This window comes from Paenibacillus sp. FSL R10-2736 (assembly GCF_038000245.1).
Classification (GTDB): Bacteria; Bacillota; Bacilli; order Paenibacillales; family Paenibacillaceae; genus Paenibacillus_AQ; species Paenibacillus_AQ phytohabitans.
The window spans coordinates 2,709,166-2,823,870 of the sequence record NZ_JBBOBN010000001.1 but is presented as its reverse complement, the minus strand read 5'-3'; the positions used below and the strand labels follow the sequence as shown (position 1 = coordinate 2,823,870).

Here is a 114,705-nt window from a genome sequence, read left to right as displayed (position 1 = left end):
TTCAATCTCTTTACGGCCACCATAGTTCAGTGCAAAATTAAGTATAAGTCCGGTATTACCTTCGGTCCGGGCAACCGCTTCTTCCATAGCCCTGCGGGTATGGGAAGGCAAAGCCTCGGTATCGCCCATTACACGTACCTGTACATTCTTCTCAATCAGTTCATCCAGTTCAATGGCCAGAAATTCCACAGGCAAGCGCATCAGGAAATCAACCTCATCCTTCGGCCGCTTCCAGTTCTCCGTGGAGAAAGCGTACATGGTCAAGAACTCTACTCCCAGGTCATTCGCCGCGATTGTCGCACGTTTGACCGCCTTCATCCCGTTCTGATGGCCCACAATACGGGGCAAGCCGCGCCGTTTCGCCCAGCGTCCGTTGCCATCCATAATTACAGCTACATGCCGGGGAATATTATCCGGTGAAATCTCGACTGGCTCCTGCCTGTCTTTACGGCTCAGCCATTCTTGAATCCGTTTGATCATTTCCGTTTCCTCCAAGCTCTTATCAGAAAGAGACAAACCCCACCATAGACGGAGGGGCCTGAAGTCTCTTGAATTTCATTATACTTCCATAATCTCTTTTTCTTTGGACAAGAGCACTTTATCGACTTCAGCTATGAACTTATCCGTTGATTTCTGGATATCTTCCTGATGTCCATGTGATTCGTCTTCCGAAATGCCGTTCTTCTCCATCTTCTTGATGTCATCGTTCGCATCGCGGCGGATGTTACGGATGGCTACCTTCGCTTCTTCACCGAACTTCTTAGTGAACTTTACAAGTTCACCGCGGCGTTCTTCAGTAAGCGGCGGAATGGACAAACGGATGATTGTACCGTCATTGGCAGGCGTAATCCCGATATCAGACTTCATTATCGCCCGCTCGATGTCAGACATCGATGTTTTGTCCCACGGCTGGATCAGCAGTGTCCGGGAATCCGGTGTGCTGATGTTAGCCAGCTGATTAAGAGGAGTCGGAGCACCGTAGTACTCCACTTGAATGCGATCCAGCAGTGACGTCGAAGCACGTCCTGCCCGCAGCGTAGCCAAATCGCGTTTTAGCGACAAAATCGCTTTTTCCATACGCTCTTCGGCATTTTTCTTCACCGATTGTGGCATTAATTTACACTCCCTTTAACAATCGTCCCGATCTTTTCGCCGAGAACGACACGTTTAATATTGCCTTGCTCTGTAATAGCAAACACAATGAGCGGTATATTATTATCCATGCAGAGAGAGGAAGCGGTGGAATCCATAACACCCAGATTCTTGTTCAGAATATCCATGTAAGTAAGCTGCTCGTATTTCACGGCAGTGCTGTCCTTGAACGGATCCGCGGAATAGACACCGTCTACTTTGTTCTTCGCCATCAGAATCACTTCGGCTTCAATCTCGGCCGCTCTGAGCGCTGCCGTTGTATCAGTCGAGAAGAACGGATTCCCTGTTCCTGCGGCAAAAATAACTACACGGCCCTTTTCCAGATGCCGGATTGCCCGGCGGCGGATATAAGGCTCAGCAATTTGCTGCATGGCAATGGAGGTCTGAACCCGTGTAGGGACATCAATCTGCTCCAGTGCATCCTGCAGTGCCAGCGAGTTCATGACGGTTGCCAGCATTCCCATATAATCCGCTGTCGCCCGGTCAATGCCGCTTGCACTTCCCGCGATTCCGCGCCAGATGTTACCTCCGCCGCACACAATGGCAACCTGAACTCCAAGCTCAACGACTTCCTTGACCTGCTCCGCGATGGAGATGATCGTTTCGGCATCGATGCCATAGCCATTCTGTCCGGCAAGTGATTCACCGCTAACCTTAAGGACTACTCTCTTAAATACCGGCTGTTCCAATTGTATACCCTCACTTTCTTACAAAAGACGGAACACTACGTGATATGTGTTCCGCTCTTTTGATGCTTGCCTTTATTCAGTTCTTATTACAAAATGCTTCTCAGCTATTATTGGTTCACTTGTGCCATTACTTCTTCAACAAAGTTATCGACTTTCTTCTCAAGACCTTCACCCAGTTCGTAACGAACGAAACGGCGGATGGAGATATTTTCGCCAATAGTGCTGATTTTTTCGTTCAGCAATTGGGAAATAGTCTTGTCTGGGTCTTTAACGAATGGCTGTTCAAGCAGGCAATATTCTTCATAGAACTTGCTGATGCGGCCTTCAACCATTTTTTCAACGATTTTTTCAGGCTTGCCTTCGTTCAGTGCCTGGTTCTTAAGAATTTCTTTTTCTTTTTCTACATCTGCAGCCGGCACTTCTTCACGGCGAACATACAGCGGGTTCGCTGCTGCGATTTGCATTGCGATATCGCGGGCGAAATCTTTGAAGGAATCTGTTTTACCTACAAAGTCAGTTTCGCAGTTGATTTCTACCAGAACGCCGATACGGCCGCCAGCGTGGATGTAAGATTCTACTGTACCTTCAGTAGCGATACGTCCAGCTTTGTTAGCTGCTGCGGACAAACCTTTTTCACGAAGCAATTCAGCTGCTTTTGTAATATCATTGTTTGCTTCTTCAAGTGCCTTTTTACAATCGAGCATTCCTGCTCCTGTTCTTTCACGAAGTTCCTTTACTGCCTTTGCATCTACTGCCATTGTTATTCCCTCCAGATAATTGTCGTTGTCATACGCGGGCTCAAGGCCCATTATCCTAAAAAAAGGGCAGTGAGAGGTTATCCACCTGCCAACCACCCTTTTCATTTAAGTTCTTGTTTATGTCCCGGATACTACTTAAGCAGTAGTTGTGTCTTCGCCCTGATGAGCTTCAACAACAGCGTCAGCCATTTTACCAGTCAAGAGCTTCACGGCGCGGATAGCGTCGTCATTGCCTGGAATTACGTAGTCGATTTCGTCCGGATCACAGTTAGTATCAACGATAGCTACGATAGGAATGCCCAATTTGCGAGCTTCTGCTACAGCAATACGCTCTTTACGCGGGTCAATGATGAACAGCGCGCTTGGAAGACCTTTCATGTTCTTGATACCGCCCAGGAATTTCTCAAGACGATCTTTCTCTTTGCGGAGAAGGATAACTTCTTTCTTAGGCAATACTGCGAAGGTACCGTCTTCTTCCCAAGCTTCCAATTTCTTCAGGCGGTCAATACGCTTCTGGATAGTCTGGAAGTTAGTCAGGGTACCACCCAGCCAACGTTGGTTAATGAAGAACATACCCGAACGTTCAGCTTCTTCTTTTACGGAATCCTGTGCTTGTTTCTTTGTTCCTACGAATAGGATTGTGCCGTTGTCGCCAGCGACGCTCTTTACAAAGTTGTAAGCTTCCTCTACCTTTTTGACTGTTTTCTGCAAGTCAATAATGTAAATTCCGTTTCTTTCAGTGAAGATATAACGATCCATCTTTGGATTCCAACGACGAGTCTGATGACCGAAGTGTACCCCAGCTTCGAGAAGCTGCTTCATGGAAATTACTGCCATCTTCACACACCTCCTAATTTTGGTTTATTGTGTGTCTCCTCCGCCGCGCGTCATCTTTCTACAAGACTTTCTTCAGAAGAAAGCACCTCTTGTCGAAATCAACCGGCGTGTGTTTTAACACCGTCAATTACTATACCATATTAAAACATTCTATGCAACGATTACTGTGAATTTATAAAATTCTTATCCAAAAACACTTATTTCTTCACAGTAATCAGCTTATCAATAATAGAGTCCATGCTCTCTCCCTTGGCAAAACTGTAGCTGCCGTATTGGATAATCTTGTTCACTTTACGGCTGTTCGCCTTCTTAAGAAACTCCGCTTTATCTTGAATAACTCCGGCTTCGCTTAGCACATCAGCAGTTTGGGCGAGTGTAATTCCTGTAGGAATCCGCACAGAAATATCGCCGTTCACTGCAACCGCAGGCGCTTCCGGACTGGCTGGAGCTACAATACCCGTGTCTGCAGCACTGCTCTCCGGCTGTACTGGCGCTGACGGCTTGCCGGGAGTCACAGCTGCACTCGGCTCCACTGCGGCTTTAGGTGTGGCCGCAGGAGCCGGAGAAGCAGTTGCCGCCTCCTCTGCGGGGACCTGGGAAGACTCGGGCGTTCCCGCAGAAGTGCCTTCCTGTGCTTCCTCTTCCCCGCTGGCCGCCCCTTCATCTGCGGACTGCACATGATCCACCACGGTCAAATTCAGTCGCTCCGCTTCCTTGATCAGCTGTTCTTTGGTGAGCGGAGTAGCCTTCCCGGCCATCATCAGCTGCAGCAGCAGTGCGCCGGCAATCAGACCGATGCCTAACCCGAGCATGAAGAACCGGTTCTTGATCATACCGATTCCTCCTGATGGGCCAACTGCAGAATCAGCTGGACCTCGCCCCGCTGGAGACCTGCAGTCTTGGCGATAGAATCTATCGATTTGCCTTGTTCATGCAGTTCGAACAATCGCGGATATCTCAGCTTTATGGAGCTGACCGGCTTTTGCCTGGCAGGCTGAATTTCAGCTTCAGCAGTTGGGGCTGCAGAAGCATTCTCCGCAGACTGGGCAGCCGAAGGCTCCCTTGAGAAGGTTGCGGCAAGCTGAAGCAGGCCTTTCTCTTCAGCGGTCAGCCGGGCATCCAGAAGCAGCAGGCTCTTACTAAGCTCAGCCACCTGCTCACGCAGTGTGCCAATCTCTTCCTGCAGGGCTGTTTTGTTACTCTGCGACTGCGCTTTGATGCTGCCGACCAGCTGAAGCAGTTCTGTATTCTCATGTTCGATATCTGCCATATACAACTCCAGCGCGGCCTCCGTCTCCTTGAGGCTCTTCTTCTCATCCGAGTCTTCCTTGCTGGCCTTTGCCGGCAGTCTCAGGGCATAAACGATAGCGACAGCGCCTACCAGCACGATATATACCCATGGGTCCAAGTGTCTAATCTCCTTTTACATTCAATTCATAGAAGCTTACTCTTTCAATAGTTTAACTGGACTCAAAGACTGAAATCTATCCGGTGTCCCTTATAAGGATGCTCGGCATCGTGGACGGTCTCCGGCTTCCTTGGCTGACGCGGATCAGCGTGACTGTCCGGCTGCTTCTCCTTACCCCCGTCCCGCAGTGCTGATTCCGAAGATTCGTCCACCTCACTGCTGCGCATGGCGATTTCCTGGCTATGCTTGACGTTCTGGCCTGCCAATTGCTGCTGGTCAAGCGCCGGACGCTGCTGCTGGCTGTTCTGAACTTTAGCCGCATCATGTGTCCGGGGCAGGGCGATTTGCAGTTCCACCGGTTTCAGACTCATCAGATCTCATCTCCCATAGTCCATATAGAATCAAGGAATAGCAGGCCGCTCCCGCTGCCTGCCTGCTTAAATGTACGGTATTATCGATATATCCCCTTCACTGTAAACAAAGGATACCCGTTCTGTAGGATCTTTAACGAATCTGGTATACCTGCCAATAACAATCTTTGATCCTCCATAGATTGTTTTGATCACATCCACCCGTGCCCTGCCTGTATCCTCAAGCATCCGCTCAATCTCGAGTACGCGTTCCTTGATTCTCTTTTCATCACGCATATGGGATTGCTTGGTCGCATTGAGCTTCACGCGGAGCGCCACCTTATCCGGGGAAAGCTGACCGTTGTTCGCCAACTGATTGAGAAGGTATAATGCCTTATTGGTCTTGTCTTCATTCTCAAGAAGGTGACGCAATTCCTGGCGCAGCTCATTAATCTCATTTCTCAGCTCGGGAACAACGCCCACCTCAACCGCTGTAGCCGTCGACATTGTATTGCCGATGGTCCGTGCGACAACTTTATCGCCTGCCTGTACTATCCCGCCTACAATCAAACCTTTGGCACCGTTGCAGAGCACATCACGGCCTGCGCGGATGTTGGAATGCATAATGCTTTGCGAGACAATTACATCTTCTCCGGCCACCACATTGCCATCCTGGATAAATGAGACTTTGACATTTTTCCCGGCGCTTACGAGGCCTTTGTTATAGCCGATAATTCCGCCGGTAATTTCGATGGAGCCGCCGGATATCAGCTCAGCACCTTCCACCCCGCCAACCACTCGGATATCTCCGGCGGATTTGACGGTGAAGCCGGTAAGCACGTTGCCGCGAATGACAACCGTCCCGACAAAATCAATATTCCCTGTACTGTAATCCACATCACCATTGACCTCATATACAGGAAATACATTGATCTTGCCCTTGTCTGTCAGCGTAACCAATCCATCTATCGCCGAATACATCGAGGTCTCTTCCTGATCCACCAGTACATTCTTGCCAACTTTGAAATGGGCTTGCTTCCCTGCTCTATACGGAAGCTCCTCCCCCGTTACTGTCTTTCCGCTTACACCATTCTCTGCCGGTATGATTCTGGCTATAAGCTGACCCTTCCTCACATTGTGAAGCCGGACCAGATCCTTATAGTCAACCTTGCCATCTTCTTTCTCCAGCGGCTTACGGTCTTCCTCCAGATCTACGGTCAGTACCATCTGTCCATCCTTGCCGTTGACAGCAGGCTGGCCGATTGCGATCGGCACCCTGTTCCAGAAATATTCTTCCGGGTTGCTGCAGATCCGCTGAACAATATCCCGCTGGATGCCAAATCGAATGTTGTGACTGACCAGGAAGCTTTCAAGATCTTCAATTGTACAGGAGAAATTCTCATCCTTCTTGATGAACTGGAGGTAAGCAACCCCTTTATCATCCGAAAACGTAATACTCAGGTATTGGCCCAAAACATATTGACCGATCAAATTCTGCTCCCCCTTGTCACCGGCGCCCGGTTAATCATTTTGCATAAGAAGATCACGGTTCTTCTCAAGTGTTCCTCTTAGCCGCAAAATAGCCTTCGAATGAAGCTGTGAGATCCGCGAAGGAGAGAGTGACATCACTTCAGCAATCTCGCTCAAAGATAAATCCTCATAATATAAAAGGGACACAACGGTCCGTTCTTTCACTGTTAATTTCTCGATGCCTTTAGTCAGCGTATCGCGCAGATAAAACTCATTCACTTTGCGGTCCGGATTCTTAGCCTTATCATCCACCAGAATAGACATCCGTGTCTCTGATTCTTCCTCACGGATAGGATCTTCTAACGAGCAGAGCGACATAACAGCAACATCCTGCAGCATAGTCTGAAACTCCGTTTCAGTAATGTTCAGATACTGGCTCATTTCATCGTCACTAACGGATCTCAAATACTTCTGTTCCAGCTGCTGGTAGGCATCCTCGATTTTTTTCGCTTTTTCGCGCACTGATCTGGGAACCCAGTCACTTTGCCGCAGAGAGTCAAGGATCGCTCCTCTTACCCGCCAGGAAGCATAGGTCTGAAATTGCAGTCCCCGCTTGTAGTCGAATTTCTCGATGGCATCAATCAGTCCCATCACACCATTGCTGGCCAAGTCATCTTTGGATACATTTTTGGGCAGTCCCACTGCCAGACGGCTGGATACGTAATCTACAATATGGAGATAACTCTCAATCAGCTTTTTTTTGGCCTCAGGATCACCTTGCTCTTTCCATTGCTCCCATAGTCCATCTGTTTCTGACTGAGCAGCTTTATGCTCGTTCAACGGCTTTCACCCTTCCCAAAGTTTAGTCAGCGGGTACCACGCGGCGCAAGATTACGGACTTTCGCCGCAGCACTCGCTTATTCTTCTTTCAGGTGACGAACGGCCTTGGCCAATTCTTCAGGATCTTTCATAGAGACCAGTTTTGGAGGCTGCAGAGGTGTGAAACCACTCAAGTCCACACTTCCCGCTTCCGGCTTCGGTGTCAGCAGGTCCTTCAATTCCTGATCCTCTTCCGGTGTCTGAATATCAAGCTTGGCACCAAGTGCCTCACCGTTATCTTCAAGTCCGGCTTCAAGGTCTGAAGATTCAGAGGATTTCCCAATAATAACACCCAATACCCATCTTAGAAGGAAAGCAAGCACAAACCAGATAATAAACCCATATATTCCCCGGATCAGGCTGGTTCCTACTAAATTATGTCCGTAGTTTGTAAGAAAAGTAAATAGAAATCCAATCAACCCGAGCCCTGTGCTTAATATTATCTTCTTGTTCATGGTTATATTTCCTTTGGGCCTTTTTGAACGCTGCGGATAAAGAGCACCCCGGTATTGCAGGCGATTTCTATCGTACGTCCATAATTGCCACCCGTGTCCTCCGCGATCAGCGGAATGTTCAATGCGTCCAATGCTAGTTTGCAGGATTCCACATTACGAGGCCCGATCCTCATGGTGTCACTCCCCCCGGCAAATGCGAACATCTGCGAGCCTCCGGCCATCTTGGCCACAATCCGGCTCCGGACCGCCCCTAGCGCCAGCAGGCGGGATAAAAGCTCAGGCACGGCGGTATCGGCAAACTTGGCAATATTCAGCTGTCCTTCCCGGGCAATATCTGACGAGGGCAGCATGACATGTGCCATGCCTGCAAGTCTTTTGCCGGGATCAAACAGTGTCAGGCCAACACAGGAACCAAGACCGGTCGTACGGATAAGACTGTCCTGGCTGCCTATGTTAAGATCCGCCATGCCTACTTTAATAATGCTCTGTTCTTCAATCATTATCAAACGGTACTCCTAATGCCTTGAATATTTTGGGGAATGATTCGGGATCGGGAATAAGGAAAAATTGTCCTTCAATCTCATTTTGGCCTTCCAGGAACGTCGTATCGATGAGCAGCGCATCATCACCCATCTGACCGAACTGCAGCAGCCCGTATCCAAGAATCGCCCCGGCCATATCCATAGCAAGCGCCGGCACTGTCGGATACATGGAGAGTGAGGTAAAGTCAGCCAGTGATGAAAGGTAGGAACCGGCAAGGATATTGCCGATTTCGCTCAGAGCGGATAACTCCATTTCACTGAGTTCTTCACCGCCTGAAATCTCAATTCCGGCAATCCGGCTGAGCAGGTTGGTCGCTGCTTCCGGAGAGAGAATGAAGAACAGGTTGCCCGGAGCTTCACCTTCTACACGGAGGAATACAGCATACACCAGTTCTTCAGCTCCGCCGACCTTATCGGTAATCTCCTCAAAACTGAGAAGCTGCACCTTGGGTACAGCCATATCAATCGGCTTATTCAGCAGCTGAGATAACGCGGTGGCGGCGTTGCCGGCTCCAATATTCCCGACTTCTTTCAGCACATCCATTTTGAAATCCTTGAAGTTTTTGAATAGCTCCACTGGCTAGCCCTCCAGGCTTTCCAGTTGCACGATTTCGCCCTTGTTCAGCACTTCGGACAAGTTAAGCATAATCAGCAGACGGTCTTCTCCAATTTTGGCCACCCCGTCCAGATACTTCGCTTTGATCCCGCCAACAACATCCGGTGGTGTATCAATAATGTTACGGTTCAAATCAATAACATCATTCGCAGAATCGACGATGAAGCCTACTTCCATCTCATTCACATTCACAATAATGATCCGGGTCTGGTCTGTATGCTCTGCTTCCTCAATACTGAAACGGCCGCGCAGATCAATAACGGGGATGACTACACCACGCAGATTGATTACACCTTTGATAAACGAATAGGTCTTGGGCACGCGGGTAATGGGCATCATACGCTCGATAGTCTGGACCTTCTCCACTTCAATGCCGTATTCTTCAGTGCCAAGCTTAAATACTATGACTTTGATATCTTCAGCCATGGAATGAACCTCCCTGTTCTATCCTGATTATTTAATAAAAGCATTTGGATCGATAATAAGTGCGACTTGTCCATCACCAAGAATGGTGGCTCCGGAAATTCCTTGAACATCAGGCAGATACTTGCCCAGATTCTTGATGACAATCTCATTCTGCCCGATAAAGTCTTGAACCGCCAAGGCAACCAGGCGCTCTCCCTTACGTACAACCACAATCTCTGTTTCCTCTTCGGTGCTTTCATCATAGTCCGGAATAGAAAAGATCTTGCTCAGTGAAACGAGCGGAATATGGCTGCCCCGGAATTCCAGCATTCTGTTACCGTGAATGGTACGGATCTGAGACTGTTTGACAATCCCAGTCTCTACTATGGAAGAGAGCGGAATTGCATATTTCTCTGAACCCAGACGAACCAGCATGGCTGCGATAATCGACAGGGTCAGCGGGAGCTGAACGGAGAAGTTCGTCCCTTTACCTGGTGTAGAGTAAATGGTGACGTTGCCGCCCAGTGAGGAGATCTTTGCTTTGACTACATCCAGACCGACGCCGCGGCCCGATACGTCAGAGATCACCTCTGCGGTACTGAAGCCCGGTGCAAACAGAAGCTGATACGCTTCATCATCAGACATCGCATTGGCCTGCTCCTGGGTAATGGCGCCTTTCTTAACTGCAGACCCCAGAATCTTCTTCGGATAGATGCCCCTACCGTCTTCTTCAATCTCAATAAAGACATGGTTGCCGCTATGGAAAGCACGGAGGTGGACGGTCCCTGTCTCCGGCTTGCCGGCAGCGACACGGTCTGCTATGGACTCAACACCGTGGTCTACTGCATTACGCAGCAAATGCACAAGCGGATCACCAATCTCATCAATTACGGTACGGTCCAGCTCTGTTTCAGCACCGGTAACGATCAGATCAACTTTCTTGTCAAGCGATTTGGCGAGATCGCGCACCATCCGCGGGAACCGGTTAAATACGGTATCCACCGGCACCATGCGCAGCTTCATCACTATGTTCTGCAGATCCCCGCTGACCCGGCCCATATGTTCAACCGTTTCGGTAAGATCCCCGTTCTGCACTTCGGAAGCCAGCTGTTCCAGCCGAACGCGGTCAATGAGCAGCTCACTGAACAGATTCATGAGTACATCCAGACGCTCGATGTCCACACGGATCGTGCGGGAAGGAGAAGGCGCTCCGCCTGCTCTGGCCGGTGCTGCCTTACTCTCTTCCTTGCCATGTGCGGAAGCAGCCGGTGAAGCATTAGAGGCAGCAGGAGCAGCCTCCGGCGCCGGAGCAGAGGCAGGCGCTTCTGCGGTAGCTGCAACACTTTCCTGCCCCATCTGACGCAGGGATTCCTGATCAAGTGCTACGGCTGTAACCGTATCGATCTCCGACAAATTCAGGATCATCTTCTGAATTTCACTGGCATCCTTTTGGGTTATGTAGTAGAGGGAGAATCCGTAATCGAATTTCTCCTGCTCTATGTCCTGAACCGAAGGGAAGGACTTAACAACTTCTCCTGAACGCTCCAGAAGGTCGAAGACCATATATGCACGCACTGCCTTGAGCTGACAGTCCTTGCGGATAGCAACATCAACGTACAGAACCTGATGGCCTTCCTGCAGCGACTGCTCCAGCACAGAGTACTGGAATTCATCCAGAAACACCTGGGCATCCGTGGCATTGCCGGCAGCAGCCGCCGTGACTTCTGCAGCAGCTCCGCCGGCGGCAGCGGGAACCTCTCCCCGGACGATAGCCTGGAGGGAGGTTACAATTGCCGATACATCAGCCTTACCCTCTCCTCCGCCTGTGATGTCCTCCACCATGGATTCCAGAGCATCAATACTCTTGAACAGGGTGTCAAAAATGAAATCCTGCATCCGCAGTTTATTGTTACGCACGAGATCAAGCACATTCTCCATTTGGTGCGTAAGCGAAGCCAAATCCTCAAAACCCATTGTAGCCGCCATACCTTTCAAGGTATGGGCAGAGCGGAAAATCACCTGGACAATACTCAGATCTTCAGGATTTGCTTCCAGCCCCATCATGCTTTCGTTCAATGACTGCAGATGATCATTTGACTCATCAATAAACATGGATAAATATTGGTTCATGTCCACTAACGAGCACCTCCCCTTCGAGTTCGCTTTTCCTTTATTTTACGGCTTGCACCAGCCTTGGAGCAATTTCTTGCAAAGGCAGGACATGTTTCACGCACTGTAGCTCCACTGCTGACCGCGGCATTCCGTAAACGACACAGGTCTCTTCACTCTCGGCAAAGGTTGACGTCACACCCGAGTCATAGAGTGCCTTCATCATACGAGCCCCGTCGCTGCCCATCCCGGTCATAATGACCGCATGACGTTCAAGCGAGGTAAGCTGCAGTACCGATTCGAACAGCGTATCTACAGAAGGCCGATGTCCGTTGCGCGCTTCTTCCTTGGTAAGCTCAATCACATATTGGCCACCGGCCGCCGGAGCAACCTTCAGATGATATCCGCCGGGAGCAATATACGCAGCCCCCTGCCGCAGAACCATGCCATGCTCCGCTTCAGCAACCTCCAGTGCGCTGAAGGTATTCAGCCGCTGGGCCAGCGATTTGGTGAAATTAGGCGGCATATGCTGAACAATGACAATCGGTGCCGGAAAATCACCGGGAATGTTCTCCAGGAACGCCTTCAGCGCCCGGGGACCGCCGGTAGAGCATCCTACAGCAACCAGCTTGCGCAGACCCCTGTTTCCGTTCACAGGGCCTGCATGCGCTACAGGAGGATCAATGAAGCCTCCTGCGGCCGTCTCAGCGGCAGCAGCCCGCAGATCAGGCAATACTGCTCCCGCATCCCCTCGGATCCGGCTTCTGAAGCGTCCGGAGGCAGGTGGTGGCACTACCGGAGCCGGCTTGCCCAGCCGCTTCGTAACTTCACTGCCAGGGCCTTTCACTGGCGGATTCTTGTCTGCCGCCAGCTCCAGAGGTGCTTTCCCTTTTGGCTTCAGTGTACTCTGGACCGGCTTGCGCAGGGATTCCGTTTCTTTCTTCAGCGGCTCTGCCTTCCGTTTCACTGGTTCTATGACCGTTCGCGGAGCAGGAGGCGGCGCTGGCAGAACCGTCTGATCAACAGGCGGCAGTTCAGGAGCCTTGTGAGCAGAAGCGCGTGCTTCACGCTGTTCGCGCGCCAGCATGGCTTCCTTCATCTGCTCACGGAGTGACTCCCCGACTGCGATAATATCCTGGGAGTTTGAAATGGACGGCTTTCGGATGAAATCGAAAGCCCCCCATTCCAAAGCCAGAATGGTTTCCTTCATCCCCTCTTCATTAATGCCTGACAGCATAATGACTGGAAGCGGCCGCTGGGCCATTATTATTTTCAGCGCCTCCAGACCATTCATCTCCGGCATTTCCACATCCATGGTTACCAGATCCGGCCGGAGCTCATTCACTTTCTCGATAGCTTCACGGCCGTTGGACGCCGTCGCTGTAACCTGAAAGTCAGGATCATTTTCAATTAAATCGGAAATGATTTTACGCATAAAAGCGGAATCATCAACGACCAAAACCTTGTATGGCCTCATAGCATTTCCACCTCTGTCCCTCAAATTCAGAACAATTATTTGTTTCGTTTCAACCACTTGCTGATAAATCCCTTGATGCCCTGTACTTTAGCGGTTTCTACTGAATCAACAGCCAGATAGCTCAGCGCAAGCCGGTGCACATCTTTAGCTGCTATACTGTTCGGAAAAGCCACTGAGAATGGAATTTGTTTCTTCACTGCCTGAACTACATGGGGATCACTGCTTATATAGCCCAAAAATGGGAGTTCAAGCTGCAGAAACCGGCTGGCGGCCATGCGGATTTTATCACTGGTCACTCTTGCTTCCCGTTCATCTCCCGCCTGATTGACAATCAGCCGGAATGAAACCTCAGGATGCGAATTATGAACAACTTTCATCAGCGCGTATGCATCCGTAATGGCGGTAGGTTCAGGTGTCGTGACAACCAGGCAGTCATCTGCAGAAGTGATAAACTTCATCGTTTCCTTCGACAATCCAGCTCCTGTGTCAAAGAGGATAAAGTCCATCGTGTCGGCAATTTGCGCAATCTGAGCGGTAAAGTAGTCCAGATCAGCTTCTGAGAGTGAGAACAGCTCATCCATTCCGGAACCGCCTGCGATAAAAGGTAAAGAATCCGGACCCAACTGAATGATCTGTCCGATATCGGCTTCCCGCTTAAGCAGATGGTACAGATTGTATTTCGCTGACACGCCCATAAGCACGTCAATGTTAGCCATGCCGATATCGGCATCGAACAACAGAACTCTCCGCCCCAGGGATTTCAGTGCAAGTGCAAAGTTAAGGGTGAAATTCGACTTTCCGACTCCCCCCTTTCCGCTGCATACGGTAATGATCCGGGCAGAGACTCCGCTGCCGGTGAGCTGCCTGGAGTCCTGGCTGGATACTAACCGTCTTAAAGCTTGCGCCTGATCCATCACTCGCCCCCTGTTCCCAGCAGCATTCCGGTAATCTGCTCTCTGGTAGCCATCAGAAGATCATCAGGAACATTCTGGCCATTCGTAATATAAGAGAGCTTTAGCGGAAAATCATTCAGAACATTGAAGAGCGGGCCATAGCTGCCTGTTTCATCCAGCTTCGTGAAAATAACCTTATCCAGCGGGTATCTGCCAAAGTGCTCAGCGATCTTTTTCATGTCGCGGCTTTTGGAGGTCAGGCTGAGCACCAGGAAGGTTTCGCTTTTGAGCTCCTTGGCAAGCAGACTCTGCAGTTCGGCCACCAGCATTTCGTTGCGGTAGTTCCGGCCTGCAGTATCCATAAGAACCAGATCACAGCCCTCAAGGCGGAACATGGCTCTTTGCAGATCCCCGGGCGACTGGACAACCTCCAGCGGCATATTCAAAATGGAAGCGTATGTTCTAAGCTGCTCGACTGCTGAAATCCGGTAGGTGTCCGAGGTAATCAAGCCCACTTTGCGGCCCTGCTTAAACAGCTGCTCCGCCGCCAGTTTGGCAATGGTCGTTGTCTTGCCTACACCTGTAGGTCCGGCAATGTATACGATCTTTGTATCGGGAGCAATTCCTTTGCCGATGCGTCCGGCCAGAAATTCACCGATCTGCTCTTCCAGCACCTCGCCAAAGCGATCCGCACTCCAGCCGCTGCCTTCTCCCCGGTAGCGCTCCAGAACATTTCCAATCCATTCATCCACAAGTACAGCATCTGTTTCCTGATCAATCAGACGGCCTTTGAGCAATTCCAGCGCATCCGGCAATTCAGCTGCCCCGGAGGAATAACGCGCGATACGTTCCATCCATTGCTTCATATCCCTGATTTCACGAAGGACATCGCTCTCTTGTGCAGGAACACCGCCAGGGGCAGGTTCTTCAGCGGCAAGTGAATCATAGATTACCGAGAGAGCTCTGCGGCTCTCCTCCGGATTTGGAACCGGCTGCGGCTCTTTGGCAGGTTCAACTGCCGTAATGTCCGGCTCCTCTGTCTTCGACAATGCCGGGAGCACAGCAACCCCTCCACCGCCCTGATCACCAGGACCGGAGAGTGCAGCGGCAATCTCTGCAAATGATCGGGCTGTGGTTGTTTCTTTCACCGGACCAGCCTGTGGAGCGGATGCTGAAGCCGCCTTTTGGTAAGCTTGCGGAACAGCGCTTCGTGGTATATTCATCGGTTGAGCAGGTGCTTTCTCCGGCACGGCCGGCTTCTGCGCATTCTCAACGGCTGCCACGACTTCGATTTTCTTTTTGGTGAACATGCCCATAAATCCGCCGACTTTAACTTCTTTGGTGCTTAAAATGACGGCGTCGCTTCCAAGTTCGCTGCGGATGGAATGCATGGCGTCAGGCATCGTATCGACCACATAACGCTTCACTCTCATAAATTCACCACCCCAACGCTTTGAATTTCAATATTTGGCTCAAGCTCGCTGTAAGACAATACCGGGATATCCTGCATCGTCCGTTCAATCACCTGCCGCAAGTACATTCTAATGGTAGGAGATGTCAAGACGATCGGCTGCTGTCCGGATTGCAGGAGACGGTTGATCTGCTCCGTAAGCCGCTGATAAACGGTTTGAGTGGAAACAGGATCAAGTGCCAAATAGCTGCCTTGCTCTGTCTGTTGAACACTTTCGGTAATCTTCTTTTCAAGTGTGGGACCTACCGTAATTACACGCAAAGTTTCACCAGATTGTGAGAATTGCTGTGTAATCTGCCTGGACAGGGACTGCCGGACATACTCTGTCAGAACATCAGGATCCTTGGTGTATGTGCCATAATCCGCCAGAGTCTCGAAGATCGTTACCAGATCCCGGATGGAAATCTTCTCACGGAGCAGCTTGCCAAGGACTTTCTGAATATCACCAACCGCCAGTATGGAAGGAATAAGTTCGTCAACCAAAACAGGATAGTTCTCTCTAAGATTATCGACCAGCTGCTTGGTCTCCTGACGTCCCAGCAGCTCATGACCGTGACGTTTGATTAGCTCTGTCAAATGCGTGGCTACAACAGAAGGCGGATCCACTACGGTATAACCGGATAACTCCGCCCGTTCTTTAACAGATTCATCAATCCATAATGCAGGTAATCCAAACGATGGTTCGATAGTCTCAATCCCGCTAATCGACTCGTCATCATAACCGGGACTCATGGCAAGATAGTGATTAAGTAATAATTCACCGCCGCCAACGTTATTTCCTTTAATTTTGATGACATATTCATTCGGTTTTAGTTGAATATTGTCGCGAATACGAATAACCGGCACGACTAGACCCATCTCAAGCGCACATTGCCGTCGAATCATGATGATACGGTCGAGCAGGTCGCCGCCCTGTCCCGTATCGGCCAAAGGGATCAGGCCATAGCCGAATTCGAACTCAATCGGGTCAACCGTCAGCAGATTAATGACACTTTCTGGACTGCGCACTTCTTCAATCTGCTTCTCCTCTACCAGTTGTTCATCAGCAATCTGCTTCCTGCTGGCCTTCTTGCCCATGCTGTAAGCTGCATAAGCCATCAGTCCGGCCAGAGGCAATGTAGACATCACGGTGATTGGGGTGAAGAAACCCAGAAAAGCAATCGTCACAGCTACAATGTACAGAAGCTTTGGATAAGACAGTAGTTGTCCAGTCAAATCCTCAGCCAGATTACCTTCCGAAGCCGCCCGGCTTACGATGAGGCCGGCAGCTGTGGAAATGAGCAATGCCGGAATCTGGCTGACCAGGCCATCCCCGATCGTCAGTATGGAATAGGTCGAAAGTGCATCCTGGAAGGACATTCCGTGTATTGTCATCCCGATAATAAAGCCGCCGATCAGATTGATCAGCAGGATGATAATACTGGCAATGGCATCACCTTTAACGAATTTACTCGCACCATCCATGGATCCGAAGAAATCCGCCTCGCGTTCAACATTACGCCGGCGTTCGCGTGCCTGCTGCTCATTGATCATCCCTGCATTCAGATCCGCATCGATACTCATCTGTTTACCGGGCATCGCATCCAGTGTAAAGCGTGCTCCCACCTCAGCAACGCGTTCAGAACCTTTGGTGATTACAATGAACTGCACAACTACCAGAATCAGAAAGACGATGAAACCGATAGCGATTTGTCCCCCCGCAATCCAGCTCCCAAATGTAGCTACCACCTCACCGGCATGACCATCACCAAGAATCAGTTTGGTGGTGGAGATATTCAAGGCTAACCGGAACAGTGTAGTGATCAATAGTAATGAAGGAAAAATCGAGAACTGCAGCGGATCTGTCGTATTCATTGCGACCAATATAATGGTCAGGGCTATTGAAATATTGACAATTAAAAGTACATCCAGAAGCCAGACAGGGATGGGCAGAATCATCATAAGCACAATGCCGATAACGCCCAGTAGAACTGTTAGATCTCTAGCTTTCAATGTCCTTAACCTCCCCCGTCTTATCTCCTCTTGCCTTTAAGCTTGTATACATAAGCCAGCACTTCGGCAACTGCCTGGAACAAATCGGCTGGAACCACATCACCGATTTCCGCTCTCTGGAATAGCGCCCGTGCCAGCGGCTTATTCTCCATAGTTACAACACCATGCTCCTTGGCCAGCTCCCTGATGCGGAGCGCCACATAATCCTGGCCCTTGGCTATAATCTGCGGAGCCTCCATTTTAGAACCATCGTACTTCAGGGCAACCGCAAAGTGGGTCGGGTTAGTAATGATTACATCCGCCATGGGGACCTCCTGCATCATCCGCTGCATCGCCATTCTGCGCTGGCGTTCCCTGATTTTACCTTTTATGATGGGGTCACCCTCCATCTTTTTGTACTCGTCCTTGATGTCCTGCTTGGACATTTTCAGGCTTTTCTCATGCTCATATTTCTGATAAATATAATCTGCAATGGCCATTATAAATAGAGCCGCTGCAATTTTGATGCCGAGGCTCATTGTCAGATCGGCAGTGAACCGATAGACACCTTCCAAACTGACATGTGAGAGTGCAGCAAAACTTTGTTTTTCTCCCCAAAGCGTACTGTAAACCAGATAGGAAATCACTACCAGCTTGAAGACAGATTTGAAGAATTCCATAAGTGAACGCATGGAGAAAATATTTTTAAATCCTTTAATCGGGTTAATCTTGCTGAATTTGGGCGTTATTCCTTCTGCAGTAGCCATAAAACCTACTTGTGCATAATTCACAACAATCGCCAGAACGAAAGTAACAAGCATCAACGGAGCAATCAGAATCAGAATCTGCAGCCCATACTGGTTGAATAGACCAGCTACATTCTGCGGCGTTACGTCCATCAACATCCGATTCTGCAATACATCAGTGAACAGCTTCATGAAACGTTCCTTCATAAAGCTTCCGAACATTCGCAGTGACAATAACGCCGAGAAGAGTACCACCGCCCCTGAAATTTCCGCACTTTTGGCAACCTGCCCTTTTTTGCGGGCTTCCTGCCGTTTCTTCGGAGTTGCCTTCTCTGTCTTGTCCCCCCCGAAAAGCTGAAGATTCAGTTTATAACGAATTGGCTTACCCATTACACTCTCTCCTTGCCGTTACCTAAGGACTCTTCCCCATGAGGTGAAGCAAATTCTGCATGGACTCGAACATAATATCGAAGAGGTTCTGGAACAGCACTGCCAGCCCCGGCATCAGTATAAGAAGCAGCGCCAGACCTACAATGATTTTGAGCGGAACCCCGATGACGAACACATTATATTGTGGAGCGGTTCTCGCCAGGAACGCCAGACCCACATCCGTCAGGAAAAGTGCGGTAACCAGCGGCGCAGACATTTGAAAGGCCAGCATGAAAGATTGTGCGAAAGTACGGACCAGAAATTCCGACAAGCTTCCGTCAATCATTTTGAGAAACAGGTCATTGTCGATCGGTACCCATTTGTAACTGTAAACAATAGCATTCAGCAAATAGTGATGTCCGTTCATCGTCAGAAACAACAGTAGCGCAATCATATACTTAAAATTACCGATGATAGGGGCTGATGCGCCAGTCATCGGGTCGATTACATTGGCGATACCAAACCCGATCTGAATGTCAATAAAAGAACCCGCTGTCTGAATCGTCATAAACATCAGATACGCGACAAAGCCAAGCAGCAGTCCGATTAAAGCTTCTCTGACGATCAGCAGAATAAAATTGAGATCCTGCGGAACGGTGACGTTCATCCCGCCTGAGCTAAAGATGACCATAGATACAAAAAAAGACAAACCAATTTTGAATGTTGTCGGCACACCCTGCGAAGAAAAGACAGGAACGACAACAAAAAAGGCAGTAATTCGACAAAAAATCAGCAGAAAGACAGGAAAACTTTGCAGCAGGGTCTCTATATTCATAATCTTAACCGATATACATATAGAGACTGCCCAAAATTTGACTGGTGAAATCCACCAGCTTCGTTATAATCCATGGTCCGAAAATCAGCAAAGCGAGCATTACAGCAACAATTTTGGGGATAAAGGCCAAGGTCTGCTCCTGAATTTGGGTCGTGGCTTGAAATATACTGACTATCAGTCCTACCACCAGACCAAGAATCAGCATTGGGGCGCTGGTTTCCAGCACCAAATATACGGCTTGGCCGGCTAGACCGATAATAAACTCCGTATTCATCCCTTATGCCTCCTATGTAGCGTCAGGTGTTAAAACTAAGCAGCAATGATTTGATTACTAAGTACCATCCGTCCACCAATACAAAGAGTAAAATTTTGAAAGGCAGCGAGATCATAACCGGTGGTAACATCATCATCCCCATGGCCATTAAGGTACTGGCTACGACAATATCAATGATAAGAAACGGGATGAAAATCATAAATCCCATTGTGAAAGCCTTTTTCATCTCACCGATAGCGAAAGCAGGTACCATAACTGTCAAAGGAATATCATTGTAGCTGGCCGGTTTGACCGTTGCATTGTTACCGGTATAGTTCATAAACAACAGCAGGTCCTTTGTATTGGTCTGCTTGAACATAAATTCCTTCAGCGGTTCCTGCGCTTTATTGAGTGCCTCGCTCTGGGTCAGCGTGCCTTTCATATACGGCTGTAAGGCCGTTTCATTCACTGTTGCCAATGTCGGTGACATAATGAACAGGGTCAGGAACAAAGCCAGTCCCACAAGCACCTGGTTTGGAGGCATTGACTGGGTACCTAGCGATGTTCTTACAAACCCCAGAACGATTACAATCCGGGTAAAGCTGGTCATCAGCACCAGAAATGACGGGGCTATACTCAGAACCGTTACAAGAAGCAATATAGAGATAGAACTGGTACCTCCGCTTGAGGCATCGTTATCACCAACCTGAATACTGATGTTGGGAATAGGATCCGCGTGAACCGGATGCAGAAGAACAATACTGAATATACCTAGAAGCAGTAACGAAAGAATCAGCTTTTTTTTCATAAATCCCTCGACTCATTCTTAAGGTCATCATCCCGCAGCAGCTCTTCGAGCTTCTCTTTACGCTCAGGCGCAAGCGCAAGCTTGGACTGCAGCGTCTCATAGAAAGACGAAGTCTCATTAAGTTCAATTTCCTGGGACGGGACTTCACCGCGCAGCTTGGATTTGATTTTGGCGATAAGCGGTGTAATAAAGTTGTCAGTTCCTGACGTTTGATCTTCGAATGCGGAAATGATTAAAGCAACTTCTGCAGGATCGGTGATTTTATCCATCATGGATATATTCTCACCTACTCCGATCAGATAGAGGCTGCCGCCGAGTTCGATGATCTGAATCGACTTATTCGGACCGAGCCCCATCGCACCAAGTGTACGGATGGAACGGCCGCTCATCATTGTCTGATTGCGGCGTCCCAGAAAACGGATCAGCAGCACGATAAGAATGACAATTACTGCAAGAACAAAAACAACTTTGAGCAAATTCAGCAGGGCATTACTACCGTCTCCGAGCGTTCCGGAATTGGCTAACATACCTGATTCCTACACACCCAACGTTTTATTGATAGCTTCAATTACACGGTCAGCCTGGAAAGGCTTAACGATAAAGTCCTTCGCTCCGGCTTGAATTGCATCAATGACCATAGCCTGCTGACCCATGGCTGAACACATGATGACTTTGGCATTGGCATCTACTTTTTTGATTTCTTTTAGGGCGGCGATTCCGTCCATTTCAGGCATGGTGATATCCATCGTGATCAGATCCGGACGCAGTTCCTTAAATTTCTCTATAGCCTGTGAACCGTCCTGGGCTTCACCCACTACCTCAAATCCGTTCTTCGACAAAATGTCCCGGATCATCATTCTCATAAATGCTGCATCGTCCACGATTAGAATTCGGTTAGCCATTTTTACAAAATCCTCCCTAAATATGCTTATTGTAATTTTTGTATACGGTCCCACTGGCTGACGATATCCGTAACGCGAACACCGAAGTTTTCGTCTATAACTACGACTTCCCCTTTGGCAATGAGCTTGTTGTTAACCAGAATGTCAACAGGCTCGCCCGCCAGTTTGTCCAGTTCGATAATCGAACCTTGCGACATTTCCAGAATATCTTTGATCTGCTTCTGGGTCCTTCCTAATTCTACGGTCACTCTCAGTGGTATGTCCATCAATAAATTTAAATTATTTTCGTCAATATTGCCAAAAGCCCCTGCACTGAGGTTAGCAAATTGTACCGGCTGCACATTCACATTGCGATTAGGTGCAGAATTCTGCGGCGGCGCCTGCGGATATGGCATTCCTTGAGGCGGCATTCCGTAAGGCGGCATACCATAGGCTGGCATACCGGCCGGAGGATAATAATAGCCACCTTCAGGCATTCCCGGATATGGCGGAATCCCCTGCGGCGTATATTGAGGAGGGATCCCTCCAGGATCAGGTGCCGGCATCTGCTGCTGTACCGGAGGTGCTGCCGGAGCAGGTTCTGGTGCGGCGGCGGGTTTGGGAGGTGTTACGGTCGACGTAACGGCCGCTTCCTGGTCAGCCTGGCTGACATCGCCCAATAGCATGGTCACCATGTCTTTGGCGAACGGCACAGGCAGCAGCTGCATAATCGTGGAATCGATCAAATCGCCGATCTTCAGCCGGAACGAAATCTGGATTAATGTTTCATCATCCGGCAGGCTTCCAACCCCTTCTCCACTGGACATATTTAGAATATCGATGCCCGGAGGAGAAATATTGACGAATCTGTTAAATATAGTCGACATGGAAGTAGCGGATGAGCCCATCATCTGATTCATAGCTTCCTGCACGGCGCTGATATGAATTTCATTCAATTCCTCGTCTTTGGGTTCTCCTTCACCGCCAAGCATTAAATCGGCAATGACCTGTGCATCCCTGATCTTGATGACCAGTGAATTGATCCCCTGGAAACCGTCCACATACTGTACATGAACTGCGACATGAGGTTTAGGGAATGCTTCCTCGAACTCACTGCGGGTAATAATCGATACCTTTGGAGTCGTGATATCAACCTTTTTGCCGAGCAGAGTGGACAGCGCAGTCGCTGCACTGCCGAATGTAATATTCCCAATCTCTCCCAGAGCATCCTGTTCAAAAGGTGTTAAATAATCATCCACTGTCTTCGGCGAGGGAGCCAGGTTACCTTCCGCAGACTGTCTAAGAAGAGCATCTATCTCTTCTTGGGACAAATAATCTTTACTCGTCAAACTCTTCAACCCCTTCGCTGACAATCTCGTCTATTTGCACAGCCACACGTTCTTTGATTATCCCAGGACTTCCGATGAATTTCAGCTTGTCCCCTACCTTGATTGACAGTCCGGAATCCACAGTCTTGTTAAGAGAAATCACGTCGCCGACACTGAGCCCGAGAAATTCAGCAATAGATAACCTCGATTCACCCAGCTCTGCTACTATCGGAAGCTGAGCCCGGTGAACTCTTGCCCGGATGGCTTCAAGCTCTATCTCATCCCGCACCTTCTTCTCGGATACAAACCACTGGTGAACAGACAGCCTCGACATAATCGGCTCAAGAACAACGTGAGGGATACAGAGGTTGATCATCCCGGTGGTATCTCCAATTTTGGTGCTGAGGGAGATAAGGGCAATCGTTTCATTTGGCGATACAATTTGCATAAACTGCGGATTCGTTTCCAGTGCTTCCATCCGTGGATGGATGTCCAGAACTGTCTTCCAGGCTTCCTGCAGACTTTCGAAACATCTGCTGAAAATCCTCTCCATAATTGTCGTTTCGATTTCAGTCAGGGCGTTAATCTTCGAAGGTGCTGTACCAAATCCGCCAAGCAGTCTGTCCAGCATGGCAAAGGCAATATTCGGATGCACCTCCATAACCATTCGGCCCTCTAAAGGTTCGGCTTCAAAAATATTCAGTATCGTCATTTTGGGAATAGAGCGGATAAACTCATCATAAGGGAGCTGCTCTACTTGAACGACACTGATTTGTACAAAAGTGCGCAATTGGGCCGAAAAGTACGTTGTAAGGTAGCGGGCAAAGTTATCATGGATCCGGGTAAGACTGCGGATATGATCTTTGGAGAAGCGTACGGCCCGTTTGAAATCGTAAGAGCGGATTTTTTTCTGGGTTTCTTCTTTTTTTAGTTCATCGGCATCCATTTCACCGGATGAGAGTGCAGCGAGCAGAGCATCAATTTCATTTTGTGATAGTACATCAACCAATTTCAATCACCCCCCTATCAAAGAATTATCCCGCCAGCAGTTACATTGGTGCCAAGATGAATTTGGTGAATTCGATCTGGGTAATCGTGCCTTCAGTCAAATTCTTATTGATTATGTTCACCAGTTTGCTGCTGAATTGATCTTTGCCGCTGGCCCCGTTTAAATCCTCAGGCCGGGCATCGGCAATCGCTTTGATAATAAGCGGTGTAATTTTAATAGCTTTTATCTTTTCGAATTCTTCCTTGGACTTCGCAGAATCTAGCTGAAACGCGATGTCAACTGAAAGGATATAATCGGGATCGGCAAGATTAGTTTTGGTATCAGTGATTTCCGCCGTCAAGGCGACGATTTCATCCGCGCTTAGTATCTTAGCTTCCACGTTCTGGACAGCCTGGTTCACATCATTCGCATCACTGGGGAAAAACCTGTCCATTAGTAAAAATGCGGCTACTACAATGAGCGTAATCGCCAGTAAAATCGTAATGAGCCATGGCATCATCTTCTTCATGAAAGCTCCTCCATTGATTGGACTTTAATGGTGGCAGCATGTGTGCCTATGTCCCTGTTGTATTCCTTGATCTTCTCAATGACTTCATCGGCCTTTTCAAGCACAATCAGCCTTTTGCCGGTTACGAGCGTGATATACGTATCCGGGGATTCTTCAACCATTTCAACCAGCAGGGCATTTAACCACATCGCCGCCCCATTCAATCTTGTTACCGAAATCATAACAGGCCTCCTAACAAAATAGGGGGAGGAGCCCCCCCCACGACTATAATAACAATACCGTCTCAGGCGGAAAGTTACTATTATACAGCAAGTTTATGACTAACCCTCATATTCTCAAAAACTTAACGCTTGAGGTTAACAACTTCCTGGAGTACTTCATCTGAAGTTGTAATAATACGTGAGTTCGCCTGGAAACCACGTTGTGACACGATCATCTCCGTGAACTCGTTCGTCAGATCGACGTTGGACATTTCCAGCTGGCCGGCAACAATTGAGCCTGTTCCTACTTCAGCATTGTTGGCAGTAGTCGGTTCCAGCGCTCCCTCTGCGTTGGCATTCAACGTCATCCGGTACAGATTGCCGCCGATTTTCTCAAGACCTTGCGGGTTGCTAACTTTGGCAACGGCGATTTGAACCCCTTGTTCAGTCGTCCCGTCAGCCATCGTCTGAACAATGGTACCGTCACTTGAAATAGAGAATGCGGTAGCCTCTTCAGGCAATTGAATGGATTCCCCATCAACACTCACGACATGAAGACCATCGGAAGTAATGAGATTACGGTTAGAATCCACATGAAAATCTCCTGCGCGTGTAAGGAAAGGCGTCTCCTGATCATCCGTGAGTTTTACCAGGAAGAATCCATCCCCATCAATCCGCAGATCCGTCGGATTATTGGTTGTCATTGCACTGCCTGCCAAATGCATTGTATCCACCGAACCAATGCTTACACCCAGTCCGATCTGCTTGGCATTGACCCCGCCTTGGCCCCCCTCGACCGGAGCTGTAACGCCGGACACCGTCTGGCTCATGATGTCCTTGAACATTACACGGCCTGATTTGAAGCCGATGGTGTTGACGTTGGCAATATTGTTACCGATAACGTCCAGCTTAGTCTGGAACCCGCGCATACCTGAAACTCCTGAATACATAGATCTTAACATTATTTGTCGTCCTCCCGGATTTAGAGTCTTTCAGACTCTTAAAATTAGAATGATGGAAATTGGAGTGATGCCCGCGTCAGTCGGTCGGCGGACATTTCGGCTCTCCAGTTAGGACCAGCCGGTTCATGAAATAATTACTGCACTGTCAATCTGTGTGAATACATTATCTTTCATAGAGTTCCCATCCATAGCTGTAACTACGGTACGGTTCGCAACACTTACGATTAACGCCATATCTTTCATCAGGATCAGCGATTCTTTGCTGCCCTTGGCCGCTGCCTTGTCTACCGCAGACGAGATTTGATCCAATTGGCGGCTGCCAAGCTCAATCCCCCGCTGTTCAAGCCGCTTTGCCGCATGATTGCTGAACTTCAGCATATTCTTCTGCAGCACGCTCTCAAATGAAGCTTCAGAGCTCACTGAACTCTTGGCTGACTGCTGACGCTGAAGCGTTGAAGGGTGTACACTCGCCGGATACAGCTGGCCTATTGTCAGTCTGTCGCTCATGTGGTCGCCCCGCTCTCCCCGCCGCCCGTTGAAGTATCACTGCCCGCTGCCGGTTCTGCAGAAGGATTCTGAATTTGTGTGATATCTGTTAAGGCGATCCGCTCACTGCCTACTACCGCGTACTGCACACCGCTGCTCACAACAATGGATTCTACATTGCCGGATTTCGGTAATTTGGTTTGGGCATCTGTCCAAGTGACATCTTTGCCGATCAGACCGGATACAGAACCTAGTGACTGATTCAGTGCCGTAAGCTGGGTGGAAATGTTCATTAGCTGTTCGACAGATGAGAATTGGGCCATCTGGGCGATAAATTCCTTATCCTCCATCGGCTGCATCGGGTCCTGATTCTGCAGCTGGGTAATCAATATTTTAAGAAATTGATCCTTGCCCAGTGTCGAGCTGCCTGTTGTCTTAGTAGTTGAATTATCCGATACGTAATTCCATGTGTTACTGCCAGAAACGGGATTCGTTGTTGCCATTTCATTTCACCTCGCTTGTCCAGTTATTATACTTTGGCCGAAAAACTTCCGTTCTGATTAGTATCTTGCTGCGTTGCCGAGACCCAATCTTTCCATTCTCCATTAAGCTCTGCGGCTAGCACCGCATCTGCTGATTCTTCCTGGCGCTCTCTAGAGCGTCTGCCCTGCTGTTGTCCGCCAGCTCCCGTCTGTTGACCCTGCTGTCCGGTCCATTGTGACTGAGCCGATGGGTTGTTCTGGGTTACCTCAAGCCTTTCTACCTGAAGGCCTTGGGACTGTAAAGCTAAACGAAGCTGGTTCATCTGCTGCTCAAGAATATCCTTCGTCCCGCTATGCTGGGTCAGGAATTGGGCAACCAGATTACCATTTTGCATCGATATTTTCACATCGACTTGTCCAAGATTCTCCGGGAATAAGGTGATTGTAGCCTCAGCTACTCCGCCCTTTTTGACGATCTCCAACTTACCGCTGATAAAAGTGTTCATTTCCTGAGCGAATTGCTGAACCGGCACTGGAGAGGATGGTGCTTTCAGTGGTGCGGAAATTCCGTTACTGATTGACAACTGGCCTGCTGTAACGATTTCAGGTTCGCCAGCTGATGTTTTGACGGCAGGCAAAGCTTCCTCGGCAGTTGCCGTCTCCTTCACTGGAGCTATACCAGTGGCAGGAACCTGAGGGCTCTCTTCTGCAGTTACGGTTGTACCGTTTACTGCTGCTGGTACTGGAGCAGATTCCGTCTTAACTGCGGCATCCAAAAATGTACGGATGTTTGAAACTACTCTTCTGCTATCATCAACATTCTGTTTGGTTTCTGTTCCGGATGCCTGCTTAAGCGATGCTGACGAAACCTCTGTTGTACTTACTGTCTTAAGCTTGGGTTTGTTATCGGCAGGCACGCTTTCAGCCAGAATAGCCGAGAATTGATTCAAAAGTGCAGCACCTTTGGCTGCTGTTTCTTCACTTCCGCTTACAGCTGCATCCTGAACCAGTTGGACCAGGCTGTTCAGCTCATCCTGGACTGCAAAGCGCAGGGTTTCCGGGTTCTGGGCAAGAGGCGACAGACCTGTTGATGCTACTGCTCCAGTGTCTGATGCATCTGTCTGTTCAGCCGGAGTATTACCGGATAAGAGCGCCGACACTTGAAGAATCCACCCTTGAAGAGCAGCAAGCAGTGCGGGATCAGCCTCCAGACTTGCATCCAGATTCTCCATGTCCTGAGTTAGGCCTTCCAGAAGTTCTGATTTCTTGGCGTCCGTACTGGAGGACTCTTCACCCTTGGTCTGTACCGCGTTCAGAAGACCCTGCAGCAAGGAAGCCAGATTGCCTAATACAGGTGCTTCCGTCCCTTTAGCAGTAGTGCCTCCCATGCTTTGTACAAGCGTCTGGGCAAAAGGTGTAGCCGTACTGGCAGTTCCACTGGTACCCGTTGACGTTCCACCGGCAGCAGCCAGGTTACCTGCACTTAATGTTTGTACGATTAAACTCATCTTTTTCACCTCCCTTCAAGTGTTATTTACCGCCCATCAGCCGGTTTACAATTTTGGCTGTCTGTGCGCTGTCATTCTTGGTCATCTCCCCCAGGATAGAGGAGCGGACAGTATCACTGACTGTATTCAGTATGGTGATGACCTTATCCGGGCTAATGCTGTACATTGAACCCAGCAGTGTAGCCGCGTCAGCAGCAGGCATTGAGGTAAAAGTCTGGCTGAGCTTCTCCTGATCAAGATTGGCTGAGGCTGCAGCCTTGGTTGTACCGGCTTCATCCTGTTTCAGTCTCGATTGAAGGGCTGCAATAGCCATATCGGTTGAATTCGTTGTTTCTTTTAGCTTTATAGATACATCCGCAGCTTTTTTCGGGTCCATTTTTTCCAGGATGGCCGTTTTGCTGGCATTGCTCATCACACTGAAGATTTGGACCATTTCATCTGTGGTCAAGTTCTCCATAATCGGTGCAGCTTTGGAGGCCTTCATTCCCGCATACAGCTTGGCCAGATCCGTAACCTGCTTGAGATATGGATCTTCCTCTTCCTCCGTCGCTGCAACTGCCGCCGCCGCTTCTTCCTTCATCCCGTCAATCTGCTTCTGAAGCGCCTCAGCTTTGTTAGCCTCGGACGCCTTGTCTTCTTCTGCCTGTTTCAGCTGCGCTGCCTGCGCGTTAAGCTGAGACTTCAGCTCTTTAATTGTGCTCTCCGAACTCGCAGCCTGCTCTTTACTTTCAGCTTGCGGATCATCTGCGGTTTCTCCGGCGGTATCTGAATCCGGATCCGGGGCAGGTTCTGGCACCCATTTCTCCACCACAGGAATCTTGTTCGCAATCTCAAGGACATTATTCCGGATGTCCATATTAAATAGGGTCAACAGCACTCCAAGCAGTACAAGCGTGAAGATGATCGGAATCATCAAGAATAAAAAACGCTCGAATTTACCTGCCGACCCTTCATCTTCAAGTTCCATTTGATTATTTGCCACTAGCGGAAACCTCCCGGGTTAGAGGGATTTCATCGCGAAGCGGACGGTAGCCATCTCATCCAGTTCGTTTTGTTCCCGTAAACTCATATTCTGCAGAAATGCTGTTTGTGCTTTGTCTTTGGCCTTGAGCCATACCTTCTCATCAAGAACCTTGGTACTGAGATGGTCCTGCTTGCTCTGAACCTCTATATGCGCACGGCTGATATCGGAATGCTTGCGGGCAATGCACTTATCCAGATAATCCACATAATCCTGCATTTCGCGAAGCTTAGCCATAGGTGTCTTTTGCTCAGCTGCACTCTGTAAAGACGACATTACCGCATTGCGCTGTATAATTAATTCATCAAGGCTTTTTTCCTGTGCCTGCAGTTCTCCGAGCGCGCTTGAGAGCATCCACTCTGCCTGTGTTTTTTCGTTACCCTTCAAGTCCACCACTTTTTGAAAAGTATAATGGAATCTCATGATCAATCAACTCCTCGAGAACTGTGAAATTAAAGACTGCTGCACTTCGCTAAGGGTTACCTTCTCATTTACTTTTTGCTTGGTGAAATCCCAGATGCTGTCGATGTAATGCATCGATTCATCGATTTGGGCGTTCGAGCCTCTTTGGTAAGCTCCGATATTGATCAGATCCTCGGAATCCTTATAGACTGCCATAAGCCGCTTTACATTCTCTGCTGCAGCAATTTGCTCTTCCGGTGCTATATCCTTCATCACACGGCTGATGCTGGAGAGAACATCGATTGCCGGGAAATGTCCTTTATTCGCGATATTCCGGTTAAGGACAATATGTCCATCCAGGATACCGCGCACAGCATCGGCGATCGGCTCGTTCATATCGTCACCGTCAACCAGCACTGTATAAAATGCGGTGATTGACCCTGTAGGGCCTGTTCCGGCCCGTTCCAGCAGTTTAGGAAGACTGGCAAACACCGACGGGGTGTACCCTCTCATTGCAGGAGGTTCACCTACCGCCAGCCCAACCTCGCGCTGAGCCATGGCATAACGGGTAACCGAGTCCATCATCAGCATGACATTCAGTCCGCGGTCTCGGAAATATTCGGCGATTGTAGTGGCAATCAAGGCACCTTTGATCCGTATCAGCGCCGGCTGATCCGAAGTAGCCACGATAACCACCGAACGCTGCAGCCCTTCCGGCCCCAGGTCGCGCTCAATGAAATCAAGCACTTCTCTGCCCCGCTCACCGATAAGGGCAATAACATTCACATCTGCCGAAGTGTTACGGGCGATCATTCCCATCAGTGTACTTTTGCCGACACCAGAGCCTGCAAAAATGCCGACCCGCTGTCCTTTACCGATGGTGAGAAGTCCGTCAATCGCTCTGACCCCGATGCTGATAGGTTCAGCTACTCGCGGACGGTTAAGCGGATTGGAAGGAATGTTGAAGGTCGAACTGTGCGGCATACGGGCAGGAATGAGTGAGCCGTCAAGCGGCTGGCCCAAACCGTCAAGCACCTTGCCCAGCAGCTCCGAGCCTACCTGTACACTCAGCGGCTTGCCTGTGCCGACAACATCACAGCCAGGCCCGATGGCCTGCAGTTCTCCAAGCGGCATCAGCAGCACCTTGTTGTCACGAAATCCTACGACCTCTGCCTGAAGCGGCTTAGTTCCTTTGGCGGGATAGATAAAGCACACATCACCGATGCTGGCATCCGGACCTTCCGACTCCACCATCAGTCCGATGACCTGGGTAACCTTACCGTTAATCCGGACCGGGTCAAAATTACGCAGCTGTTCTTTGTACCTTCCGCTGTCAAGCATCGTCTTCCCCATTTCTGTGTTCACCTACGTCCAAAGCGATTCGCAGCAGTTCTTTTTTGATCTCAGCCAGCTGGGTATCCACACGTGCGTCGATGCTGCCAAAGGAGGAGCGGATGACACAGCCCTGATCCTTAACCGTTGAATCCGGAAGAATCTGCAGCTCAGCCTGTGAGTCCACGGCGAGTGAAAGCTCTTCTCGCGCCGCGTTGACAAACGCAAACTGCGCCGGAGAGACACATAAGGAAATCAATCCCTGCTCGCGCTTGCGGGCCAGGTTCTTGCGGATCAGTTCCATTGCAAATTGCGGTTCCACGGTCAGCTGCTTGTCCACTATTTTCTCGGCGATATCGCAGCTCAGCTCTACCAGAAAAGGTTCAGCTTCCTGAATAATTACATCTCTTGCCCGGTAAGCTTCCTGAAGTACAGTTCTTGCTTCCTCCATCATCTCGGCAAGCCGCTGGGACATCTCCTGCTCCGCATGGGCGAGACCTTCCTGGTAGCCTTGCTGAAATCCTTCAGACTTGACGGCTTCCACAAGATGCTCATCCTGCTCCCTGCGCTGCCGCCACCATTCTTCAGCTTCATTCCGTGCTGATTCCATAATATTCTCGGCTTCCTGAGATGCACTGCGGACCTGCCCTTCAGCAAACTCCTGGGCATCTTTCAGCATTTGCTTGCGTGCCTGCTCTGCCGCTTCCCTGGCGGGATCCTGATAGTGGACTTCGCCTGGAGCCTCCTCGGCAACAGGAGCTTCGGTAAGCCCTGCATGATGTCTGGCCTGCTCCAGCCGCTTCAGCACATCTACCGGAACATATTGAGAATGTTTGATCAGCTTAGACAATAATGTCATCTCCTCCGCCACGGGCGATGATAATTTCACCAGACTCTTCGAGTCTGCGGATCGTGCCTACGATGCGGGTCTGTGCTTCTTCCACATCACGCAGCCTCACAGGACCCATGTATTCCATTTCTTCGCGGAAGGTTTCGGCCATACGCTTGGACATATTGCGGAAAATAACATCCCGCACTTCCTCGCTGGCCACCTTGAGCGCAAGCTGCAAATCCGCATTGTCGATATCCTTAATGATGCGCTGGATTGAACGGTTATCCACATTGACGATATCCTCGAAGACGAACATCCGCTTCTTGATTTCTTCCGCCAACTCCGGATCCTGTATTTCCAGCGAGTCGAGAATGGTACGTTCCGTACCACGGTCAACACCGTTCAGAATCTGTACAATCGATTCAATACCGCCTGCATTTGTATAATCCTGGGTAACTGTAGCCGACAGCTTCTGTTCCAGAACCCGTTCAATCTGGGTGACAACCTCAGGAGAGGTACTATCCATAATCGCTATTCTCCGGGCAACTTCGGCCTGCTTCTCCTGAGGAAGAGAAGACAGAATAGAGGCGGCTTGTTCAAACTGCAAATAAGAGAGTACTAGTGCAATAGTCTGGACATTTTCGTTCTGGATAAAGTTAAGAATCTGGTTCGGGTCCGCTTTGCGGGCAAAATCGAACGGTCTTACCTGAAGTGTCGCCGTCAGGCGATTGATAACTTCAAGTGCCTTGGTTGAACCGAGCGCTTTCTCGAGTATCTCCTTGGCATAGTTAATACCGCCTTGAGAGATATATTCCTGAGCCAGACAGATTTGATGAAACTCTGACATGATCGACTCTTTCTCTCCGCTGTCCACCTTGCGGACATTCGCAATTTCCAGAGTCAGCTGCTCGATTTCCTCATCTCTTAAATGTTTAAATATTTGTGCCGATACTTCAGGCCCTAGTGTGATAAGCAGGATCGCGGCCTTTTGACGGCCGCTAAGTCCCTGCTGGCTAGCTTTTGCCATTCCTTCACCTCTGTTCTTCAGCAAGCCATGTACGCAGCAGGTTTACGAATTCATCCGGCTTTTTCTTCGCCAGACTTTCCAGCTGCTTGCGGACCTGACTTTCATTCGTCACGCTCTCCATATTAATAGAAGGAAACTCGGTAGGAACCTGCAGCGGAACATCATCTTCTGCTTCTTCCTCCTGCTTATTCTTGCGGCTGCGATAGATGAGGTAACCGCCGCCTGCACCAACCAGCAATGCGGCTCCGCCAATTGCCCAGATCATCCAGGTAGCCAGTCCGCCGGATGCTGCATCCGCTGCTGTACTGCCAAATTGTTGCGAGAACACCGAAACTTTTTTGGTTAAATCGGCGTCTGTATAAGTAATACCTGAATCTGCCAATGAAGCACGGACAATATTGACCAGAATGTTCTGGATCGCCGCTGAAGTTGTATCATCCAAAGTTGTTTGACCATCAGGTGGTTCAACTGCAACGTTAATGGTTAAATCTTTAACAGTATATGGGCTTGCAATAATATCTTTGGTGATTCGATTCACTTCATAGTTCCTGGTCTCCGACGATTCCTCAGATGAAGAAGTACCCGTGTCAGTCCCCGAAGGATATCCAGAGACATCTTCCGACCCTGTACCAGCAACTCCTCCGGATGTATTCCCTTGACCCGAATAAGTATTGCTGATAATTTGCGAACTGATCTCAATTCCTTTCATATTCTCCGCATCTACCGGCAGTACGATTTCTTCCTGACGGTTCTCCTTATCGAAATTGAGCTTGGAGAACACCAGAACATCCACTTTATCGGGACCCGTGAGCGTACTCAGGAATTGCTTGACATCTTTCTTGACATCCTCTTCAAATTTCTTCTGCAAAGCGAAGTTCTCTTCAACCTGGCTGGACACGCCAGCTTGTCCGCCTTTAGATGTCGGCATCAATTCGACTTCATTATTAGTGATCGTAATGTTGTCAACCGGCAAATTCGGCACAGCTGTCTTTACGAGATTGAAGTACCCGTCGATATTATCCTGTGTGGGTCTAAATCCGGGATTGAAGCTAAGCACCACGGAAGCCAACGCTTTCTCCTGATCCTCCTGAGCGGCAAACACAGTTTCCTTCGGCAGGGTAATCAGAACCTTGACATCTTTAATCCCCTGCATTCTTCTCATCAGCTGCTCAACTTCGCCGTTCAGGGCATTGTTGTATTTCACGTTGAATTCACTGTCCGTAGTCCCAATCATCGAAGAAGATTCATCAAATACTTTGTACCCGATCGAACCTTCTTGTACGATCCCCTGCGAACCAATGGCTATCTTGATGCGTGCGGCGTCAGTACTGGGTACTGAGATACTCTTTCCATCCGGACTTAAACGGTAAGGAATCCCCGAAGTATCCAAATAAGTCATAACTCCCGCTGAATCCGTACTGTCCAGATCCTGAAAAGCAACTTCATATTCTGTCTTTGATAATTGCATGGTCAAAACTACGATTATTATTATGATGATAAACAGAGTGGAGAAAAATAATATTTTCTGTTTACCGCTGAATCTGTTCCAATACAGGGTGATCTTCTCCCGGTACTGGGCCAATCTTTCATTCACAGTGTCACCCCATCCGAAACGTAGCTAGGATTATTTAAATTTGAGTTCTCATAATTTCCTGATAGGCTTCAATCACTTTGTTCCGGACTTGTGTAGTCAACTGCAAACTCAGCAATGCCTGTTGGGACGAAATCATAGCTTCATCAATGTTGACTTCTCCCAAAACAAATTTGTTACTCATGTCTTTAGCCTGCTGCTCCTGGTCCGCCACCTGATTAAGGGCATTCTCCAGGTATGAACCAAAGCTTTGTCCCGTTTCGGAGACGGCTGAAGCTTCTGCAGCTACGGGTTTCATAGCCAGGGGCTGTACAGCCTGAGTTCCAATCAATAAGTTCTGTATCAATTATTCTCCTCCTAGTAAATCAATTCAATTAACGGCCGATTTCGAGCGCCTTACCCACCATCGCTTTGGACGCATTAAGCATCGTTACATTCGCTTCATAAGAACGTGAGGCAGACAGCATGTCCACCATTTCCTTCGTAAGGTCCACATTCGGCATGTACACATATCCGTCAACATCAGCATCCGGATGGCTTGGATTGTATACGGGTTTCAGCGGTGAAGTATCCTCAATAATCGACTTCACTTTAACGCCTTCGCTGCCGCCGCTCATTTTTGAATCGAGTATGTTAGAGAAGCTATCAGCCTGCGCTGTTTCCAGCACTACAAGCTTACGGCGGTAAGGTACGGCTTTGCCGTCGACCACGGAAGCCCTGGTTGTCTCGGCGTTGGCGATATTGGAGGAAATCACATCCATCCGCAGGCGCTGGGCAGTCAATGCCGAGGCGCTTATTCCAAAGCTGCTACCAAAGTTCATTATTTATTACCCTCCCTGCACAACTGTACGCATCATAGTAATCTGACTGTTCAACTGTTCAACATAAGAGTTATACCTCAGCTGGTTCTCGGCGCTCAGCGCCTGTTCGCGGTCCATATCCACATTATTGCCGTTGTTATTCATAGAAGTAGTCTCATCTGTACTGACAACAGCCGCCGGCACGCCGGTTACTGTTCCAAATTGGAAATGCCGGGAGTCTGATACTTTCGCACTCAGCGTAGGTTTCACACCGCTCTCCTGTTGTCTGAGGAAACTTTCGAAACTGACATCAGAACGTTTAAAATTCGGCGTATCAACATTTGCAACGTTATTAGCCAGAACACTTTGTCGTTTGGTGGCGGCATCTAGGCCTCCCTGTAATCTTTGAAAACTGACACTGTTCAGCAAACCCATGGTAATCCCCCTTCCAAACCTATCATAATGAAAAGAATTCCACAACTTCCCCCGAATTCCTGCTTACTTTCGACAAAAAAAGCTAAAATTTTCATTAATTTGTCGAGGGCAGGTCGAACGCTGTCGATGGATGATTCTTATGTCAATCTCACATACATTGATTCTCTTAGAATTTGTATATTATTACAATAAGAAATAAGCCCTATCTTTTCTGAAAAGAGAGGGCTTAAAGCATGTTTTTACAATATTCTACCTTTTTTATTCCATATAATTCTTTTAATTACTATTATTTAACTCTTTATGCACGATTTTCGAATTGAATTTGCATAGCAATAATTCTTAATACCTAATTTAGCGGGATAACACTCTGTCGCTTTAAAGGATATATTGGCTTAAATCGCGATCCTGGGCGATTCCTGCCAGTTTTTCGCGAACATACTCCGGAGTAATGACCATTGTCTCCAGTGTCAGCTCCGGCGCTTCGAAGGATAGGTCCTCCAGCAGCTTCTCCAGAATCGTATGCAGGCGCCGGGCCCCGATATTCTCCATATTCTGATTCACGGAAGCGGCGATTTTGGCAATTTCCTGAATCGCTTCCTTCTGGAACTGAATTTCGATGTTCTCGGTCTGCAGCAGATGAACATATTGCTTCGTCAGCGCGTTCTCAGGTTCGGTCAGAATAGAGACAAAATCCTCAAGAGTAAGACTGCTCAGCTCCACACGGATCGGGAAACGCCCCTGAAGCTCAGGAATTAGGTCCGAAGGCTTGGCAATATGAAAAGCTCCGGCAGCGATGAATAATACGTAATCCGTCTTCACAGGCCCGTATTTAGTCATCACAGTGGAACCTTCAACGATAGGCAGGATATCGCGCTGCACCCCTTCACGGGATACATCCGGACCGGAGCCTTTACCCTGGCTGGCCACCTTATCAATCTCATCGATAAAAATAATACCGGACTGCTCTGCGCGGGCAACCGACTCCTGAATCATATCATCCGTATCAATCAGCTTGGCAGCCTCATCCTGAATCAGCACCTTACGGGCCTCACGGATCGGCAGCTTGCGCTTCTTCGTACGCTTGGGCAGCAGGCTGCCGAACATTTCCTGCATGTTCATGCCCATCTGGTCATTGCCTTGGCCGGCAAACATATCCATCATCGAAGGAGTGGTGTCTTCCACATCGATTTCAATGATATCGTCCTCGAGCTGACCCGCCAGCAGCTTGAACTTAATGCCTCTGCGGCGCTCGCTCAGACTACCGTCCTCCGGCTCTTCTTTGGCTTCCTCTGCACCGCCGTTATTGCCGCCAAAAATCATCTCGAACGGATTGCGCTGCGATTTGCCCTTAGAGGTCGAAGGAACCAGTATTGCTACAATGCGGTCGTTCGCCAGTTCTTCAGCACGGTCCTTGACCTTCTCGGTACGTTCCAGCTTCACCATACGGATTGAGGTCTCTACCAGGTCACGGACCATCGATTCCACATCACGGCCTACGTAACCGACTTCCGTGAACTTAGTGGCTTCCACTTTGATGAACGGTGCATTGACCAGCTTGGCCAGACGCCGTGCGATCTCCGTTTTGCCGACACCTGTAGGACCAATCATGAGAATATTCTTAGGAACAACCTCATCCCGGAGCTCTTCGGATAAAAGGCTGCGCCGATACCGGTTGCGGAGAGCAACGGCCACCGATTTCTTAGCCTGTTTCTGACCTACGATATATTTATCCAGCTCTGCTACGATCTGGCGGGGTGTAAGCGATTGATTCACCATTGTGACTTCCTCCCTCTTTCTATGGCACCATGCCTATAATTGTTCGACAATAATATTGGAGTTGGTATACACACAGATCTCGGAAGCGATCTGCAGAGCCTCTCTGGCAATATCCGCTGCGCCCAGATGCGATGCATGACGTTTGAGCGCGCGACCGGAAGCCAGCGCAAAGTTACCGCCGGAGCCAATTGCCAGCACGTCATCATCGGGTTCAATAATTTCGCCGTTACCGGAAATAAGCAGCATGCCTTCCTTGTCCATCACGATCATGAGCGCTTCCAGCTTGCGCAGGATACGATCCTGGCGCCAGTCCTTGGCCAGTTCTACTGCAGCCCGCTGCAGATTGCCGTGATGCTCTTCCAGCTTACCCTCAAACTTCTCAAACAAAGTAATCGCATCCGCTACGGAGCCCGCAAAACCGGCAATTACTTGTCCTCTGTACAGGCGGCGGACCTTCTTGGCCGTCGTCTTCATAATGACACTCTCTCCGAATGTAACCTGACCATCGCCGGCAATCGCGGCATGGCCGTCATGTCTTACCGCACAAATCGTAGTCGCATGAAAGCTGGGTAACATAATGGGCACCCTCCTAAAGTTTTGTGAGCGTTAGCATCCCGAAACAGCTTGGAAGAAACCTGATCCGGAAGCATACACTTAGTGTTATGGCATAAGCTTCCGGACCAGCTTCGGACAAACCGTCCCGGAAGCTTGCGTTTAAGTTTTATTGTGCCGGACTTTCCGCTTCGGTAAGCTGAGGTTCTACGACCTCCGGCTCAGTATAGGCCAGGCCTTTGTCTGCAGCATAGGCAGCAAGACTGTCCAGCGCACGGTAAGCCAGGCGTTCGTTTTTCTCTTTTTTACTGCGGAATCTCGTTTCAAGCTTTGGCAACAAGCCAAAGTTGGCGTTCATCGGCTGGAAATGCTCGGGATCTGCGGAAGTAATGTAGGCCGGCATGCTGCCCAGCACAGTATCCTGCGGGAAGATCAGACCGTCCTCACCGAGTGCCGCTCTGGCAGCATTCATACCGGCGATCATACCTGAAGCCGCAGACTCCACATAACCTTCAACCCCTGTCATCTGGCCGGCAAAGAACAGTCTTTCCCGTCCCTTCATTTGATAGGTGGGATGCAGAAGCTTGGGAGAATTGATAAATGTATTGCGGTGCATGACACCATAACGGACATACTCTGCGTTCTCAAGCCCGGGGATAAGTGAAAACACGCGTTTTTGTTCGCCCCACTTCAAATGGGTCTGGAAGCCAACCAGGTTATAAAGCGTTCCCGCTGCATTATCCTGACGAAGTTGCACAACCGCGTAAGGAAGCTTCCCTGTATGAGGATTCATCAGACCTACGGGCTTCATCGGCCCGAAGAGCGCTGTCTGCTTGCCGCGCTTCATCATAATCTCGATCGGCATACAGCCTTCGAAGTAAATCTCTTTCTCAAAATCTTTGAGTGCGGCAGTCTCAGCCGAGATCAGTGCATCATAAAAAACATCGAATTCCTCTTCCGTCATCGGACAGTTCAGGTATGCAGCTTCACCTTTGTCGTATCGGGAGGCCAAATACACCTTGCTCATATCAATGGTGTCCTTCTCGACAATCGGGGCAGCCGCATCATAGAAGTAGAAATACTCCTCTCCAAGCAGCCCTTTAATCTCAGCGGAGAGTGCCGGAGAGGTCAGCGGGCCTGTCGCAATGACAACAATCCCTTCCTCCGGTATATGCGTAAGTTCTTCATTTATGACTTCTACCAGAGGGTGATTATGCAGCATTGATGTAATCTCACCGGAGAATCCATCGCGGTCTACGGCAAGCGCGCCTCCGGCCGGAACCGCATGCCGGTCGGCTGCCCCTAGTACCAGCGAGTCCAAACGGCGCATTTCCTCCTTGAGTACACCTACCGCATTGCCAAGGCCGTTGGCCCGCAGAGAGTTACTGCAGACCAGCTCGGCGAACTGGTCCGTATGATGCGCCGGTGTCTTCACAACCGGACGCATCTCATATAATCTGACCGGAACCCCGCGCGAGGCAATCTGCCAGGCGGCTTCACTGCCGGCAAGTCCGGCTCCAATCACAGTTACTTTAGCTATATCAGTCAATTTCCTTTCCTCCTGTAACACAATTATTCTGCCAGCTCTTCGTTGTCCAGCACTGCCTCGGTATGATCACAAGAAGTGCATTGCAGCTTAGTCCCCTGTTTGTTGCGCTTCTCTACCATCCAGGAGCCGCAGACAGGACATGGTTTAACCGACGGTCTATCCCAGGATACAAAGTCACAGCCCGGATACTGATCGCAGCCGTAGAAGACACGGCCTTTCTTGCTGCGGCGCTCCACAACCTTACCCTCATGACATTTCGGACAGCTTACTCCGATATCCTTGATGATCGGCTTCGTATTACGGCAGTCCGGGAATCCGGAGCAGGCCAGGAATTTACCGAAACGGCCCAGCTTATAGACCATCGGCTTCCCGCATTTCTCGCATAGCTCGTCGGAAACTTCATCTTCAATCTCAATTTCCTTCATTTCTTCTTCGGCGTAGAGGAGACGTTTCTCAAAAGATTCATAGAACTGGGCCAGCACTTTCACCCAGTCCTCAGCACCTTCCTCCACATGGTCAAGATCCCCTTCCATATGGGCTGTGAATTCCACATCCAGAATTTCCGGGAAGAACTCTTCCATTTGCTCTATGATCAGCTCACCGAGTTCGGTCGGCATGAACTTCTTCTCTTCAATCGCTACATATCCGCGCTTCTGGATCGTCTCCAGTGTTGGCGCATACGTACTCGGACGGCCGATCCCCAGTTCTTCCAGCGTTTTGACCAGACGCGCTTCCGTATATCTTGGAGGCGGCTGAGTGAAATGCTGCTTCGGCTCGATATCATGCTTGGTTAAGTCATCGCCGGCCTTAAGCGGCGGCAGATACTTCTCCTCATCCGTTGTGCCGTCATCATTGCCTTCTACGTATACCTTCATGAAGCCCGGGAAAGAAACCTTGGACCCGACGGCTCTGAAAATCGCAGTGCCTGCTGTAATATCCACAGACAGCGTATCAAGCAGGGCTGAAGACATCTGACTGGAAACAAAACGCTCCCAAACCAGTTTATACAGGCGGAATTGGTCACGGCTCAGGAATTCTTTGACCATGTCAGGCTCACGGAGCGCCGAGGTAGGACGGATCGCTTCATGCGCATCCTGGGCTCCCGCAGCTTTCTTGGAATACTGGCGCGGTGTCTCGGGAACGAACTTCTCACCGTATTTGGAGAGGATCAGCTCCTTAGCTTCTTCCTGGGCCGTAGCAGACAGACGGGTGGAATCCGTACGCATATAGGTAATTAAACCGACAGTGCCTTCCTTGCCCAGCTCAACCCCCTCATAGAGCTGCTGAGCAACAGACATGGTCTTGGATGCGCGGAAGCCCAGCTTACGCGCAGCTTCCTGCTGCAGTGAGCTTGTTGTAAACGGAGCGGAAGGATGCCGTTGTCTTTCTTTCTCTTTTACCTCTTTAACCTGGAAGGCGGAATTCTTTATAGCATCCAATACTTCCTGTACATCGCTCTCCTGGCCCAGCTCTTTTTTGTCGCCATTGAGCTTGTGGAACTTGGCTTCGAACAGGGAATCGCGGATGCCCAGCTTCGCAGTAATACTCCAGTATTCTGTGGGAACAAAAGCAGAGATTTCGTTCTCGCGGTCCATAATAATCTTCACAGCTACCGATTGTACCCGTCCTGCGGACAGGCCTTTTTTGACTTTCTTCCATAATAGGGGGCTAATCTTGTATCCGACGAGCCGGTCCAGAATACGGCGGGCCTGCTGGGCATTCACAAGATCCATGTTAATTTTGCGCGGAGTCTTGAAAGCATCCTTCACAGCCTGCTTCGTAATCTCATTAAAGACAACCCGGCATTCCTGTGTGTTGTCCAAATCCAGCGCATGCGCCAAATGCCAGGCAATAGCTTCACCTTCGCGGTCCGGGTCAGCTGCGAGATAGACTTTTTTCACTTTTTTGCTGGCATCCTTGAGTTCCTTCAAGATAGAGCCTTTGCCGCGGATCGTTATATATTTGGGGTTGAAATCATTCTCCACTTCCACACCAATCTGACTTTTCGGCAAATCTCTGATATGTCCCATTGATGCCTTTACAATATATTTACTGCCCAGATATTTACCAATCGTTTTTGCTTTTGCCGGTGACTCTACAATAACCAACGCATCTGCCATAGGTTTTCCTCCCAAAAGTTTGTAAGCATACATCCTCCTGAACCTGCCCTCAGGCCCGGCGGAAATCAAGAGTCTATGCTTAACACGGTTACTTCTATATTAAATTACCTTATAAATTGCACCCGGCAATTGTGTTACCGCTTTTTTTATGATTAAAGATAACAGAACTGAATGCAAATGTCCAAAATCCCACCTCGTGGACGCCAGGAGCTCATCGAGTGTAAAGGGGCCTTGATGCAGTATATGGTAAAGGTGTAACTCCTCACTTGTCAATTTCTTTTCGATTAACCCGTCTCCGGCGGAAGGCCCGGAACCGCTTGCCGGAGTCCCTGAAGTACCCTTTCCAGGCAGATAAGCTATGTATTCTTCCACGATATCCGCGGAGCTTATTACCACCTTCGCACCTTGTTTAATCAGCTCTAATGCGCCTCTGCTCTTGGGCGAGGTTAGCGGACCCGGGACAGCAAACACATCCCTTCCAGCTTCTAGCGCAGCGTCGGCGGTAATCAGGGAACCGCTGCGGCTGTCTGCTTCGACCACCACCGTGCCGAGCGACAGTCCGGCGATAATCCGGTTGCGCTGCGGAAATAACCCGGGATGGCTCGGGGTACCGAGCGGATATTCACTAATCACAAGCCCGACACGTGAAATCTCCCGCTCCAGCTCACGGTTCTCAGGCGGATAGACCTTGTCCAGCCCCGTTGCGACCACTGCAATGGTACTTCCGGCTCCCGTTAATGCAGCTTCGTGGCAGACACTGTCAATCCCTCTCGCCAGGCCGCTTATAACCGTGAGACCGGCCGCACTGAGCTGTTCAGCCAGCATTTCACCAATCTTGCGTCCATAGGCAGTAGGCACACGGGTACCAACCATAGCTACAGAAGGACGGGAAGCCAGCTCCAGACGGCCGCGATAATACAAAACCCAAGGCGGCTGGGGGGTTTCCTTTAACTGGACAGGGTACACTTCATCCAGCAAAGTCACCATCGAAACACCGCTTGCTTCCATTAAAGAGCGGCGCTGCAGAATCCATTCTTCATTAAAGACAGCTTTAAGCCGGGCCGACATTTTGCCGCTGATTCCGGCCCGCTCCCAATCTGTAACGGAACAGGACAAAGCTTCATTCGTCAAAAGGCCCGCCTGGCGTATTCTGTCCATACTTTTCCATCCAATGCCTTCTACTTCATTTAAACCGAACAGCAGATCCCGCGTTTCCATATGCACTCTCTCCTATACGGAAGGGCCAGCCTTCCTTAATGATTACATAAACTGCCGAAAAAAGACAAAAAAAGCAACCCTTCACCCCGGTACTCCGGGACAAAAGGTTGCTTACCTTTAAAATGATTATACATGAATCAGCGGTAAAAGCAGTGATCTTTGTGTGATTCTGCAGGCTGAGCTCTAGTGGGTGGTGAAAGCATTCAGAATGCCGCGTTCCTCAAGCACACTGACGAGCGTAGAGCCCATCTCCGCAGGCGTTGGCGCGACCTTGATCCCGCAGGACTCCAGCACAGCGATCTTCTCGCTGGCCGTTCCTTTGCCGCCTGAAATAATCGCCCCGGCATGGCCCATCCGTTTGCCGGGAGGCGCAGTAACGCCCCCGATAAAGCCGACTACAGGCTTTGTCATATTCTCTTTAATCCACTGAGCCGCTTCTTCCTCTGCCGTCCCGCCGATCTCTCCGATCATGATGACAGCTTTGGTGCCCGGGTCATCATTAAACAGCTTCAGAATATCAATGAACTCCGATCCCTTGACCGGATCCCCGCCGATACCTACAGCCGAAGACTGGCCGATACCACGCTCTGTCAGCTGATGTACAGCTTCATAGGTTAATGTTCCGCTCCGCGAGACAACCCCTACATAACCAGGCATATGAATATAACCCGGCATAATCCCGATTTTACATTCTCCTGGCGTGATAACCCCCGGACAGTTGGGACCGATCAATATAGTAGAACGGCCCTCCATATATCTTGATACTTTAACCATATCCAGCACAGGAATGCCTTCTGTGATACAAATGACAAGTTCCATTTCAGCATCCACAGCTTCCATTATGGAATCAGCCGCGAAGGCAGGCGGTACATAGATCACACTGGCGGTTGCACCTGTAGCTGCTTTGGCGGCAACCACCGTATCAAATACCGGGAGACTGGCTTCCGTGCCATTGTCAAGCGTGATCTGAACAAAGGTTCCTCCCTTGCCCGGGGTTACCCCGCCTACCATCTGGGTGCCGTAATCCAGTGCCCCTTTAGTATGAAATAAGCCCGTAGCGCCCGTAATTCCCTGTGTGATGACTTTCGTATGTTTATCTACAAGAATGCTCATGCGTCAGGTCACATCCTCACTTTTATTGTCGAATATTACACCAGAGCAACAATTTTACGGGCACCGTCAGCCATGGAATCGGCAGCAACTATATTCAGTCCCGACCCGGCGAGAATTTCTTTGCCCAGTGCTACATTCGTGCCTTCAAGACGTACAACCAGCGGCTTCGTTAACCCGAGCTGTCTTGCTGCCTCAACTACACCGGTAGCAATGACATCACAGCGCATGATTCCGCCGAAAATATTAACGAAAATCCCGCTTACCTTATCATCCGAGAGGATGATCTTGAAAGCTTCGGTTACCTTCTCTGTGGTTGCGCCGCCCCCTACATCCAGGAAGTTGGCCGGTTCTCCGCCGTAATATTTAATAATATCCATGGTAGCCATCGCGAGCCCCGCACCATTCACCATACAGCCGATGTTGCCGTCAAGCGCAATATAGCTAAGATCGTATTTGGAAGCTTCAATCTCTTTGGCATCCTCTTCGTCCAGATCACGGAGCTCCAGAATATCCTTATGCCGGAACAGCGCGTTGGAATCGAAATTCAGCTTGGCATCGAGCGCCATCACATTTCCGTCAGCCGTTACAACCAGCGGATTAATCTCCGCGATGGAGCAATCTTTATCCACAAAAGCCAGATATAGCGCTTGCATGAACTTGACAGCTTTATTTACCAGCTCTGAAGGTATGGCTATGCTGTAAGCCAGTTTACGCGCCTGGAAGGTCTGTAGTCCCACTGCCGGATCAATGATTTCCTTGAAAATCTTCTCAGGATGTGTGGCCGCCACCTCTTCGATCTCTGTACCGCCTTCCTCGGAAGCCATCATGACTACCCGGCCGGAACCACGGTCTACAACCAGTCCGATATAATACTCTTTAACAATCTGGCAGCCCTCTTCAATCAGCAGCCGCTTCACTACCTTGCCTTCGGGTCCCGTCTGGTGGGTGACCAGCGTCTTGCCGAGGATTTCAGCCGCATAGGCACGAACCTCATCACTGTTCTTCGCCACCTTGACGCCGCCGGCTTTACCGCGTCCGCCTGCATGAATCTGGGCTTTGACTACAACTACCGGTGTACTCAGCGCTGCGGCAGCTTCCACTGCTTCCTCCACTGTATAAGCTACTTTTCCGTTCGGTACGGCTACACCGTACTTCTTAAGTACTTCTTTTCCCTGATACTCGTGGATATTCATACCGGAAGCCTCCTAAAGTTTTGCGGTGGCCGTGTAGCAGGCAGCCTGCAGCCATTCCGCATTCCGTTTTGATTGTCCAAAGCCGGGTCCAGACCGGTGAAAACTGGCAATATCCCGGCACATGCAGAAAACCGCCGCCTGAATACTAAATCCGTAAACGGTACAGTTTTCTGCTAGTGGCATATAGAACATATTACAGAGTGATCTCTATAATTACCTATATGCCAGAATGTGAAACCCAGAATATTGTAACATGTTTTATAAGCGCTTTCCTTAAAAACTTTCACTATTTATACATACATTTTCGCTCGATTTCATGCCGGAATGCGAACGATTGCATTGACTTTGTGCTGATAGACTATTTCGAATTGCTAATATTGCTCTCATGAACACGGGCGAGCAGGTCTTTGAACTGGCCAAGCAGTCCAACAAACTCCTCGGGGGAGAGCATGGTGCCTTCGGCCATTTTACCGGGAATGCACATCGCATCCTGCTGTAGTGCCAAACCTTGTGCGGTTAATGAAATTAACACCTTCCGCTCGTCCTGCAAGGAACGTTCGCGCAGAATCAGGCCTGCAGCCTGCAGTCTCTTGAGCAGAGGAGTCAGCGTACCGGAGTCCAGGAACAGAGCTTCACCAAGCTCCTTGACCGTACATTGCCGTCTCTCCCAGAGGACAAGCATAACCAGGTACTGCGAATACGTTAATCCGATCTTGTCCAGGTGAGGCTGGTACAGCTTCGTAAATTCACGCGAACAGGCATAAATCGTAAAGCAGAGCTGATTCTCAAGCATTAGCTCCGGAGGGGTCATAGTTTCTTCTTGCATATCTTCTTCACCTGCCTTTGTGACATTAGTTTATCACAATTCATTCATAATATCATGTTAATAGCGGAAAATAGATTGACTTTTATTTTAATTGTGTTAAATTAAGTTGTGTACAATACATTATGGAAACGAACGGGAGCGATTTATAATGATGACTATTCAACAGAAAATGTATGAAACTACAGTAAAAGCGGTTGGCGGAAGACAAGGATATATTGAATCTGAAAGTCCTAAGCTGAACCTTACCATCAGCACACCACGCGAAATGGGCGGTGCCGGGGGCGAAGGCACAAACCCCGAGCAGCTGTTCGCAGCAGGCTATTCCGCATGTTTCGACAGCGCACTGAATATGGTTGCCCGTATGGGTAAAATAAAGATTGAGGGCAGTGAAGTAACAGCAACCGTAAGCTTCGGTAAAGTTGAAGACGGCGGATTCGGCATTGCCGTGAAGATGGATGTTCTGGTCAAAGGCGTAGATCACGACACTGCAGTACAGCTGGTAGAAGCAGCTCACGGCGCATGCCCTTACTCCCGCGCTACCCGCGGCAATATTGAAGTTGAACTGAATGTGCTGTAAGACGGAATAGCGATACTTTCTTTAAAATAAACACCCTGTCCAGCGGCCCCGGACAGGGTGTTTGCCGTTAACCGGCAAACTTTATGCTTTGAGGTCCGTGTTACAATTAACTTTCAAAAGAGTTGCTGACGCGCGTTCCCTGTCGGGACAGTTCCCGATCATTTCAGGCGGATGAACAAGATGACGCCCTTCCAGTCCGCTTCACCCTTCTCACCGCTCACTTAGTATTCCTCCTCCGCCGTCACCTGGCGGTCCAGATTACGGTACTGGACAGCTTCGGCAAGATGCGCAGAACCAATCTCCTCTGCCCCTTCCAGATCGGCGATGGTACGGGCCAGCTTAATGATCCGGTCATGCGCCCGCATGCTGAGGCCAAGACTCTCCAGAATATGGTTCAGCAGCAAATTCTCTTCATGCCTTAGAACTGCGTAACGGCGTAACGCCGCTCCCGAAAGCTCACTGTTCCAGGAGATCGGCAGGTGCTGGTAACGCTTAGCTTGAATAGCCTGAGCCCGCAGAACATCCTCACGCATCCGCGCTGTAGACAACGCCGGCACATTCCGCTCCCATTCTTTCGGGCGGGGGACATCGACCTGCATGTCCATCCGGTCCAGCAGCGGTCCTGAGATTTTGGCCCGGTACTGCGCGATTCGTGCTTGACTGCAGGTACACCGCTGCTGTGAGCTGCCGTTCCCGAGAAACCCGCACATGCAGGGGTTCATGGAGCAGGCGAGCAGAAACTGGGCGGGAAATGTGAACGACGCCCTGGCCCGGCTGATGGTCACTACCCCGTCCTCCAGCGGCTGGCGGAGCACCTCAAGCACCGTACGGGAGAATTCAGGCAGCTCGTCCAGAAACAGAATTCCGCGGTGTGCCAGACTGACTTCTCCCGGCTTCGGTATTCCCCCTCCGCCAATCAGTCCGGCAGCCGAAATCGTGTGATGCGGGGAACGAAAGGGGCGGAGGCGCATCAGGCCCCATTTGCTGTCCCTCAGCTTACCAGCGGCACTGAATATCTTCATCACCTCAAGCGATTCATCATCGCTCAGGTCTGGGAGAATGCCGGGAAGGCGTTTAATCAGCATCGTTTTGCCTGTCCCCGGAGGGCCGATCAAGATGATGTTATGCATTCCGGCAGCGGCAATAGTGAGCACGCGCTTCACGTGATTCTGTCCAATGACATCACTGTAATCCTCCTTCATTAGATAATCCTCACGGCTCGGTGCAAGAACCTTGTTCCCTTCCGGGCGATATCTCAGATGATCCAGCGTCAGCACCTGAACTGGCGGGCGGTTCCTCGGGGACGGCTCATTGCTAACCGATACCGGAAACGGCAGCTCTGTCTGCGGCATGGGTAGTTCCTGAACTTCCGAATCCGGCACTTCTGTAGGTAATCGCGGCTCCAGTCCTGGAGCTGGCTCTACCGTAGACGGAGAAGGCTGAATACCGGCAGCTGACGGTGACAACTCGCGCAAATGTCCGGCCGTATATACACGGATTCCCGTAATCAGCGCCGCTTCGGCCGCATTTCCCGGTGGTACGAGGACTGCCTGAAACCCTGCCCGGCGCGCTGCCTCTACCATAGATAACACCCCATTCACCGGACGCAGACTGCCGTCCAGCGCCAATTCTCCAATGAGCAGCATTTTCCCGGCATCCGGCATAATAAGCTGGCCGCTTGTTGTCAGAATCCCCAGGGCGATGGCCAGATCGAACGCCGATCCCTCCTTGCGCAGATCTGCAGGTGCAAGATTGATTGTAACGCGCTGCTGAGGATAGCTGTAGCCGCAGTTTTTAACCGCAGCCCGGACTCTCTCTACTGCTTCCCTCACAGCAGAATCCGGCAATCCGATGATTATCGTCTGCGGCAGCCCGTTCGCCAGATCAATTTCCACGCCGATCATTACGCCTTCAATACCGTACAAACATGCACTATGCATCTTTCCGTACACAAAAAAAACACCTCTCCTCCTGAAATACGCCCGGAACGGGCGTTTATTTCCAAGAAAAAGGGTGCTTCCTCTTTTTTCCGTTAGCTTTATTATGTTGAGTATACCTATAGCCCCTTCTATCATGCAAGGACTATTTCGCACAAGCCGCTGCACAAATCCCAATTCCCATCCGTCTTGCATAATTGTGCATCTATGACTAGAGAATCAATTTGTTCAGCCTTCCTCACTGGCCACAACGGCATCCCTGATCTGTTCAAAGGACAGCGGCGCATAATTCCAGTGCTCTACACAAATGTTAAAATGGCTGTTGCCTTCATATTTCTGTCCATGAATATGACCATGCACATTTACGTAAGGCATATGCTTGTTCATATACATAGGTTCATGGGAGAGCATAAAAAACTCTTTATAAATGATCGGGTATTCACTGACCTCGTCAAATCCGGCTTCCAGCCACCAATTACGCCCGCGTCCGCGGTCATGATTACCGAGAATCAGGATTTTGTAGCCGTTCAGCGCAGAAACGATATTCCGGGTAGCCTCCTGATTCAAGAACGAGAAATCCCCCAGATGAAATACCTTATCCCCTTTGCCCACCACAGCGTTCCAACTGGCAATCATCGACTGGTCCATCTCCCCGGCACTGCCAAAGGGACGGGACTCGAAATCTATGATCAGCTTATGGCCAAAATGATGATCCGAGGTGAAAAAGACATTAGTCAAAACAGCTCCCCCATTTCAAGTACTTCAGGAATGGTTCATTTATTCCAGTTTCTCTTGGTCGAACGCCGATTCACGTCAACCTGAATCAATTCGGCCAGAGGTGGGGTTTCCTCATGTTCGATCAGCCATTGACGCATTTCCTTAATAGCCTCTACCTGACCGTTCCCCTTATCCTTCCAGGTAAGCAGCTCGATGACATTGATGACCAGTGACAACAGGCTGCTGTTGCTGCTTTCCGTTTTTTCCGCACGCATTTTATGGAATAAAGCCTCATGCTCCCAGTCAATTAATATCTCTTCCGCTATTGCAGGCCGCATAACGGTAAATGTCTTATTACAATTGCTGCAGCAGACAACGGACAGAGGCTCTCCGCCCAATTCCGCTACGACTCTGTGCTCGCAATGCTGGCAAGTAAAACTTACCTGTATATCAATCGGTTGATTTCTCACTCGGACAGCCCTCCTCATGGTGACATTAAAAGTTACACTAATGTTTACCCATTTCTTTCGAGAAATGACCCATGGAGTCCATGATATGTCAAGGATAAATAAGCAAAATCGTTGAATACAGGCAAAAAAAGAGCTAAAATGCCTCACGGATATGCCGTAGTGAAGCAATACTTAAATCTCTATTTAGCTGTACGGCGATTACATCAAAGGAAATCACCGCATCATGCAGACCCTGCATATGTAAATACACCTGGGCTGTATTTCTCACCTGGCGGATTTTGCGTTCATCCACTGACTCCTCCGGGGTTCCCTGCACACCTGCCCTGCTCCGGCTGCGCACTTCAATGAAGACAATTCCCTCTTCATATTCAGCAATTATATCAAGCTCTCCGCTGCGGCAGCGCCAGTTGCATTCCCTGATTATGTATCCCCGGGAGGACAGATACAGACTTGCCGCCTGCTCGGCAGCAGTCCCTTTTTGCCTGCGGGTATAATTCATCCTGTCCGCCCCGTGACTCACTTCGGTATCCGTTCCCCGGCAGAACGGTCACTCTGATACACATAACTCAGAATCTCCGCGACCAGCTGGTATAGCTGAGGCGGAATCTGCTGATCCAGATCCAGCTTAGAGAGGACCTCCACCAGCGCGGCATCCTCCTGCACAGCAACCCCGTTTTCCTTGGCTTTTTGCAGAATGATATCGGCTACCGAGCCTTGTCCTTTGGCAACAACAACCGGGGCTTCGCTTTGGCCGGGGATATATTTAAGGGCAACCGCCTTTTTGAGGTTCTGTGAAACCTTATGTTCAGACTCACTCATATGCGGTAATCGACTCCTTTGTAGGAATCTGGAACATAATCGGACTGTTTGGCAGGAGCTACAGCCGTGGTCAGCTCGGGCAACGGCTCCGTGCGCAGGCTGGACAGCTGGTACCCTATAGATTCAACCGCTGTCTTAATGTCCTCACGGCGCCCTTCCAGCAGCTCCAGCACCCAGGGTTCATTATTATGCAGCTTAAGGCTGACAATCCGGTCAACGACCTGTACATCCACCATAGTCTGGCCGAGCTGCTTCATATCCAGATCAAACCACAGGCGGCAGTTCGCCGCATCCAGCTCGCCTTTGCGGCCGCGCCGGGACTGGATATGGACGGAAGCCGTCTCCTGGCCGTCCGGCCCCCGCAGCGGCAGGAACATCGTCACCTGCGCGAACGGCGCGGTGCGGTCTGTATTCAGCAGCAGCTGCTGTCCTGTCAGCTGCTGCACCAGCTGGCCCGCGGCTTCCTTGACCGCGGGCGGGGCCTCGCTGCTGCCGAGAACCTGCAGCAGCACGCCCTTGAGCGTACCGGCGGCATCCTCCGCGCCGCCGGACGCCCCTTGCAGCGCCGCAGCCGGCAGCGCTGCCTCACGCCCGTGCGCAGCCGCGGCAACGCCGCCGCGCACGGCCTGCTGCTCGTGCTCCGCACCGAGCAGCTTCAGCACCCGCCCCACCCACGACTCCGTGTCGGGGGCGGGCGTCATGCTCTGCTGCGGCTGCGCAGCCGCAGCAGAGGCGTCCCCGCGCGGAGCAGCGGGGACTTGCCCTGCCCCGCCGGTGCTGGCGGGGCGGCATTGCCCTGCGGCGGCTGCGCGGCCGCAGGTCCTTCGCCCGCCGCGCCGGAGGCGGGCGGGGCAATGGCGAGCTGCGGCAGCGTGCCGCGCAGCTCGGTGAGCACGCCCTGCAGCTTCGCGAGCAGGGCAGTGCCCGATGATGTGCTCTGCGGCTGCGGAGCACTGCTTACCTGCGCAGCGGCTCCAGAGCCTCCCCGCACTCCTGCGGCTTCGTTCCGGCCAGCCACAGCCGCTGCCGATCCTTCCCGTGCTCCTGCGGCCTCGGTCCGGCCAGCCGCAGCGGCTCCCGAGCCCTCCCGTGCTGCTGCGGCCTCATTCTGACCAGCCGCAGCAGCGCGGGAGCCTGCCGGGTCAGTGCTGCCGTTTCCTTTGGGCGCTCCTGCTCCCGCAGGCTCTGCATCTCCTGCGGATACAGCCTTATTGGCGGACGCCGCCTCGGACAACGGCAGTTTCTGAGCCAGACCTCCAGGCACTTCCCCCTCTGCTGCAGAATCTGCATTCAAAGCTGCAGCAGCCTGTCCAGCACTTCCTATTGCTTGCGTATTGCCAGCATTGACGTTACCATTATTACTCCCAGTGTTACTTACCATTCCTGATCCAGACTGGGTCTCTACAGAACCGGCTGCCCCCGAAGGAGCATTATTACCTGTTGCGCCAGCTCTCACTGCCGGAAGGTCAACATCTGCATTGGCTCCCGGCAGCACACCAGCCGTTACCGTATTTCCGGTCACAGGAGCTGTGGTGCCGCCTGTGAGCACTCCCGCCGCAGGTTTATTCCCTCCTGCCCCTTCTGCACTCTTACCAGCATCACCCTGCTGGGCCCACACGTTCAGCTCCGATTCCAGCGTGGCCAGCAGCTGATGCAGCTTCGGACCGAATACCGCCTGCTGCAGCCCCTTCACCGTCTCAGCCGTAACCGGCAACCCGCGCTTCACGGAGATGACGGCCGCTTCCAGCCATTCCGAGGCTGGCACACCAGGCGGCTTGGCATTCATGACCGCATCCAGCTTCGCCGCCGTCTCTTTGGTCAATGCCAATCCGCCGGACTGCATCGCCTGAACAATCTCCCGCCCTGCCTTCGAATTCGTAAGGCCAAGCGATTCAATAGCTTCCCCCATACTCTGCGGTGAGGCCAGGGCCGCTTCACCCAGTGAGACAGGCTTCAGCACCGGCAATCCGTTCTCACCAGGTGTACCCACTTGCAGGTTCAGGGTCTGTCCAGGCGTAAGCGGTGTTTCCAGTTCAGCACGGACAGGCGTCCCCTGAATCTGCACCACGGCTTCCTTGCCTGAATCAGACACACTGAGTACAACGCCGCGAACAACCTGACCTTCCTTAAGCTCTACAGATTTAGGCTCTCCCGCCTTGCTGTCCCCGAGCAAGCCGCGAATGAGTGATCCGATATTCATGTTGTCCGCCTCCTGTCTCTTCTATATAATATCGGAATTATTTGTCCTTTTGATAACTGCATCTATCCTTAGAACAATGTCTGCTGCTCGGCAAGAATATTACCGATGAAGCTGCGCCGGTGCATAGGCGTTACACCCAGCGTCTTGATCTGTTCCCGGTGCAGCTTGGTTGCGTATCCTTTATGTAATTTGATCCCGTAATCCGGGTATAATTCCTCCCACAAGCCTTCACAGAGCCGGTCGCGTGTAACCTTAGCTACAATCGAGGCGGCAGCAATAGACTGGCTGCTGGCATCCCCCTTGATGATCGAACGCTGCGGCAAAGGCAAGTCCACTTTCTCTGCATCAATCAGCATATAATCGGGCTGCTGGATTAATCCTTCAACCGCCTTGCGCATAGCCAGACGCGAAGCCTGCTTAATATTTATTTCATCGATCACCGCCGATTCTACATGCCCTACACTTACCGCCAGTGCCTGATCCATAATAATCTCATACAAGGCGTCACGCTTCTTGGCCGTCAGCTTCTTGGAATCATCCACACCCTCAATAATCAGCCCGGCCGGCAAAATTACCGCAGCAGCCACCACATCCCCGAACAAGCAGCCCCGGCCCACTTCATCTACACCGGCAATGTGCTGATAAGACAGCTCCCAGCCTTCTTTTTCATACAACAGCATATCTATTGTGCTCACTTCTATCCACCTGCCAATCAGCAATTTATCCAGTTCCTCTACTAGCCAGCTTAACATACGCGGCCATTATGGTCATCCGTCATTATAATGATTTTTTGACTTGAAGCTCAGCTCTCCCTGCGTTGGATATTTCGATTTCCGGCCGCTTGGTAACACGGGATTACTTGATCTAATCCTCTATCCGCAGTTGAAACTGATTAACACAATTGCTCGCTGTCGCTCCTTCAAGTCCAAAACACTTCTTTTCGCTTTCGTTATTCTTTTGCGTTTCTATCTATCCTTGCTTGCCATTAAATAGCCGGGTTAGCCGCTGCATCGTAACAGTCCCCCAATTAACATTCTTGCAGCAAATACAACTTTTCCTTCATTAGTTCCGCTCCAATCCCAAAAATGTTGTATAGATTGCAGCATTCCCCCTCCTCCAAGCGGCTTAACGGGATTATTATTGTATTTCATACAACAATCCAGCGGAACACCCAGTTATCCATAACCCATAGTTGCATTAAGTACAACAGTTCTCCGCACTTACCCGTCCCCATCGCCAACTCCCCGTCCTGCCACGCAAAAAAGAGCCAGTCCACAAACACGGATGGCTCTTCCATTCCAAAATTCATTCTTTAGTTAAGGCGTCTCCAGCGTAAATCGTCCAAGCTTGCCGGCGCGCAGCTCATGCAGGAGTGCGCGTGAAGCCTTCTCCAGATCTACGCGTCCGCCGCTGAGCAGACAGCCACGTTTACGTCCTACCGCTTCCATCACAGCAACGATCTCGTCCGGGTTCTCCAGATCCTCAGGCAGCTTGTCGATGCCAAAACGCTCCTGGAACCGGCTGCCGTAATCCTTCACCAGATATTTTACCGCATAGAACGCGATATCCTCAATGTTCAGGATTTCTTCCTTGATCGCTCCGGTTACCGCCAGCTTATAGCCTACAACCTGGTCCTCGAACTTCGGCCAGAGGATACCCGGGGTATCCAGAAGCTCCAGATTCCCGCCTGTCTTAATCCATTGCTGGCCCTTGGTGACCCCTGGACGGTCTCCGGTAATCGCGATACTTCTGCCCGCCATCCGGTTAATGAGTGTCGATTTGCCTACGTTGGGAATACCGACGATCAATGCGCGCATTGCCCGCGGGTTAATTCCCCTGGAAATCTGCCGGTCAATCTTTTCCTTCAGCAGCAGCTTGACCTGCTCAGGAATCTCCTTAATGCCTGTCCCGGTAGAAGCATCCACAGGATAGGCAACATGGCCCTGTTCCTTGAAGTAAGCAAGCCACTTCCGCGTTGCTTCCGGATCGGCCAGATCCGCTTTATTCAGAATAATCAGCCTTGGCTTATCCCGCAAAATATCGTCAATCATCGGATTGCGGCTGGAAAGCGGCAGACGGGAATCAAGCAGTTCTATTGCAATATCAATCAGCTTCAGCTTATCCTCAATTTGCCGTCTAGCCTTCGTCATATGACCAGGAAACCATTGAATGGCCATTGCCGTCACCTCCTTTGACTTCTGTCAGCTTAATGGTTAATTACTGTAATATCTTTGACCGGCCAGAAAATAAGGTCCGCACGGCCGACAATATCACCCAGCGGCACATAACCGATCATCCGGCTGTCTGTACTGTCTGAGCGGTTGTCCCCCATCACAAACACATGTCCTTCAGGCACTGTGCCATCCGTAAAGTCTTCATTCGGGAAGTTCTTATTGTTGTACAAAGAGTTGTTATTATGCGCATCATCAATTGCACCCTGGATATACGTTTCATTTACCGGTTCGCCGTTCACAGTTACGACATCCCCTTCAACTTTCACCGTATCGCCTGCTACACCGATGACACGTTTAATGAAGTCTCTGCCTTCAGACGGCACATGGAATACGATGACTTCACCACGCTGAGGTGTACGAATATCATAGAGAATTTCATTAACAATAACCCGTTCGCCAGTATGGAAGTTAGGCTGCATGGAAGGTCCGTCCACGATAAACGGTTTGAACAAAAGCCAGCGTATTAGAATAACCAGAACCAATGCAATTGCTATCGCTTTAATCCATTCCAGGACTTCATTTTTTGGCTTCCGGGGGCTTTGGCCGTCAGATTCTATGATCTCACCTTGCCCGGGCTGCAAATCCTGCTGCATAGTTCACCGTCCTCTCCATATGTTGTTATCTCCACTATACAATACAAAAAAACTCCTGCCAAAAACTCCCCCGCGATTACTCCTTCAGGAGGCCTTTTCGGAGAAGCTGTTCCTAAGGCACATATTTCTTAAATCAATGTTTTCATTACATAGTAAGAATAAACGAAAGGGGCTTGAACTCAAGCCCCTTTCACTTGCCGCTATTCTAGCGACGGATTTCTTTAATTCTTGCAGCTTTACCGCGAAGTTCACGAAGATAGTACAGCTTCGCACGACGAACTTTACCACGGCGAGCCACTTCAATTTTCTCGAGCTTAGGGGAGTTGATTGGGAATGTTCTTTCCACACCAACACCATAAGAGATTTTACGAACTGTAAAAGTCTCACCGATACCACCGCCGCGACGTTTGATTACAACGCCTTCGAACAACTGGATCCGTTCACGAGTTCCTTCGATAACTTTTACATGCACCTTCAAAGTGTCACCCGGGCGAAAACTCGGGATATCTTTGCGAAGTTGCTCTTGCGTAATTGCTTGTAGGATATTCATTTAGGACTTCCTCCTTCCGTACAGGTGTTCTTGCCTCTTCCGGAGAGCCATTGCTCTCCCTCATTATCCGCAGAGGACCACCGTATTCCACACAACAGAAATAATATTACCACACGGCAGAAATAAAGACAAGTATAAAATTCAATATAGAAGAATATATATGCTTCGCACTATAAATTCCCCTTCTATTTCTCGCTGAAACGGTAACGTCCTGTTAAGGACGGCATAGCGTTGCTACTTGTTTAGAGTGGCAGCATATCCCGTTTCTTCGCTTTGACCTTGCAATCCTTGCAGAGTCCGACCACACTTCCGTTATCCTGGGCATAAAAAACCAGCTTGCCGTTTCTCTTCTTACAGGAAGAGCAAAGCTGATCTGCAGCGTTCTGCTTAGCCTTGCGGTGCCCTTCCATAGATATTACGTTGCTGGCTTTAACCGTTATTGGTGCCTGAGGCTGCTCCCTGTTCATCCGGTTGCGGGAAATTACATAAACAACTGCACCAACCAACAAAATAATGAAGACCGCCGCATATTGCATTTGGCTCATCCGCTCCTCTGACTTCATCAGTCAAAATAGTAAACAGACCTGGTTCCGCCTTACCTTCTGTGTCGGTCTGTTCCAGCTGCCAGGAATGATTATTCCGGTCTTTAGATCTAACGCTAGTTTAACATATTGCATCATCAAAATGTAGTCAACATGCTGTACTGGACTATGGTCCAGTACAGCAACCCGCCGCCAGCCCGTTATCCATATATTTTCCATAATATATAATAATAAATATACATAAGCAAATTACTAACCTTCAGGAGGGTATATATATTGAAGAAAAATCACAACACCGCAATTGTTGCAGCAGTAGCCGTCTTTTCCATCGCTTTACTGGCCGGATGCAGGGAGCTTCCCGGTAAAGAGGCAGCAGATCATCAGCTGGAGCAGCGTCTGTCCGGAAACTTCCAGCAGGAAGCCGCAGAGGCGGTTAAGCAGAGCATCGGAAAGGCAACCGTCTCGCTAGGAGATGCAGTCCAGACGACAACAGACAGGATTGAACAAAAGATTAATGATGAGGGTATCAGCAGAGAATTCTCCACCTCCCTGCCGGCGGGTTCAGCCTCTGAATTTAAGCTTGATAATGTTCTGGGTGAAATCAGCTTAGTTCCCGCTTCCGGGGACAAGATTGTTGTCAAAGCCACCGTTGTTGTCCACGAACGTTCGTCTAACGACGCCGCTTCCGAGGTACTTGACCACGCTGAAGTATCGATTGAACATAAAGGTGGCGTGCTGACCGTCTCCGCTCACGGAGAGGATAGCCCGAAGAAGAATCTCTGGGACTGGTCACAGAAGGAATACGGGCATTCAGACTTCAGTATTAATTATGTAGTTGAGCTTCCGGATACAGTGAACCATGTTGAGATCAATAATAATGTAGGCTCCACACAGCTCCGCGGTCTGCAGGGTACCTTTGATATCGTCAGCAATGTCGGAAGCATCATTTTTCAGGATACTGTTTTCACAGGCAAATCTTCAATTAAGTCTAATACAGGAAGTATCGAGCTTGGTATTTCCAGTATGGATAGCGGCAGTAGTCTTAAAGCTGAAAGCGATATAGGTAAAATATCCGCCGATCTTGCCAGTTCAGTACAATGTACTGTGGAAGCTGAGAGTGAGCTGGGCCATATAGCCGGCGCTGCAGGCGGCAAGCAGGATTATAACGGCGGCGGTCCGCTGGTAACGCTAACTACCCAGATTGGAGCAATATCCGTTAATAATTAGAAAAGTGGGCGTTCCTGTTTTCCAGGAGCCCACTTTTTAATTTGTGCTCTTATCAGATCAGCGCAATGGCCAGCAAAGTAAACAGGCTGAGTGTAAGGATTTCGCTGCCATAGCCGAAGTACCCCCCATAATAATTCCCTGCGCCCCCCGGATAGAATGCCGAGGTTTTCATTTTGCCGTTGCCTTTTGTTTTCAGATACACATTGTTCTGGTCCACATCCACAATAACCCCTTCATGACGTTTGCCGTCAGTGGTCATAATGCGCACCCGCTTATTTTTACAATGGAGACAATTATAATAAGCTTCCATCTGCTGATTCCTCCTCAATCGTGTTTCTGTATCTTATGAGGGGAGGGATAAGCCGGTAACGGCAATAGCCATGAGGCAAATGTCTATAATTATTGCAGCTGTGAATTCAAGAACTTGTGAACATTGTGTATCATTTTTCGAAGAAAAGGGGTATTATTAAGATAATAATACGAATTGAAGCGCTTACGATTGTGAACAATAATCTACAATTCATAAGGAGGCAGGAATCATGAGCACAGCAGGCAGACGTTTCATTAATGAAGGAGTACTTCGTATCGCCTGGTTCATCATATTCACATCGCTCACCTACACGGTGCGCAATTATACTTGGGCTATTGTACTGCTTATGGTTGTTGCTGTATATTCACTGGTCACCGGGATCATCATGCTTACCCGCCAGGATAGGGACAGGGGCAGAGCTTAACCGGCGTTATTCGCATAAAAGTTAAAAACACTTCCACAGAGCTAACGGCCCTGACGGAAGTGTTTTTTGGATCGGAGTAACAGGATTCGAACCTAAATTATTTTACTTTCAAGTACATTTTATATTTATTTTTTTAAAACTATTATTCAAATTTTATGGATTTTTCATATAAGCTATGCTATACTCTTGGCACAAGGAAAGGAGGTGCGTTCACATCAAGCATGACATGCTGAACGTATCCCTTACCCGGACCAACGGCTGAATCACTGGCCTTGGTGGCGCGGGATACGGATCAAAGGTACAAACTAGCGCCTCGGGTAGAAAGACCGTCTACGGACGGTCTTTTTTTATGGGATCAGAATGTAGACGGGTTATTTTGTGTCTATAGCTCTGTTCTCTACACTCCATCACGAAATAAATAACCGCTAAAGCCAGCGAACTTAGGGTCCGTCTGTCTTTAGCGGTTATTTGTGTGCTCTGCTACAGTATCACCGAGCCTATGGAACCTGCTTCCAGGGTCTTGTTCATTCCTTGAGTTAGAGGGTTACGATTTACGATTCTTATAGAAATCAATAATATCGCTTACTGTGCGGAGCGGCTCCGCCTCCTTGTGGACAGTGTCCACGGCTGGCTTGAAGGGTTCATGCGTATTCGTAGTCACTTTCAGTCATTCCTTTCGATAATTAAGCTAGCTGCGTCTAAAGCTGCATGTATGATCGCGGCACCTCTATTCATTACCCTAAAAAAAGGGCATTAACGCACATCCGCTCTTATTTTATGTGTGAATCTTCTGTGTCTGCTAATTTGTTCTATGGATTTGATCAGTCTCCACTTCTCAGCACATAGCAAAAAACGCCTCCCTAACGTAATATACGTTAAAAAGACGCTATCTATGACTCTTCTCCGGGCCCAATTTTCATTTATTTGTTACTCAGGCTTGCCTGCTCCTGCAGCCGCTTCAGTGTCAGCTTGTCTTTCGCCGAAAGCTCTGCTGTCTCCAGCAGGTCCGGTCTGCGCTCAAGTGTGCGCTGCAGCGCCTGCTCGCGCCGCCATACCTCAATGTTGGCATGATGTCCGCTCAGAAGCATATCAGGCACCTTCCAGCCGCGGAATTCTGCAGGACGGGTATAATGCGGATATTCCAGCAGCCCCGTGCTGAAGGAGTCGGTTACTGCAGAGGTCTCGTTACCCAGCGCCCCCGGCTGCAGCCGCACTACCGAGTCAATGACAGTCAGGGCAGGCAATTCACCGCCGGTCAGTACATAGTCGCCAATCGATAGCTCGTCCGTCACCAGATGCTCGCGGATCCGCTCATCATAGCCTTCATAATGGCCGCAGATGAAGATCAGATGCTGCTCCTGCGCCAGCTCCTCTGCGATCTGCTGATTATACGTCTGGCCCTGCGGACACATGAGAATAATCCGCGGCTTCGCCGCCGGTTCTATAGCGGATTCAGCCGCACCTGCTTCAGCGCTGGTCTCGGCCAGCACATGCTCTACCGCCGCAAAGATCGGGTCTGGCTTAAGCACCATCCCCCCGCCTCCGCCATACGGCGTATCATCCACGCTGTTATGCTTGTTTCCTGAGAAATCACGGAAGTTCACCGCATTCAGCGATACGATGCCTTTGTCACGGGCTTTGCCGAGTATGCTTGTGCCGAATACACCTTCACACATCTCCGGAAAGAGTGTCAGCACATCAATCCGGATCATGGAAGCAACCCTTCCATAATGTGCACCGTGATTTTTTTGGCCTCGATATCCACGTCAAGCACTACATCATTGATGACCGGAATCAGAATATCCTGGCCTTTGGCTGGCTTCACCACCCAGACATCATTGGCACCCGGCTGCAGAATCTCCGTGATTGTACCCAGCGGCTGGCTGGCGTCTTCATCGGTGTACACTTCACAGCCAACGATTTGGTGGAAATAATATTCGTTCTCCGGCAGTTCCACCAGGTCATCGCTCGGCACTTTAAGCATACTGCCTTTATATTTCTCCACCTCATTAATATTGGTATAGCCCTTCAGCTTGGCTATAAACATACCTTTGTGTTCTTTCGCGGATTCTACCGTCACCTCGAATTTCGGGCTTCCGTCCGCCGGAATCAGCAGCAGCTTTTTGCCGGGTGCAAAGCGCACTTCCGGGAAATCGGTATGCGACAGGATTTTGACCTCTCCGCGGATACCGTGGGTATTCACCAGTCTGCCTACTGTTAACTCTTCCGTCATGTGATCCTCTCCTTTGACAAGTTTCGACTATCTATATATTTCAACAAAAAGGAGCCGGGATATACTATCCCTAGCCCCTCATTGTACGCACACTTAAGATAAAATATCTACGGTAACGCGTTTATCGCTCTTGACTGCTGCAGATGTAACTACGGTACGAAGCGCTTTGGCGATCCGCCCCTGCTTGCCGATGACCTTACCGACATCATCAGGATGTACGGAGAGCTCATAGACAATCAGGTGATCCTTCTCCACGGTCCGTACGGTCACATCCTCTGGATGATCCACTAAAGCCTTAGCAATAACACCAACTAATTCTTCCATAGAGGACCCTCGCAATCAGTCATTATTTCTGTTGCTTCAGCTCATGGAACTTCTTCATCACGCCAGCCTTAGAAAGCAGGTTGCGGACGGTATCAGATGCTTGTGCACCTGTTTGAAGCCATTTAAGAGCTTTTTCCTCATCAATCTTAACGATTGCCGGTACTTCAATCGGATTATAATAACCGATTTCCTCGATAAAACGACCGTCACGAGGGGACCGGGAATCGGAAACCACTACACGGTAGAAAGGCGCTTTATGTGCTCCCATTCTTTTCAAACGAATACGTACTGCCACGAAATTCACCTCCTTATAAGAATATCGGAATTATTATTAACCTTTGGGACAAACCTTTTTCGATCCCTCCCAAACCCTCCCTTCCAAGGGAGGGCCCCAAGGGCTCTGCCCTCTGGACACCCGGCTAAGTGCAACTAGCGTAGGCGTTCAGACTGGCGGGACCTGGAGTTGTTCGGGGTAAGATCGCTTTTCCTCCCTGCGGGATACGCTTGACTGCGGCGTTACCTTGATACAGGGTAGAGATTAAAAGATCAAGAGACTGAGATCAAGAGACTAGGATCAAAACCACTCTCGATCATCTGATGTTGTACTATGTCTGATCTATAAAGATCAAAACTCTTGCAATCATCTGATGTTGTACTATATCTGATCTATGGTAAACCTTATAGAGATCAACGGAAAGGGAACTTCATACCGCCCTTGCCGCCAAGGCCTTTAAGCTGCTTCATGGCGTTCTTCTTGCCGCCCTTGCCTCCGCCGCCCATCATGCCGGAGAACTGCTTCATCATCTTGCGCATTTCATCGAACTGCTTGATGAGCCGGTTAACCTCGGCGACGTTGGTACCGCTGCCGGCAGCAATACGCTTGCGGCGGTTGTGGTTGATGATCTCAGGCTGGGCCTTCTCGGCCTTGGTCATGGAATGAACAATGGCTTCGACGCGTCCCATCTGCTTATCGTCAACTTTCAGATCCTTCATGCCTTTGGCTTTGTTCATGCCAGGCAGCATATCAAGAATCTGGTCGATCGGGCCAAGCTTCTTGACCTGATCCATCTGCTCCAGGAAATCATCGAACGTAAATTCCGCATTACGCATCTTACGTTCCATTTCCTTCGCTTTCTCGGTATCGATATTGGCCTGAGCCTTCTCGATCAGCGACAGCATGTCGCCCATACCGAGTATCCGTGATGCCATACGTTCCGGATGGAACGGCTCCAGCGCGTCGATCTTCTCGCCAAGAGCAGCGAATTTGATCGGGCAGCCGGTTACGGCCTTGACGGACAACGCGGCACCACCACGGGTGTCACCATCAAGCTTCGTCAGCACTACGCCGGTAAGCTCCAGCTGCTTGTTGAAGCTGTCAGCCACATTCACGGCATCCTGACCGGTCATGGCATCGACTACAAGCAGCACTTCGTCAGGAGTTACGACGTTATGTATCTGCTTCAGCTCTTCCATCAGCTCTTCATCAATATGCAGGCGGCCTGCAGTATCGATAATGACATAATCGAGGTTATTGTCCTTCGCATGCTGAACACCTTGTCTGGCGATTTCCACCGGACTTGTCTGATCACCCAGCGAGAAGACCGGCACCTTGATTTGCTCTCCCAGCACCTGCAGCTGCTTGATCGCCGCAGGACGATAGATGTCAGCCGCTACGAGCAACGGGCGGTGATTGCCCTTCTGCAGCAGCTTCGCCAGCTTGCCCGAAGTGGTTGTCTTACCCGCACCTTGCAGACCAGTCATCATAATGACGGTCGGCGGCTTGTTCGACTTCGCCAGCTTCGCCTGGCTTCCGCCCATCAGCTCAGTCAGTTCCTTGTTAACGATGTCGATAATGACCATGCCTGGCGTGAAGCTGTCCATCACTTCCTTGCCGACGGACTTCTCTTTCACCTTGGACACGAAGTCCTTGACGACTTTGAAGTTAACATCGGCTTCCAGAAGGGCCAGCCGCACTTCGCGCATGGCTTCGTTTACGTCTTCTTCGGATACTTTCCCTTTGCCGCGCAGTTTGCTGAACACATTCTGCAATCTTCCGGTTAAACCTTCAAATGCCATATGCGGCTTGCTCCCTTCATGCTACTCTAACCTCTGCAAACGATCCACGATGTCCGTGAACCGCAGTTTATATTGCTCAGGCAGCATCCCATTGTCCGGCAGTCTGCGCAGTTCTTCTAAATATCTGTTGCGGTCTTCATGCTTGGACAGCAGTCCAAGCTTCTCTTCATAATTCTCAAGAACTTGCTCCGCCCGCTTAATATGCTCATACACAGCTTGACGGCTGATTTCAAATTCCGCAGCAATCTCTCCCAGGGAGAAATCATCGTGGAAATAATATTTGAGAAACGTTTGCTGCTTGTCAGTAAGCAGCCGTTCGTAGAAAGCAAATAGCAGGTTGATCCGGTTGGTTTTCTCGAGCCTATTCTCCTGACTCATTAAGGGCACTCCCTTCGTCAAGGAAAAACACTTTACAGCTTCACAACGTCCCTTATGATACCGAAAACAAAGAAAGATGTCAAGCCTTTTTGCTTGTCATCTTTTTCTTTGCCCGAAACCGGCATTTCGGAGGTAAATTCCGGCCTGCTTAGTGAATCGGCAGGATGTATAAGAATACAACGAAGAAGTGAAGAATCGTCCCTGCAAGCACGAACAAATGCCAGATGGCATGATGGTACGGGAAGCCGCGCCACACATAAAAAACTGTGCCAAGCGTGTACAGCAGACCGCCTACCATCAACAGAGTCATGCCGCCGCTGGCCACAACCTCAGACAGAGGGCTCCAGGCGATCACGATCATCCAGCCCATGGCGATGTAGAATATCGTCGACATGAACAGGAACTTTTTGACGAAAAACGCTTTGAAAAAGACGCCGAACACAGCTACTCCCCAGGCGATCCCGAATAAAGTCCAGCCCAGCGGCCCCCGGATCGCTACCAGCATAAAAGGTGTATACGTTCCGGCGATAAACAAATAAATTGAAGAGTGGTCGAGGAATTCAAAGAAGTCCTTCGCCTTGCCGTCCCTGAGACTATGCACCATTGTTGAATTAAAATACAGCAACAGCATAGTTACCCCATATATGGAGAAACTGACAACATGCCAGGCCGTACCATTCTGGACAGCATATACGACCAGCAGAACCAGCGCAGCAATACTTAATACTGCACCAATCCCGTGTGTAATCGCGTTCGCAACCTCTTCCTTGCGGCTGTAAGTGTGAGTATTAGCCATCCCACTATTCCTTCCATTTGCGGTTTCCTTCTATTATAGCTCTTTCCCTGAGGTCCTTCCAGCTTACGGCAGCCGCAAGGATTACTTCTCCGGTTACAGCTTGTACAGGTCAGTGTACTTCGCTTCCAGATAATCCGCCAGATAATCCGGGTTCAGCGGTTCCCCTGTTACCTGCTCGATAATCTGCGAGGGTGTCAGGCTCTGACCGTAGCGGTAGATTTTGTCGGTAAGCCATTCTTTGATCGGCAGCAGGTTCCCGGCAGCAATCAGCTCCTCGAACTCCGGCAGCTCCTTGCGCAGCGTATTCAGCATTTGGGCCGCGTACATGTTGCCCAGTGAATAAGAAGCGAAATATCCGAAGTCTCCTCCCGACCAGTGAACATCCTGCAGCACGCCAAGCGCATCCGTAGGAGGGGTTATGCCGAGATATTCCTGATACTTCGCGTTCCAGGTCTTCGGCAGATCCTTCACTTCAAGCCCTTCGTTGAAAATAAGCTTCTCGATTTCGTAGCGTACAATAATATGCAGGTTGTAAGTCAGCTCATCGGCTTCGATGCGGATGAAGGAATTGCCAACACTGTTGATGGCGCGGTAGAAATCCTCCATTTCCACATTAGCAAGCTGTTCCGGGAAATGCTGCTGCAGATCGCCGTAGTAACGTTGCCAGAAGGCCCGGCTGCGGCCGATCATATTCTCCCATAGTCTGGACTGGGACTCGTGAATCCCCATGGATGCGCCTTGAGCCAGCGGTGTACCAATAATCTCTTCACCGAAATTCTGCTCGTACAGGGCATGTCCGCCCTCATGCAATGAGCTGAAGATCGAGCTCGTCACATTATCCAGCAGATAGTTTGTTGTGATGCGTACATCGCCGGGATTCAGGCCTGTAGCGAACGGATGTACGCTTTCATCCAGACGTCCTGCCTCAAAGTCGTAGCCCATCTGCTCAAGCAGGAAGAGGCCGAACTTCTCCTGCTGCTCTTTGGGGAAAATCTGACTCAGGAATTCCGTATCCGGCTTGTTCGGCGACGCGCTGATCGCTTCGGCAAGAGGAACAAGACGGCTGCGCAGACGGCTGAAGATGTCGTCCACTTTGGCCACCGTCAGATCCGGTTCATACATATCCAGCAGCGTATCATAACGTGAGCCTTCTACTCCCCAATAATCGATGAACTCCTGTTTGAACTCAACAATCTTGGTCAGGTACGGCTCGAAGGAGGCAAAATCATTGTTATCCTTGGCTTCTTCCCAGATGGTCTGGGCATGGGCGGTCAGGACAGAGTACTCCTCGAATTTTTTGGAAGGAATGCTCTTACTGCGGCTGTACTCTTTGCGGGTATCCTTCACGATCTTGTTCTCATTATCGCTTAACTGGCTCATCACTTCCGGACGGCTGAAGAATTCGGTAAAAGCACCGATCTCCTCCGATACCTGCAGTTTGAACGCTTCTGCACTCAGCATGCCAAGCGTGGCTGATCGCATCTCCACACCTTTACGCGGCGCACCTGTACGCAAATCCCAGCCCAGGAGCCCAATAGCTTCATAATAGCCTCTGATTTTGGATAATAGCTCTTTAAATTTATCCCACTCTTCTTTGACCAATTGTTCCATTGGTTGAGCACCTGCCCTTGTCTAATTTATCCACTCCTCTTGATGATACTTTTATTAATGGCTATAATCAAATTCAGAATAGACATCTTCAATTTGAAATACTTATATTCTAATGAATACAGTGAATCCGGGGAATTCTGATTACTGACTTTAAGTTCGCGGCAAGAAGATGTAGAATGGATAACAACTTATTGCGTAAGCTTCCCAAGGGGGGGCTGTATGAGGGGATTTCAGAAGAAGTCTATTATCATTTAACTTTGAGGAGGCAGCATGCTCATGAGTCAGGTCACAGAAATTATGAAATTTAACAAGCATTTTGTTGAGGAAAAAGAATACGAAGCCTATCTGACCAGCCGCTTTCCGGATAAAAAAATGCTGATCATCACCTGCATGGATACCCGGTTAGTTGAGCTTCTGCCCAAAGCGATGAATTTCAAGAACGGCGATGTCAAAATCATCAAAAATGCCGGAGCCGTCATCTCCCAGCCGTTCGGAAGCGTAATGCGCAGCGTAATGGTTGCGCTGTATGAGCTGGATGCGGATGAAGTTATCGTCGTCGGGCATTATGAATGCGGCATGGCCTCCCTGAATGCGGACCGGATGATCAATTCTATTAAGGAACGCGGCGTTTCGGAGCAGGTGCTCGATACTTTGGAGAATTCGGGAATTAAGCTGACCAAATGGCTGCGCGGGTTTGACAATGTGGAGGAAGGGGTAATTCAGACTGTGGAGCTGATCAAGCGCCATCCCTTACTCCCCCCAAACGTACCTATTCACGGCATGATCATCGATCCGGCAACCGGAGCGCTTGAGCTTGTCTCGGATGGATACGCGGAGCATAAGGCAACTCTCTGAAACTGCTGTTTGCGTGGATCCAGGATCCACGCACTTTTTTTTTGCCTGCAGGAACCTTGAAGCCAGTTAACATTTCTATTTGTGATTATTAAAAATTGAAACCTCCTGAGGGTAACCTGCGTATTACCGGGCAGACACACAGAAACTAATGTGAACAAGACGGATGCTAATCGTTAAAAGAATGGTTTTGTCCGCTGCAGATTCTGGAATGTCTGTATTTACCACACTTCTGGGAGGTTCTCGTACTAAATGAAATCTATGAAACGTGTAATGATGATCGTCATGGCCTTCACTCTGTTCTTTGCCGTAACTGCTCCTGACTTTGCAGATGCCCGCCGTGGCGGCGGCTTCAAATCGGGAAGCCGGGGATTCACCACTACCCCGAAGAAATCAACAACAAACAATGTGAAACAAAGTGATAGCACCAAAGGCACCACGGCCGGAAGCACAACGAATGCAAACCGCGGATTCTTCAGCGGCGGCAGCCTGATGAAAGGCCTGATGATCGGCGGGATCGCCGGCTTCCTCTTCGGCGGAATGTTCTCCGGCATGGGCGCTTTCGGCAATATCATCGGCCTCTTCATTAACATGCTGGCCATTTATCTTGTCGTTATGATGATCATGTCCTTCTTCCGGCGCAGACAGGAACGGCGCAGAATGCAGGAAAGAGACGGGCGCTACTAATGAGTGTTACCGTACTCAGTATGGACGAGATTATCAATGCTATTTGCCTGCATATGGCTGAACGCAAGGCTGTACGGGTGGAGGAAGTCCGGGTGGAGCTTAGCTGGGATGAAGACACCGGCTACACCGCAGAGGTCTGGGTTCAGGGCCGCAGCCAGTTCCTGGTCGAATCCAATCTGATTGAATCGATTCTGCGTTATCTGCACAGCGAATACGGCATCCGCGCTTACCGTGAAAATGTACGCCTGGAGCTGGACGAGGAAATCACCGCAGTTGTCACTATGTAAAACTCATACGCCGTCCGCTGATGCATTCAGCGGGCGGTTTTTTTGTGCTTGCGGGTTGGGGTTGGGGTTGTTTACCGATGGCAAGCGTACAGAGGCTACGATCGCCTTGTCCACGCTCAAGGCAGGCGACATCATCCAGTACACGCTGAAATCAGGCACAGCTCAAGCCGATAGCATCAGCCTCAGCAGCGGTGATTCCGGCAGCAAATAAGTAATACTGCCGGGAACTTCGCAGCATTCCACCCTGCTGGTTCCAGCCTGTCCTCACATCAGGTTCTGCGCTGAAGCCGGTCAGCAGCACTTCAACTGCCAGATAAATCATCCGGCAGCTTATTACATGCAGAAACCGCATCACAAAACCGGATCGGCAAGATGCTGATCCGGTTATTTTTGCATGAGCAGGTTATTCCCTCTACTTACTCTACTTATTACAATAGCCGCAGCGGTCAAGCACGCATCCGGGCAACTCTCCGGCCCGCACCCGGCTCAGATTAACGAAATTGCCAGCAGTTCGAATAATACCAGCGGCAGGATGACATTATTATTCACCGGCCCCGGATACGGATAACCTGGACCTGGATAAGGCTTGTAATACGGATTGTAGTATCCGCGTCCCGTTTCTGTAGTTATAGTCACCGTGAGGTACAGATGTTTGCTGTCCATGCCGGCAATGGTGCCTTCATGCATCTGTCCATCGATGGTCTGTACCTTCACATTATGGTTCAAATAAGGCTTGCAGGACTGGTGCAGAGAATCGCGGACACCGTGCAGATGCTGGACCACCGCAGGGTCAGCCTGATAGATAACCGCTGTTTGCGGGCCACTATGATATGTCGACATGAATGTTTAACCTCCGTATAAATGGATTTGCTACATTCTATGCACATGCCCAGCCCAGGGTGCCTAGCCCGCTGCCATCCCTCCACCCCGCTTGCTGTAATTCCTCCGCCTCTATACCAAAGCAAACTAAAAAGCCGTACACCGGAAAGTCCTTGTATACGGCTTAGCTATTCACTTATTCTCCATTAAATCTGCAGCAGCCTAAAAAGCAACGCCGATTCCGCCCTGTCCTGCATATGTACCCATCACAGGTCCCATGGTGGACAGCAGAATTTCTTTGAAGGGATGCTTCTCCAGAATACGCTCCTTGATTTCCAGCGCCAGCATCTCGCAATTGCTATGGACGATGGCGATGACCGCCTGTTCATAATCATGCTGCTTCTGATCCAGCTTGGCCAGCAGATGACTCAGTGCCTTAGGAAGTCCCCGGGTCTTCTCGACCACTTCAACAGTTCCCTCATCGCTGATCTTCAGCAGCAGCTTAATGTTCAGTACAGAAGCCACGGCACCGGAGATCCGGCTCAGCCGCCCGCCTTTGATCACATTCTCCAGAGTATCCAGTGTGAAATAAGCGGTGGTCTCTTCAACCTTGTGCATCACTTTATCTTTCAATTCAGTCAGACTTGCTGCCGTCAGCGACCATTTCGCTGCCATAGCCACAATCAGTGTCAGTCCGCCTGAAAAAAGCTTGGAATCTATAATTTCAATCGCATTCGGATGTCCTTCTTCCTCGTACATCTCCTTGGCGATCATTGCGGTCTGATAAGTACTGCTGATATTGGAGGACATGCAGATGACCATAATGTCAGTGCCTGCTTCCACTTGTTTGAAATTGTCCAGGAATACCTGTGGACTTGGGCTCGCCGTAGTCGGCAATTCCTTCGCTTCATGCATCTTCGCATAAAAAGTCTTCGCGTCCGTATCATAAGGCATGAGTTCATGTCCGAAATGAACCGGCAAATGGACAATAGAAATGTCGTACTGCTCTACGTAATCTGGGGGTAAATCGGAACCGCTATCCGTTATAATCTTGATGGGCATCAGAGTGCTCTCCTTTCAATTCTATACTAGTATAGTCACCTTTTATGTAAACCAATAGTACAATTTATAACTTGTCAAAAGCGTTTTTTTGTGCTTAGTGTTATTTTTCACAGCTCAGCAGACTATTCTGCCTGAAGGATTGTTACTCTCTGCGACTATTATTAGCTGCATCAGGTTCTTTCTTAACTTCCCGTCTTATGATATGGTTTATGCATAAGTGAATAGAAATGGAGTGTAACGATGAGCAAGAACAAAGTGTGGAACAGAGGCAAACATAATGGTGCCGGCCTGTCCAAAAAGACCCCCGCTAACGTAGAATCCGAAGGTACAGCAGAGACGGCTGCGGTAGAGAGCATCAGTGCTGAGGAAACTCCGAATCCGCGGATTGATACGGTGAAACCGATGAACCGCAGCAATTGGGTATCCAGACCCGCCCGCGTGAAGCCGCAGAACCCTGAACGCAATAAGTAGCTTGCCCTTAATGGGCAGCAGTTGAACATTACCGCATCCAAAAAAAGAGGAGCCGCATACCTTACGCGGCTCCTCTTTTATCATACAACGCACACTCTTAGCTGGTTCCCTAAGTGCAGCTGCTACAGATTCAAGCTTCGCATACTCTGCTCCGGATAACGCGTGCCGGAGGCAGCTCCTTGAGGCGCAGCCTCATCAATCTGCTGCAGCTCCTCAGCGGTCAGCTCTATGTCCAGTGCACCTACGTTCTCTTCCAGATACTTCGTCCGTTTCGTTCCAGGGATCGGCACGATGTCCTCCCCTTGCTTCAGCAGCCAGGCCAGCGCAAGCTGAGAGGGCTCACAGCCCTTCCCGGCAGCAATCTGCTTGATGCGTTCCACCAGATCCAGATTCTTCTTGAAATTATCCCCCTGGAAACGGGGGGAGTTGCGGCGGTAATCATCCTCGGCCAGATCCTCGAAGCTCTGAATCTGCCCGGTCAGGAACCCGCGTCCCAACGGACTGTACGGAACGAAGCCAATACCCAGCTCGCGGACAAGCGGCAGAATTTCGTCCTCCACCTCACGGCTCCACAGGGAATATTCGGTCTGCAGCGCCGTTACCGGATGAATGGCATGAGCGCGGCGGATGGTAGTGGGCCCTGCCTCAGACAGCCCTATGTATCGGATTTTGCCTGCTGCAACGAGATCGGCCATCGCACCAACGGTTTCTTCAATTGGCGTGTTCGGATCTACCCTGTGCTGATAGTATAGATCAATATGATCTACGCCAAGCCGCAGGAGACTGGCATCGCAAGCCGACTTCACATATTCCGGACGGCCATTTATGCCGAGCATCTGCCCTTCCGGACTGCGCACATTGCCGAATTTGGTCGCCAGCACAAGATCGTTCCGTTTGCCTTTAACGGCTTTTCCGACCAGCTCTTCATTCCGTCCCACACCATACATATCTGCCGTATCCAGAAAAGTAACTCCCAGGTCCATGGCCCGGTGAATCGTGCGGATGGACTCCGCTTCATCCCGGCCGCTATAGAAATCGGACATCCCCATGCAGCCGAGTCCAAGTGCAGACACCTGCAGCTTACCGCCTAGCATTCTAGTATTCATTCCCTGCTTCCGCCTCCCGATTTGAAATTGATACCTTGTCTGCCCTGATCATACCACAGTCAAATTCCAATATCATTTACGTCACGTTAGAGCAGACCTTCCGGCAAATGCCCGTTGCGCTCCAGAATAGCCTGCATCATCGCAAGCGTATCCGGCTGCAGCGGAATACCAGTAGTTCTATACAGCTGGAGCCAGCGCAGACAAGCCAGCGCCTCGAATAGTTCAAGCTCTGCTGCAGTGTAACTGCTCTTTGCAAGAAATGCTGAACGGTAGACTTCTGCATAATGCTCCCCCGCATAGACCCGGATAATTAGAATAGACCACGCTATATCATATCTCGGATCGCCCAGCTGGACATTCGTCCAGTCTATAATGGTGTAGGCTCCGGCTGCCTCCAGGATATTGCCCGCATGATAGTCTCCATGGATCAGATGATGCGAGGTTATTCCAGCCTTGTCTGCCAGCCCCAGCGCCAGCCTTCTGATCTCCGGCTGACCTCCCCACTCCGGGAAGAAGTAATCTGCGAAATCATATGCGGGTACTTTTATACCGCTTAAGGAATCAATTGGAAGCCTATGTATATCCAGCAGATTTTCTGCTATGGATGTAAGAACGGAGTTATTCGCTTCCGTGAGAGGCGCACCGTCAAAGCTGGTTAACAGCACCTGATTGTCCCCGGGGTCCAAACCCCAGGCATAAGGCCGCGAAACCGCACGGCCCTGGCGGTACATCTGCTCCAGCACTTTATATTGGATAGAGATATCCGGGCGGGAATCCCGGTTCCATATTTTGAACACAAGCTCTGTATCCGGCAGTGTAACTCTGTATACCTCGGCTTCTAGCCCGCCCTCTAGCGGGGTTATGACCGCCTCATCTGCCCTTTGCTGAATCGCCTCATATTCCGCACTTTGCTCTTTCCAGCGGATATTGCTTAGAACATTATTCATGGTTATGAATTTTCCTTTCCGTTGACTGATTCTTGTTCGCTTGTCATTATGCAGCTGCTGTCAATCCAATTACTTGTATTCTAGGCACTTTCCTCAGATACCTGAATAATATAAACCAATTAAACCATACAACGGATAAATGAGGGAAGCTATATGGAACATTGGATCAGAGTCGAACCGAACGTGAAGATTTATGTTAATGATATCAATCCGCTGGGCAGCCGAACGATTCTCTTCGTCCATGGCTGGCCTGCTAACCACCAGATGTTCGAATATCAGTACAACCAGCTGGTGCCTATGGGCTACCGTTGCATCGGGATGGACATGCGGGGATTCGGCAATTCGGATAAACCGCTGGGACGGTACGATTATAACCGCTTAGCTGATGATATCCGCTGTGTGATCGGGGCACTTGGGCTGCAGGATATTACACTCGGCGGACACTCAACCGGCGGAGCCGTGGCGATCCGCTATATGGCCCGGCACCAGGGATATGGTGTGTCCAAGCTTGCACTATTCGCATCAGCAGCCCCCAGTCTGATTCAGCGGCCGGGCTTCCCTTACGGGACGACCAGAGAAGCAATCGAGCAGATCATTCAGGCAACCTATGTGGACCGACCCAAGATGCTGTATGACTTCGGCGAAATCTTCTTCTATCAAAAAGTATCCCAGCCGTTCTCAGACTGGTTCTTCCAGTTAGGGCTTGAGGCCGCAAGCTGGTCGACCATCGCTGTCTCCAAGGCTTGGCTGGAGGAAGAGTTGTTTAATGACTTCCCCCGGATACAGGTGCCTACGCTGATTCTGCACGGTGTTCATGATCAGGTGTGCTTCTTCCCGCTGGCCGAGGCACAGCATCAAGGAATCCGTAATTCGGTACTGATCCCCTTCGAGAATAGCGGACACGGATTATTCTATGACGAACGCGACAAATTCAACCTGGAGCTGTCCCGGTTCGCCAAGTAGAAATCATCCGCCATATAACAACAGCCGTTTCTTTGCGGAAGCAAAAAAACGGCTGTTTAGTCATTTTACATTTTAAATCACGTATCAGTTAGTTCATCCTTAATCCTTCTGTATACAACCTTACAGCTCCAGCGTCTCACCATAGGCAAGCGCCGAGCCTCTGATTCCCGCTTCCTCCAGCGCCTGAACGAATGCACCCGCATCCTGACGGATCGGCGGGAAGGTATTGTAGTGTACCGGAAGTACATGTCTCGCTCCCAGCCACTTAGCGGCGATGAGTGCATGCTCAGGTCCCATGGTGAAATGTCCGCCGATCGGCAGAATGGCCAGATCAATCTCGTACAGCTCCCCGAACATCTTCAGGTCTCCGAACAGCCCTGTGTCCCCTGCATGCAGAATGGTGCGGCCCTCAGCTTCAATAATGAAGCCCGCAGGCGTCCCCCCGTAGATCCTCTGTCCATCTTCGAGTGTAATGCTGGAGGTGTGGAAGGCATGGATCATCGTCGCTTTGGCAAAACCAAGATCCACCGTCCCCCCGATGTTCATGCCAATCGTCTGGGCGCCCTTCCCCTCCAGGTAAGAGGCTAACTCCACATTAGCTACAATCGGAACATTATTACTTTTGGCAATCGGCGCGGCATCCAGAATGTGATCCATATGGGCATGTGTTAATAGCACCGCATCTGTCTTAATATCCTCAACCTTCGTCACCGCTGCAGCATTGCCGCTAATGAAAGGATCGATAATCAGCGATTTGCCGTTTACCTCGATTTGAACACAGGAATGGCCATGGTAGATAATTTTCATTGATTTTCTCTCCTCTTCGCTGTTAATTTCAATGGGTCTTCAGGGATTGAATCGTGCAAAAACCCAAAGTTTACGTTACAATGACACCAAGCTGCTCTGAAGCCAGACATGCTACTGAATTTTTACAATATAACAAATTATAATACGTTCGTTAGTTTTTATGATATATTCATTTCTGCCAGCTGTCAAGAGAGGTGTGAAGAACATTGCTGTCCGTTGAGAAAACCATGCTGTTCCTGTTGTCCAAGGTGGAGCAGATGGGCGCCCAGCAGTTTGTTGAGATTTACGAGCAAAGGGGGTACACCTCCACCTATATCCGCAATGCCCTATCCCGTCTGAAAAAAGAAGGCTATATCGCTTCCCCGTCACGCTCCTGGTACAACGTCACTGCCGAGGGCCTCGCCTACATTAAAGCGATTAACAGCAAGCCCGCCCGGTATCAGGAGCAGTGGGATCACACCTGGGATGTGGTCATGCTGGAGGTTCCTGAGTCTGAACGCAAGAAGCGCGACCAGTTCCGTATAGCGCTCGGGCAGCTGGGCTATGGTCTTCTATATAACAGTGTGTACATTTCACCATGGAACTATCGCGACGAAGTTGCAGCATATATCCAAAAGCTGGAGCTGGAAGGCAAGGTGTCCATCCTGCAAGGCCAATTCCAGGAAGGCTCCATTACGCCACAGAAAGCACAAGCGATCTGGCAGCTGGATGAAATCGAAGCCTTATATCAGAAGAAATCGGACTGGCTGCAGGAAGAATTCGTTCCATCTTTGCACGAAGCTCTCCAGGCGGGTCAGCCGCTGCAGCTATTCCTGCTATATTTGCAGATGGGTGAGGAATTAAGCGGGCTGTTTATGGCCGACCCGTATCTCCCAGATGAACTTCTGCCGGACCATTGGCCGGGTAAAGTGATTATCGCCGCAATGAACGAACATATGCGTAGAGCCGCACAGGCCATTCCTGCGGATTCATTCTATGCCCCTTTCGTCAGATAAGATGATCTTGGAAGGATGCTTAACACAAAGAGCAGCCCAAACCGCAGGCTGCTCTTTGTGTTATATACTAACCCTCGCGATTGCCGGAGGCCAAAAGCTCCCGGACCGCCTCCATATTCGTAACCGGCGCACGGCAGGCAAAATTCCGGCACACATAGGCTGTCGCATCGCCGCGGACCGCCGGTTTGTCCGCCAGATGCGGCAGAAGGCGGAGAATGCCTTCGCTATCCCCTTCCCAATTGACGATTAGCGCAGCGTCAGGCAGATAGGCCTGCTGCACCTGAGCCAGCATGCCGTGCAGCGCCGGGTCCTCTTTTTTGCCGGAGAGCACCCATTCCCTGCCGCCCGAGGTCATCGCCAGATGGGCCTGCAAATACATCGCATAACCCGGCAGATACTCCGCTGCCGCAGATGAAAGTACCGCAGCGGTACGCTCGGCGATGCCTTTGAGCTCAACGTCCTGGGCAATCACCGACAGCTTCCAGAGCAGCTTCGCCGCTACCGAATTCCCGGATGGAATAGCCCCGTCATACAATTCCTTCGAGCGGATAGGCAGTTCTTCCCCGTCATGGCCGGTAAAGAAGAAGCCGCCGCCTTCGGAATCGTGGAACAGCTCCAGCAGACCATCCTTAAGAATCAGAGCGCGTTCAAGATAGACCGCCTGACCCGTAGCTTCATATAGTTCGCTGAGTCCCCAGATCAGGAAGGCATAATCATCCACATAAGCGGGAATCGCCGACTCCCCGTCACGGTAACGTGCCAGCAGCCGGCCATCCTCGCGCCGCAGCTTGTCCCAGATGAAGTTTGCTGCCGCTTCGGCGGCCTTGGCATATTGAGGCTTTTGCAGCGCTTTGGCTCCTTGAGCCAGCGCCGCGATCATCAGCCCGTTCCACGAGGTAAGCACCTTATCATCCTTCAGCGGATGAATGCGCTGCTCCCGGTACTCAAACAGCTTCCCGCGCCATTCCTCCATCCGGGTCCGCAGACCCAGCGGGTTCATGCCCATGCGCTCCGCCATTTCTTCCGGCAGTCCCTGCAGCAGATTCGGGATATTGGCACCCTCGAAGTTGCCTTCCGGGGTAATCCCGTAGACATGGCAATACGAATGCATGTCTTCCAGCCCCAGGGCCTCCTCAATCTCATCACGGGAGAAGACGTAGAACTTCCCTTCCACGCCTTCCGAATCCGCATCCTCCGCAGAGTAGAAAGCGCCTTCGGGCGAAGTCATATCGCGCAGCACATAGGTGAAGATCTGTTCGGCAATCTCCGCATACAGCGGTTTCCCGGTAATCTGGAAGGCTTCCAGATAGACGTTCGCCAGGAGTGCGTTATCGTAGAGCATTTTCTCAAAATGCGGAACCAGCCACTCCCGGTCCGTGGAATAGCGCGAGAACCCGAAGCCCACATGGTCGTACATGCCGCCCCGGTACATCGACTCCAGCGTCTTCTCCACCATGCGGAGCGCTTCCGGCTGATTGTGCATCTGGCTGTAGGCCAGCAGGAAAGACAAATTATGCGGCGAAGGGAACTTCGGTGCATTGCCGAACCCGCCATATTCCTCATCGAACTGGCGCCGGTACTGCTCATACGCCTCATGCAGCAGCTCATCGCCCGGGATACCGCCGTCTACATCAGCCGAGTTATACGCATTCTTACGATCGAGCGTATGCAGCTCTTCAAGCAGGTCATCGCCCAGCTTATTCAGCGCCTCGCCGTCCTGCTCCCACTTCGTGTGGATCTGCTCCAGCACATCCATCAGCCCGATCCGGCCAAACATCTGCCGCTTCGGGAAATACGTCCCGGCATAGAACGGCTTCTTCTCCGGTGTCAGCAGCACCGTCAGCGGCCATCCCCCGCTCCCCGTCAGCGCCTGACACACCGACATATACAGCGCATCAATATCCGGCCGCTCCTCGCGGTCGACCTTAATGGCTACGTAGTTATTGTTGAGGATCTGGGCGACCTCTGAATCCTCGAAGGATTCGCGTTCCATTACGTGGCACCAATGACAGGTCGAATAGCCGACTGAAAGGAAAATCGGCTTGTTCTCGGCTTGCGCTTTGGCGAAAGCCTCCTCTCCCCATGGATACCAGTCCACGGGGTTGTGGGCGTGTTGGAGTAGATATGGGGATTTTTCATTGGCTAATCTATTGGGTGATTTGTGAGTTGTCACGGGTTGTCCCCTCATTTCGGATAAATTGGGTAAAGTGTTGCTTAGGGTTAGTTTACCCAAAAAGGTGGGAGAGGGCACAGGAGTTGGTTTCACTAAAATTTTCAGCTTCTATAATTTAGATGTTAAGAAAGCTTTATTAAGTAGAGACATCATCCCGATCGAATATGTCCACTTCAAATGACAAAAATTCATTTTCCTTCATATCTATTAGAATATAAGCTGTTCCAGTATAGAATGTATTTCTATTTTCGCCACCACCTACCGCACCATATATTTCTATATATATCTTGATAATAGCTTCTTCATTTGTGTTTCCATATTGATTATATACCTCAAGTGCTTCGGCCTTCTTTATTGAATGCACATTAACTTTCCCAACACTTAAATCAAGTTCATTCAAGCTTAATTGAGATAGAATAAAATTCTTTAGTCCTTCATTTAATTCTGTGTTTAGATATTCTATATATTTATTGTAATTATCCAATTTATTATAAATCACTTCTAGATTCAAGGCCTTTAGACTCTGGTAGATTCTTACTGTATCTTCAGGAAATCCATTTTTTTTGTATTGTTCAATTAAGTGTGGTGCTGGAAAAAACCAACCTTTTTCGCTTATTATCTTTTCCGAAAAATCTTCTATATTGTTTGTTATAAATGCGAGCTTCTTATTATCATCACAATATGTATTGACTATCCATAAAATTTGTTCCCAAATAAGAGCATCTTTGTAGCCCTTCCCCGCAATATTAAAAGGTTTTAATTTGTAAAGAGCCTTTTCATAAACAGAGAGATACGAATCACGATTAAGAAAATCTAATTCAACAAACCTAGTTCCAAAAGAATTTATTCTAAGTTTCCTCCTTAATTCACTTCTGAAAATCCCAATCATTTCATCAATTGCTTCATTTGGAACAAGTTTAAGATATGTACTAGGTATAAGCGGCATGAAAACTTTATTTTTCTGATTGTACTCGATTATTTTCTCTTTATATTTTTGAACAACCTCATCAAAAACCACGGAACTGCAAAACAACTTTATTCCGAGTCTCTCTGAATGACTTCTTAGTTCACTGAAGGATTTAGATTCTAAATTAAAATCGCTTATAAAAATATTCGCGTCCATCATTATAAACATATATGATTTTCACCTTTCTTTCCCCTGTTAATGAATTCACATAACTTTATAATTACTATTTTCGTGAATCAAAATATAAATGATTATAAGAGATCGGTTATCATAGCTTCCTGCTCCAGTTTCACACTATTTTCAATCATATAGTCAATACATGATAAACAATCGTCGAGCTCGCTATGTCGTTTCAGGCCATGTAGTTTTTCAATATATTTCGACTGCGCTGACGCCGTTAAAGAGGAATATCTTATTAATTCCGTTTCATTCATACGATATGGTTTTACGTCTTCCTTTATTTCCCTTCTTAATCTTGCCAACATAGAAAATCCGCCATAATCGATATCTCCCCAGTGATACCACTGACTATTGCTGGACATGGAAGCTACTATTGCCAGCAAAAATTTCCGCTTAGCAGGACTGAATTGCCCTCCATGGAACACCACTAACTCATGGTCATTTTTTTGATTATAAATATAATCAATGTAGTTCGCCCGATTTTCTATTGAGATCACACGTTCTATTGTTGGAGATATTCCTAATTGACCCCGTTGGAAATCTTTCGAGTTCACAACGCCCCCAAAAATCAAATGTGAAAAATCAATGGTTCCGCTATCAAACGACATGGTTACTTGCCCACAAAACTCCAATTGTTCTGGATACTTCGTAATACCTACTTGTCTAAGAAGTTCCTCATCAGTATTATCATCTTCATAATCCAGATATTTGGACAATATGCCAAGCAGTCGTGCTCTTATCGCCTTCTCGAATCTCTTTGAATCCCCGAAACATTGAAGCGAAAATACACGCTCAAGCATTTCTAAATCACCCATATGATCAATAAAACATATTGCACGAAGGAGATCACTACGCTCGCTTCTATCTACTGGTAATCTGTTTCCAACAGATCGTTTTCTAGAAATGAAGTCATATGTATCGCTCAGAAACTGTTTTGCCCATCCACTGCGAACTTTATCTATTGAATTCAACAGTTCTAAACAAACCTCATCCACCACATCGCCCTTTGGTTGCCGCCCAATCAAGGAGTACGCAAAAGAAATATTCTCAAAATTGAGCCATACCTCTGCTATGATGTGATTTTCTTCACCTTTCATCCACCGATATGATAAGAGCTGCGTCTCATACAAGGCCTGTACTGCAAAATTTATTACACTGCGCTTTTCATATTGCTCTATATCATACTGTGGGAACTCTGTTTGTCCTCCATCATATAATTTCAGCATAATTCGACGAGTCGGACGTGTATCCGTGTAAAAAAAACTGCTACGCTCATATTTATCAAGTAAAGCTGAAACTAATTGGTACTTAAATCCTTCACTCATAGTCAAGCTCCTCCAACTTCCTAGGATCAAAACTACGCACGCATGCCTGCTTTCCTACACGTAACACGCATAGATTCCTATCTACAAGAGTGGCAATATCCCCAATTTTATCGGGTGGTGCTGAAAGTACCACTTGAAAGTTAAACTCACGTAACAGTTCAACACTACGCACAATTCGCTCGCCATCCATCTTAGAAAATGCTTCATCAAACAGGATGATACGAGATGTATTAGCTGTCTTGTCCCGACCAATGCGATACAATTGTGCAAACGATGCCAATACTGCAATATAAAATGGAGTCTGGGTTTCGCCACCGGATTTTTTTCCAAGTGTTTTAGAGAGTCTTTGTGATTCTCCCTCGCGGTTAATAACCTCTAAATCGAAGGATAGGTAAGTGCGATAATCCGTAAAAGCTTGTACTCGTTTTTCATAATCATCGCGTTCCTGTGCTTTAGATCCGGTTCCTTCATTCGTAATAATTGCAAACAGTTCTGCAATTTCATCCTTGTATTTTGCATTAAACTGATCCGACAGAAGATTATACCCGCCTTCCAGCAGCATTGGATCTACGATCATATCATAATATCGTTTATACTCCTGTTTCGGAATAATCAGAAATCGATATGTATCCTCGCCGAAGGAACTACCGCTTAATGCGCTGTTTAATCCGTCGATCTGTCGTCTTGCATCCTTAATGTTGTATTGTAATCGGCTTAAAAAATCCTCCTGAAACTGCTCAAAAGCTTTACTTCGAGCATCTGCGATACTAGTCAAATATTCCGGAAGTTTAATATCACTAAGCTCAATCCACGCGTTATCATAGACATCATTGCTGACGACGTCAATATCATATCCCATGATATACTTATCATTATATTGGCGGCGCAAAGTTCGCAACTCGTCCCAAAGAGCGTTTTTAGAGTTTATTGAGCGGCTAAGTTCTCTTGGAAATGCCCGTTCAATGTCAACAGCGTTGCCTCTACTCAAAATCTCACGTTGATATCTTGTATTTCCTGTGTTTTGGAGCCATTCAGCTTCGTATTTTTCAGAAAGCTCTAATTCCATGTTTTTCAGCTCTTCAGAAATTATTGGAATTGTTTCCTCAAGGCATACTCGCAATCGTTCTTTGATGGTAATGCATTCATTTTTTTGTTCGTCAATCTGCTTATAAAGAGTTCTCAGTTGTTGATCCAATGACTCGATGCGCTCTCGTATTGCTTCAACAGCACTTTTATCAACAGACTCCACATTTTCATTCAGCAGAATGACTTCTTGTTCTATTGCTGGAATCTGTCCAACGTTTTCCGCTGCCGTAACTGTCTGTTTAGCGTCCGATTCACTTAGTATCATTAAAGCATTTCCCGATTGGAAGGCATTCTTTACAGATGCACAAACAGCTATTATATCGGTTAACTCTTTAATCTCTCTTTTCACATCTTCCAAGCGTTGCCGTATCGCACCTTGGCCAATAGCAGGCTTCGCCCATCTATCTGGATTCATCGCTCTTACAACAAAATTCTGGTATAACATTCCATCGTCTGTAATTGCTGTTCGATGTCGGCGCAGATCACCAACGCGTTCACACTTCTTCACACGACCAAGTGTAAAATCTAAGAATAATCGTACATAGGGATCATCAGTTTCAAGTTCTTCAGCTAGGCTTCCGGGTTCTGCTGTGGGATTTATTCTCTGAAGTTTTTCAATATCCACAATACCAGTATTATAGATGCTTCGTTGTCTCTTGATATCATCATAAACATGAAGAGCAGTGTCAAAGTGCTCAGGGGGAACAATTAGATAGAATTTTTGTGTATTAAGATACCCTTCAATAACATTACGCCAGCGTTTATCCTTGAGTTCAGCTGCTTCCGCCACTACTACAACCTTAACCGATGAACCAGTTTTAGTACGCAAACGCCCCATAACAGCTTCTTTGAGATCAAGTACATCCTGTGGAAAGCGGTAGACACCACTTTCAAGGGACTCCCGCTCCGTCAGTAATTCTTTACGATTATCGGCAACCTTCTGCTGCTCTTCAGAGAATCGTGAAAGAAGTCCACTGCACTGCATCCGTATATCATCGGCACTAGCTGCATAATAAACAAGCCCGCTCTCCCCTACTGTTAAAATGGATGCTGCATCGGTATATCCGAGTGTTTCAAGCTTGGCATAAAGCTGTTGCCCGTCAGCAACCAAGTCATGAACACGAGTCGTCAATATTGGATCAAGAGAGCTAGTATCTGTCTCTTGAATTTTCTGAATAAATCTATTAATGTTTATCCTCCATGAAGTAATGCTTTTTGAAAGCAATGCAGAAGTCCTACTGAAATCCCCGTGAAGCGTAGATATTAGTTGCTTCTTCTCAGAGATTTGCGACTGAAGATTCTCTAAAATTAGCGCCTCCTTGTTACTGAGAAGGTTGGCTTGCATGATATTACGCTCATCCTGCAGTTTACTCTGTCGCTCAGTTTCCTTTTCTAAGGTATCGTTTAAAATAGTTAGCTGGGTGGAATAATCGGTGGCTTTATCTTTTTCGCCTGCACGAGCATTCATTTTGATGTCTACTCGTGCGCGGTCAACCAAAAAGGAATATAGAATTTCATTTTGTCTGTGAGTTTCAAAGATTTGATGATCCGTAACAATGCGCTCAAGTAACGCGATTCGATCCTTAAGCACATCCGCCTCTTGCTCCAGATTTTTATAACTTCTAATATTTTCCTGCATACGACTGACATCAACTGTTTGTTGGGTATCGCAGACGAATTCCGAGATAAACTTTTGTATGTCAACATCAGGATTAAACGAAACTGCTTTCCTCAATAACTGCCCGAAGCGATCACGTAAGCCTCCAAGTTTCCCATATAAATCCTGCCTGAAATCTCGGTTTACATCGGTAGTATAACTACTTCCTACAGAATAGTGTTCCTTGATATATGCCCTCAAAATTGCAATATCCATCGGCTTTCTATTTATAACAAACTCATTTGACGGCATGGCTCCGTCAAATCTGAAAAATAACTTTTGCATATCGTTTTCTGAATAAGTATCAAAACAACACCCTGCGGTAAAATATTTCCCTTTCTCCTCATCAAAGAACTCTAACACAATATAGCTTGTAAATCGTCCATTGCGCAGATATTTAAAACCAGAATCCTCATCGTCGCCTAATTCACCGCGTAAATATCCACCTAAGGTTCGATTACCGCGTCCACTGGCAGCCTTGTTGAAAAAGCTACCGCTAGTATCGGCCAGCAGTAATAACTGCAGAGCATCCATAACCGTCGACTTCCCGGAGGCGTTTTTTCCGGTCAGAAAATTCACTTTATCTAACTCAATAACTTCATGGACAAAGTAGTGCCAGTGAATTAGCAAGAGTTTTGTCATCCGTTTCATTTCTAATCCTCCTGTTCTCCAACAGCGCTAGTGTCGTCATTTACTCGAAGCTCATCTAACTCTGTTATCATATCGTTGATCCCTTGATTGGAAATAATAGATAAGATGGATGGGAAAATGAGAATTTGATTACCTTCATTGTTCCATGCAGAGGGTTCCATTTTTTGAATAATATTATGATGAGCAAGCATTCTTTGAGCCTCAATACGTTCTTTTTGTGTTGTTTTCCCCTTATCAAGAAGTCCAAGTATTCGCATTTTTTCAACAACTGCTTGGGTATCTGTTTTAACCGTATGGAAGCTATTTGCTTGTTCTCGCTCTTCTTCGTATATGAGACGGCATGTATATAAAAACAATGTAGTGAATCGATCGATTCTCAAGCGATTATGGTCAAATATATTTATTAAGGACATAATTCCGTAATTATCATCTTTTTCAAGACGCCAGCCAGTGATCGCAAAATAATCATGCAAAATGCCAAATAGACGTGAAGCTATCTGATAGTCGTAGTTTGGCAAGGTCATTTGCTGTGATGACTGATATTCATATCGCACCATATATGTATGAGATAATAGGTAATTCGCCAAACGTTTGAACTCGCCTTTCTCATAAGTAGTAAGTCCTATGTACTGTTCATTCCACATGGTGCCCCACCTCTCTTTTGCTGATCGTCATATTAGGAATTATGTAACCATTTCTATCAAGTCGACCATTGTTCATCTGCACCTTGTAATCCATGCCTCGTTCATTAGCGCGAACCATAGCCAGTATCAGAAGTATAAAGTCCTCATCGTTATTAATCGATATTGTCTCGCTACTAATAGAAGATTCATTTTCTTTAAAAAGACTGTTTACATATGTCCGAATTCTTGCCACGGGGTATCCATTTTTAATTTGTTGTAGCATTCCGGTCATAGCCGCATTAGAAAACGTATTATCATCTATGATTTCCAGCGGTTCAGAATTGACACGCCTACTGCGCACATTTTTGTGATAGAGAGATTTTCCATCAATAAATTCTTGTCGATTGACTCGAATATTCTGTTCAAGCATTTCAACGATTACAGTGCGCTTAGTATCTGAGGAATTTGAGTATGCTTTCAACAGCTCAACCAGTTTTCCCTTGATACTTTGGTCTGCAGTCATCAGGTATTGGATTTTTTCAATAGAGCTATTTGTGTATGTACTGTGTTTTCTATCAATTTCATTCACAATTCCTCCAATTGACTGGTATACATCCAAAACATAATCAATTGAAGATATGATTTCCTGTCCCGCCTCATCGTCATTCTCATATTTTCTGATCGTCATGGCTCTTGAACGCATGCTATTCATGAGCTCTTCATCCGCAAGAATATCTGACAATATCTCCTGAATGGGTGCCATATAGCGATGAATAGAATCCATTGTTTTGATCGGATGATAAATACTGTCGGACATCCTTTTGTATTCTTCAAAATGATTTTTTAGCAGCACATTCACTTCGCTCTGCTCCTGTATTCGCCGCAAATAACTGCGAATTCCATGATAAAGCCTTTTTAGCTCGTAAGTAAGTTGCTCCGTGTTTGTCTTTGCCGACAAAACTGCTTCATACATTTGCCCTTGATGTTCATTTTTAGCTTGCTTGAGACCAGAATAAGTCGCGAATACGAGGGAGTTATACTCGTGCAGGGTTTGCTCGCTTAGTTCACTCAAGAGCTTCATTACTTTAATGGCATAATCACGTGGAGTAATAATTTCAATAAATGAGCCATCCAGAAACTCCTTATCTACCCATCCCGTTTTAACCAGGCGGTTCAATATCAAACGCGCCTTAGCATTAGGTGTTAAGCTGACTTCGGTTACTTCGTCATCTTCTTCGAGCATAAAGGACTTATCCTCAATTTGAGCTATCAAAGACGAGATATAATCGTCTACCCGTATATTAAGTTCATACTTGAACATCTGATTCAGCAGTAAGAGCGCATCAACATAAATTTCTTTGTTTCCTGATGCCAGCACAGAGAAAAAATTTTCGGGAATTGTGTCAAAAATACTCACGTATCCACCTACCAATCCATTTGGTATTATATTCATTTGATTGTAATAGTCCCTTCAATATAGTCATATCATACTATGAATTGGTAGAATATGACGAATATTGTTCTAATACTTCAAACAAAAAACTCCTGCTAAAACACCAGCAGGAGTTTCAATAAATAATTGATTCACACGAACATCCCACCAATGACAGGTGGAGTAGCCGACTGAAAGGAAGACAGGCTTATTGTCGCGCTTGGCGACTTCAAACGCCTCTTCAGACCAAGGGAACCAATTCACTGGGTTAAGTGCGTGTTGGAGCAGATATGGCGACTTCTCCTTGGCTAATCTATTGGGTACTTTATGAGTAGTCATGGGATATCACCTCGTTTCGTTGTAGGATTGTTTGTAAAATAAAGCTTAGGGGTATTTTACCCAAATGGGTGGGGAAAGTCGCAAGGGAGAGAAAAAATGTAACTTCTTAAGAAGAGGGTTCTTTAAATTGGTTTGAACAGAAGGCGTTGTTCTCAAGTGGTGATTGATTAATTCAGCGACTTAACACTCTTTATGATTTTTTAACTTATTCCATAGTATCCTTTGTAAAAATTTATTAGGTTATCTCTACTGAATTCAACAAAATCCCTTGTTAGTTCTGCCTTTTTCAAATATGCAATTTCATCCAGGGCATCAATAGTTATTGTATTTTCCAGAAAGATTTTGGTTTGCTCTAGTCCTGCCCCACAAAGCAATTGAACATCAATATAAATAAATGAATCGAAGTTTTTCTTTTTCGCCTTCCAAATTAACAAACTATCCTCTACTTGACCAAGAATAAACAATTGAATACATAACGTCTTTATATACTCATTGTCTTCGGACTCCTGATTGTCCAGTTCAATAAGCAACAACTTGCGAATATCATCTATATCACTTTGCTTTGGGATTAATCCGTGTATACGCAATAATTCATCAGTTCTATCTACGGTCATTGTTCATGCTCCATTCTTCAATCGGTGAATGAAATTGCTCTCTTATCTGTTCTTTGGCTTAGTCCCACCAAGCATATAAATCCCCTTCCATTTCACACTCATCAGTTTTAGTACAGAACGCAACAAAATCGTGTTTCAATGTCCTTGTTACATGTTCTTTGGGTACAAAAAGCGTATCTAATGTCACTCTATAATCTTTACGCAATGGGCTGGTGGCATAGCCTTTAGTCAATACATTGGGGTATGTAGCCATGAAGTTAAACATTTTTTCTACACTAGGAGAACTATTATGGGCTTCAAGTGGGTCAATATAGTTGTTTTCAATTAGTTGCTTTAAGACTCTTACGTCAATAAACTCAAAGCGTCGGACACTTCCTGTGCCCCTTTTTGCAATCCACTCTCCAGTGATTCCTAGTAACCTGTCCCTCCTTTCATAATCCATATTGAAAATGAAGTCGCCATTCATTATATGTCCTCCATTCAATGAGATCTTGCTTTCATTTATGTAATAATGTTTAGTAAAGTTTTACGATTTCATGAATGATAACTGTTATCCCTTGATTCAAGACTAAAAATTGGGCATACCCAAATATCATCTTTAATAAGTACCAACAAGTAGTTCTCTTCGATTCTACACTCTTGATACCATCCCAAGTCTACAGAAGTTCTACCCATATGAAGTTGCAATAAGTCCCTCTGTGAAGTTCTAACGAAATGGTGTATCTTCTTCGACAAATTGAACAGGGTCGGTTTCATCAAACTAAATAATACCATATACTGGGACAAACTTCTTTATTCGTATCGCTTCAAATTTCATTTTATCGAGCGATATAAGTGCTATAGGAGTTTCACCATTCAAACAACTGAAATACGAATTCAGCAAGTCAACTTGATAGACTGAGAGATAATTTATAGTGGTGCATATCTAGTTTAAAACTATATGAATTCAAGTACAGCAAGAGATTAGTGAAAACAGACCTAATGAGAACAAAACAGGAAGCAACTTCGGGGTGGGACGAAAACGTAGAGATTAAACTAGTGGAATTCACCGACATGACACCAATGACAGGTCGAATAGCCGACAGATAAGAAGATCGGCTTTTTCTCGCCCTGCGCCTTGGCAAAGGCCTCGTCTCCCCATGGATACCAGTCCACGGGATTGTGGGCGTGCTGTAGGAGATAGGGTGATTTTTCGTTGGCTAATCTATTGGAAGATTTGTGAGTTGTCACGGGGCGTCCCCTCATTTCGGATAATTTGGGTAAAGTGTTGTCTACGGTTAGTTTACCCAAAAAAGTGAGGGAAGGCGCAGGTAAAGGAAAAAAGGTACTTCGTAATAAACACCTAATTTATATCTACACACATGCTCAGGAAGACTTGTCCCATCAAATGACCAAACTTTTCGAATGTATCTTTAGTTAGAGCAATTAAACGGTTCTTAACCTTTATCTTTTCGGAATTTCTATTTGTAGATTTTTTCATTTCTATTGCAATAAATCTCTAATCTCATCAAACCACTTTGCCAAATCATAATTGTGAAAAACATTTATCTGTCCCAACTGAACTGTTAAATGGTATCTTGAACGTATGGCTCTAAGCATATCGACTATGCTGTCCATTTATTCTCTGCAGTAAACGGCTTCAACTGCTCGAACTTCGTTAATCGTGCGGACGAATCCCAGCTCCAATTCATAGCTTTAAGAATTAATTGAAACCTCAAACAGCAAGTCCCTAGTTCACTTCACTTAGGAGACTTGCTGTTTTTTTGTGTTAGTTGGTCTATTTGAACTGGAACCAAGTTAAATTTGCAACTGTGGTTGAATCTGACTTAACAAAAGTAACATATACCGTATGAGTTCCTACCGCTGTCCCGGCATTAAGCGGGATATTCTTGAGGGACCATGTCTGCCATCCGCCTGTGCTTTCGGCCGTCCAATAACCCAGCATAGTGCCTGTAGGGCTATCCAAGTGGAATTCGATCCTTCCGCCGGAATTAGCGGATGCAACCTTCATATCAATACTTGTTTTAGCTGTACTGCCAAAGTCTACATTTTTAAATGCTATATAGTCGCCATTACTGCCTCCACCCACATCCAGCCCGCCGTCCGTGCTTGACTCATAGGACATAACACCTGAACTAAGGTTATAGCCTTCCGCTTCAAATTTCAATGTGTTGAATTTTGGAGCTGCAGCATAGCTGTTCGTATCTGTTATTTTCAAATCTGTCAAATTATTTACCGCAACTCCACCGACGCGAACATTGTTTAATGTCACTCCGGAGACCGTAGATGTGTCACTCCAACCCTTCATTATTGAAACTTCACCCAAAGCGCGTAAATTGATATTATTATAAACCACATTTTTTATCGGACCGGTTTTTGCAGAAAGATCAAACCATCTGGAGTGAACACCGGATCTTGGCCAGAAGCCTTCTACGTCTATATTATCAAATATGATGTTTTGTGCTGCTGGAGTCCCATAGAGATGACCGACTGCTAAAGCGCGCCAGCATCTGTATACAAAAGAGTTTTTAACAACGATGCCATCCTGAAGCTGTTTCACTCCATCTCCAACCTTGAATGCTCCACATCTGCTCCAAGCCAAAGCATCATCGACAACTACATTTGACTGGTTTTCAGGAGTTCCCGGCCAGTTTGCAGCGATATCCGTAGTGGCTACATCCCATGTCTTAAATGAGTATGTGTCATCCTCCGATACTGCTACAGTGTGCTTAATGAGTACATTCTGGCTCTCTTGAATGTCTATTGCATCATTCTCATAATCAAGTTCATTGTTGTTGAAGTGCTTGGTATTCTGGAAGGTTACGTTATTAGATCTTGTAACGATTGTAGCCCAGCCACCACTGTCTCTGATGGTTATGCCGTCAACCGTGAAGTTGCTGCACTGCAAGGGTACAAGAATATTGTTCAAATAATTGTTTGTATTTCTCATATAATGGCCATTGCCGTCAATCGTTCCCCTGCCGTATATCTTAATATTGTTTGCATTGGTTTCGGTATAAATAAACCAGGTTCCATCCTTATTCAGAGAATTCTTATGGAAATGGGTAGTGTAATCGCTTGGATTTCCTGAACCCCTTATCACAGAACCACCCTCCAGATAAACCGAAACATTGCTTTTTAGAACAATGTTACCGCTCTTGTACACGCCGGCTGGAACGTATACTATACCGCCGCCTGCTGCGTTAGCCGCATTAATGGCGTTTTGTATGGCAGTTGTAGCCAAAGTGGCACCGGTACTGTCGGCACCGTACCCGGTTTTAACATTGTATATCCCTGTACCAGATGAAGCCGGAACATTGGTTTCAAGAGCATCTGCCGCAATCACCAGATCTTTCAGGTTATTGATTTTAACGATAAGATAGGTTGGTGATGAAAGTGTAAAGGTAAGTGTATTTCCGCTCTTGGCTGCAGTGATTCCCAAAGCTTTGGGGGAAATATTATAGGTATTGATTGGCTCGCTTGCTGTAATTGTGATTGTAGTCGTACCTGAAAAAGAGAAATTACAATAATTATAGTTTACAAATACCTCCGAAGTGTCGATTACCGGTATATTGGTAGAGTCTGCTGTTACCGTGTATTGACTGGTCGTAGTATAGATCGACGGTAACGGATAACTTACAATTGTACCCGCTGCACTTGCTGTCAAAGGAACGACAGCTAAAAGACTGGCGAGCATACAAACAATTAAACTTAATAATTTTAACTTTTTCAGCATAAATAAACACCCCTTTCATATTTTCAGAAAATACTCTTATCTCTGCTCCGGCTCCAGACAGAGCCGGAGCAGATCGTCCACATGGGCCGTTGCCAGACATTCCACCGTATCCGCAGAGCCGTAATAGATCTTGACCTCGCCGTCATCCTCTAGAATCATCCCTCCCGGAAAAATCACATGATTGCGGAAGCCCCCGCCAATCTCATAGTCTGTCTCCGGTGCCAGCAACGGCTGCTTGCTCATGCCGATCACCTTGCGGGGGTCCTCCAGATCCAGCAGCATAATTCCGGCGGTATAGCGCTTCTTCCAGGTGTCCTCCCAACCTTGCTTGCCTCTGGCCGGGTCCACATCCACCGCATGGAAGGTGGTCAGCCAGCCCTTATCCGTCCGGACCGGAGGTGCGGCCGGGCCAACCTTGTCATTGGCAAACGGCACCTGCTCGACGGCGAGCAGCAGGCTGGAGTTGCCCCAATGCTTCAGGTCTGGCGACTCGGAGATCCAGGCATCGAAGCGGTCCCGGCCGCCGCGGCTGTATACCGTGAAGGGACGCTCCAGCCGGACATACTTGCCGCCGATGGGCTCGGGAAACAGTACCATATTGCGCAGGTCCGGTGTAGACAGGCTGAGCACCTCGAAGTGTTCCAGATCATCGGTAACGGCAATTCCGCCGCGAATGCCATGGTGCGTATCCACGGCAAAACACATATAACAACGGCCGCCGATCACGGTCAGGCGCGGGTCGTAGGCGCGGATAATTTCCTCGTCATGCATTTTGAACACTGGCTTCGGGCCGGCGGTCCAGCTCAGTCCGTCGTCACTGTAAGCAATGCCGAGATCCGTGGTGTGGTGCGGCTCAAGCGTCTGATCGACCAGTGAGCCGTAATCATTACGGAAGATCATCACATACTTGCCGTTAAATTTCGTTACACCAGCATTGAATACCAGTGCGGTGGGGTAAGGAACCTTCGTTGCATCCAGCACAGGATTGCCCGGATACCGCCGGATGAACGGGGCAGATTGCAGAATTGCCGGAGCGTGTTGAGTCATGGGGTGTACCTCCTTGAATGTTAAATATGGAATATGGGTTGCGCAGGGCCGGACCGCTACCCTTTGAGGGAACCGGCCGTCATCTGCATGAAGGATTTGTTGGCGAACAGATAGGCCACGAGAATCGGCAGAATGGACAAGCAGGCGCCCGCCATCATATAGTGGGTCTGGGAAGCGGCCGAAATCCCGTATTTCAGGTTCGCCAGCCCGACAGTCAGCGTCTGCAGCTCCGGCTTCGTCATCGTGAACACGAGCGGCAGCAGATATTCATTCCACGCGCCGCGGAAGGTGAACAGCGCACCTACGCCGAGTCCGGGTCCGAGCAGCGGCAGAATAATCCGCCAGAAGGTCCGGCCGAGCGAACTGCCGTCGATCAGCGCCGCCTCGTCCAGCTCCCGGGGAATTCCCTTCATGAAGCTGAACAGAATGAAGAATATCGACGCGTGTGCGGAGATCAGGATCAGAATTACGCCCCAGAGGCTGCTGTGCAGATGAAGCTTAACCATCAGATCGAATTGCGGACGCAGCACCACTGCCCCCACGGCCACGAACATGGTGAAGGATTGCAGGCCGATATATATTTTTTTGCCAAAAAATTCCATCCGGTCCATCACATAAGCTGCCATGGAAGAAACCAGTAAAGTGCCTACTACCGCTGACAGTGAAATAATCAGGCTGTTCAGCGTATATTTGGAGAAATTCGCCTGTGTCCAGGCTTCAGCATAGTTAGAGAAGTGCCAGCTGCTTGGCAGGAAGGTCGCTCCGGTGGTCAGCTCGGCATTCGTTTTGAAGGAGCCCAGCACGGTGATGACGACCGGAATCAGGGTAATAAAAGCAAAGGCCAGCAGAAAAATCCACAGTACAGTGTTGCCCAGTATGGTTCTTATTCTCATCTCGCGTCTCTCCTCAATCGGTCTGATTCATCCGCCGGGAAGCGTAGAAATAAATGAGTGATATGATCCCGACGATTATCGCGGACACAAAGGCGACCGCACTTCCATATCCGAACTCCTGTACCTGAACTCCGGCACTCCCCCCGCCTACAGGGAAGAATAATTTGTATAAATACAGGAACATTACTTCCGTCTTGCCTACCGGACCGCCTTCGGTCAGAACCATAATGCTCTCGTAGCCCTTCAGGGCTGTAATGATCGCCAGCATAATAACCATCTGCATGACAGGTCCGAGCATCGGCAGCGTCACGAAGCGGAACTGCTGGATTTTGCTTGCCCCGTCCAGGGCAGAGGCTTCATACACATCCTCAGGAATATTCTGCAGACCGGCGAGGAAGAGCAGCATATAGTTCCCGACCGCGCCCCAGGCCGCAACCAGAATGACGGTGAGCATGGCATACTTCGGACCCAGCCAGTCAATCCCGGAATCGCTTAGACCGAGTTTGATCAGGAACTGATTGAGAATCCCGTTATACGAGTTGAAAATGGTAAAGAAAACGACAGCCATAACGGCTGTACTGATGACGGTCGGCATGAAAAAAATCCCCCGCAGCAGCTGTCTGCCCCGCAGCCCCCGGTTCAGGATTGCGGCCAGCAGCAGAGCCAGCGGAATCGTGATCAGCAGCTTGCCGCCTGCATAGACAAAGGTATTCACCACCGAATCCCAGAATTGGGTATCCTTCAGAATGCGGCTGAAATTGTCCAGACCGGTAAACCGGGCCGTTCCATAACCCTTATAGTCATAGAACATGTAGCGGAACGCCCAGGCAATCGGGTAGATTCCGAGCACAATGGTCAGAAGGGCGCTTGGAAAGATAAAGCTGTATGAGAATAAGGCATTTTTTGTTTTATTCATCTGATTTCTTCCGGCTCCTTTCCCTTACGGTCAGAGCAGAGGGGTGGAGAACGCAGCTTCCCCATCCCCGTCATCTGACCTGTTTCTCTATGTTTCGCCTTCCGGTTACTTGGCGAACTTGCCGCCCAGGCCGGCCGGATCAAAGCCTGCATCCGGCTCAGCCTTGATTCCGTCATTGGCAATGGCGCTGTCCAGCGCAACATTATAACGCTTGTTCAAATCCGCGATGACCGCCTTCAGATCGCCGCCATTGAGCATATATTTGAAGAAGGCGTCATCCGACTTCATGCCCTCCGGTGCAACCGCCGGATAGATCGGCCATACCCCGTCATTTTTATTGGGAAGGAAGCCTTCGATGCCGTTGACATCCGGTGTTGCGGCAACCGCGCTGATGGATGGAACCATGGAGATGCCGAAGCCTTTCTCCTGATAATCCGTCAGCACCTGATCCCCGTACATGAACTGCATGAACTTCCAGGCCGCTTCCTTATTCTCCGATTTCGAGCTGAGACTCAGCCATTGGCCGCCGAGGAAGCCGGAAGCGCCCTTCACCATGCCGTCAATTGTAGGTGCCGGAGCCGCAGCCCAGTCGATCTTGGCCGGGAACTGGTTCTTGTACACACCAGGCTCAGAGGAGTAGGAGATATACATTCCGATCTTGCCTTCGGCAAATTGGGCCCGCAGCGGATCGATATCCAACGATTCCACACCCGGAAGCATGCTGCCGTCATCCTTGATCTGTTTGAAGGCATTAATAATCGGCTCGAGGCCGCTGAAATCGTAGCGGGCAGTCTTGAAGTCATACCCGAAGCCGCCATAACCGCTCATTTCCGCAATGACCCGTGCCGAACGTGCGAATGCACTGGAGGGACTCTTGAAATTCAGTGCAAAGCCGTAAGCGCCGTCAGCCTTACCCGCTTCGGTCAGCTTTTTGGCTGTATCCACCAGCTCCTGCAACGTGGTTGGCGGATTCTCGACGCCCGCTTTGGCGAACAGGTCCTTGTTGTACACCAGGCGCATCGTCGTTCCGTAGTTCGGCAGGCTGTAACGTTTGCCGTCAAATTCATTCAGATCCGGCATGGCCGGGAACTTCGCCTTCAGCTCATCGGTGAGGAATTCATCAATGGGCGCGAGAAAGCCCTTCTTGTAGAACGTCTGGATGGTGTTCTCCTTCACCCGGATCACATCCGGGGCATCCGAGGTCTGGAAGGACAGATCCAGTGCGGTATCGAAGTCATCGCCCTTGACGACCAGCTCCACCTCAATACCGTCCGTATTGGCCCTGTTGAACTCGGCCACCTGCTCTTTCACGAAATCGGCGTCATGACGGTCGCCCGTCCAGTAGCTGATTTTGGTTTTTTCCCCTGAACCGCCTGTCGCTGCTTCTCCTGAGCCTTCTGCTGCATTGCCGCCGCCACTGTTACCGTTGCCGCAGGCTGCCAGGCCAAGTGCCAGAACCAGGCTCATAGATGTCATTAGCGTACGCTTCATCATTGGTAGTGCCCCCTTATTTATCGCTGCTGAATTTAACTTACAACCTGATTATAGAATGGGTAACGCTTTCACATAAGGCGGGTAAGCCCACATTGAGGGCAGGTTTCTGCGGGAGTTGCCGGCACACTGCCGGGCGGAGGCTGCCCATCATACAAAAGGGAGTGACTCTCCGCTTGGCGGAAGCCCCTCCCTTGTCCTTCTTTATTCTTTTCCAAGGTAATGCAGCTTAAACTCCGACGGGGTCATTCCTGTATACTTCTTGAACACCTCGCTGAAATAGCGCCTGTGCTCGTAGCCGAGATCCTGGGCAATCTCCTGTACCTGCAGGCCGCCGATCAGCATCGCCTTGGCCTTCTCCATCTTCTCATGCATCACGTATTGCTGAAAGGAACCCCCCTGCACCTTCTTAAACAGGTTGGAGAAATATCCTGGGCTGAGGTTAATCTGCTTCGCAACCTGCTCCAGTGACAGTCCCGTATCCAGATGACTCCGGATATAAGCGATCGCCTGATGGATAATCCGCGTGGATTCCAGGGAACGGGCTTCCTCCACCAGCGCGCAGGCCTCCCGGCACAGCCCGGACAGCAGGCTCCGGATATCCTGAAGGGAAGGATGCACCCGGTTCTTCATTGCCTCAATTCCGCGCTCCAGCGGCTCCACCTGCTCATAGGGAAACTGCTCAAGCAGAACCCGGCAGATCTTGGAGCTCAGCTCATAGCCGACGCTTTCGACATACCTTGGCTCAGGCAAAAGCTCGCTGTCCAGCAGCTCCGAGAACAGCTGGTCCAGCACCTGCAGGCTTTTGCCGGAATTGCCGGAACGCAGGGCAAACAGCAGCTCCTGCTCGGCGGCGGCTGAATAGCTGTGAAGCGAGAGCGGCTTATTCTCGATATTGCCGTAATGATATACACCGTTGCCTCCGGTATAGAAATGATAACCCAGAGCGCTCAGCGCCTGCCTGTAGGCTGTAGCCAGCTCATGAATCGCTGATACACCAGGCCCCACGCCAATAGAGAGTGTATTACGGGAGAATTGGCTTACATTCGTGCAGCAGGCTTCCGTAATCAGCGCAGCGGTATCCGGGGCCGAGCCGTTCATGATGCAGACATACCGGTCTGTGGCCTCGCGGATAATCACACCGCGGGTCCAGGCGGAAATCGTCTCTTCGAGAATATTGTGCAGGCTGAACCGCAGTAGCTCCACCTCCTGCACAGGCTGGCCCTGAAGCTTCTCGGCGAAATGATCGATCTCTGCGACAAACACGAAGAAGTCATGCTGCGCAAGCGGGATATCGAGATATGCCCACCTGGACCGGGCATCCGCCTCTGTCGTCTGGTGATGCAGCAGGAAGGTCAGATACTCCTGGCGGAGGATGGGCAGGCTCTCCCTGATTTTGGACTCCATCACCGCCAGTCTCGCAGTCTCCTGCCGTTCTTCCCGGCACAGCTCCTTGGCCTTCAGCACCACATTCACAATCTCATCCAGCGAAAAAGGCTTCTTCACGAAATCGAGCGCCCCCAGCCGGATGGCTTCCTGAGCGTAAGCGAATTCCGAGTAGGCGCTAAGGATAATAATCTTGCAGTCCGGCAGATCTTCCAGTATCGCCCGGGTCATCTTCAGCCCGTCCATTCTCGGCATCCGGATATCGGTCAGCACAATATCGGGCCGGGTCTCGCGGATGATCCGCAGCCCCTCTTCACCGTCGAGCGCCGTGCCGGCGACCTCAATACCGTGCTCCTGCCACGCCGGCTTGCGAGAGATCATCTCCACCACACTTTTAATATCGTCGATGATACATAACTTGAACCTTCCCGGCTCCAGCTTCTGGTCCATCATCTATCGCTCCTCTCTTAACGGAATCCACAGCTCCGTCTGCGACCCCTTGCCCGGTTCTCCGTCTACTTCCATGAGGGCTTCCTCTCCGTAGTAGAGCGCCAGGCGATGTCTGATGTTGAACAGGGCGTAGCCCTTCTTGGACTGCGGGGCGCTGCTCATTCCCTGCCTAACCTTCCCGGCATCGAGCCCTCGCCCGTTGTCGGTAATAGTAATATGCAGCATCTCCAGCTCCCGGCTGACCGTGATGTCAATCCGGCCTCCCCCGGACCGGTCACTGAACCCGTGCTGGATGCTGTTCTCCACAACCGGCTGCAGGATGATTTTGGGAAGCGGGCAGGACAGCAGCTCTTCATCCTCAACCGTAATGCTGTATTCAAACAGTCCTTCATAGCATTTCTGCTGAATGGAGAAATACTGCCGCACATGGGACAGCTCATCTTCAAGGGTAATCAGATCCTTGCCTCCGCTAAGCCCGATCTGGAACATCTGCGATAATGACAGGATCATCTCATTCACATCCTCATTCACGCCCAATACCGATTTGCAATAAATCGTATTCAGCGTATTGTACAGGAAGTGCGGCTCCATCTGCGCGGTAAGGGCCCGGATCTCCGCATGCCGCTTGTCCTCCTCCTTCGACTTCACATCCTCAATCAGTGCCTTAATCTCCGACATCATCCGGTTGAACTGAAAGCCGACCTGGGCGACCTCATCCTCATAGCGGCTCTCGTACACTACACTAAGCTGGTTCTCTTCGACCCTGCGCATCAGCCGCCGCAGCTTGAACAGCGGCCTCAGCAGCACAGACGTCAGCTGATTGGAGATCAGCCAGGTAGTCAGCAGAAAGACACCGATTACATACAGGGTGATGCGCTGCACCCTCTCCAGCTTGCCCAGCAGCTGGTCGCGCGACTGCATGCCGGAGATGATCCAGTCAGGAGATGCTGCAGAGCTTTTATAATTGACCAGATACTCCTTGCCGCCATAGCTGTAGGTATGCTTCTGCGGTTCGGCTGCTGCGCCGCCTTCCGCAAGCACCGGCTTCCAGGGAAATCTGCCGCGGAACGGCCAGCGCGACTCCACCACTGCATCCCCCTCCCCGCTCATCAGGTAATAATTGCGGCCGGGCTGCTGCCCGCCCTGATTCAGCAGTTCGTCAATCCGGCTCTCCCGGATATTGACGACGATAAACACATTGCTGACCGGCGTATACGGGTATTCATAGATTCCCCGGACCACGAAGGAGACGACCCGCTGGCTGCCCGTGAACAGCCGGTCATAATGCCCTTTGGCCCAGTAGCCGCCCGGCTGCTCCTTGCTGAGATCATATAATTCCGAGCCGTAAAACGAGTTATCCTGCGCGCGGATTTGCGTGGTGGAGTAGAAGTCGCCTATCGGCGTGACGATCAGCACATTCTCGATAATCGGTTGATTAAACGTCGCCTGTGAGAGCACATATTGCAGATCCGACAGATGCACATAATAATTCGACACATCATGGCTGAGCACATCCATCATCATCTTCCGGTACGCATCGCTCAGCATCAGGGACTGCACGGACAGTGCCACATCATTCAGGCGGGAATCCAGCAGCTGGGTAGTTTTGCTGACCGTTTCCTGGCTGCTGGCGTAAGCATTATCCTCAATCTCCTGCGCGGCGATCCAATACGAGAAGCTGCCCATCGCACTGATGGACAGCGTGATCAGCATGATGAACGAGAACAGAATCCGCTGCTTGATGGATATCCGGTAATACCTGCTGGCGATCTGCCGCCGGATCTGCCTTGCATAGGCTGTGAATGTATTCATAGTTCCCCCTTCTTGAGCATGTACCTCCCTATGTTTGTATGTTCTTGTCACTTGTACCATACGGCTGCTCTAGCCCGGCGTCAAGACAGGGCATGATTATTTAGCGGATTCCGTCCCTTATTATCAATAGGCAGGGGGCCTTCCACATAACATGGTGATGTTGACATTCCTACGACGATTCTGATTAAGCTGGCAGATTTTCATATGACGAGTACGGACTATTTGCTTAACCGAACAAACCAAAAGAAACCCTACCCCAAAGGTTAAATTAGAATAATGATCATTGCATACAAAAATCCGCAGTTTAGACGGAGACAAAGATCTTAAGCAGCACAAAAACAAGCCCAGTGACGAACCACATGAGCTTGTTTTACGTAGGTACCATCACTTAAAGCTTTCTTACCGCACCACAACCAACAATACAATAATTCCGAGACAAATCAGCCAGACAACTGGGTGGCCGAAATTCACTCCCCAGCCGACTCCGAACCTTTTCTCGACAATTAGGTTTGGATCTTTGCGATTGAAATAAAGCATACCTAATTTCCATTTATCTTCATCATGGACAGGTCTAACATTGGCGCTATCGGCAGATCGCTCCAAGCGGCTTTCGACCTGACCCGCCCAGAACGATAAGGCGAAGGCGTATAGGATGATAAAGGCTATTATGATTAGGATAACGGGGATAGCGAAATTGATGTTAAGCAGAGATATCATATTGAGCTGCCCGACGGCTAACAGGATCACTATTAGGAAGCTGGCTGTAATCATAAAACACGACCAAGCCCGGCGGTAAGTAACGTCTTCTCTAACCTGCTGTTTCTCTCTGCGAATACTCCAATTCTCAAATAGGAACAACAGTATTACGAGCCCTTGAATTAGCGTAGTCATAAACACAGAGGTATACGATTTAGCTGCATAGCGGTCTATGCTCAAACTGATGTTATAATGAATTGGAAGCTGATCAGGAATCAGATCGTAGTTGCGGAGCACAAATACAATATTAACAACCATAATGACAACATGAATGAAGAACCAATAATTAGATAAGCCCCTGTTTCTGTTTGGCAATTCAGTGTCCACGGTCATGATCGATGGTTCAGGAGCAATAGTCAGCGTGGGCAGTACACTTTTCATTTTGAAATGATAGCTAATATTAATGACAAGGGAGATTATGAGCATGGCGAGTGCATAGGTAATAATAATCCAACTGACTTGCTTGGAATGTTCATCACTGTAGATTAGCCATAGGATGCCAACAATGAATAGGATGGTATGTAGAATAGCACTAATCCTGGCATATGACCTCCGCATCTGGCGCAGCGGCTCACTGAGGAATTGTACAGCGCTGACGGTGACTCCGAAACTAATTGTCTCTTTTGTTAAATACGGCATACTCACGATGAGTACAATGGAAGGTACGAACACTAAGATAAATATTATAACAGGCAGTATCGTCATATCATTCACCTCATTCTACATGGATATTATTTCACATAATCCTCGAAAGCGATCTTATACTCTGCATATTTTTCAGGATTACTTTTTTCAAATATTTTCAAAGAAGCAGGTTCCCGAAAATCTATATCATTGACTGAAAAATTGACACTCTTCATATCTCCATTCGCATTATTTTCAGTCTTGTATGGTTGTATTATTCTACCTTCCTGTATCATTTCAATGGCTAACATCTTAGCCCATCCACGCATCACATAAGCAGAGAATGAAATATGATCATAGCTGATAAATTTCCACACTTCTTCTATAGATGACGTCCTATCATATTTTGCGTATTGATTACTTGAATGTATTGCCACAAATCTGTAAGGTGTATTAATAAATACGTCCCTGTATTCAAATGTACTATCGTTGCTGGTCGATGATAATAAGGGTAATTTGAAGTCTTCACCAAAATATGCACCATCTTTTTTCCCTTCATTGATCGCCTTCATGATTTGATCATCCGTTAAACTATAGATATATCCGTAACCAGATTTTACTTTTTCTTCTATGTCAACTTTATTTTCTATTAATTTCAATGGATCTGCTGCCATACTTGTTTTAGGTAATTGAGTACTTCCTTTCTCAACTAAATCATATTTAGTTAATCCATAAAATATCACAGCATTTATTGCTAATGAAATTGTCAATAATACAAATAGAATCTTAACCTTCATTATATAAGCCACCTTCAACTTTCTTATCATTATAAAGCATCTATAGCTTCTTTAATTTGCGGGATAGATAAACCGCTGGCTTTCAGTTCTTTGATCCAATTAATGCGTGCGACGGTGTCCTCTCTTCTATATCTGCGGGTTAAATTCTCTTCAGCCTGTTCAAAGGGCAGCATACCTTCTTCGGTGTAATGTTTCAGCGTGCTATAACGGGAACCTGTGATTCTTACCAATTCACCTATTGACACATGCTCTGAGGCCAGAATAGCCTCCATGGAACGTTGCCTGGACATGGATACAACTCCTTTACAGTGGGCGCTTCGGAACGAGACGCACACCTTGAATCGGTACTCTCATCATCACAAAATGCGGCATCGCATCGTATAACAAATTATCAATTTGGATGGTCGCAATTGATCCTCCCTCAATCACCTTAACCTCATGTCCATAGGACTCTAGTCTTGTAAGAACGGAGTTTAGCCTTTTATTAGAATTATCGAACCAAGCCTCTGTCTCTACAAAGACAGCCTGTGACCGCTCAAGGAAAGGGAAGAAAAAATTGATACTGCTGCCCGCATCTGTCTTCATAAACGAGGACTTCATTTGCAGGAACTGTTTGATCCCTAACTCAACTCCATGATGGATTTGGATCCGAAACAATGTCTTTGCCCGTGAGTTACTACGGTATAGATCGTGCATTCTGGTATTGATCTTCTCCAGTTCATTCCGTGAGAAGAAATCATGCATACATCCACTTTCGCGAAGCAGCCACAGCATGCAAATGATCTCATCTGTTACCGTTCCCTCTTCCAGAATTTCTGCCCGAAGGTTCTCTGTAATGCTTGTATAAACCCCATTATGGCTGCGATAGGCTTTCATTTCAACACCCGCTGAATCGAAGTACATGTCGCTCCCTAACAGACTCGGGATTTCTTCCAACACATTCATTGCCTTTAGATAATCTGATATCGCGATTTCAAACTTCTTTAATTTTTTGTTAGACAGCATGGAAGCTTTTTTCAGCCACCATTCCAGATCACCTTGTACCACAGCATGATTATGGAGCAAGGGTAATAGAACAGTTTCCCTGTATAGCGTTGAACTGGACTTTTCAAGAACTTCTTGGCGGAAAGTTAGCCCGTTATCAGCTTGTGTAAAACATCCCTCTAAGTAGGCCTCCAAAATAACCGCCGCTGCCATAGAACGCAAAGACACTTTCTTCGCATTAGTCATGTAAAGACTACTCTGTGCATTTAATGCGATCAGCGCAAAGCTTTGTGCTAATTTCAAATCCATCATAGCCATCCACCCCTACCCATGATTTAGATAAGCCGGTTCGTGTTCGTGTGTATGAAGAACTTTTTTGAATTCGTATCACTTACTACTTACTACTTATCACTTACTACTTACAGTACGCCATTTGCAAAATATTGTCAAGGATGACTTCGTGCCTCGTTCAACCGAAAAAGTATGTAAATACAACAAATGCCCCACAGAAAATTCAACAAGACAAGCCCGAATCTTTACAAAATAAAAATAAGCCATACGTATGTGGTTATACGCACCGGCTTGTTTTATCCCAGGCTAAAGCCACCTACTCCCGCTATGAGAGCGGTAATTTGGATGTTCCGATTGCCAGCGCAAACAAGCTCGTGTGATAATCACAGGAGCTTGTTCTCATTTCGCTTACCAGGTTCAACACCAGCTTTTTTACTCCTTCTTTTCTGCCTTTACTGATTGCCGTGAAATACTTTGATAAGAAAGTCACGTTCTGGAACCTGCAATAATTCATATGACTCTAAAAATTTTGTGTTATCATAGGAGACTTCCTCTAAACTGACTGTAATTTTGTCCTTTGCTATATCTACTACTGAATATCGGGCAGTTGGTTGTGAATTGCATCCTAAAGAACCGGGATTTAAAAAGATAGTATCTTTACCCTCAAAAAAATGAATTGGATGATGATGCCCAAAACATATTAATTTGTCTTTGCTTCCTTTGAATAGAGAGAGTAAATTATCTAAACTCGGCTCAACAATTTCACTAAAAGGATCTTTGCTTATATGTTCATTTAATTGGGTCTGCTCAATATGATAATGGATAAACAATATAGACTTGCCTTCGATTGTTAAAGTGATTGTCCGAGGCAACTGTTCTAATTGGGTGATGAAGCCTTTGTCCATATGATCTGCTATCCATTGGTGATGCTCTTTAGCGTGAGAGTGGCTTAATGGATAATCTTCCCCTTTTTGAAGTGCTAAAACTGCTTCATCGTGATTCCCGGTAATCATTGAGACATCACTTCTGGCAAATAAGATTGTCAGAACTTCATTTGTATCTGGTCCAATCCCTATCATATCTCCTAAGCAATAAATATGTTCAATGTCCCGCCTCAGGTCAAACTCATTAAGAACTGCCTTTAAGGCAGGAGCATTACCGTGGATATCAGCAATTACTCCAATCTTCATAATCTATCGACACTTCCTTTGTCTATTTTCTATGGTAAAAAAACCGAGTGACTTAAAGGCACTTGCGCCAGGATCGCAGACCTAGACTCCCATATACTTCAGGTAATACTTAACCCCGGCCCGATCAACATCAGAGAAATCCAGTGGATCCGCTATATATAACTTATTTTATTCCTTAATACTAATCCATTGGATATCTGCTGTTTCGTCACCTGCTTCCAGGGGCGCACCCTTTGCCTTACATCTAAAATAATATCCGACGGAATCGACCAGACCTTTAACCGTTTGATAGGCTGCGAATGGTTGAAGGCATTCCACATCAAATTCTGGATTAATCCCCAGGGTATCAATTCTTGTCTCATTTCCTTCTATTTCGTATACATCTAATCCAGTCTCTTCTTTAACCTCTCTGATCAGGGCTTGGATCAACGACTCAAAGAGTTCAATTCTCCCCCCGGGAAGCTCGAACCCACCCTTCCTCAGATATGTGACACTTATTTTTCGATAGGTTAGACTCACACGAACAACTCACCCACGGCATAACGAATAGTTACGATTCTTAATATTTTATTAGCTGCCAAACTTTGCTTCCCATTGCTCTAACCAAGCTTTATAACTCATAGAATGCACTTCTTCTAATGTTCTTCCATCTAATGACCATACGCCGCCATCCAAAGTCTGATCGATTACTGGATAAGAATGTCCGCCTACTGCCTGGTTATCCACGACATAGATCCAAATTGCGGTTTTCCCTTTAGATTTAACAATATTCTCCGGTTTGGCGCTTGTGGATTTCCAGTTATCCAATGGATGGTTTGTTACTATGAACTTCTGTACGTTAACCTCTTTGTCCAGATAAACACTGGGATCTTCGGTTTGCAGCCCCCAGTAATTGGAATATGGTAAATTCATTAACTTTTCTTTTGTTAAGGTGTAGACTTCACTGGAGCCTTCATACGAAGAGACCTTGTATCCCTTAGATTCCAAATAATCTTTTGCCGCAGTAGCATTGTGGTCTAATGTTGTGGCACTTTGCGGAGCAAAACAGCCCGTTAAACTGAATAGCAGCATCATTAATGTTAAGACAATTCTGACCAAATCGTCCCCTCCTCCATTGATTTCTCGCTCTTATTGGGAACCATTACTCATTGACTATAACGAAATGAATTCAGCTTTTGTTACACGTACGCAGATATATATGTAGTAGTTGCTCAGGGATTGGGAGGTTTACACAGATACTATGGGGGCTTGAAGGTTTAACGTATGTAAGAGGAAATACCTGGTGGAATTCACTGGCGCGTTGTTCTATAGTATCTGCGGTTATAATCACAGCTGTATAGTTTTGTATGTTAAGTATACCCAATTATAACCGCCGATTTTAATCTGCCTTACCCGGCGATCTTACTCTTATACCCTCTCCTTAATCGGAAACAATAAATCAAGCTGTAAATCGTCCATTTTACCGCCTTTTTGTACGTAATTGTAAAAATTCAACGTTTCTTCAAATCCTTGCCCCGCAACCGTCTCCAGCGATGTCCAGCGCGGAGAATCCCAATCATTATCATATTTATTGCTTGCGTTAACCCATTCCCTCAAAAAACGCCAGTCCTCAAAGTCCCACGTTCTCAACACGTGTGCAGCATATAATCCGCCATCGAACGTTCGTTTGACTAAAGGCGCGGGTACCTCTGTGTCGCCAGGAATGGATACCCACACCTCATATACATGGGAGGGTTCTCCGATTCCTGCTGCCCCCTTAGAGCAGTCAAAACCAAAACTCCGGGCATCCGGTTTAATTGTTAGCAGTCCGCTTTCTGTTACAAAATGCGTGATCATATCCAGCGCTTTGCCTTCGCAGCCTTCTCCCGTTGCATAAGCAGCAGCAACAGTCATGGGCGGCAGATAGACAATCCGCACATCTTTGTCCGCCAGTTTGTTTAAATTTTCATTTGCCTTGTTTAATTCTTCCATTGACTTTTCCTCCTTGAAGTTGATTTTCGAGACAGTCAGGGAATCTACAACCTCCAGTAAACTTGCATCGTCAGGCAGCGCGAATTTCGCACCTCTGAGATTCAGATATTCGACAAAGGCTTTGATGACACTGCGAATGGTGGAGAGCGCGGTGATCTCGTCCTCAATATCCGCAAGGTTACGCTCAAAAGCTTCGATGGCAACACGCGCTTCCGCACTTTGCAGAATTTCGGCAATCTGTTTGAGCGGAATCCGCAGTTTACGAAGAACGATAATCTGACGCAGACGTGTGATCGCTTCGGGATTGTATGCGCGGTATGCGGAATCTTCCTTTTTCGCAGGCGTAATCAATCCGATTTGCTCGTAATACCTAAGGGTACGGGTAGATACTGAAAAGTGCTTTGACACCTGACTGATGGTTTGCAGTTCGATGACTATCCCTCCTTCTGAGAGTAAATATACAGGTTTACGCGACGTTAGAGTCAAGAGACCTGGTACCGGAAGCTTATGTAATTATTCTTAAGTATTACGACGTTACTCTACCTTCATCCATAGAGCATTCTGCCGGTCATCTGGACTTGATAAAACTATCATCCCAGATTGATGACCTTCAGGAATTAAGAATCCAACCCATCCGTTGAAGGGCTTTCCTTCGGATACGCTGGGAGAATATTTGGAGAACATAAAAGAAGGGGATCTCTTTAAAGTTACCGCGTCAATATACTCAAACCTATAATTATTTATTGATAGCGATGCCCCAGGTTTTTCAGATGCTAAGATTTCAAGGTTCACTTTTACAAGAACATAGGTATAACCCCTTGGAGCAGTTCCTTTTTTCTCCTGAAGATTTTTCAAAACATCCTTTCCTGTGCTCGCTTCTTCGATAGAGACTGAACCAATGAATTTATCAAAATTTTCATTTATTTCGAAATATGCTTTTGAACCAAAATTTAATGGATTGGACTCATTGTACCCGCCGTACATACTTATATCTCTTCTCAAAATACTAATTGTATTCGACTCAGGCATGACATGATATGACCCTCCCATCCCTTCAATAACTGTACGCAAAGGTACATAGGTCACTCCATCAATGGCTTTAGCTTCCCCTTTAATGGCAGCCCCGTTTACCCTTAAAGAGTATGCTGCAGTGGCTGCATAGACCGTAATGGATAGACATACCACTGAAAACATGATAAGAAAACTAGACACAATAAACTTTTTGTTCACTATTGGCACACTCCCTGACCTGAAGATATCTGTTCGATAACTGCCTACTTGACCAATTCCCTTCCCATTTTCTTTTTAATATTCGACAACAATCCATTTCGTCCTTCCATAAGAACCAAATTCCCCCATGTGCAAAACCTGCTTTTTTGCCACCAAAAAAAAACTGAAGCTTTATTTTCACCCCGGTTTCCATTACTAACGTACTATAGACCTTCGTAAACAGAATCTTTGTCACTAAATACATCGATCATCATTAAAGCTCCTATTTTATAGCCTTGGATAAAAGATAACGCTGAATGCAACGAGTTTGAGTCACTCTGTAAATCATATAGCATTTCGACTTGGTCAAAATCTTCTTCGGATAACCTCGCTTTGAGCATTTGTAATAAATCAATGGTTTTCTGATTAATCTTCTGCAATTCCGGATCATTTGGCTTAATCAACTCATTCGGGTGCAATCTTCCATAATAGAAATCCTCCAAAATGATTACCACCAGGCCTCCTTTCACAAACTAATACTTCAATCATGTATAAATTTTATGCGAAAACTGCATAAATAACAATATGCATTTTTCGCATAAAGTAAACTTGGCTTGGGTGATGAGCATTGTACACAAGAATCCGCGATTTACGCGAAGACAAAGATCTGACGCAGCAACAAATGGCTGAGCTTTTACATATCACACAAGCCACCTACTCCCGCTACGAGAATGGGAATTTGGATGTTCCGAGTGCCGTTTTAATTACGCTGGCGAATTTCCATAAAGTAAGCATCGACTACATTTTAGGGCAGACCAATAATCCCAAGCGCTATCCGCAAAAATAAAATAGTATTCAACAAAAAGAAGCTCTTGTGATCATCAGAAGAGCTTCTTTCATTTCTAGCCCTATAAAGTCGACATTTGAATTCCATTTTAACCATGCACCATCACTCAAGCACCGTTTTTTTAGATCAAGGCTAATCAAGTTCCATTCATGATTTCAGCCCAGTAATCATATGAATAGGGTCAGCGCTATCCCTGCAAAAACTCTTCAATCTTCATTCTTATTTCTTCAATGCTTCGCGAACAAAATTCCTCTATTACATTCCAATAAAACGAAACTTCTTCATTTTTCTCGCTGGTATCGACTAACACAACCTTATATTGACCATTTACATTGAATTCTGGATACCAACCCAAATCTACTATCTGGTCTTTATATTTGCATCTCAATTGTAATATATCCTCTTTAAATTCCCAACGATGTTCATATTCATCAGTTACAAACTTTTCGGGAAAGGATTCCGTAAAATCATTAAGAGTGACTATCCATCCAGTAGGGATTCGCAAGGGCACTAATTTTAGCTTCATTTACATTCTCCTTTTTTATTATCCGTTAACTCTTATTTATTTTAATTCGCGCCTAACATCTCATTAATACTATGAAGTTCAATCTGGTCTTTCTCAGTCCGGTAATCTGAATATTCATATTCATCGTCTATTAGAATCTCATTACTTCTTAGGAAGCCAAGCAACCTGACCGCCTCCTTCTTTATCCCATCAATATAAATTTCAAATTTTGATTGATTTACTTTAATAGTCCCTTTGTATTCATCGGAAGTTAGAATATAAGATAGAGCAATGTATCTCAGAAAATTGTAACCGCTACAATACTCCTCATAAAGTATACCTAATATCTCTAATTTGTCGGATTTTGCCTCATTGATTAAAAGATCATTTAACATGTTTGTTATTCTCTCTTGCTCAAAAAGCCCGAAATTGACTAATCTTCTAATTTGCTTCTCTGTTTCATGATAGGCAAATTTGTCCTTATAGTCTCTAGAGATGAGTTCAAGATATTCTTTTTCACCGAAGATGTCTTCCAGTTCATCATGCTCATACACCCACTGTTCAAAATTAATAATGGACAACGCATCCTGCTTATTCTTAATGAAGTTGTAAAAGTATCGTTTTGCATGGATTTGATCCATTACCCGTGCCTCCCTTCCATATCACCTCTTAATTTTACACGAACTTAACAATGTCCACCTAATGAAAACATATCTATTACTTGTCTTCTTTGAAAAGACAACATCTCTTGTGAGTTTACACCCCGAAAACATAAATTGGGTTAATTAACATAGTTTTCACACTTTCGCTACATACGAGCTGTGGGAACTGGTTTATAATCCAAAAATAGATGGGAATTTTTTCTTTTATTTTTAATAATTCTCATAATAAAGGAGTGATTGGATGGCAGTTAAGTCCGTAGTATTGAATCACGCTTTAGCACAGCAATTTGTTAATGAAGTGAAAGCCCAGTACCCGAAGAAGGCGTTTGGTTTTTTTCTGTCTAACGAGAGGTCCGGGGCCCCCACGGAGTACATCATTATGAAAGAGGACCAGAAGGACAACATGATGGACAAGTTCTATGATTACGGAAATTATTATCTGGATCATAAAGACGCCGGATTCTTAACCTCTCCGGAAGAGACGGTGCGGGTTGAGAAGTATATAAGAAACAGCCACCTGCACAAAGTCGGCGTCTTTCACAGCCACCAGCGCCACCCTGCCATTCTGGCCAAGGTGGATGTTGATTTGCATCCTTCCCCGGAAGTGTGGCATTTGCTTATTTCGCTTCGGACCGTTGAATATCCGCAAATTCGTATCTTTTCGGTGGATTCCGCCAAGCGAGTGGGCGAAGTAGATATCCAATATACTTTATAAGGGGATGGTAAGGTGAGCAAGGAAACATCCATTGAGCTGCTGGAGCAGGAAACTGTACCGGATGATTTGATCCTGCTGATAAGGGAAATATTCAAGACGGACCGCTTCGGCCGCCCCGTCGTTACCGATGGAGAAATTTTGTACAATGGTTATCAGCTGCTGAAGCAAATGCCCCACGCGCTGGAGGAAGAAATTCTATATTACCGGTTCTATAAAGACCGGGAGCAGCGCTACGAAGCGCTCATCGCACCACATATGGTGGATCTGAAGCCGCAGCCTTTCAACATGGGCTCGGGACCTGATTCTAAGTACTTGTATTGTGGAGAGGAGCCTTCGCATTCCGTCAGGCTGTCACCCTACAAAATCTCCAAAATTCCTGTAACAGAGGAAATATATCATGAATATAACAGAAGCTATGAGGTATCAGGCAGCCGGTTCCCTGTGGTAAACGTGACTTGGTATGACGCCTTCATGTTCGCGGTCTGGTGTGATGCAGAGCTGCCCACTGAAGCTGAATGGGAATATGCCTGCCGCGGCGGCATCAACGGCCCTTTCTTCTGCGCCGAGGAGCATTTAGCCGCTCATGCCTGGTTCAGCGAGAATTCAAAAGGTTCTCTGCATGAAATCGCCCAACATTCCGCTAACCCATACGGGCTGTACGATATGCTCGGAAATGTATGGGAATGGTGTTTGGATACGTATGATAGTGAATTCTATCACAAGGGTGATGTACTGAATCCCGTCAACTTGATGGTTCCCGGCAACAAAAGCTGCCGGGGCGGAAGCTTTCACTCTTTTACAGATATGTGCCGTCCTGCGTTCAGACATCATGAGCCCGCTTCTTTTTACGCATATGACTTGGGTTTCAGAGTATCCAAAAGATAAATGGAGGTTGACCTATGTCCACAGTTAAAGTATTGATCCCGCAATTTTTGAGCCACCTGATTGAACAAAAGCAAGAACTGGAGATTGAGGCTGGCAGCATGGAAGAGTTGAAGACCTTCTTCCAACAAAGCTACTCCGAATTCGGCGAAAGAATCTGGACCGAAGAAGGAACGGCCAAACGGAATGTACTGTTCGTGCTTAATGATGAACTGATCAAGGCTAACAACGAGAATACCGAATTTGTTTCCGGCGATGAGCTTGGCATCATCCTGCAATTTGCCGGCGGCTGAAGCCCCTCTGCTAACAAACACTAATTAGAAAAGGATGTGTACCGCATGACCACTCATTCCGAAACGGAATTAACGCAAGACGAGCTCGCACGGTATAGAAGACAGCTGATCTTACCGGAAATTGGCCCCGAAGGACAACAACGTATCAAAAAGGCCAAAGTTCTGGTCATCGGCGCGGGCGGCATCGGCTCTCCGCTGCTGCTGTATCTCGCCGCCGCAGGCATCGGACATATAAGCATTTATGATCATGATGTTCTGGACCTGACTAATATGAACCGGCAAATCATTCATGATTCCGGCAATGTCGGCGTCCCCAAGGTACAATCGGCGGAGCAAACCTTGAAGCGTCTGAACCCCGGGTTACATTACGAGCTTCATGCGGAAAGATTAACCCGTGAAACCGCGCTGTCCATCGTGCCGGAATATGATATTGTCGTGAACGCCGTCGATAATCTGGATACCAGATATATGCTGAACGATGTCTGTGTAGAGCTTCGCAAACCTCTGGTGGAAGGAAGTATCTTTCACTTTGAAGGTCAGGTGATGCTCATCTCTCCGGACGAGGATAGTGCGTGCTATCGATGCGTATATCCGGAGCCTCAGGAGCCGCCCAAGAAACAGGAATTTGGTGTAATTGGCGTAACCCCGGGTATTGTGGGCACGCTTCAAGCGGCGGAAGTGCTTAAATATGTGGCCGGAACGGGTCGATCGCTCAAAAACCGAATGATTTATTTTGATTTATTATCTGCCAGCTTCCGCGAGATTGAACTGAAGCCTGACCCGGATTGTCCGGTATGTTCGAAATTAAAACAGCAGTCGGTTCTTCTATAGAACACATTCGCCAGCTGCAAAGGAGAACAAATTATGAAATCCATGCTGCGCCGTTTCGAACCTGTAGAGCTTAGCGCGGAAGAGATGGAAGAAAGCTTGATCTATGTTTGTTATGACCGGGTGATCTATCATTTTTTCAAAAGAAATCTGGGCATCCGCAACTTTTCCTGGCTGTTCTCGGACCGCTACTGGGGTTTCCATTATTCCGAAGCCAACGAACCGATCCAGCCGGTCCACAGTGGTCTTGCTTCTATCGTTGAAGCGCTTGGAGAGCATATCTCGGTATCCCCCTCTAAACTTGGGGAAGCGATACGTCCAAGACTTGCGGATGGCTGGAAAGCCAGTGCGATGGTCCGCTTCGAACGTCCCGACGGAAGCTCTCATTACACCAGCACTTTAATTGAAGGAATGGATAACGACATTGTCTTCTACACCAAAACCAACGAAACTTCTTCCCGGGCATGCCTGCCGCTGCCGCTTGAAGAATTCGCGGAACGATTGGCGAGAAATGAGGATACTACCGTCAGCCTGCAGTTCTTGCAGGCTTCCCCGGCTCTGCTGAACAGTCTGCAGGGGGAAGGTGTTGCCCTTTATCAGCGGATTCATCAGCTGCTCTACAACCACGACGGACCACTAACCTTAACCACAGACGGTCTGGATGAGCTGTTAGCCGACATTGACAAGCGCAGGCAGGAATTGCTCACCCCGCCTTTAAGCAAGAGAGATCAACTGAGAATGCATAAGCATGTGGCGAATAAAATAGAGCCTTTATTGTGGGCCTGGTCCTCCATTGCGACCGATCCGGAATGTGCGGCGCTGCTCGGGGATCACCGCTCGCATGCCTTGATTGCAGCCATAAACAGCATCTCCATCCGGTTAAAGGCCGTTTTGAAATGGACCAGTCTTATTTGCTCCCGTCCGAGGCCCGGCTTTCTGGATTCCTATGTGCAGGAGTTCTCGGAATTGATCCAGGAATTCAGGGTATTGCAGAACCTTGCTGCCGAAGCAGACAAGATACTTTTAAGCTCAGCGGCTGGCGGAGACCAGGAAATGATGATAGGAGAGGAAAGTCATGAACAATAAACTTGCAGGGATCTTCAGCGGACTCGTTTCTCCGGAGACTCTGCAGCAAATCGCCTGCCAATATGATGATATCGCCGATACAAATATCAAAGAACTGGGCGTGGATTCTCTCGCGATTATGGAGCTTGTGCTACGGATTGAAGAATCACTGGATATTATCATTGATTACGAGACATTCTCGGTGGAACAAGTGGCAACACCGCGCCTTATTATGAATATGCTGGCATCCGGACAAGTCAGCTGACAGCTACCGTACATATTCGTACGCCCCACTACCATTTGAATGCGAGGTATAATTATGGCCCATCGAACAGTTTCTATTTTTTCGGACGACGAAACCGGTCCTCTGCTGGCCGATGCCGCGCAAAGAGTCGGCGTAGAGCCGCATTTGTTTTTTGTCAAACCGCCTTCCAAACCGTTAAGGCATCCTTGGCATCAGGCAGATCCTTATCTTCCTCCAGAGCAGCTTGGGAAAGTGATACAGGAAGCAATGGGAACTCCGCTCGGCATCGTGTCGTGCATCGAACAATTGTCAGTGAACTTAGCCCGAACGGCCGAATGGCTCGAGATTTCCCCCGGTCCGGTTACCGCATGTGAAATTTTGCGCAGCAAATCGCGGATGAAATCCGTTTGGGAAACGGCAGGTGTGCGCACTCCATCTTCCGCCCTGATCCAGCGTACTTCAGAGCTTCAATCCGCTCGCTTGGATTATCCCGTTATCGTCAAGCCCACGCATGGCGCAGCAAGCGCCGGGGTACGAATTGTCGGCAATGAGCAGGAGCTTGTGAAACAAATCAGGCAAATTTTCCGTTTCAATGCGACGACCCTGGGCAACGAAGCGGTGGAACAGCCCGGAGCGCTGATTGAAGAATATATCGACGGTGAGGAGTACTCCGTGGACACGATCTGGTACAAGGGCCAGCCTCTAATGGACGGAATTATGAGCAAAGGAAATCCGCAGGGTCCCACCTTTCCGGACCGCTTATATTTCACCGACCCATCCCTTGACGAAGAGATTGAACAGCAATTGCTGGCCCTGTCCCATGCCGCCGTAAGTGCGGCCGGTGTGTATAGCGGAGCGAGTCATACGGAAATCCGTATGCGCAAGCAGGAGGGTTATGTGCTGGAGGCGGCTCTTCGCCCGGGCGCGGGCGGATGCTTCTACGAATTATTCGAGCGGGCCACTGGCCTTCCATTCTCCGAAGCCTTTATTCTGGCTTCTCTTGGAGCACATTCACCGGATGATATCCGCTATCTGAAAGAACTGTCTTCAAGGTCGGCCAAGCATAAGACACGGATGTACTGGTACAACATGGGCTATAAGGGCTACGGCATCATTAACAGCATTCACGGAATCGAGAAGGTGTTGTCCAATCCTTATGTGAGCAAGCTGGCGATCCGCAAGAATACCGGCGATTACCTTAGCCCGGAAAGCGACTCCTTTGCTTATTTCGGCTGGATTACGGGACAATTGCCCGAGCCGGATCCGGCTCTGGATTACCATGAATGGCTTAGCCGGCTGGAGACCTCAATTGAAATTGGTTACAAAACAAGCTGACCGGATATTACGGAGGGAGAATCATGAACTTTCGGTTTACAAATCCCAGAATGTTATTGCCACTTGGAGTTCTGATTACCAACATAGGGAACGGTATGTATACTTTGGCTGTCGGCAAACTGCTGTACGATCAGACCGGCTCCTCCACTCCCTTTGCGCTGCTGCTGATGATGGAAGCGGTATTGACCTTCTCCACTCAGGCAATTGCCAGCTCCGCCGTTGACAGAGGACGTGCCAAGCAATGCGCATTTATCGCCGAATCGATACGCGGCTTAGCGGTTTTGACAGCAGCCGCGTTCGTATTCGCCGGTCATCCGGCAAGTATCTTGCTCGCTGCGGTCATTATCAACCTGCTGCGCCCGTTCTACAGAACGGCCAGCTTCGCCATCGGCCCCATGATTGCCGACGGCAAGCAGCTGGCCGTTTATAACGCCCGGACCAGCACCTTTTTTCAGATTGGACAGTTCTTGGGAGCCGGTATCGCCGGTGTGGTTATTTCATTCCTGTCACCCGAAGTGGCCATCGCCCTTAATGGTATCTCCTATCTTCTGTCAGCACTCTGTATAGGTTTAGCAGCCATTCCGGGACAAAAGCTCAGAGCCCGTCAAGGCAGCGGGTTCGGCTCCGCTCTGGCCTCCATCAGTCCCAAGCGCTTTTGGCGGGAATGGACCGATCTGCTTGCGCTGGTGCTCAGAAAAAATGCAAAAGTACTGGGATTGGCCGTGCTTTGCACTGCCGATTTCATCGTTGTTTCCTTCATCAACATTTCCTATGCGCCAATTCTGGAGACTATGGATGCACCCTCCTGGTGGCTATCCGTATGGGATTCCGCCTTCTCGATTGGCGCCATTGCCGGGGCCTATCTATTCGGAAGGATGGATCATTCCCAAATCCGTATGAACCGCACCGCGCTGGCTCTGGTTGTGCAGGGACTGAATATTGCCGCAATCGGACTCATGAACCACCCGGTCTGGCTCTCGCCATTGATGCTGTTTCTAGGAGTCTCCAATGCTTTCTCGGTATCGAGCTTCACTTATTCGCTCCAGCTTACAGCGCCGGCGGAGTTCCATGGAAGAATATCCGGCATCCGGCAGTTTTTTATTTCCGCGGCCACAATGCTTGTAATTCCGCTGCTGTCCTTCGCCATGAACGGAGGCGTGTCATTGTCCTCCTTGCTCGCCGGCGTAATATGCCTCGGCGTTGCTTCCGTGGTTCTACTCTATTTATCGCCGCTGCTGAGCCGTCCCTTAAACCATTCCGGCTCTATAACGGGTGAAAAGGAGGTGAGCTGATGCTTGCGCAGGCTCTCGTTGCCTCCGCCCGGCGCAACTCTGCCAGGGCAGCCGTCCGGTATGGCGGTCAAACCCTCACCTACGAGAAACTGATTACCGAAGCCAGTGCCGTTGCAGCAGAGCTTCGCCGGCTCGCGGACCGGATGAAGCTGCAGGAAGATGAACCGGTCTGCGGACTGCTGTTCAATCATGGCATTCCGGGAATTATCGGGGTCGTTGCTTCCGTTCTGGCCGGACTTGTCTATGTGCCCCTGGATGCCTCTTATCCATCGGGCCGGTTATCACAGATTGTCCGGCATTCGGGAGTCCGCATTATGGTTACCGACCTTCTTGGATTGGCAGCTGCAGAAGCCATCGGCTCCGGGCATCCTTTTCCGGCCGAAATTGTAAGGGTTGATGCTCTCTCCTCCAAGCCAGACAGTAAACCTGAAATTCCGGAAAAGGTACATAAGCGTCTATATCTGCTGTATACCTCCGGCTCTACAGGCGTACCCAAAGGTGTGGTCCAGCAAGGCGCGTCTATCGTCCATTTTGCAGAGTCCTATATCCGCGAGGTGGGTATTACCGCAGATGACCGGCTAACTTTATTCTCTACCTTTGGTCACGATGCCGCTGTGGTAGACATTTTTGCCGGACTGTTGTCAGGTGCTTGTCTGTATCCCCTGGATTTGCGCATTCCAGAGAATCTGTTAAGATTACCCGGCTGGCTTGAGGGCTACGGCATCACCGTGTGGCACAGCGTGCCGAGCCTGTTCCGCACGTTCTTCACCTCTGTCCGC

The 114,705-nt window shown here is 48.5% G+C and carries 123 protein-coding genes and 2 pseudogenes (2 of these 125 cut by a window edge); 20 read left to right on the top strand and 105 right to left on the bottom strand.

The window, feature by feature from the left end:
* The 50 genes from NSQ73_RS12180 to NSQ73_RS11935 form a co-directional block, all read right to left on the bottom strand.
* A protein-coding gene (locus NSQ73_RS12180) for an isoprenyl transferase (RefSeq protein WP_039295253.1) crosses the window boundary here: on the bottom strand, positions 1-480 show its 5' portion. 288 nt of this gene lie to the left of the window's left edge; only the first 480 of its 768 coding nucleotides appear in the window; its start codon is at positions 478-480; the stop codon falls past the left edge of the window.
* 78 nt (positions 481-558) lie between these two features.
* The gene (gene frr / locus NSQ73_RS12175; RefSeq protein ID WP_039295250.1) at positions 559-1,113 is read right to left on the bottom strand and encodes a ribosome recycling factor; all 555 of its coding nucleotides are present in this window, start codon (positions 1,111-1,113) and stop codon (positions 559-561) included.
* The gene (pyrH, locus tag NSQ73_RS12170) at positions 1,113-1,841 is read right to left on the bottom strand and encodes a UMP kinase (protein ID WP_039295247.1); all 729 of its coding nucleotides are present in this window, start codon (positions 1,839-1,841) and stop codon (positions 1,113-1,115) included. Before pyrH ends, frr begins: the two co-directional genes overlap by 1 nt.
* Positions 1,842-1,948: 107 nt before the next feature.
* A complete protein-coding gene (tsf, locus tag NSQ73_RS12165; protein WP_039295244.1) occupies positions 1,949-2,599 on the bottom strand; it encodes a translation elongation factor Ts in 651 nt (216 codons plus the stop codon).
* Positions 2,600-2,734: 135 nt separating this feature from the next.
* Complete coding sequence (rpsB, locus tag NSQ73_RS12160; RefSeq protein ID WP_036692565.1) at positions 2,735-3,436, bottom strand: 30S ribosomal protein S2; 702 nt, start codon at positions 3,434-3,436, stop codon at positions 2,735-2,737.
* 197 nt (positions 3,437-3,633) lie between these two features.
* Positions 3,634-4,269 (bottom strand): hypothetical protein, encoded by a 636-nt coding sequence (locus tag NSQ73_RS12155; protein ID WP_340986608.1) that lies wholly within the window; start codon positions 4,267-4,269, stop codon positions 3,634-3,636.
* Positions 4,266-4,844, bottom strand: coding sequence for a hypothetical protein (locus NSQ73_RS12150; protein ID WP_042138129.1), 579 nt, complete (start codon positions 4,842-4,844; stop codon positions 4,266-4,268). The genes NSQ73_RS12155 and NSQ73_RS12150 overlap by 4 nt, the downstream gene beginning before the upstream one ends.
* A 62-nt stretch (positions 4,845-4,906) precedes the next feature.
* Entirely contained in the window at positions 4,907-5,215 is a 309-nt protein-coding gene (locus tag NSQ73_RS12145) for a hypothetical protein (RefSeq protein WP_340944805.1), read from the bottom strand.
* Positions 5,216-5,281: 66 nt separating this feature from the next.
* On the bottom strand, positions 5,282-6,685 hold the full coding sequence (locus NSQ73_RS12140) for a DUF342 domain-containing protein (RefSeq protein ID WP_171716076.1): 1,404 nt from the start codon (positions 6,683-6,685) through the stop codon (positions 5,282-5,284).
* 30 nt (positions 6,686-6,715) lie between these two features.
* A complete protein-coding gene (locus NSQ73_RS12135; RefSeq protein WP_042138136.1) occupies positions 6,716-7,504 on the bottom strand; it encodes a FliA/WhiG family RNA polymerase sigma factor in 789 nt (262 codons plus the stop codon).
* Positions 7,505-7,581: 77 nt separating this feature from the next.
* Positions 7,582-7,998, bottom strand: coding sequence for a hypothetical protein (locus NSQ73_RS12130; RefSeq protein WP_340986607.1), 417 nt, complete (start codon positions 7,996-7,998; stop codon positions 7,582-7,584).
* 2 nt (positions 7,999-8,000) lie between these two features.
* Positions 8,001-8,498, bottom strand: coding sequence for a chemotaxis protein CheD (locus NSQ73_RS12125; RefSeq protein ID WP_042138138.1), 498 nt, complete (start codon positions 8,496-8,498; stop codon positions 8,001-8,003).
* Positions 8,491-9,084, bottom strand: coding sequence for a chemotaxis protein CheC (locus tag NSQ73_RS12120; protein ID WP_216626453.1), 594 nt, complete (start codon positions 9,082-9,084; stop codon positions 8,491-8,493). Before NSQ73_RS12120 ends, NSQ73_RS12125 begins: the two co-directional genes overlap by 8 nt.
* A gap of 36 nt (positions 9,085-9,120) precedes the next feature.
* The gene (locus NSQ73_RS12115) at positions 9,121-9,582 is read right to left on the bottom strand and encodes a chemotaxis protein CheW (protein WP_340986606.1); all 462 of its coding nucleotides are present in this window, start codon (positions 9,580-9,582) and stop codon (positions 9,121-9,123) included.
* 27 nt (positions 9,583-9,609) lie between these two features.
* Positions 9,610-11,697, bottom strand: a complete 2,088-nt coding sequence (locus NSQ73_RS12110; protein ID WP_340986605.1) for a chemotaxis protein CheA — start codon at positions 11,695-11,697, stop codon at positions 9,610-9,612.
* A 34-nt stretch (positions 11,698-11,731) separates the two neighbouring features.
* Complete coding sequence (locus NSQ73_RS12105; RefSeq protein WP_340986604.1) at positions 11,732-13,147, bottom strand: protein-glutamate methylesterase/protein-glutamine glutaminase; 1,416 nt, start codon at positions 13,145-13,147, stop codon at positions 11,732-11,734.
* A gap of 35 nt (positions 13,148-13,182) precedes the next feature.
* Positions 13,183-14,064, bottom strand: a complete 882-nt coding sequence (locus NSQ73_RS12100; protein WP_042138144.1) for a MinD/ParA family protein — start codon at positions 14,062-14,064, stop codon at positions 13,183-13,185.
* Positions 14,061-15,473, bottom strand: coding sequence for a flagellar biosynthesis protein FlhF (flhF, locus tag NSQ73_RS12095; RefSeq protein WP_340986603.1), 1,413 nt, complete (start codon positions 15,471-15,473; stop codon positions 14,061-14,063). Before flhF ends, NSQ73_RS12100 begins: the two co-directional genes overlap by 4 nt.
* The gene (gene flhA / locus NSQ73_RS12090; protein WP_171716081.1) at positions 15,470-17,503 is read right to left on the bottom strand and encodes a flagellar biosynthesis protein FlhA; all 2,034 of its coding nucleotides are present in this window, start codon (positions 17,501-17,503) and stop codon (positions 15,470-15,472) included. The genes flhF and flhA overlap by 4 nt, the downstream gene beginning before the upstream one ends.
* A gap of 20 nt (positions 17,504-17,523) precedes the next feature.
* On the bottom strand, positions 17,524-18,618 hold the full coding sequence (gene flhB / locus NSQ73_RS12085) for a flagellar biosynthesis protein FlhB (RefSeq protein WP_340986602.1): 1,095 nt from the start codon (positions 18,616-18,618) through the stop codon (positions 17,524-17,526).
* A gap of 22 nt (positions 18,619-18,640) precedes the next feature.
* Positions 18,641-19,432 carry a flagellar biosynthetic protein FliR gene (gene fliR / locus NSQ73_RS12080; RefSeq protein WP_340986601.1) on the bottom strand — a complete coding sequence of 264 codons (792 nt, stop codon included), beginning with the start codon at positions 19,430-19,432 and terminating at the stop codon, positions 18,641-18,643.
* Between the two features lie 4 nt (positions 19,433-19,436).
* Entirely contained in the window at positions 19,437-19,706 is a 270-nt protein-coding gene (fliQ, locus tag NSQ73_RS12075) for a flagellar biosynthesis protein FliQ (protein ID WP_171716084.1), read from the bottom strand.
* 22 nt (positions 19,707-19,728) lie between these two features.
* Positions 19,729-20,493: a flagellar type III secretion system pore protein FliP gene (gene fliP, locus NSQ73_RS12070; protein ID WP_340986598.1), complete on the bottom strand. Its 765-nt coding sequence runs from the start codon at positions 20,491-20,493 to the stop codon at positions 19,729-19,731.
* Positions 20,490-21,020, bottom strand: a complete 531-nt coding sequence (locus NSQ73_RS12065) for a flagellar biosynthetic protein FliO (protein ID WP_171716086.1) — start codon at positions 21,018-21,020, stop codon at positions 20,490-20,492. Before NSQ73_RS12065 ends, fliP begins: the two co-directional genes overlap by 4 nt.
* A 9-nt stretch (positions 21,021-21,029) precedes the next feature.
* Positions 21,030-21,395, bottom strand: coding sequence for a response regulator (locus tag NSQ73_RS12060; RefSeq protein WP_019910416.1), 366 nt, complete (start codon positions 21,393-21,395; stop codon positions 21,030-21,032).
* A 26-nt stretch (positions 21,396-21,421) separates the two neighbouring features.
* Positions 21,422-22,723, bottom strand: a complete 1,302-nt coding sequence (gene fliY / locus NSQ73_RS12055; RefSeq protein ID WP_340986597.1) for a flagellar motor switch phosphatase FliY — start codon at positions 22,721-22,723, stop codon at positions 21,422-21,424.
* Positions 22,713-23,711: a flagellar motor switch protein FliM gene (gene fliM, locus NSQ73_RS12050; protein WP_042138150.1), complete on the bottom strand. Its 999-nt coding sequence runs from the start codon at positions 23,709-23,711 to the stop codon at positions 22,713-22,715. The genes fliY and fliM overlap by 11 nt, the downstream gene beginning before the upstream one ends.
* 40 nt (positions 23,712-23,751) lie before the next feature.
* Entirely contained in the window at positions 23,752-24,219 is a 468-nt protein-coding gene (locus tag NSQ73_RS12045; protein WP_340986596.1) for a flagellar basal body-associated FliL family protein, read from the bottom strand.
* A complete protein-coding gene (locus tag NSQ73_RS12040; protein WP_039295177.1) occupies positions 24,216-24,440 on the bottom strand; it encodes a flagellar FlbD family protein in 225 nt (74 codons plus the stop codon). The genes NSQ73_RS12045 and NSQ73_RS12040 overlap by 4 nt, the downstream gene beginning before the upstream one ends.
* A 122-nt stretch (positions 24,441-24,562) precedes the next feature.
* The gene (gene flgG / locus NSQ73_RS12035) at positions 24,563-25,381 is read right to left on the bottom strand and encodes a flagellar basal body rod protein FlgG (protein ID WP_076246937.1); all 819 of its coding nucleotides are present in this window, start codon (positions 25,379-25,381) and stop codon (positions 24,563-24,565) included.
* A gap of 123 nt (positions 25,382-25,504) precedes the next feature.
* Complete coding sequence (locus NSQ73_RS12030) at positions 25,505-25,888, bottom strand: TIGR02530 family flagellar biosynthesis protein (RefSeq protein WP_042214883.1); 384 nt, start codon at positions 25,886-25,888, stop codon at positions 25,505-25,507.
* Entirely contained in the window at positions 25,885-26,370 is a 486-nt protein-coding gene (gene flgD, locus NSQ73_RS12025) for a flagellar hook assembly protein FlgD (RefSeq protein ID WP_340986595.1), read from the bottom strand. The genes NSQ73_RS12030 and flgD overlap by 4 nt, the downstream gene beginning before the upstream one ends.
* 26 nt (positions 26,371-26,396) lie before the next feature.
* The gene (locus tag NSQ73_RS12020) at positions 26,397-27,857 is read right to left on the bottom strand and encodes a flagellar hook-length control protein FliK (RefSeq protein ID WP_340986594.1); all 1,461 of its coding nucleotides are present in this window, start codon (positions 27,855-27,857) and stop codon (positions 26,397-26,399) included.
* A 22-nt stretch (positions 27,858-27,879) separates the two neighbouring features.
* The gene (locus NSQ73_RS12015) at positions 27,880-28,839 is read right to left on the bottom strand and encodes a magnesium transporter MgtE N-terminal domain-containing protein (RefSeq protein WP_340986593.1); all 960 of its coding nucleotides are present in this window, start codon (positions 28,837-28,839) and stop codon (positions 27,880-27,882) included.
* A gap of 18 nt (positions 28,840-28,857) precedes the next feature.
* A complete protein-coding gene (fliJ, locus tag NSQ73_RS12010) occupies positions 28,858-29,301 on the bottom strand; it encodes a flagellar export protein FliJ (RefSeq protein ID WP_039295167.1) in 444 nt (147 codons plus the stop codon).
* 6 nt (positions 29,302-29,307) lie between these two features.
* Positions 29,308-30,621: a flagellar protein export ATPase FliI gene (fliI, locus tag NSQ73_RS12005; protein WP_042242743.1), complete on the bottom strand. Its 1,314-nt coding sequence runs from the start codon at positions 30,619-30,621 to the stop codon at positions 29,308-29,310.
* A complete protein-coding gene (locus tag NSQ73_RS12000) occupies positions 30,614-31,462 on the bottom strand; it encodes a FliH/SctL family protein (RefSeq protein WP_340986592.1) in 849 nt (282 codons plus the stop codon). Before NSQ73_RS12000 ends, fliI begins: the two co-directional genes overlap by 8 nt.
* Positions 31,455-32,471, bottom strand: a complete 1,017-nt coding sequence (gene fliG, locus NSQ73_RS11995; protein ID WP_340986591.1) for a flagellar motor switch protein FliG — start codon at positions 32,469-32,471, stop codon at positions 31,455-31,457. The genes NSQ73_RS12000 and fliG overlap by 8 nt, the downstream gene beginning before the upstream one ends.
* Positions 32,472-32,475: 4 nt before the next feature.
* A complete protein-coding gene (fliF, locus tag NSQ73_RS11990; protein ID WP_340986590.1) occupies positions 32,476-34,065 on the bottom strand; it encodes a flagellar basal-body MS-ring/collar protein FliF in 1,590 nt (529 codons plus the stop codon).
* Positions 34,066-34,099: 34 nt separating this feature from the next.
* A complete protein-coding gene (gene fliE / locus NSQ73_RS11985) occupies positions 34,100-34,408 on the bottom strand; it encodes a flagellar hook-basal body complex protein FliE (RefSeq protein WP_340986588.1) in 309 nt (102 codons plus the stop codon).
* 28 nt (positions 34,409-34,436) lie between these two features.
* Positions 34,437-34,883 carry a flagellar basal body rod protein FlgC gene (gene flgC, locus NSQ73_RS11980; RefSeq protein ID WP_042138162.1) on the bottom strand — a complete coding sequence of 149 codons (447 nt, stop codon included), beginning with the start codon at positions 34,881-34,883 and terminating at the stop codon, positions 34,437-34,439.
* Between the two features lie 6 nt (positions 34,884-34,889).
* Positions 34,890-35,297 (bottom strand): flagellar basal body rod protein FlgB, encoded by a 408-nt coding sequence (gene flgB / locus NSQ73_RS11975; protein WP_039295153.1) that lies wholly within the window; start codon positions 35,295-35,297, stop codon positions 34,890-34,892.
* A 375-nt stretch (positions 35,298-35,672) separates the two neighbouring features.
* Positions 35,673-37,073, bottom strand: coding sequence for an ATP-dependent protease ATPase subunit HslU (gene hslU / locus NSQ73_RS11970; protein ID WP_039295151.1), 1,401 nt, complete (start codon positions 37,071-37,073; stop codon positions 35,673-35,675).
* Positions 37,074-37,106: 33 nt separating this feature from the next.
* Positions 37,107-37,649 (bottom strand): ATP-dependent protease subunit HslV, encoded by a 543-nt coding sequence (gene hslV / locus NSQ73_RS11965; RefSeq protein ID WP_039295147.1) that lies wholly within the window; start codon positions 37,647-37,649, stop codon positions 37,107-37,109.
* A gap of 145 nt (positions 37,650-37,794) precedes the next feature.
* On the bottom strand, positions 37,795-39,174 hold the full coding sequence (trmFO, locus tag NSQ73_RS11960) for an FADH(2)-oxidizing methylenetetrahydrofolate--tRNA-(uracil(54)-C(5))-methyltransferase TrmFO (RefSeq protein WP_340986587.1): 1,380 nt from the start codon (positions 39,172-39,174) through the stop codon (positions 37,795-37,797).
* A 23-nt stretch (positions 39,175-39,197) separates the two neighbouring features.
* Entirely contained in the window at positions 39,198-41,294 is a 2,097-nt protein-coding gene (gene topA / locus NSQ73_RS11955) for a type I DNA topoisomerase (protein WP_039295145.1), read from the bottom strand.
* A 99-nt stretch (positions 41,295-41,393) separates the two neighbouring features.
* Positions 41,394-42,512 carry a DNA-processing protein DprA gene (gene dprA / locus NSQ73_RS11950; protein ID WP_340986586.1) on the bottom strand — a complete coding sequence of 373 codons (1,119 nt, stop codon included), beginning with the start codon at positions 42,510-42,512 and terminating at the stop codon, positions 41,394-41,396.
* A 183-nt stretch (positions 42,513-42,695) separates the two neighbouring features.
* Complete coding sequence (sucD, locus tag NSQ73_RS11945; RefSeq protein WP_336103199.1) at positions 42,696-43,625, bottom strand: succinate--CoA ligase subunit alpha; 930 nt, start codon at positions 43,623-43,625, stop codon at positions 42,696-42,698.
* Positions 43,626-43,660: 35 nt separating this feature from the next.
* On the bottom strand, positions 43,661-44,818 hold the full coding sequence (gene sucC / locus NSQ73_RS11940) for an ADP-forming succinate--CoA ligase subunit beta (protein ID WP_039295138.1): 1,158 nt from the start codon (positions 44,816-44,818) through the stop codon (positions 43,661-43,663).
* A gap of 358 nt (positions 44,819-45,176) precedes the next feature.
* Complete coding sequence (locus NSQ73_RS11935; protein WP_042138172.1) at positions 45,177-45,644, bottom strand: MarR family winged helix-turn-helix transcriptional regulator; 468 nt, start codon at positions 45,642-45,644, stop codon at positions 45,177-45,179.
* Positions 45,645-45,792: 148 nt separating this feature from the next.
* Here NSQ73_RS11935 and NSQ73_RS11930 point away from each other — a divergent pair, with 148 nt between their 5' ends.
* Complete coding sequence (locus tag NSQ73_RS11930; RefSeq protein ID WP_039295134.1) at positions 45,793-46,221, top strand: organic hydroperoxide resistance protein; 429 nt, start codon at positions 45,793-45,795, stop codon at positions 46,219-46,221.
* Between the two features lie 221 nt (positions 46,222-46,442).
* On the opposite strand, the gene NSQ73_RS11925 is transcribed toward NSQ73_RS11930, so the two are convergent.
* From NSQ73_RS11925 to NSQ73_RS11870, 12 genes are all read right to left on the bottom strand, one after another.
* Complete coding sequence (locus tag NSQ73_RS11925) at positions 46,443-48,173, bottom strand: YifB family Mg chelatase-like AAA ATPase (RefSeq protein WP_340986584.1); 1,731 nt, start codon at positions 48,171-48,173, stop codon at positions 46,443-46,445.
* A 213-nt stretch (positions 48,174-48,386) separates the two neighbouring features.
* On the bottom strand, positions 48,387-48,896 hold the full coding sequence (locus tag NSQ73_RS11920) for a metallophosphoesterase (RefSeq protein WP_042138178.1): 510 nt from the start codon (positions 48,894-48,896) through the stop codon (positions 48,387-48,389).
* A gap of 35 nt (positions 48,897-48,931) precedes the next feature.
* A complete protein-coding gene (locus NSQ73_RS11915; RefSeq protein WP_340986583.1) occupies positions 48,932-49,345 on the bottom strand; it encodes a hypothetical protein in 414 nt (137 codons plus the stop codon).
* A gap of 133 nt (positions 49,346-49,478) precedes the next feature.
* Positions 49,479-49,844, bottom strand: coding sequence for a YraN family protein (locus tag NSQ73_RS11910; RefSeq protein WP_340944781.1), 366 nt, complete (start codon positions 49,842-49,844; stop codon positions 49,479-49,481).
* Between the two features lie 17 nt (positions 49,845-49,861).
* Positions 49,862-50,164 (bottom strand): EscU/YscU/HrcU family type III secretion system export apparatus switch protein, encoded by a 303-nt coding sequence (locus tag NSQ73_RS11905; protein ID WP_340986581.1) that lies wholly within the window; start codon positions 50,162-50,164, stop codon positions 49,862-49,864.
* Positions 50,161-50,865, bottom strand: coding sequence for a hypothetical protein (locus NSQ73_RS11900; RefSeq protein WP_340986580.1), 705 nt, complete (start codon positions 50,863-50,865; stop codon positions 50,161-50,163). The genes NSQ73_RS11905 and NSQ73_RS11900 overlap by 4 nt, the downstream gene beginning before the upstream one ends.
* Positions 50,862-52,364 (bottom strand): hypothetical protein, encoded by a 1,503-nt coding sequence (locus NSQ73_RS11895; protein ID WP_340986579.1) that lies wholly within the window; start codon positions 52,362-52,364, stop codon positions 50,862-50,864. Before NSQ73_RS11895 ends, NSQ73_RS11900 begins: the two co-directional genes overlap by 4 nt.
* Positions 52,365-52,432: 68 nt before the next feature.
* Positions 52,433-53,044: a ribonuclease HII gene (locus NSQ73_RS11890; RefSeq protein WP_340948925.1), complete on the bottom strand. Its 612-nt coding sequence runs from the start codon at positions 53,042-53,044 to the stop codon at positions 52,433-52,435.
* Between the two features lie 636 nt (positions 53,045-53,680).
* On the bottom strand, positions 53,681-54,541 hold the full coding sequence (gene ylqF, locus NSQ73_RS11885; protein WP_039309356.1) for a ribosome biogenesis GTPase YlqF: 861 nt from the start codon (positions 54,539-54,541) through the stop codon (positions 53,681-53,683).
* Positions 54,542-54,570: 29 nt separating this feature from the next.
* Complete coding sequence (gene lepB / locus NSQ73_RS11880) at positions 54,571-55,191, bottom strand: signal peptidase I (RefSeq protein ID WP_076246963.1); 621 nt, start codon at positions 55,189-55,191, stop codon at positions 54,571-54,573.
* A gap of 205 nt (positions 55,192-55,396) precedes the next feature.
* Positions 55,397-55,741 carry a 50S ribosomal protein L19 gene (rplS, locus tag NSQ73_RS11875; protein ID WP_039309361.1) on the bottom strand — a complete coding sequence of 115 codons (345 nt, stop codon included), beginning with the start codon at positions 55,739-55,741 and terminating at the stop codon, positions 55,397-55,399.
* A 242-nt stretch (positions 55,742-55,983) separates the two neighbouring features.
* On the bottom strand, positions 55,984-56,286 hold the full coding sequence (locus NSQ73_RS11870; RefSeq protein WP_144026165.1) for a hypothetical protein: 303 nt from the start codon (positions 56,284-56,286) through the stop codon (positions 55,984-55,986).
* A gap of 273 nt (positions 56,287-56,559) precedes the next feature.
* Between NSQ73_RS11870 and NSQ73_RS11865 the strand changes: the two genes are divergently transcribed.
* Complete coding sequence (locus NSQ73_RS11865) at positions 56,560-57,510, top strand: hypothetical protein (protein WP_340986578.1); 951 nt, start codon at positions 56,560-56,562, stop codon at positions 57,508-57,510.
* A 52-nt stretch (positions 57,511-57,562) separates the two neighbouring features.
* On the opposite strand, the gene NSQ73_RS11860 is transcribed toward NSQ73_RS11865, so the two are convergent.
* Entirely contained in the window at positions 57,563-57,820 is a 258-nt protein-coding gene (locus tag NSQ73_RS11860) for a hypothetical protein (RefSeq protein WP_042138189.1), read from the bottom strand.
* A gap of 229 nt (positions 57,821-58,049) precedes the next feature.
* Between NSQ73_RS11860 and NSQ73_RS11855 the strand changes: the two genes are divergently transcribed.
* Positions 58,050-58,244 (top strand): hypothetical protein, encoded by a 195-nt coding sequence (locus tag NSQ73_RS11855; RefSeq protein ID WP_039309369.1) that lies wholly within the window; start codon positions 58,050-58,052, stop codon positions 58,242-58,244.
* Between the two features lie 920 nt (positions 58,245-59,164).
* Here NSQ73_RS11855 and trmD read toward each other — a convergent pair.
* The 8 genes from trmD to NSQ73_RS11815 form a co-directional block, all read right to left on the bottom strand.
* Positions 59,165-59,953: a tRNA (guanosine(37)-N1)-methyltransferase TrmD gene (gene trmD / locus NSQ73_RS11850; protein WP_340989258.1), complete on the bottom strand. Its 789-nt coding sequence runs from the start codon at positions 59,951-59,953 to the stop codon at positions 59,165-59,167.
* Complete coding sequence (gene rimM, locus NSQ73_RS11845) at positions 59,953-60,477, bottom strand: ribosome maturation factor RimM (RefSeq protein ID WP_076246971.1); 525 nt, start codon at positions 60,475-60,477, stop codon at positions 59,953-59,955. The genes trmD and rimM overlap by 1 nt, the downstream gene beginning before the upstream one ends.
* 93 nt (positions 60,478-60,570) lie before the next feature.
* Positions 60,571-60,801, bottom strand: coding sequence for a KH domain-containing protein (locus tag NSQ73_RS11840; RefSeq protein WP_019910364.1), 231 nt, complete (start codon positions 60,799-60,801; stop codon positions 60,571-60,573).
* Between the two features lie 22 nt (positions 60,802-60,823).
* A complete protein-coding gene (gene rpsP / locus NSQ73_RS11835; protein WP_039309374.1) occupies positions 60,824-61,096 on the bottom strand; it encodes a 30S ribosomal protein S16 in 273 nt (90 codons plus the stop codon).
* Positions 61,097-61,488: 392 nt separating this feature from the next.
* Positions 61,489-62,877: a signal recognition particle protein gene (gene ffh / locus NSQ73_RS11830; protein ID WP_042138192.1), complete on the bottom strand. Its 1,389-nt coding sequence runs from the start codon at positions 62,875-62,877 to the stop codon at positions 61,489-61,491.
* Between the two features lie 21 nt (positions 62,878-62,898).
* Positions 62,899-63,255: a putative DNA-binding protein gene (locus NSQ73_RS11825; protein ID WP_039309377.1), complete on the bottom strand. Its 357-nt coding sequence runs from the start codon at positions 63,253-63,255 to the stop codon at positions 62,899-62,901.
* Between the two features lie 148 nt (positions 63,256-63,403).
* Entirely contained in the window at positions 63,404-64,051 is a 648-nt protein-coding gene (gene trhA, locus NSQ73_RS11820) for a PAQR family membrane homeostasis protein TrhA (protein ID WP_039309379.1), read from the bottom strand.
* 93 nt (positions 64,052-64,144) lie between these two features.
* The gene (locus tag NSQ73_RS11815) at positions 64,145-65,662 is read right to left on the bottom strand and encodes a carboxypeptidase M32 (protein WP_340986576.1); all 1,518 of its coding nucleotides are present in this window, start codon (positions 65,660-65,662) and stop codon (positions 64,145-64,147) included.
* Positions 65,663-65,938: 276 nt separating this feature from the next.
* On the opposite strand from NSQ73_RS11815, the gene NSQ73_RS11810 reads away from it, so the two are divergent.
* The 4 genes from NSQ73_RS11810 to NSQ73_RS11795 all read left to right on the top strand — a co-directional run bounded on the left by NSQ73_RS11810 (position 65,939) and on the right by NSQ73_RS11795 (position 67,699).
* Positions 65,939-66,517 (top strand): beta-class carbonic anhydrase, encoded by a 579-nt coding sequence (locus NSQ73_RS11810; protein ID WP_039309384.1) that lies wholly within the window; start codon positions 65,939-65,941, stop codon positions 66,515-66,517.
* 258 nt (positions 66,518-66,775) lie between these two features.
* Positions 66,776-67,201, top strand: a complete 426-nt coding sequence (locus NSQ73_RS11805) for a membrane protein (RefSeq protein ID WP_039309423.1) — start codon at positions 66,776-66,778, stop codon at positions 67,199-67,201.
* Complete coding sequence (locus tag NSQ73_RS11800; protein ID WP_039309385.1) at positions 67,201-67,488, top strand: YxcD family protein; 288 nt, start codon at positions 67,201-67,203, stop codon at positions 67,486-67,488. The genes NSQ73_RS11805 and NSQ73_RS11800 overlap by 1 nt, the downstream gene beginning before the upstream one ends.
* Before the next feature lie 67 nt (positions 67,489-67,555).
* On the top strand, positions 67,556-67,699 hold the full coding sequence (locus NSQ73_RS11795; protein WP_340986574.1) for a hypothetical protein: 144 nt from the start codon (positions 67,556-67,558) through the stop codon (positions 67,697-67,699).
* 275 nt (positions 67,700-67,974) lie between these two features.
* Here NSQ73_RS11795 and NSQ73_RS11790 read toward each other — a convergent pair whose 3' ends face one another.
* Positions 67,975-68,328 (bottom strand): hypothetical protein, encoded by a 354-nt coding sequence (locus NSQ73_RS11790; protein WP_042138203.1) that lies wholly within the window; start codon positions 68,326-68,328, stop codon positions 67,975-67,977.
* A 201-nt stretch (positions 68,329-68,529) separates the two neighbouring features.
* Positions 68,530-69,369, bottom strand: coding sequence for a DegV family protein (locus NSQ73_RS11785; protein ID WP_340986573.1), 840 nt, complete (start codon positions 69,367-69,369; stop codon positions 68,530-68,532).
* 240 nt (positions 69,370-69,609) lie between these two features.
* Between NSQ73_RS11785 and NSQ73_RS11780 the strand changes: the two genes are divergently transcribed.
* Positions 69,610-69,840 (top strand): hypothetical protein, encoded by a 231-nt coding sequence (locus tag NSQ73_RS11780; RefSeq protein ID WP_340986571.1) that lies wholly within the window; start codon positions 69,610-69,612, stop codon positions 69,838-69,840.
* A 122-nt stretch (positions 69,841-69,962) separates the two neighbouring features.
* On the opposite strand, the gene NSQ73_RS11775 is transcribed toward NSQ73_RS11780, so the two are convergent.
* The gene (locus tag NSQ73_RS11775) at positions 69,963-70,946 is read right to left on the bottom strand and encodes an aldo/keto reductase (RefSeq protein WP_340986569.1); all 984 of its coding nucleotides are present in this window, start codon (positions 70,944-70,946) and stop codon (positions 69,963-69,965) included.
* Between the two features lie 86 nt (positions 70,947-71,032).
* On the bottom strand, positions 71,033-71,893 hold the full coding sequence (locus NSQ73_RS11770; protein WP_340986568.1) for an aminoglycoside phosphotransferase family protein: 861 nt from the start codon (positions 71,891-71,893) through the stop codon (positions 71,033-71,035).
* A gap of 153 nt (positions 71,894-72,046) precedes the next feature.
* On the opposite strand from NSQ73_RS11770, the gene NSQ73_RS11765 reads away from it, so the two are divergent.
* Entirely contained in the window at positions 72,047-72,856 is an 810-nt protein-coding gene (locus NSQ73_RS11765; protein WP_340986567.1) for an alpha/beta fold hydrolase, read from the top strand.
* A 120-nt stretch (positions 72,857-72,976) separates the two neighbouring features.
* Here NSQ73_RS11765 and NSQ73_RS11760 read toward each other — a convergent pair whose 3' ends face one another.
* The gene (locus NSQ73_RS11760; RefSeq protein ID WP_076243204.1) at positions 72,977-73,663 is read right to left on the bottom strand and encodes a metal-dependent hydrolase; all 687 of its coding nucleotides are present in this window, start codon (positions 73,661-73,663) and stop codon (positions 72,977-72,979) included.
* Positions 73,664-73,869: 206 nt separating this feature from the next.
* On the opposite strand from NSQ73_RS11760, the gene NSQ73_RS11755 reads away from it, so the two are divergent.
* Positions 73,870-74,658, top strand: coding sequence for a PaaX family transcriptional regulator C-terminal domain-containing protein (locus NSQ73_RS11755; RefSeq protein ID WP_340986566.1), 789 nt, complete (start codon positions 73,870-73,872; stop codon positions 74,656-74,658).
* Positions 74,659-74,725: 67 nt separating this feature from the next.
* Here the strand turns inward: NSQ73_RS11755 and NSQ73_RS11750 are convergent, their stop codons facing one another.
* From NSQ73_RS11750 to NSQ73_RS11620, 27 genes and pseudogenes are all read right to left on the bottom strand, one after another.
* Positions 74,726-76,831: a thioredoxin domain-containing protein gene (locus NSQ73_RS11750; RefSeq protein WP_445669487.1), complete on the bottom strand. Its 2,106-nt coding sequence runs from the start codon at positions 76,829-76,831 to the stop codon at positions 74,726-74,728.
* 136 nt (positions 76,832-76,967) lie between these two features.
* Positions 76,968-77,966 carry a PIN domain-containing protein gene (locus NSQ73_RS11745; RefSeq protein WP_340986565.1) on the bottom strand — a complete coding sequence of 333 codons (999 nt, stop codon included), beginning with the start codon at positions 77,964-77,966 and terminating at the stop codon, positions 76,968-76,970.
* 83 nt (positions 77,967-78,049) lie between these two features.
* Positions 78,050-79,303: a Wadjet anti-phage system protein JetD domain-containing protein gene (locus tag NSQ73_RS11740; RefSeq protein ID WP_340986564.1), complete on the bottom strand. Its 1,254-nt coding sequence runs from the start codon at positions 79,301-79,303 to the stop codon at positions 78,050-78,052.
* On the bottom strand, positions 79,296-82,697 hold the full coding sequence (locus tag NSQ73_RS11735; protein ID WP_340986563.1) for an ATP-binding protein: 3,402 nt from the start codon (positions 82,695-82,697) through the stop codon (positions 79,296-79,298). Before NSQ73_RS11735 ends, NSQ73_RS11740 begins: the two co-directional genes overlap by 8 nt.
* 2 nt (positions 82,698-82,699) lie before the next feature.
* Positions 82,700-83,341, bottom strand: a complete 642-nt coding sequence (locus tag NSQ73_RS11730) for a DUF4194 domain-containing protein (RefSeq protein ID WP_340986561.1) — start codon at positions 83,339-83,341, stop codon at positions 82,700-82,702.
* Complete coding sequence (locus NSQ73_RS11725; protein WP_340986560.1) at positions 83,331-84,737, bottom strand: Wadjet anti-phage system protein JetA family protein; 1,407 nt, start codon at positions 84,735-84,737, stop codon at positions 83,331-83,333. Before NSQ73_RS11725 ends, NSQ73_RS11730 begins: the two co-directional genes overlap by 11 nt.
* A 156-nt stretch (positions 84,738-84,893) precedes the next feature.
* A pseudogene (locus NSQ73_RS11720) lies at positions 84,894-85,091 on the bottom strand (DUF255 domain-containing protein); the annotation flags it as partial.
* 200 nt (positions 85,092-85,291) lie between these two features.
* Positions 85,292-85,705: a hypothetical protein gene (locus NSQ73_RS11715; RefSeq protein WP_042138221.1), complete on the bottom strand. Its 414-nt coding sequence runs from the start codon at positions 85,703-85,705 to the stop codon at positions 85,292-85,294.
* Positions 85,706-85,763: 58 nt separating this feature from the next.
* Positions 85,764-86,171 carry a hypothetical protein gene (locus tag NSQ73_RS11710; protein ID WP_042138223.1) on the bottom strand — a complete coding sequence of 136 codons (408 nt, stop codon included), beginning with the start codon at positions 86,169-86,171 and terminating at the stop codon, positions 85,764-85,766.
* A gap of 578 nt (positions 86,172-86,749) precedes the next feature.
* Positions 86,750-86,950: pseudogene (locus NSQ73_RS11705) on the bottom strand (DUF255 domain-containing protein); the annotation flags it as partial.
* A 532-nt stretch (positions 86,951-87,482) separates the two neighbouring features.
* Positions 87,483-89,441 (bottom strand): carbohydrate-binding protein, encoded by a 1,959-nt coding sequence (locus NSQ73_RS11700; protein ID WP_340986559.1) that lies wholly within the window; start codon positions 89,439-89,441, stop codon positions 87,483-87,485.
* 36 nt (positions 89,442-89,477) lie between these two features.
* Positions 89,478-90,488, bottom strand: a complete 1,011-nt coding sequence (locus NSQ73_RS11695) for a glycoside hydrolase family 130 protein (RefSeq protein WP_042138224.1) — start codon at positions 90,486-90,488, stop codon at positions 89,478-89,480.
* 56 nt (positions 90,489-90,544) lie between these two features.
* A complete protein-coding gene (locus NSQ73_RS11690; RefSeq protein WP_340986558.1) occupies positions 90,545-91,381 on the bottom strand; it encodes a carbohydrate ABC transporter permease in 837 nt (278 codons plus the stop codon).
* 13 nt (positions 91,382-91,394) lie between these two features.
* Complete coding sequence (locus tag NSQ73_RS11685) at positions 91,395-92,297, bottom strand: carbohydrate ABC transporter permease (RefSeq protein ID WP_340944745.1); 903 nt, start codon at positions 92,295-92,297, stop codon at positions 91,395-91,397.
* Between the two features lie 105 nt (positions 92,298-92,402).
* On the bottom strand, positions 92,403-93,791 hold the full coding sequence (locus NSQ73_RS11680; protein ID WP_340986557.1) for an ABC transporter substrate-binding protein: 1,389 nt from the start codon (positions 93,789-93,791) through the stop codon (positions 92,403-92,405).
* A 201-nt stretch (positions 93,792-93,992) separates the two neighbouring features.
* Entirely contained in the window at positions 93,993-95,627 is a 1,635-nt protein-coding gene (locus NSQ73_RS11675) for a response regulator (protein WP_336101817.1), read from the bottom strand.
* Positions 95,628-97,436, bottom strand: coding sequence for a cache domain-containing sensor histidine kinase (locus NSQ73_RS11670; protein WP_340986556.1), 1,809 nt, complete (start codon positions 97,434-97,436; stop codon positions 95,628-95,630). It lies immediately after the preceding gene.
* Positions 97,437-97,835: 399 nt separating this feature from the next.
* The gene (locus NSQ73_RS11665) at positions 97,836-98,897 is read right to left on the bottom strand and encodes a DUF1648 domain-containing protein (RefSeq protein ID WP_340986555.1); all 1,062 of its coding nucleotides are present in this window, start codon (positions 98,895-98,897) and stop codon (positions 97,836-97,838) included.
* A gap of 26 nt (positions 98,898-98,923) precedes the next feature.
* Positions 98,924-99,613: a hypothetical protein gene (locus NSQ73_RS11660; protein WP_340986554.1), complete on the bottom strand. Its 690-nt coding sequence runs from the start codon at positions 99,611-99,613 to the stop codon at positions 98,924-98,926.
* Positions 99,614-99,642: 29 nt separating this feature from the next.
* On the bottom strand, positions 99,643-99,903 hold the full coding sequence (locus NSQ73_RS11655) for a helix-turn-helix domain-containing protein (protein WP_340986553.1): 261 nt from the start codon (positions 99,901-99,903) through the stop codon (positions 99,643-99,645).
* Positions 99,904-99,916: 13 nt separating this feature from the next.
* The gene (locus tag NSQ73_RS11650; RefSeq protein WP_340986552.1) at positions 99,917-100,909 is read right to left on the bottom strand and encodes a hypothetical protein; all 993 of its coding nucleotides are present in this window, start codon (positions 100,907-100,909) and stop codon (positions 99,917-99,919) included.
* A 431-nt stretch (positions 100,910-101,340) separates the two neighbouring features.
* The gene (locus NSQ73_RS11645; RefSeq protein WP_340986551.1) at positions 101,341-102,078 is read right to left on the bottom strand and encodes a metallophosphoesterase family protein; all 738 of its coding nucleotides are present in this window, start codon (positions 102,076-102,078) and stop codon (positions 101,341-101,343) included.
* Positions 102,079-102,246: 168 nt separating this feature from the next.
* Entirely contained in the window at positions 102,247-102,597 is a 351-nt protein-coding gene (locus NSQ73_RS11640) for an NUDIX hydrolase (RefSeq protein WP_340986550.1), read from the bottom strand.
* 51 nt (positions 102,598-102,648) lie between these two features.
* Entirely contained in the window at positions 102,649-103,176 is a 528-nt protein-coding gene (locus NSQ73_RS11635) for a hypothetical protein (RefSeq protein WP_340986549.1), read from the bottom strand.
* Positions 103,177-103,485: 309 nt separating this feature from the next.
* Positions 103,486-104,457: a MerR family transcriptional regulator gene (locus NSQ73_RS11630; protein ID WP_340989255.1), complete on the bottom strand. Its 972-nt coding sequence runs from the start codon at positions 104,455-104,457 to the stop codon at positions 103,486-103,488.
* 126 nt (positions 104,458-104,583) lie between these two features.
* Positions 104,584-105,279, bottom strand: a complete 696-nt coding sequence (locus tag NSQ73_RS11625; protein ID WP_340986548.1) for a hypothetical protein — start codon at positions 105,277-105,279, stop codon at positions 104,584-104,586.
* A 203-nt stretch (positions 105,280-105,482) separates the two neighbouring features.
* Positions 105,483-105,773: a DUF6809 family protein gene (locus NSQ73_RS11620; protein ID WP_340986547.1), complete on the bottom strand. Its 291-nt coding sequence runs from the start codon at positions 105,771-105,773 to the stop codon at positions 105,483-105,485.
* Positions 105,774-105,886: 113 nt separating this feature from the next.
* On the opposite strand from NSQ73_RS11620, the gene NSQ73_RS11615 reads away from it, so the two are divergent.
* Positions 105,887-106,105 carry a helix-turn-helix domain-containing protein gene (locus NSQ73_RS11615; RefSeq protein ID WP_042138254.1) on the top strand — a complete coding sequence of 73 codons (219 nt, stop codon included), beginning with the start codon at positions 105,887-105,889 and terminating at the stop codon, positions 106,103-106,105.
* Positions 106,106-106,292: 187 nt separating this feature from the next.
* Here the strand turns inward: NSQ73_RS11615 and NSQ73_RS11610 are convergent, their stop codons facing one another.
* Both NSQ73_RS11610 and NSQ73_RS11605 read right to left on the bottom strand, forming a co-directional pair.
* Positions 106,293-106,631 (bottom strand): hypothetical protein, encoded by a 339-nt coding sequence (locus NSQ73_RS11610; RefSeq protein WP_340986546.1) that lies wholly within the window; start codon positions 106,629-106,631, stop codon positions 106,293-106,295.
* A gap of 41 nt (positions 106,632-106,672) precedes the next feature.
* Entirely contained in the window at positions 106,673-107,251 is a 579-nt protein-coding gene (locus NSQ73_RS11605) for a hypothetical protein (protein WP_340986544.1), read from the bottom strand.
* A 262-nt stretch (positions 107,252-107,513) separates the two neighbouring features.
* On the opposite strand from NSQ73_RS11605, the gene NSQ73_RS11600 reads away from it, so the two are divergent.
* The 9 genes in view from NSQ73_RS11600 to NSQ73_RS11560 are tightly spaced (at most 54 nt apart) and all read left to right on the top strand, a layout consistent with a single transcriptional unit that may run on beyond the window.
* Positions 107,514-107,987: a Mov34/MPN/PAD-1 family protein gene (locus tag NSQ73_RS11600; protein WP_340986542.1), complete on the top strand. Its 474-nt coding sequence runs from the start codon at positions 107,514-107,516 to the stop codon at positions 107,985-107,987.
* A gap of 12 nt (positions 107,988-107,999) precedes the next feature.
* Positions 108,000-108,872: a formylglycine-generating enzyme family protein gene (locus tag NSQ73_RS11595; RefSeq protein ID WP_340986540.1), complete on the top strand. Its 873-nt coding sequence runs from the start codon at positions 108,000-108,002 to the stop codon at positions 108,870-108,872.
* A gap of 14 nt (positions 108,873-108,886) precedes the next feature.
* Positions 108,887-109,162, top strand: a complete 276-nt coding sequence (locus NSQ73_RS11590; RefSeq protein ID WP_340986539.1) for a hypothetical protein — start codon at positions 108,887-108,889, stop codon at positions 109,160-109,162.
* A gap of 45 nt (positions 109,163-109,207) precedes the next feature.
* Positions 109,208-109,993 carry a HesA/MoeB/ThiF family protein gene (locus tag NSQ73_RS11585; RefSeq protein ID WP_340986538.1) on the top strand — a complete coding sequence of 262 codons (786 nt, stop codon included), beginning with the start codon at positions 109,208-109,210 and terminating at the stop codon, positions 109,991-109,993.
* Positions 109,994-110,026: 33 nt separating this feature from the next.
* Complete coding sequence (locus NSQ73_RS11580) at positions 110,027-111,076, top strand: hypothetical protein (RefSeq protein WP_340986537.1); 1,050 nt, start codon at positions 110,027-110,029, stop codon at positions 111,074-111,076.
* Positions 111,066-111,320 carry an acyl carrier protein gene (locus NSQ73_RS11575; RefSeq protein ID WP_340986535.1) on the top strand — a complete coding sequence of 85 codons (255 nt, stop codon included), beginning with the start codon at positions 111,066-111,068 and terminating at the stop codon, positions 111,318-111,320. The genes NSQ73_RS11580 and NSQ73_RS11575 overlap by 11 nt, the downstream gene beginning before the upstream one ends.
* A 54-nt stretch (positions 111,321-111,374) precedes the next feature.
* Positions 111,375-112,634, top strand: a complete 1,260-nt coding sequence (locus NSQ73_RS11570; RefSeq protein ID WP_340986534.1) for an ATP-grasp domain-containing protein — start codon at positions 111,375-111,377, stop codon at positions 112,632-112,634.
* Positions 112,635-112,657: 23 nt separating this feature from the next.
* A complete protein-coding gene (locus tag NSQ73_RS11565; RefSeq protein ID WP_340986533.1) occupies positions 112,658-113,926 on the top strand; it encodes an MFS transporter in 1,269 nt (422 codons plus the stop codon).
* A protein-coding gene (locus NSQ73_RS11560; protein ID WP_340986532.1) for an AMP-binding protein crosses the window boundary here: on the top strand, positions 113,926-114,705 show its start. Its footprint extends 786 nt past the window's final position; the window shows 780 of its 1,566 coding nt (coding positions 1-780); the start codon lies at positions 113,926-113,928; its stop codon lies off the right edge, out of view. The genes NSQ73_RS11565 and NSQ73_RS11560 overlap by 1 nt, the downstream gene beginning before the upstream one ends.

Excerpts from the sequence above, each read along its gene's own strand:
- NSQ73_RS11860 (WP_042138189.1), bottom strand. The coding sequence starts at position 57,820 with ATGGAAGCTTATTATAATTGTCTCCATTGTAAAAATAAGCGGGTGCGC.
- NSQ73_RS12045 (WP_340986596.1), bottom strand. The coding sequence starts at position 24,219 with ATGAAGAAGATGATGCCATGGCTCATTACGATTTTACTGGCGATTACG.
- NSQ73_RS11655 (WP_340986553.1), bottom strand. The coding sequence starts at position 99,903 with ATGTCCAGGCAACGTTCCATGGAGGCTATTCTGGCCTCAGAGCATGTG.
- NSQ73_RS11800 (WP_039309385.1), top strand. The coding sequence starts at position 67,201 with ATGAGTGTTACCGTACTCAGTATGGACGAGATTATCAATGCTATTTGC.
- lepB (WP_076246963.1), bottom strand. The coding sequence starts at position 55,191 with ATGCAGCAGGATTTGCAGCCCGGGCAAGGTGAGATCATAGAATCTGAC.
- NSQ73_RS11895 (WP_340986579.1), bottom strand. The coding sequence starts at position 52,364 with ATGAATATCGGATCACTCATTCGCGGCTTGCTCGGGGACAGCAAGGCG.
- NSQ73_RS11665 (WP_340986555.1), bottom strand. The coding sequence starts at position 98,897 with ATGACGATACTGCCTGTTATAATATTTATCTTAGTGTTCGTACCTTCC.
- NSQ73_RS12125 (WP_042138138.1), bottom strand. The coding sequence starts at position 8,498 with ATGATTGAAGAACAGAGCATTATTAAAGTAGGCATGGCGGATCTTAAC.
- hslU (WP_039295151.1), bottom strand. The coding sequence starts at position 37,073 with ATGGTGAATCAATCGCTTACACCCCGCCAGATCGTAGCAGAGCTGGAT.
- ylqF (WP_039309356.1), bottom strand. The coding sequence starts at position 54,541 with ATGGCCATTCAATGGTTTCCTGGTCATATGACGAAGGCTAGACGGCAA.
- flgG (WP_076246937.1), bottom strand. The coding sequence starts at position 25,381 with ATGTTAAGATCTATGTATTCAGGAGTTTCAGGTATGCGCGGGTTCCAG.
- sucC (WP_039295138.1), bottom strand. The coding sequence starts at position 44,818 with ATGAATATCCACGAGTATCAGGGAAAAGAAGTACTTAAGAAGTACGGT.
- NSQ73_RS11685 (WP_340944745.1), bottom strand. The coding sequence starts at position 92,297 with ATGAATAAAACAAAAAATGCCTTATTCTCATACAGCTTTATCTTTCCA.
- NSQ73_RS11935 (WP_042138172.1), bottom strand. The coding sequence starts at position 45,644 with ATGCAAGAAGAAACTATGACCCCTCCGGAGCTAATGCTTGAGAATCAG.
- NSQ73_RS11570 (WP_340986534.1), top strand. The coding sequence starts at position 111,375 with ATGGCCCATCGAACAGTTTCTATTTTTTCGGACGACGAAACCGGTCCT.
- NSQ73_RS11855 (WP_039309369.1), top strand. The coding sequence starts at position 58,050 with ATGAGCACAGCAGGCAGACGTTTCATTAATGAAGGAGTACTTCGTATC.
- topA (WP_039295145.1), bottom strand. The coding sequence starts at position 41,294 with ATGGCAGATGCGTTGGTTATTGTAGAGTCACCGGCAAAAGCAAAAACG.
- NSQ73_RS12130 (WP_340986607.1), bottom strand. The coding sequence starts at position 7,998 with ATGAACAAGAAGATAATATTAAGCACAGGGCTCGGGTTGATTGGATTT.
- NSQ73_RS11680 (WP_340986557.1), bottom strand. The coding sequence starts at position 93,791 with ATGATGAAGCGTACGCTAATGACATCTATGAGCCTGGTTCTGGCACTT.
- NSQ73_RS12145 (WP_340944805.1), bottom strand. The coding sequence starts at position 5,215 with ATGAGTCTGAAACCGGTGGAACTGCAAATCGCCCTGCCCCGGACACAT.
- flgB (WP_039295153.1), bottom strand. The coding sequence starts at position 35,297 with ATGGGTTTGCTGAACAGTGTCAGTTTTCAAAGATTACAGGGAGGCCTA.
- NSQ73_RS11670 (WP_340986556.1), bottom strand. The coding sequence starts at position 97,436 with ATGAATACATTCACAGCCTATGCAAGGCAGATCCGGCGGCAGATCGCC.
- frr (WP_039295250.1), bottom strand. The coding sequence starts at position 1,113 with ATGCCACAATCGGTGAAGAAAAATGCCGAAGAGCGTATGGAAAAAGCG.
- fliG (WP_340986591.1), bottom strand. The coding sequence starts at position 32,471 with ATGGCAAAAGCTAGCCAGCAGGGACTTAGCGGCCGTCAAAAGGCCGCG.
- NSQ73_RS11730 (WP_340986561.1), bottom strand. The coding sequence starts at position 83,341 with ATGTGGAATGAACAGTACATAGGACTTACTACTTATGAGAAAGGCGAG.
- sucD (WP_336103199.1), bottom strand. The coding sequence starts at position 43,625 with ATGAGCATTCTTGTAGATAAACATACGAAAGTCATCACACAGGGAATT.
- NSQ73_RS11910 (WP_340944781.1), bottom strand. The coding sequence starts at position 49,844 with ATGAATTATACCCGCAGGCAAAAAGGGACTGCTGCCGAGCAGGCGGCA.
- NSQ73_RS11805 (WP_039309423.1), top strand. The coding sequence starts at position 66,776 with ATGAAACGTGTAATGATGATCGTCATGGCCTTCACTCTGTTCTTTGCC.
- NSQ73_RS11810 (WP_039309384.1), top strand. The coding sequence starts at position 65,939 with ATGAGTCAGGTCACAGAAATTATGAAATTTAACAAGCATTTTGTTGAG.
- NSQ73_RS11605 (WP_340986544.1), bottom strand. The coding sequence starts at position 107,251 with ATGGATCAAATCCATGCAAAACGATACTTTTACAACTTCATTAAGAAT.
- NSQ73_RS12155 (WP_340986608.1), bottom strand. The coding sequence starts at position 4,269 with ATGATCAAGAACCGGTTCTTCATGCTCGGGTTAGGCATCGGTCTGATT.
- ffh (WP_042138192.1), bottom strand. The coding sequence starts at position 62,877 with ATGGCATTTGAAGGTTTAACCGGAAGATTGCAGAATGTGTTCAGCAAA.
- NSQ73_RS12105 (WP_340986604.1), bottom strand. The coding sequence starts at position 13,147 with ATGAGGCCATACAAGGTTTTGGTCGTTGATGATTCCGCTTTTATGCGT.
- NSQ73_RS11825 (WP_039309377.1), bottom strand. The coding sequence starts at position 63,255 with ATGAGTCAGGAGAATAGGCTCGAGAAAACCAACCGGATCAACCTGCTA.
- NSQ73_RS11770 (WP_340986568.1), bottom strand. The coding sequence starts at position 71,893 with ATGAATAATGTTCTAAGCAATATCCGCTGGAAAGAGCAAAGTGCGGAA.
- NSQ73_RS11675 (WP_336101817.1), bottom strand. The coding sequence starts at position 95,627 with ATGATGGACCAGAAGCTGGAGCCGGGAAGGTTCAAGTTATGTATCATC.
- tsf (WP_039295244.1), bottom strand. The coding sequence starts at position 2,599 with ATGGCAGTAGATGCAAAGGCAGTAAAGGAACTTCGTGAAAGAACAGGA.
- trhA (WP_039309379.1), bottom strand. The coding sequence starts at position 64,051 with ATGGCTAATACTCACACTTACAGCCGCAAGGAAGAGGTTGCGAACGCG.
- NSQ73_RS11660 (WP_340986554.1), bottom strand. The coding sequence starts at position 99,613 with ATGAAGGTTAAGATTCTATTTGTATTATTGACAATTTCATTAGCAATA.
- rplS (WP_039309361.1), bottom strand. The coding sequence starts at position 55,741 with ATGAATATCCTACAAGCAATTACGCAAGAGCAACTTCGCAAAGATATC.
- fliJ (WP_039295167.1), bottom strand. The coding sequence starts at position 29,301 with ATGAGATTCCATTATACTTTTCAAAAAGTGGTGGACTTGAAGGGTAAC.
- NSQ73_RS11900 (WP_340986580.1), bottom strand. The coding sequence starts at position 50,865 with ATGACGCCCGCCCCCGACACGGAGTCGTGGGTGGGGCGGGTGCTGAAG.
- NSQ73_RS11700 (WP_340986559.1), bottom strand. The coding sequence starts at position 89,441 with ATGCTGAAAAAGTTAAAATTATTAAGTTTAATTGTTTGTATGCTCGCC.
- fliI (WP_042242743.1), bottom strand. The coding sequence starts at position 30,621 with ATGCTTGACAGCGGAAGGTACAAAGAACAGCTGCGTAATTTTGACCCG.
- NSQ73_RS11790 (WP_042138203.1), bottom strand. The coding sequence starts at position 68,328 with ATGTCGACATATCATAGTGGCCCGCAAACAGCGGTTATCTATCAGGCT.
- hslV (WP_039295147.1), bottom strand. The coding sequence starts at position 37,649 with ATGTTACCCAGCTTTCATGCGACTACGATTTGTGCGGTAAGACATGAC.
- NSQ73_RS11870 (WP_144026165.1), bottom strand. The coding sequence starts at position 56,286 with ATGAGCCAAATGCAATATGCGGCGGTCTTCATTATTTTGTTGGTTGGT.
- NSQ73_RS11890 (WP_340948925.1), bottom strand. The coding sequence starts at position 53,044 with ATGCTGTTGTATGAAAAAGAAGGCTGGGAGCTGTCTTATCAGCACATT.
- NSQ73_RS11600 (WP_340986542.1), top strand. The coding sequence starts at position 107,514 with ATGGCAGTTAAGTCCGTAGTATTGAATCACGCTTTAGCACAGCAATTT.
- NSQ73_RS12115 (WP_340986606.1), bottom strand. The coding sequence starts at position 9,582 with ATGGCTGAAGATATCAAAGTCATAGTATTTAAGCTTGGCACTGAAGAA.
- rpsB (WP_036692565.1), bottom strand. The coding sequence starts at position 3,436 with ATGGCAGTAATTTCCATGAAGCAGCTTCTCGAAGCTGGGGTACACTTC.
- NSQ73_RS11765 (WP_340986567.1), top strand. The coding sequence starts at position 72,047 with ATGGAACATTGGATCAGAGTCGAACCGAACGTGAAGATTTATGTTAAT.
- NSQ73_RS11930 (WP_039295134.1), top strand. The coding sequence starts at position 45,793 with ATGATGACTATTCAACAGAAAATGTATGAAACTACAGTAAAAGCGGTT.
- NSQ73_RS11745 (WP_340986565.1), bottom strand. The coding sequence starts at position 77,966 with ATGTTTATAATGATGGACGCGAATATTTTTATAAGCGATTTTAATTTA.
- NSQ73_RS11785 (WP_340986573.1), bottom strand. The coding sequence starts at position 69,369 with ATGCCCATCAAGATTATAACGGATAGCGGTTCCGATTTACCCCCAGAT.
- NSQ73_RS12040 (WP_039295177.1), bottom strand. The coding sequence starts at position 24,440 with ATGATTTCGGTAACAAGATTGAATGGGGCGGCGATGTGGTTAAATGCC.
- NSQ73_RS11775 (WP_340986569.1), bottom strand. The coding sequence starts at position 70,946 with ATGAATACTAGAATGCTAGGCGGTAAGCTGCAGGTGTCTGCACTTGGA.
- NSQ73_RS11740 (WP_340986564.1), bottom strand. The coding sequence starts at position 79,303 with ATGAGTGAAGGATTTAAGTACCAATTAGTTTCAGCTTTACTTGATAAA.
- NSQ73_RS11710 (WP_042138223.1), bottom strand. The coding sequence starts at position 86,171 with ATGAATGGCGACTTCATTTTCAATATGGATTATGAAAGGAGGGACAGG.
- flhB (WP_340986602.1), bottom strand. The coding sequence starts at position 18,618 with ATGGGTAAGCCAATTCGTTATAAACTGAATCTTCAGCTTTTCGGGGGG.
- NSQ73_RS12065 (WP_171716086.1), bottom strand. The coding sequence starts at position 21,020 with ATGTTAGCCAATTCCGGAACGCTCGGAGACGGTAGTAATGCCCTGCTG.
- NSQ73_RS11610 (WP_340986546.1), bottom strand. The coding sequence starts at position 106,631 with ATGAAGCTAAAATTAGTGCCCTTGCGAATCCCTACTGGATGGATAGTC.
- NSQ73_RS12030 (WP_042214883.1), bottom strand. The coding sequence starts at position 25,888 with ATGAGCGACAGACTGACAATAGGCCAGCTGTATCCGGCGAGTGTACAC.
- NSQ73_RS11905 (WP_340986581.1), bottom strand. The coding sequence starts at position 50,164 with ATGAGTGAGTCTGAACATAAGGTTTCACAGAACCTCAAAAAGGCGGTT.
- fliQ (WP_171716084.1), bottom strand. The coding sequence starts at position 19,706 with ATGAATACGGAGTTTATTATCGGTCTAGCCGGCCAAGCCGTATATTTG.
- fliR (WP_340986601.1), bottom strand. The coding sequence starts at position 19,432 with ATGAATATAGAGACCCTGCTGCAAAGTTTTCCTGTCTTTCTGCTGATT.
- NSQ73_RS11650 (WP_340986552.1), bottom strand. The coding sequence starts at position 100,909 with ATGATGGATTTGAAATTAGCACAAAGCTTTGCGCTGATCGCATTAAAT.
- NSQ73_RS11840 (WP_019910364.1), bottom strand. The coding sequence starts at position 60,801 with ATGGAAGAATTAGTTGGTGTTATTGCTAAGGCTTTAGTGGATCATCCA.
- flhF (WP_340986603.1), bottom strand. The coding sequence starts at position 15,473 with ATGAGAGTGAAGCGTTATGTGGTCGATACGATGCCTGACGCCATGCAT.
- NSQ73_RS11645 (WP_340986551.1), bottom strand. The coding sequence starts at position 102,078 with ATGAAGATTGGAGTAATTGCTGATATCCACGGTAATGCTCCTGCCTTA.
- NSQ73_RS12020 (WP_340986594.1), bottom strand. The coding sequence starts at position 27,857 with ATGAGTTTAATCGTACAAACATTAAGTGCAGGTAACCTGGCTGCTGCC.
- fliP (WP_340986598.1), bottom strand. The coding sequence starts at position 20,493 with ATGAAAAAAAAGCTGATTCTTTCGTTACTGCTTCTAGGTATATTCAGT.
- NSQ73_RS11580 (WP_340986537.1), top strand. The coding sequence starts at position 110,027 with ATGAAATCCATGCTGCGCCGTTTCGAACCTGTAGAGCTTAGCGCGGAA.
- NSQ73_RS11715 (WP_042138221.1), bottom strand. The coding sequence starts at position 85,705 with ATGACCGTAGATAGAACTGATGAATTATTGCGTATACACGGATTAATC.
- NSQ73_RS11695 (WP_042138224.1), bottom strand. The coding sequence starts at position 90,488 with ATGACTCAACACGCTCCGGCAATTCTGCAATCTGCCCCGTTCATCCGG.
- NSQ73_RS11590 (WP_340986539.1), top strand. The coding sequence starts at position 108,887 with ATGTCCACAGTTAAAGTATTGATCCCGCAATTTTTGAGCCACCTGATT.
- NSQ73_RS11760 (WP_076243204.1), bottom strand. The coding sequence starts at position 73,663 with ATGAAAATTATCTACCATGGCCATTCCTGTGTTCAAATCGAGGTAAAC.
- NSQ73_RS11565 (WP_340986533.1), top strand. The coding sequence starts at position 112,658 with ATGAACTTTCGGTTTACAAATCCCAGAATGTTATTGCCACTTGGAGTT.
- rimM (WP_076246971.1), bottom strand. The coding sequence starts at position 60,477 with ATGACGGAAGAGTTAACAGTAGGCAGACTGGTGAATACCCACGGTATC.
- dprA (WP_340986586.1), bottom strand. The coding sequence starts at position 42,512 with ATGGAAACGCGGGATCTGCTGTTCGGTTTAAATGAAGTAGAAGGCATT.
- NSQ73_RS11780 (WP_340986571.1), top strand. The coding sequence starts at position 69,610 with ATGAGCAAGAACAAAGTGTGGAACAGAGGCAAACATAATGGTGCCGGC.
- NSQ73_RS11815 (WP_340986576.1), bottom strand. The coding sequence starts at position 65,662 with ATGGAACAATTGGTCAAAGAAGAGTGGGATAAATTTAAAGAGCTATTA.
- NSQ73_RS12120 (WP_216626453.1), bottom strand. The coding sequence starts at position 9,084 with ATGGATGTGCTGAAAGAAGTCGGGAATATTGGAGCCGGCAACGCCGCC.
- NSQ73_RS11575 (WP_340986535.1), top strand. The coding sequence starts at position 111,066 with ATGAACAATAAACTTGCAGGGATCTTCAGCGGACTCGTTTCTCCGGAG.
- NSQ73_RS12060 (WP_019910416.1), bottom strand. The coding sequence starts at position 21,395 with ATGGCTAACCGAATTCTAATCGTGGACGATGCAGCATTTATGAGAATG.
- NSQ73_RS11735 (WP_340986563.1), bottom strand. The coding sequence starts at position 82,697 with ATGAAACGGATGACAAAACTCTTGCTAATTCACTGGCACTACTTTGTC.
- flgD (WP_340986595.1), bottom strand. The coding sequence starts at position 26,370 with ATGGCAACAACGAATCCCGTTTCTGGCAGTAACACATGGAATTACGTA.
- NSQ73_RS11690 (WP_340986558.1), bottom strand. The coding sequence starts at position 91,381 with ATGAGAATAAGAACCATACTGGGCAACACTGTACTGTGGATTTTTCTG.
- NSQ73_RS11585 (WP_340986538.1), top strand. The coding sequence starts at position 109,208 with ATGACCACTCATTCCGAAACGGAATTAACGCAAGACGAGCTCGCACGG.
- flgC (WP_042138162.1), bottom strand. The coding sequence starts at position 34,883 with ATGAACTTTGGTAGCAGCTTTGGAATAAGCGCCTCGGCATTGACTGCC.